This window comes from Pseudoalteromonas porphyrae (assembly GCF_001298125.1).
Taxonomy (GTDB): domain Bacteria; phylum Pseudomonadota; class Gammaproteobacteria; order Enterobacterales; family Alteromonadaceae; genus Pseudoalteromonas; species Pseudoalteromonas neustonica.
On record NZ_LHPH01000016.1, the window covers coordinates 1 to 114,740 of the forward strand.

The following is a 114,740-nucleotide window of genomic DNA, read 5'->3' on the forward strand; positions in this document are numbered from 1 at the left end:
GGCTATGTTGTAGTTGAGTGTGGGTATTAAAAATTCATATCATAATGCCTCTTTTATCCATGTTTGATCTGAATACTCAGTGTTATCTTCCATAAACCTAAACCAGCTTAAATAATTCTCAATGTAGTCTGTACCAATGCCATTAAAACGTCTTAACCATGCCTTCCAGCGCATCATATAATTATTAAGTGTTTGGATATGGTAAATACCTTCTACCACTCTTTGGTTATCCAAGCCAATCAAGCGTTTATGGTCAATATCGAGTTCTTTAGCAATACCTTTATACGATAAGTTTCCATCAGTACAAAGCACWGAGCCTGATGATAATAAAGGCTTCAATTGTGCTTGAATATTTTCTTTTGTATTTCGCTCTAAAACCTTGTGAGATATAGCACCACTACGATCAAGAGCAATGAAAATAGGAACTTTTTCGATTTTTCCACCACCACGTTTACGGGACTTACGGTTAATAACCCTCTTACCTTTAAAAGATTCTGGTAAAGATGTTTCATCAGCTTCAATAACACCCGTTAGTACTGAAGGATTAAAGCTGGCAGGGGCTTTAATAAACATATGTCTCCAACGAAATGACGTTCTAAGTGTTATATTCAAAGCTTTAGCTGATTTTCTAAGGGATACGCCTTCCCACATCAATTTGGTATATTCGATCCACTTCTCAGCCTTTTTCATTCGGTAAAGTGGTGAGTCTGCAAGTGCATTAAATGTTTTGTTGCATGATTTACACTTAAAGCGCTGAATTCCTTGCTTTGTCATTCCCCAACGATTTAGATTATGTGAATCACAATGGGGAGCGTAATTTAAGTTGGTAATGTGATGTAGTATATTTTGAAACTGCTTGGAAGCCATGTTGCACCTACCGTTATTAGGTTTCAGTATATTAAATATAGTTCACCAACACTGAAATACAACATAGCCCCATACATACAGTTATTTATTTTTGAGATTTACCCTATGAAGTCACCTTTTTTAACTATGATTTCGGAACAAATGTATTTAAAGCGCTATGCTAAAATTGGATAAATAAACTAGACAGCCACTTTAATTGAGCAAATAAAACTGCGCTACTAAGTTTACTATTTTGGGCTAAAAACTTATCTCTTTTTATATCATAACCCGCACATCGTTCATTAAGCGAGCGCCTATCACTGTTAAACCTAAATTACGCGCATAAAAATAACCGCATAATTGCAGTTCTAACTTTTTTACTGGGGACTTTTAACTTTATGCCAGCAGCTTTTCGCTGTTGCTGACGTTGCTACGCCGTTTTCTGTTCAAGTGTTCACAGTAACTCTTTTATGAGGTCGTCCTACCCACTGCGCCATGAAATACGCGAGTAAATTCCGTGCTCAGTTTTCTGGTGAAATATTGACTCTTTCTAGTAAAGGTAAATGTGTACTTTCAATATACCCGCGCTTGCCTTCTCGTATACAACGCCCTGTTAATTCATGACCTCGAAAAATAATCTGGTTAATAGGATCTCCACATACCCATCATACGCGTTTGGTTTATAGACATTGCAATAGTGGACATATACTAATTACGCCCTAGTCATTGTCTCGTTTTTTCATTTCAGTGACGATCATTTCTATCATTTGTCGCTTTATAGCCGCTTGCTCAGTTTGCATTTCGCCCAACTGCTTTACCAATAAGTCTATTTGCGCTTGCTGTTGGCTATTTTTATATTTTTTAGCGCCAATGTGCTCTACTTCAACAGTAAGGCTTTGCTCTAATGAGCTTACCTGTACGTCTGTAAATTGGGCTTGTGAGCTTTCAAGTTGTAAGTGGCGCTGAATGGGGTTTTGGTTTAATTTATTAATTTGTTCTTGGAGCACAGTAATTTTTTGGGCGAAATTTTCATAGATTTTTTCGAGATTTTTATATTGCTCACCAAAGCTAACATCGTCATCGCTATACTCTTGCGCTTTATCATCTAAAAACTCAGATAAAATATACGCTGGCTCTTCTTCGTCTTGCTGTTCTTTCTTTTCGAGGTGCATTTCGTAGCGGCTTTTGTAACCTTGCGCTTCAGGGGGGGTGATTACGGGTAATATTTTCATTATTTCATCCTTAAAATAACCAAAGTGTTAGTTGGTTCTATATCGACATAAAATAAAAAAACTTGAGGAAAAAGAGTCCGGCTTGGTAATGTCACCAAGCCTAGGGCGTATTTTATATAAAGGGATAATTATTCTAAGATTCTATTTTCAGTAACTCTACTTCAAATATTAGTAACGAAGCGGCTGCAATGCTGCCAACTCGCTTTTCGCCATACGCTAATTGGTGTGGAATAAAAAAGGTGTATTTATCCCCCTCACCCATCAGCTGCAGGCCTTCTGTCCAGCCTTTAATAACTTGGTGTAAACCAAAACTAATTGGGCTATTGCGATCAACCGAGCTATCAAAAACACTGCCATCAATTAAAGTGCCGTGATAATGCACATTTACCATACTAGTTGGGCTTGGTTTTGTTTCGCTACCACTGCTATGAATTACTTTATATTGCAAGCCAGAGGCCGTTTGTTGCACCCCTTCCACTTTGCTGTTAGCAACTAAGAAATCCGCTTCAATTTGCGCATTAACGATTGCTTGTTGCTTAGTTTTTTTACTGTTTCTAAAAATAAAAAAGCAGAGTGTGACGATCATCATCGCCAATATAATGTTGATCATGATTCTTCTTTCTCGTCTTCTTTTTCGTCACTGTCGCCATTAACAATATCAGCAATATCATTTAAACGTGCTAAAGCAATGCCGTTAACTGAGTTTTCAGGGTATTGACCATCTCGTAGGTCACCCGCTTCCATATTCATTAATACATTAAGCGCTTGATCAACGGTCTCTACAGCATAAATATGAAACTTACCCAACTCAACAGCAGCCAATATTTCATCATCTAACACCAAGTTAACTTGGTTTGATTTTGGAATAATAACGCCCTGTCCAGATGTTAAACCACGCATTTTGCATAGCTTAAAAAAGCCTTCGATTTTTTCGTTCACACCACCAATGGCTTGCACATCACCATGTTGGTTTATTGAGCCAGTAAGCGCAATTGATTGACTAAGAGGCAAACTAGTAATAGCCGATATAAGTGCGCATAGCTCAGCTAACGATGCGCTGTCGCCGTCAATGTAGCCGTAGCTTTGCTCAATAGCGATATTCGCACTGAGCGTTAGGCTAAATTGTTGCGCGTATTTATTACCTAAGTAACCGGTTAAAAGCATTACACCTTTAGAGTGAATAGCTTTGCCCAGTTCAGCTTCGCGTTCTACGTCAATTACACCATCGGCACCGGCGTAAACCGTTGCCGTAATACGTGCTGGTGTACCAAATGAAGTATCGCCAATATGTAATACCGTTAAACCATTTACTTTACCCACGGCTTGGCCGTCGGTTGCAATTAATGTGTGGCCTTCTTTAATATCGCTGAGCATATTTTCACTGATCTGCCCGGTGCGGTATTGCTTGCCTTCAATAGCTTCATCAATGTGGTGCGCGTCAATTAAGGTTAAATTATCTTGTTTGGTATAAAAGCTTGCTTCAGCCACCAGCTCCAGTACATCAGCAAAACGCGCAGATAGTTTATTATGATGCTCTGCTTGGCGATAACTAAATTTAAGTAATCGTGCCATTGCCTCATCTGTTAATGTGCATTTTAACGTACCTTGGCAATATTCAATCACCTTGGTAATAAATTGGTATTGCAACTTATCACTGCTTGGCAAGTAATAATCAAAGTCTGCAAGCACCCTAAATAACTCAGCAAATTCTTCATCGTATTCACCTATGGTGTAATACAAATCACGTGAGCCTAACAGAATAATTTTTACATCAAGCGGAATAAGCTGCGGGCGCAGTGTAAAACTACTGCCTACAGCGTTATCTTGGTATGGTAAATCATTTTTAATTTGGTGGGTTTTAAGTGATAGCTTTAAGCCATCCCACACCAATGGATTTGCCATCACTTTTTCAGCGTCCATAATTAAATAGCCGCCATTAGCGCGATGCAATGCCCCAGGCTGAATTGAACGATAACTGGTTATAAGTGAGCCTTGCGACGCTGCATATTCTATTTTGCCAAAAATGTTGCCAAAGGTTGGGTTGGGTTCGTACACCACTGGTGCAGCATCCCCTTCTTTAAACTCGACTAAAATATTGGGCGCAAAAAAGTCAGTAAGCATGCCTTTACGGTCAAAGTCTTCTTTGTTTTCGTCGCTTTCGTCTTCATCATCGAGCCACTCAAGCACCGCGTCGATAATTTCTACGCGAATATCTTTTAAGTAACGCAGTACACCTATGTGGGCTGCGTATTTATGCTCTAGGTCTTTTAATAATGGTTTTGTAGCAAGCTCTGCCGTAGACTTTTTCAAGTTACGTAATTTTTCAGACGATTCGCGCTTCCAACGTGGCAACTCTATAAGCGCTTCTATTAAAGCATCTTCAAGTTTTTCAATTTTTTCGTAAAACTGTTCTCGTAGTTCGTCATCCAGCGCGGCAAATTCAGCGTCACTGAGCTGCTTTCCATCTACAAGTGGTGCAAAACCAACAACACTTTTTTCTTCAATTAAGGCAACACTTTGCTCTAGCGCTGCGACTTCCACTTCGGTAATGGCGGCATCGTATGCATCGTTAAATTCACGATCGATTTTCTTCTTCTTACGTTGATACGCAGGATTATCAAATGCAGCCGGAAAGGTATCAAGTACTTCGTCGATAAATGAGTCAATGTCGTCAGCTAACTGCTTGCTTTGCCCAGCTTGTAAAAACATAGCAATGGGTTCACGGTGATCATCGTAATTATTAACATATAACCATTCATTTGGAGTCGGACGACCTTTACTGTGCGCTTGAAGCTTATCTTTTACAAGCGTGAAACGCCCGTGAGCGGCCTCCCCCATTACATATACGTTATAGCCGGGAAGCTCCATTCCTAATGAAAAATCCAACGCACTTTGAGCACGTTGCTGACCTATAAAAGTCAACGTTTCGGGATATGGATTGCTCATGCACGTTTGTACATGATTAAGTGAAATGGTCGGCGCAAGGGCAGACACAGGTAATGGCAACAGTTTCTTCGTCATTCTAACTTCTTTTTATACCAACATATTCGCTGATTTTTAGGTTCTACACAGGGCCAACATTCACCCTATATAAATGTATTTAGGGCTGTAGTGCCTTACGGCTAAAGTAGATACCATCACACTTTGTACACGCGCTAATTTGCGTTGCATGGTAAATATCATAACTATGGTTACAATTCTTACATACTAATGTGCCCATTGCTATCCATTCACCTTGGTGATACACCCCATTGTGCTTAAAATCTTGATTTAATGCTTGCCATTCAAGCTGAGTTTTATCTTCAATATGTGAAAGTTCATACCAAAAAGACTCTTTAAGCTCTTGCCATGCGAGAGAGTCGTAGTGTTTTTCGTGCTGTTGAATGTGATCAATATCGCGCTTTAGGTATTCACGATACAAAATGAGTTTTTCTTGACCTAATTGCTTAAGCGCTTGTTCGGATTCTACAAAGCGGTTAATTGCGGCTTTAACTTCATGCTCATTGACGTCTTTTAACCAGGCACTTAAATCAGTTAACCATGCTTTATAATCAGCCATAATTTACTCCTGCAAAATTGTGTTTAGCGAGCCTATACCCTATACGAGTATAGGTTAACCTGCCCTGAAAACTAATTTAGTGATGATTTTATAAAATCCGCCGATTTGACGCTGTAATTAGTGTTTTTTTTGGGGTATCCTAACGACAATTTTTTATTAGTTTGCAAGAAGTCTGGAATCGTAGATGCAAGAGCAATATAACCCGCAAGATATAGAGTCAAAAGTCCAAGCCTACTGGGAAGAAAACCAAGTATTTAAAGCCACTGAAGACGAGAGCAAAGAAAAGTATTACTGTCTTTCTATGTTCCCATACCCAAGCGGCCGACTCCACATGGGTCATGTGCGTAACTACACCATTGGTGATGTTGTTTCTCGCTTCCAACGCTTACAAGGCAAAAACGTAATGCAACCTATGGGTTGGGATGCGTTTGGTCTTCCTGCAGAAAATGCGGCAATTAAAAATAAAACAGCCCCTGCAAAATGGACTTACGAAAACATTGATTACATGCGTACTCAACTTAAGCAATTGGGTTTTGGTTATGACTGGGATCGCGAAATTGCAACTTGTCACCCAGATTATTACAAGTGGGAACAATGGTTTTTCACTAAGCTATACGAAAAAGGCTTAGTATATAAAAAAATGTCAACGGTTAACTGGGATCCAGTAGATCAAACAGTACTTGCTAACGAGCAGGTTATTGATGGTCGCGGTTGGCGCTCTGGTGCAGTTGTTGAGCAAAAAGAAATTCCACAGTGGTTTATTAAAATCACTGACTACGCACAAGAATTACTTGACGATTTAGATAAGCTAGAAGACTGGCCTGAGCAAGTTAAAACGATGCAACGTAACTGGATTGGCCGCTCTGAAGGGCTAGACATCGAGTTTACACGCACGGATAACAACGAAAAATTCAGCGTTTATACGACGCGTCCAGATACATTTATGGGTGTAACTTACCTTGCAGTTGCAGGCGCACACCCAATTGCACAAGAAGCGGCTAAAAACAGCGATGCTATCGCTATGTTTGTTGATGAATGTAAAAACACCAAAGTTGCTGAAGCAGATATGGCAACAATGGAGAAAAAAGGCATCGCAACAGGTTTTTTTGCCACTCATCCATTAACAGGCGAACAAGTGCCTATTTGGGTTGCTAACTTTGTATTAATGCATTACGGCTCAGGCGCAGTAATGGCAGTACCGGCGCACGACCAACGTGATTTTGAATTTGCGACTGCTTATGGCTTAGATATCAAGCAAGTTATCGCACCTGCAACAGGGTCAGATCTTGACGTTAATTTAAAAGATGCCGCTTTCACTGAAAAAGGCGTACTTGTTAACTCTGGTGAATTTGACGGCCTTGATTTTGAAGGCGCATTTAACGCTGTTGCCGATAAACTTGAAGCACTGGGTGTGGGTGAGCGTAAAGTAAACTTCCGTCTGCGTGATTGGGGCGTTAGCCGCCAACGTTATTGGGGCTCTCCAATCCCCATGCTAAGCGACGAAGAAGGTAACGAATTAGCTGCAACTGAAGAGATGCTACCGGTACGCTTACCAGAGGACGTAGTAATGAATGGTGTTACATCACCAATCAAAGCTGATCCTAACTGGGCAAAAACCACCGTTAATGGTAAACCTGCATTTCATGAAACAGATACCTTTGACACCTTTATGGAATCATCATGGTACTACGCTCGTTACTGTAGCCCACGCCACGACGAAGGCATGCTTGATCCCGCGGCTGCAAACTACTGGTTACCAGTAAACCAATATATTGGTGGTATTGAGCACGCAATTTTGCACTTATTGTATTCGCGCTTTTTCCACAAATTATTACGTGACTTTGGCTTGGTAAACTCAGATGAGCCATTTGATCGCTTACTATGTCAAGGCATGGTGCTTGCTGAAACTTTCTATCGTAAGGATGAAAAAGGCGGCGACATTTGGATATCTCCAAGTGATGTAAATACTGAAACCGATGAAAAAGGCCGCGTTACTAAAGCATGGCATAAAGAAGACGGCGAGCCAGTATTCTCATCAGGCATGAGCAAAATGTCTAAGTCAAAAAACAACGGTATTGACCCACAGCAAGTTATTGCTCAATACGGCGCAGATACGGTACGTTTGTTTATGATGTTTACCGCACCACCTGAGCAAACACTTGAATGGTCTGATACGGGTGTTGAGGGCGCACATCGTTTTATTAAACGTGTGTGGAAATACGCGGTTGATGTAAACACGGTAGGTGTCCAAACACTCGATAAAGCAGCCTTAAACAACGAGCAAAAAGTGCTACGTCGTGAACTACATAAAGCCATTGCAAAAGTGACTGATGATGTTTCACGTCGTCAAACTTTCAATACGGCCATTGCTGCAATCATGGAAATTTCCAACAAATTGTTAAAAGCGCCATTAGCTGACACCCAAGATGTTGCGATTGCTAATGAAGCACTTGAAGCATTGCTAATTATGCTTGCGCCAATCACTCCGCATTTGTCACATCAATTATGGCAAGAGCTTGGTAAAGAAGGCGATATTTTAGATGCATCTTGGCCTGTTGTGGATGAGTTAGCACTTGTTGAAGATGAAAAATTAATCATCGTACAAGTAAACGGCAAACTACGCGCTAAATTAACCGTCCCAGCAGATGCAACTAAAGAACAAGTAGAAGCACTTGCTTTTGCCGAATCAAACGTGACTAAGTTTACTGATGGCGTAACTATCCGCAAGGTTATTTATGTACCAGGTAAACTACTTAACGTGGTTGCTAACTAATTATGGCAGCATTTAATGCCATTAAAAACGGACTAGCCTTAGCGCTAGTCTGTTTTTTGTTATCAGGCTGTGGTTTCCACTTAAAAAAAGCATCTAGTTTACCTGATGACCTAACCACCTTAACATTAAGCGGTGATGACGAAAGATCTGCGTTATTTGCCATGCTTGATAAAGAACTCACCCTAAGTAAAGTTGAGTTACTGTCTGCCCCTAAAAAGAATGTTGCTCAGCTGTATTTATTTAAAGATAGCTTATCGCGTCAAACGTTATCGCTATTTAAAAATGGTCAAGTAGCTGAGTATGAATTAGCTTACAGTGTACGTTATTTAGTTAAACGTCCAGGTCAGCAAGCAATTGAAAAAAGCTTTGAACTTTATCGTAATTATCAGGACGACCCTGATAATGCGTTAGCTAAAGCAAAAGAATTCGATTTGCTGCTCAACGAAATTCGCAAACAAGCGAGCCGTAGAATTGTCAGAGAGCTTGCTCAACTGTAATGCGACTTTACGCTAATCAACTCTCTGGCCAATTAAACAAAAACCTACACCCATTTTATTTGGTGTTTGGTGAAGAGCCATTTCAAGTTGCACAATGTGCGCAACAAATTCGTACTGCTGCAAAACAGCAAGGTTTTGATGAAGTAATTAAACTCACCTTAATGCAGGGCTTTGATTGGCAAGAATTAGTAGCTCAATACCAAAGTATGTCGTTATTTAGTGCCCGCACGTTAATTGAACTTGATCTTAATTTTCAAAAACCTGGTACTGTTGGCAGCCAAACATTTAAACGTTTGGTTGAATTGAGTAACCCCGATACGGTATTAATAGTGACTGGCGCTAAAGCCAGCCAAGATATTCAACGCAGTGCGTGGTTTAAAGCATTAGATAAACAAGGCGCATTTGTACCCTGTTACCCGCTTACGGGAAACCACTTATCGCGCTGGCTTGATGACCAATGCTATCGCTTAAAAGTAAATATGCAGGCCGATGCTAAAAAAACACTACTTGATGCCACTGAAGGTAATTTATTAGCCTGTTTTCAAGAGCTCGAAAAGCTGTCGTTACTATATTCAAGTGAGCCAATAAGCCAACAACAGGTATTGCAAGGGCTACTTAATCAAGCCAAATTTGATATTTTTGATTTAAGTGATGCACTCTTACAAGGTAATGCTCAGCAAGCAATTAAAGTACTCAACAAACTCGCAAGCGATAATACTGAAGCTGTGAGCATTTTATGGACTGTGAGTAAAGAAGCGAATACTTTACTCAGCTTGCAATTAGGCTTACAACAGGGTGAACAACTGGCAGCCTTATTTAAACAAAAAGCTATTTGGAAAAATCAACAAGTTCCCGTTCAACAAGCACTTAATCGCTTATCAATTCAAACGCTTGAGCATATTATTTTGTTACTTGCGCAATTTGATGCCAGTTATAAACAAGGTCACTTAGTAAGGCCTTATCAAGCACTTGCTCATATTTGTTTGGTATTTTGCCAACCATTGGCAATGCCTCTGCCAGCACATCCACTCAATTAATCATTAGGATATAAAGATGATTGCGCTGTTTGGTGGTACTTTTGACCCTATTCATTTAGGCCATATTAATATGGCAAAACACTGTATTGAAGAATTTAATTTAGATACTTTGTATTTTATGCCATGCGCACTGCCTGCTCATAAAGCCGCACCAGGTATCAGCACTGAACATCGTATTGCAATGCTAAATGCGGCTATTGCGCCCTACCCTTTTTTTGAACTTGATTTACGCGAGTTAAATCGCACTGGGCCTTCTTACACTTTATTAAGTCTGCAAGAATTACGCGCAGAATACCCAAATAAACCATTGCTATTTTTAATTGGTATGGATTCATTTAATAGCTTAGATAAATGGTTTGAATGGCAAACCATTACCACACTTTGCCACATTGTGGTGTTCCAACGTCCAGATCTTACGTGTAGCGCAAGCGACGCGCTATTGGCTTACAAAAAATCAGCACTTTGCACCGATATTAAAGAGCTTACAACACAGCTTGGCGGAAAATTATACTTTTTACCCGGTGAGGAGCATGCAATTTCATCAAGTGACATTCGCAGCGCCATTAAAAATAATAAACATTTCAATGAACTTCTTCCCCATAGCGTGTGTCAGTATATTCAATCACATCAGCTTTATCTAAGTGATGAATAAATACCAGTTGCGTGATAAAATAACAGCTATTCACTTTTAAATGAGATAACACCTTGGATACGAAACAACTACTCGCCTTTGCAATAGATAAAATTGACGATATGAAAGCACGTGACATAGTTAATATTGATGTAAGCGAAAAATCAGATATCACAGACTACATGGTTGTGTGCTCTGGTACTTCTAAGCGCCATGTATTGTCAATTGCTGATCATTTAGCAAAAGAAGCTCGTCACGCAGGTCAAGAGCCTTTAGGTTATGAAGGCCAAAGCGATGGTGAATGGGCTCTGATTGATTTAGGCGATGTAATCGTACACGTTATGCAAGATCAAGCACGTAGCTATTACGACCTCGAAAAACTATGGGGCTAAGTGCCACTTAATTTTAACTGAGCTTGGATGTAACACGTGAAAATACAAATGATTGCAGTTGGCACTAAAATGCCAGCATGGGTAGAAACTGGCTTTGCACAATACCAACGTCGTTTTCCTAAAGATATGGCCTTAGAACTTATTGAGATCCCAGCTGGAAAACGTGGCAAAAATGCCGATATCAAGCGTATCTTGCATATTGAAGGTGAAAAAACCTTAGCTGCTATTCCCAAAGGCAATCGTATTGTCACCCTTGAAGTAACAGGTAAAGCACTTGATACTCACCAATTAGCAAAAAGCATGGAAAAGTGGCAACTGGATGGCCGCGATGTGAGTTTGCTAATTGGCGGCCCTGAAGGTTTGGCGCCAGAATGTATCGCAGCCTCAGAGCAAAAATGGTCACTATCAAATTTGACCCTACCGCATCCGCTGGTAAGAATTATTGTTGCAGAAAGCTTATATAGAGGCTGGAGCTTAAACAATAACCACCCATATCACCGCGAGTAACATTTACTCATGCTCAAAAAAAGGCCCACGATCCGAGACCACTCAGCAGAAGCTAATCTGTTTGCTCGTCGCGCATTTGTGGGTTTTGTTTTTGTAACTCTACTGGTCGCGGTTTTACTTTCTAATTTATACACTATTCAAGTTGATGATCATCAAGATTATCAAACGCGTTCAAACGATAACCGTATTAAAGTTATCCCTATCGCCCCAAATCGTGGCTTAATTTATGACCGTAACGGTGTATTACTCGCAGAAAATAAACCGGTCTATAATTTAGAGGTCATACCTGAAGACGTTGATGACCTTGATGCGTCACTGGCAGCTTTAACACAATTTATAGATATTTCAGAGCAACAAAAAAATGATTTTCTCGATGATATAAAAAATAATCGTCGCTTTAAAAGCCAAGTGCTCAAGGCGCGTTTAAATGAAGAGGAAGTCGCTAAGTTTTCAGTTAATCAACACAAATACCCCGGTTTTAGTATCGAAGCTCGCTTAGCGCGTTACTACCCCTTTGGCGATACTCTTACGCATGCACTCGGTTATGTTGCAAAGCTTAATAAAAAAGAACTTTCTAAACTTATATCTGAAGATCAAGGCACTAACTATCGCGCAACTCACGATATTGGCAAGCTTGGCATTGAAAAATATTATGAGCGTTTATTACACGGCCAAGTAGGTTCACAGCGCGTTGAAGTTAATAACCGTGGTCGTATTATTCGCACATTAAGTATGACTGCACCTGAACCGGGCCACGATCTTGTACTAACGCTTGATATAGGTTTACAACAAATAGCTCAACATACTTTAAAAGATATGCGTGGCGCTGTTGTTGTTATGGATGCAAAAGATGGTGGAATACTCGCACTGTATTCAAATCCTAGCTATGACCCTAATTTATTTGTACACGGTATCAGTAGTAAAAATTATAAAGCACTATTAAACCCTGATCGCCCTTTAATAAACCGCACGACTCAAGGACGTTACGCCCCAGCTTCAACTGTCAAACCTCATATGGCAATTTTAGCCTTAGAGGAAGGCTTAGTCACTGAGCACACAAAAATGTGGGACCCTGGTTTTTTCCAAATACCTAATGTTGAGCACAAATGGCGAGATTGGAAGCGCTGGGGTCATGGCCATGTTGATGTCTATAAAGCCATTGAAGAATCATGCGATACTTATTTTTATGATGCTGCTTATCGTTTAGGGATCACAAAAATTAGTGATTTTATGGCGCAGTTTGGTTTTGGTGATTTAACGGGCATAGATATCCATGAAGAAACCACCGCTATTTTACCATCTAAAGAGTGGAAAGAAGGCCGTTTTAAAGAGTCATGGTGGCGTGGTGATACAATTTCTGTTGGTATTGGTCAGGGCTATTGGACAGCAACCCCCATTCAAATTGCTAACGCAACAAATATACTTGTTAATAAAGGCGAACATCGCCCACCTCACTTGGTACAAGTGGCAAAACAAGAAGACCAAGTAACACCGATTATAAATGAAGAAAAACCACCTGTTATCCTCAAGGATGCAAAGCATTGGCAAATAGCATTAGATGCAATGCATAACACGGTTCATAAAACGACAGGCACAGCTCATAAAGCATTCAAAGGTGTAAATTACGATCCTGCTGGTAAAACAGGCACCGCGCAATTAGTGAGCATTGCTCAAGGTGAGCGTTACGATGCTGACGCGATAAAAGAACGCCACCGCGACAACGCTATTTATATCGGCTTTGCCCCGTATAATGATCCACAAATTGTCGTATCCATTGTGGTTGAAAACACCGGCGGTGGCAGTAGCGTTGGCGCACCGATCGCTCGGCAATTAATGGATTACTATTTTTCAGCTAACCCCGTTAACCTCCTTAGCAATACAGGCCAGCAATGAAATTAAATGACAAGCGCTCTATTTGGGACAAATTGCATTTAGACTTGCCGTTACTGCTTGCCTTAATAGCTATGATGGTCGCCAGTTTAACAATTGTTTACAGCGCCAGCGGTCAAGACATGGCAATGATGGTTCGCCATGCTACACGTATGGCGGGCGCTATTATTGGCATGTTTATTTTAGCCCAATTCTCCCCCGCTACACTTAAACGCCTCGTCATCCCCTTATATTGTTTAGGTCTATTGATGCTTGTAGGTGTACTACTTTTTGGCGTCAGTTCAAAAGGCGCACAGCGCTGGCTTGATTTAGGCATTACGCGCTTCCAACCATCTGAACTAATGAAAATAGCAGTGCCTATGATGGTTGCGTGGTACATAGGTCGAAATCACTTACCACCGAGAGCATTGCATTTAGTTGTCGGCTTTACCATCGTGATGCTTCCAACATTACTTATTAAAGAGCAACCGGATTTAGGTACCTCTATATTAATCGCCAGCTCTGGTGTGTTTGTGTTATTTTTATCTGGATTAAGTTGGCGGCTTATCGGTTTTTTAACCGCTTTAGTCGCACTTGCGGCATGGCCATTTTGGCATTACGGTATGCACGCTTATCAAAAACAACGCGTGTTAACGCTGTTTAATCCTGAGAGCGATCCGCTTGGTTCTGGTTATCATATTATTCAATCAAAAATAGCCATTGGTTCAGGCGGCATTGAAGGCAAAGGCTGGTTGCAAGGAACTCAATCACAATTAGAATTTTTACCAGAGCGCCACACTGACTTTATTTTTTCAGTACTCAGTGAGGAGTTTGGTTTATTTGGCGTGTGCTTGCTGTTATGTATGTACCTATTTATAATTGGTCGAGGCTTATACATTGCCGTTAATGCGCAAGATGCTTTTGGCAAGCTATTAGCCGGTGCACTAACATTAACATTCTTTGTTTATATATTTGTTAACATTGGTATGGTCTCGGGCTTATTACCTGTTGTTGGCGTACCTCTGCCATTAATAAGTTATGGCGGAACATCCATGGTCACACTCATGGCTGGATTTGGTATTATTATGTCAATCGCCACGGATAAAAGGATGCTATTAAAATAATGCTTACGACGATTAAATTCTTTAGCATATCGCTTATCATTATAACCTTAACGGCTTGTAGTAGTTCAGGCAGTAAAACGGACCACAGCAGCCGTTATAGTATGCGTCATGACTCAGCACCTTTGCGCCCGCCTACACAACTTGAAATGCAAAATGCAGTCGTCACAGCTGTGACTAAAAGTGCCAGTGCAGGACGGCCATACACTGTTCGTGGGAAAGGTTATACGCCGATGCTTGATGAAACAGGTTACAGCGAAGAAGGCATCGCGTCATGGTATGGCCGTAAATTTCACGGCTACCATACCTCAAACGGCGAAGTCTATGATATGTTTGCTATGACAGCTGCGCACAAAACATTACCCTTACCAAGCTTTGTCAAAGTCACCAATACCAGCAATGGTAAGTCGGTTATTGTTCGTGTAAACGATCGTGGCCCTTTTCATGATGACCGCCTAATTGATTTATCTTATTCAGCCGCCTATAAATTAGGGTATTATCGTCAGGGTACAGCGAGGGTTAAGATTGAAGCGATTACTATGGCGGATTCGACTCTTCGCTTAAGTTATATTCAAGTGGCTGCGGGAAGTACATTAAAAAATATTGAAGCGTTAGCATATACGCTGCGCCAGCAATACGCTTTACCAACGAGTATTGTAGAAAAAGATAATATTTATCGACTTCGCTTAGGTCCAATTAAGGATGCAGAGCAAGCTCAGCAAGTACTTGATAAATTAAAACAGAATCAATTTCAAAACGCGTTCTTGCTTTACAGTCAATAAGACCTTTAGAATGAGAAACGCGAATCTTTAACTTTAACCATTAATGAGTATGATGAAATCTATTAAATACAAAATTATAAGCGGAATGTGTGGCTTGGTTTGCTCAGCTGCCATTTTCTCAGCGACCGCTCAGGTCATGCCTGCACCTCCTCAAATTAATGCAAAAGGTTATTTCCTTGTTGATTTTACTACCGGTAAAGTAATCGCTGAGGGCGAACCTGATACACGTCTTGCGCCTGCTAGCTTAACAAAAATGATGACCAGTTATGTGATCGGCACTGAAATTAAAGCCGGTAACATCGCCCCAACGGACATGGTGACTGTTAGTGAAAAAGCATGGGCTAAAAACTTCCCTGAATCATCAAAAATGTTTATAGAAGTCGGTAAACAAATCAGCGTTGAAGATTTAAACCGTGGCATTATTATTCAATCGGGTAACGATGCCTGTGTTGCAATGGCTGAACACATTGCTGGCAGCGAAAGTGCCTTTGCTGATCTAATGAATGCGCATTCTGAAAAATTAGGTATGAGCAACACGCATTTTATCAATAGCCATGGTTTAGACACCAACGAGCATTTTACAACACCACGCGATATGGCCACATTAGGTGCTGCACTTATTCGTGATGTACCAGATGAATATGCTTTTTATGCTGAAAAATCATTTACCTTTAATGGTATAAAGCAATATAACCGTAACTCACTGTTATGGGACGAAAGTTTAGATGTAGACGGCATTAAAACGGGGCATACATCAGAAGCAGGTTATAGCTTAGTAACCTCAGCGACTAAAGATGAAATGCGCTTAATTGCTGTTGTTATGGGTACCTCAAGTGAACGTGCTCGCAAAGTAGAAAGTAAAAAATTACTTAACTACGGGTTTCGATTTTTTGAAACAATCACACCATATAAAGCCGGCGATAGTTTTGCTGAACAACGCATTTGGATGGGTAATAAAGAAAATGTATCGCTGGGTATTTTAGTTGATACACCGATAACAATCCCACGTGGCCAACGTAAAAATTTAAAAGCAGACTTTAAACTTGATAAAGTTCTAGAAGCACCACTGGCTAAAGGGTCTACAGTAGGCACTTTATCTTTAAAGCTTGAAGGCGAAGAAATTGCACAGTATCCTCTTGTAACACTTGAAGAAGTTGAAGAAGGTAGCTTCTTTAGCAAAATCTATGATTACTTACGTTTACAAATCATGTAAAACGTAACGAAAGAATATAAGCGCCTTGCACTGCAAGGCGTTTTTTTTTACTTTAAAAATGGTAGAATGCGCCCCATATCTAACCCGCAAGTAACCTGTAAGTAAATTGTATTGCGTAAATAGCCATTGATGGCGTCAAAAAATAATTTTTCACACCAAAATTTTTTAATGATAGCTTTGTTATAATTAAAATTATTGTGTAATACATGATTTTTTGCTACTTCGGATCAGTAATGTCTTAATACAATTATTATAAGGTCGATAATAGGTTATCTAATCTGATTATTGTTTAGTTATTTAAAGTACTAAACACACATTAAGTATGAGGAGTCAACGTCGTGGCTACACCTGTAAAAGATACTAAATTTGATGAATATTTAGAGTACCCTTGCCCATTTACGTTTAGAGTAATGGGTTTAGCGAACGTAAACTTAACTGATCAAATTCTAACTAAGTTACAACCAATTGCACCTGGCGATTACGCGCCAAAAGTAAAACCGAGCAGTAAAGGTAATTACGAGTCAGTTAGCTTAGTAGTAACGGTTACCAGTGGCGCTCATATTGAAGAAATCTATAACGTGATCAGTAATATTGATGACGTGCGTCATATGCTTTAAGCCATAATAGAGATTTATTGTGAACGAAAACACGTTAATAGTACGCCAACTTGGTCGAGCTCGCTACATGCCGATATGGCAGAAAATGCAAGCGTTTACCGATACGCGTGATGATGCAGTAGCTGATGAAATTTGGCTTGTTGAACATGATCCCGTATTCACGCAAGGCCAAGCAGGTAAAGACGAGCATGTACTTGCCCCTGGCGACATTGAAGTGATCAAAGTTGATCGTGGTGGTCAAGTGACTTACCACGGACCGGGTCAACAAATGATGTATGTACTATTTAACTTACGCCGCTTAAAAATAGGCGTGCGTGAACTGGTGACATGGCTTGAAGAGTGTATTATAGATACACTCAATGACTACGGCATTAGTGCTTATGCTAAAGCTGATGCGCCAGGTGTGTATGTAAACGATAGTAAAATTGCTTCACTAGGGCTTCGCGTTCGTCGCGGTTGCTCTTTTCATGGCCTTGCACTAAACGTAAGTATGGACATGAGCCCATTTTTACGTATAAACCCTTGTGGTTATGCGGGTATGAATATGGTGCAAACAACCGATTTAAACGGCCCACAAGACCTTGAACAAGCAGGTAATGGACTCGTTAAACACATGATAAAAAAGCTTAATGCAACTGAAGTTAAGTTTACTGAAGGGTTTGAAAACGAATGAATAAGCCAGTCAAGATGGAACCAGGGGTAAAACTGCGCGACGCTGAAAAAATGGCGTTGATCCCAGTAAAAGTATTACCGACTGAAAAAAATGAAATGCTACGTAAGCCCGAGTGGCTAAAAATTCGTTTGCCTAAATCAACTGAACGGATCGATGGCATTAAACAGGCAATGCGCAAACACGGTCTTCACTCAGTCTGTGAAGAAGCATCATGCCCAAACTTATCAGAGTGCTTTAACCACGGTACAGCAACCTTTATGATCTTAGGTGCTATCTGTACACGTCGTTGCCCATTTTGTGACGTTGCACACGGCCGTCCATTAACACCAGACGCCGCAGAACCTGAAAAATTAGCGCTGACAATCAGAGACATGAAGCTAAGCTATGTGGTGATCACCTCAGTTGACCGTGATGACTTACGTGATGGTGGCGCGCAACATTTTGCTGATTGTATCCGTGAAATTCGTAAATACAACCCGACTATCACTATCGAAATTTTAGTGCCTGATTTTCGTGGTCGTATGGACCGCGCGCTTGAAATTCTAATCGAAACACCACCAGATGTGTTTAACCACAACTTAGAAACTGCGCCGCGTTTGTATAAACTTGCGCGCCCTGGTGCTGATTACAAATGGTCATTAGAATTATTGCGTCGTTTTAAAGAAGCACACCCAGAAGTTAAAACTAAATCTGGTTTAATGGTAGGTCTTGGCGAAGAAATTAGCGAAATCGAGGAAGTGCTTCGCGATTTACGTGCTCACAACGTAGATATGCTAACTGTCGGCCAATATTTACAGCCTTCAAAGCACCATTTACCAGTAAAACGTTACGTACCACCAGCAGAGTTTGATGCACTTAAAGTGTACGCCGATGAAATTGGTTTTACTCATGCAGCCTCTGGCCCATTTGTTCGTTCAAGTTATCACGCTGATCAGCAAGCTGCAGGTAAAGAAGTGAAATAATCATTTCTACACAATTGAAAAAGCCGTTAGTAATGAGTTAAGCAACTAGCGGCTTTTTTGTGACTGTAATGCAATAAACTGCTGCACATTTTTTACTTCTCTAGGCATGACTGCACGCTCGTGGGCATGTAATTGCGCTAATTTAATCTCTGATAATGGCGTTTTAGCACTGACTAAAGTTAGCTCTAGATTAGGTTGCACATGACTAAATACATAGTGAACTCGTGCAATATGGAACTCTGAGCTGACCAAAGTGGCCGCAGTTATATTTTCCGCTGCGAGTAGTGGCTTAGTGAGTAATGCATCCTCAAAGGTAAAGCGGCTTAGCGCCACCGGTAAAAAAGCAAATTCAGGTATACCTAGTTCAATTAAATAACGTTTAGTATATTCACCATGAGCATGGTTAGTGGTATTAAAATGCGCTCCAAATCCACCTGTACACAAAATCTTAGCGGGCATTTTTAGATAAGTTTGATAAGCCTGCTCACAACGGCTTTTTGCTATCAATGATAAACTGCCGTCATTATTATTTGGCCCACCTAAAACAATTATTGCTGTTTTAATTACGCTATTCGTCACTGCTTTCATTTCGCCACTCTCAATTGTTCTTTTTTCTTTGGCTATCAGCTTAAAACTATTTTTGCTGTTTGTAATTAATCATTAGGTCAAACTGCTTTTCCTTGAGACAATCACGTTAGTTATTTTTAAACCATGGTTCATATAATGAAACTATTAGTTAGAAACTTATCTCGCACTATTACTGAGCATGAAATTCGCACTCTTTTTACTGAGCACGGTAAAGTAGCCGATTGTAATTTAGTACTTGATAAAGAAACAGGCCAATCAAAAGGCTTTGCCTTTGTTGAAATGCCTAATGATGCTGAAGCTTCTGTAGCAATTAAAGCATTAAATCAAAGCACTGTAGATAAAAGTAAAATCCGAGTAAAAAAAGCTGACGCTTAATACCAATCTGCATAAATATTTGAACAATTTAACGAATTAAATCACGCTATAGCGTCGTTAAAATTTTTATTTAGAACAACTAGATATAAAAATTTTTGCCTAGGGCGTGTTGACCTTTCGTGATTGATTTTGCAGCAGTATGTTTGGTATTTAGGCAAGGCAGAGCCTATGTCGTGTGGTTGTTCCCCATAAATAGGCGATAATGCAGTATAAATGCCAAACATGCGCTGCCCAAAGGGTTCTTCCTAGGGGCGATTGACTCTTTGTTACCTACACGGATGTAGGTAAGGGGCGTGAGCAGGATGCGGAAGCTTTGCTCGGTTTTTACTTATTCTCACATGGATGTGATCCAGTAGAATAACGCAGGAGCAGTTATCGAGCCCGCTAGGTTACAAACCTCGCGCCGCGATTAAATCGCCCCTAGATTGAACAAATTTCAATCCACAAAGGTCAACACGCCCTAGTTATAGCGCAATTTTTTGTCATTAAATAAACTCCATATCTATCCAGATTGGTATAACGCGTAAAGTGACATACCAGCTTTATAATGTACGGGAGTTTAGCTTGCTAAAATACAGTGTTTTATTTAATTGGTATGCCATTATTTTAATGGTAATAACGTAATAGACTTTACTTGAATGACCGCGTTACCACCTTCATCATCTTTTAAATCAGGCACTAAATAAACCGCACTTACATGCGCTTTAATAATACCTAAATCCTTTGAGTTCGTTGGCGTCCAGCTAGGTCGATTAAAATCAGCAACATTAATACATGCGCTTACCCACTTTTTGGCTTTAGGCAAAATATGTTGATAGTGCGCATAACTTTTATCGCCCTTCCCACCGTATTCTTTTTGAGATAATTTTACCACTAAATCACGACTGCTTTGATAGGTAAGCTGTATTGTCTCAGCGCCCTTTAAGTCACCTTTTGGTAGATCATAAATCAGCTCCACCCACGAGTTATTTTTGGCATCCACGCGAGGCACTCGCGAGAAATTAACCCAAATTGCCCCCTCTGACAGCAAACTCGCTTTTGTTAGTGCTTTACTTCCATGCGGATCGGTGGCGTAACGCCAGTCTTGCTCAGTTAAAGTGTTTTTCGTTAAGCTAGTTTCATCTTGCAAGCATGTGTTTGTTGCATGAACAGAAAATGGTAATAAGCTAAAAAATAAAATACGTAGTGATCGGTTAAACACGCAAAATCCTTATTAAGAGTTTTTTTGAGTATACCTTAAAGCTGGATTAATTAAAGGCACAAAAAATGGGCAGTTAAGCCCATTCTTTTAGCGAAAAGATGCAATTATGCTTCAGATTCGTCTTCTTCTTCCTCATCAACAGGCTCTTGACGCTGTGCAGCGCGTGCGATGATTTCAACGTAGAAGGACGTTAAGCCTTGCTTTTCAATTTCACTGATAGAATTATTTATCTCAGCAACATGCACTACTTGTGCATCGTCTGCTGTATTACCAAACTTACAATCAAATGCCCAGTAATCAGCATCAAATGGTAAGGTTTTGTTACGCTCTCTTTTCAAATATTTTTTTACTTCATGCTTTGCAGCATCAACCATACGTGGATATTTGATTTTCTCGTGATTCAGCGTGAATGTTTTCTTCATTACGTTCCTAATTACCTTTATTAAATGATAATGGTATTTATGAAACACCATTTGAGGTCATTATAGCAATTGCATTTAATTTTTGGATGCTTTTTTTACACTAAAGTAAATTAATTAGTCTAGTGTCAAAATATGACACATTAATGTCAAGCTTGAGATAAGTGCAACGGCTGATGAAGTGCTTCATTATTAAGGCTGTCGTAAAAAGCTGCCGCATCCATTTGTGGGTTATCGAGCTGAGTTTCTTTATGTTGGTGGCGTTTACGGGTGACTAATTCACAGTTATCAATAATATTTAGTGGGATATGAATTTTATCATCACGAATAGCTAACGGTTCTGGCGCTAGACATGCACGTAATCGAAGGTCACTCATCCCACCATCATTAAGGCGTTGCGCATTATGTTGGCCAATCAACATATCAAACTCTGTTGGTGCAAGTACTTGTTTTGGCCCTGCTCCTAATTTTTTACGCAATTGATCTTCATCTTCAACAACAACATTCGCATCTATGGGCGTTTTAGGAAGATGAAACTGACTAAAATCTAACGCATCATGAGAAAGCATTGCCAATAACAAAGCAAACTCGCCACGACGTGATTCACTCACACTTATAGCAAGACGATTGTTAAGTTGACTCTCTGTGATTAACAAATCATCGATTTGCATAGACTTTAGCCGATTAAAGTAGGTAATAGATATTTATCGGCTTTATTTCATTTTTCTTTAGCTTTTTTCTTTACTTAAATGCTGATTTTGCTATTATCAGCGCCGTTGCATTGGAGGGGTTCCCGAGCGGCCAAAGGGATCAGACTGTAAATCTGACGGCTCAGCCTTCGCTGGTTCGAATCCAGCTCCCTCCACCACTTTTCTTACCGCTAAGTTAAGTGGGGCCAAATGCGACAAAATTAGTGTGGAGGGGTTCCCGAGCGGCCAAAGGGATCAGACTGTAAATCTGACGGCTCAGCCTTCGCTGGTTCGAATCCAGCTCCCTCCACCACTTTTCTTTCTAGCCTTGCTAGTTCTAGACTTAATTTTTCTAATTTTATTCTTTATTAATCAAATACCCATTGTAAACTTGAACCGTGTTGTTTTAACCACTTTGTTGCTTGCTTATAGTTCGGGTAAAATTCACTAACGCGTAGCCAAAATGGCGCACTGTGATTTAAGTACTTCAAGTGTGCAAGCTCATGCACAATTACATAATCAATAATGTACTGTGGTGCACTGACTAACAATAAATTAAAGGTAAGTTCCCTGCGTCGATTACAACTACCCCAACGTCGTTTATAAGTTTGGATCCGAATGCTGCTAGGCAGCGCTTCTGCCATTTTCAAACAGTAATCATTAACCCGCATTTCAATGTAACTTTCTAACTGTTCGTGTAAAAAGGTTTCTAATAATGTTTGATACATTAATTGTTGATGCTTAACTCGACCAGAAATACTGAGTTGCAAAGTGGTCACAGGCTGATTTTTCACTAACAACCAATGGCTACGATTACTTACAGCAAAAGTTAATTGTACAACATCATCAAAAACAACCACCCGATTATTTTTTAATGGGTATTGCCTTGTGTCTAATTGCTGGCTTTGCTTGGTAATTTGCACATTGATCCAATCTGTTTTACTCAACAACCAACTCTCAAGCTCTTTTTTAGCAACACCTATAGGTGCATAAACTGTCACAGCCTGCTGATGAACTTTAATTGCCACGGTTTTACGACGGCGACTGCGCTTTAATGTGTATTCAAACAAATTTAACTCTTAGTGCTACGGTGAGCAATATGGAATAATTTTCGAGTTATTATATTACCTTGCAAAAAAACTGCTAACCTATAATTAAGAATAATTTGAAAAGCAGCATCCGATTATGCCTGATAAGCCTTGTTGTAAGTATACCTCCCCCGATGGGCATCAATGCCAGGAAATAGATATGGGCTCAGGTTTTTGTTTTTGGCATGATAATAAGTTTGATAAATCGGGCCTTGAGCTGAGTCACAAATTAGAACGTTATGCTAAAAAAGGAGGTTTATTGCAAGGTCTTCAGTTACAGCGTGCAAACTTAACAGGCTTAAGCCTAATAAAGCATGATGATGAAGAAGGATTTGATTTATCTTACAGTAATTTTTATCGAGCAAATTTAAGTGGTGCTCACCTATTTAATAATACAATCGCACACAGCTCATTAATGAAAGCAAATTTACGTGAGGCTAACCTGCACTACTGTAACTTGCAACATACTAATTTATTAGGAATTAAGCTGGACAACACGCGCATTGATAAAATTGATTTAGGTGTTGAATTATTACAAGAGAGCCAAGCTAAAACAGCCCTTAAACAATCAGATCGCAACACTGCGCTAGACCTATTTGAGCAATCTGAAGAAATATTTAGAAACCTACGTAAAGCATCGGAACAACAAGGTCTTTTCGAGCTCGCTGGTAACTTTACCTATAAAGAATTAAGAATGCGCCATGCGCAATACCCCAAAGGCTCTAAAAAACAATTAGCATCCAGTGCTATCAACTTATTGTGTGGATATGGCGAAAAACCTGAAAACGTCATTAGGTTTAGCTTAGGCTTAATCATTTTTTGTGCATTTTGCTACTTTATCTTTGGCGTTGTATATGCCGGAGAAACGCTCCAACTAAATTTATCCGCTTCTTTCAATGATAACTTATCAGCATTACTCAATAGTTTTTATTTTAGTGTTGTTACATTTACGACGTTAGGCTACGGCGATATTACGCCAACCGGATTTTCTCGTTTTATCGCCGCTGTAGAAGCATTTTGCGGTAGTTTCTCATTAGCTTTATTCGTAGTTGTCTTTGTAAAACGTATGACTCGCTAGGCTTCTTTCAAGTTGAAAGAATAATAAATTACAGGTTTGGGCAAAACTCGCTATAAAAACAACTGTTAATAATGCTAAAGTTATAACCTATATAATGTAGTGCACTGATTTTAAGTGCTTTGCTTTTGTTAATTTCTGTCGCATTCCATGAGTGAACTTATTGGATAAGCCATATTTTGAGCCATTATGCTTGCAACGTTTTTTATTACGAATCAAGACCCTAGTTTAATTATAAATGGTGTTTTTAACCCTTTTTTGGTGACGCTATCAATTTTAACGGCCATTTTTGCGGCCTATTTCTCTGCATATTTAATTGATCTGGCAAAAGAAACACGCTTTAAGAGCTATCAAAGGCTCGCAAATTCAACCGCTGCGCTCGTGCTCTCTGGTGGTATTTGGAGTATGCACTTTATTGGTATGTTAGCTTTTTCTTTGTGTACTAATATTAGCTATGACCCTGCAATCACTTTCCTCTCTTTTATTCCTGCTTTTTTGGCTTGTTTAACGGCTATTTCTTTATTAGTTAAAAGTAATAAAAAATTCATAGATTTACTCGTACCATCCGTTTTGTTAGGCGCAGGTATCGGGACCATGCATTATAGTGGGATGGCAGCAATGGAGTTGAGCCCGCTACTTAGGTATGACCCACTCATGTTTGGTTTATCAATTATTGTGGCTGTCGTACTTGCGTTTATATCCTTGTACACACGTTTTAATATCAGCCAGCATTTCCCTAAATTTACAGTTATTCAAGCAAGGCTGATCAGTGCGATTATTCTCGGGTTTGCCGTTGCGGGCATGCACTATATGGGAATGGCCGCCACACGATTTGTTGCAACATCCCCATTATTAAATGACAGTAGCAAAGATTCACAACTTACCTTTGTGGCCATCAGTGTCGTTTTTTCTACCATGCTTTTAACGGCAATTGTAGCTATTATAAACGGCATGGTTCGCTACCGGATGTTGTTAGAAGAAAAAACAGGTAACGAATCACGCTTAGAAGCCATTTTATCCACTGCGATTGATGGCATAGTTACAATTGATCACCTTGGCCATATTCTAAGCTTTAATAATGCTGCAGAAGGTATTTTTGGATGGAGTGAAGCCGAAGTTCGAGGAAAAAATGTTAAAATGCTGATGGCTGATGACATTGCTAATCATCATGATGATTATCTTTCTAAAGCAGACCATATTGATTTAGGGAAAGTTATTGGCATTAATCGTGATGTGTTCGCAAAACATAAAAATGGTCACTTATTCCCTATCCGACTTGGCATAGGTGAAGTCAACCAACCTGGTCATAATTCCTTGTTCGTTGGCTTTATCACAGACTTAAGCGAACAGCGCACCCTACAACAAAACCTAGTCAAAAAAGAGCAACAATATCGCTCTTTAATGGACAATATGCCTGGTGTTGTTTTTCGCTGCCATATAAATGAACAATGGAGCATGATTTTTATCAGCCCTAGTATTCATGAACTAACTGGTTACATACCCTCTGAGTTTATTAATAAAAATATCGAGTTTGGTAATTTACTTTATAAAGATGATATTCCACATATTAACGAAGCAATTGATCAGGCGATTACAGATAAATCGCAATATTCAATTGAATATCGAGTACGCCACCGTAACGGAAATCTAATTTGGGTACTTGAGAAAGGTAGTTTTGAATTTAATGAGCATGGCGTAGCTATTTGGATTGACGGTGTGCTTGTTGATATAAGCGAGCGACGAAAATACGAAGATAAGCTTAAGCTCGCCAAAATAGCCGCAGAAGATGCAGCGCAAGCTAAGCAGTCCTTTATGGCAAATATGAGCCATGAAATTCGTACACCAATGAATTCAATCATTGGCTTTAGTGACTTATTGATGGACACTCCGCTTGATCAGGAGCAGCAAAAACATTTGATCACCGTAAATAATGCAGCACGCTCACTACTGCGCTTACTTAACGAGATCCTCGATTCTGCAAAACTTGAAAAAGGGAAACTGACTATTGAGCCTGTGCATTTTAACCTCCAACCTATGCTCGACAGCATTATCTCAACGTTCTGGTTAGAAGCCAAAAAGAAAGATCTAGCGTTAAACCTTACCATCAAAGAGTCAGTGCATACTGCCTACTATGGGGATCCCGATAGAATCAGGCAAGTACTCACAAACTTAATTGGCAACGCAATTAAATTTACAGAAAAAGGGACTGTGGATGTAACCGTGAGTACGACTCAAAACAATTATTTATTTTTTGAAGTGCAAGATACTGGTATTGGTATTGCCAAAGATCGCCTTAAAGCTGTATTCCAGCCATTTGAACAGGCTGATGGCACCACGACCCGTCGCTTTGGTGGAACAGGCCTTGGCACGACTATTAGCAAACAACTCGTCGAATTAATGGGCGGCTCTATTAATCTAGTCAGCGAAGAACATAAAGGCAGCTGTTTTTTCTTTTCACTCCCACTTGGTGAAGGAGATGAAAGTTTAATTAACTACTTTGATGGCCTACATACACAATTACCTCCTTTGCGTATTTTAGTGGTTGACGATATTGAGCAAAATGTTGAGCTACTGCGTTTATTACTTTCTCGAGATAAGCATACCGTCAGCACCGCGTGTAATGGTTTAGAGGCGCTGGCCATTTTTGAGCAACAAGACTTTGATGTTATTTTGATGGATATTCATATGCCTGAATGTGATGGCATCACAGCAACGCAAAAAATACGTAAAATAGAGCAGCAACGACAGTTAAAAAACGTGCCTATTATTGCGCTAACAGCCAGTGTTTTACAGCAAGATAAGCTAACAGCGAAAAAAGCGGGAATGAACGGATTTGCGAATAAACCGGTTGATATAAACCAACTAAACCAAGAAATTTCGCAAGTTTTGGGTTTTGGACTGAAAAAAGAAACCTTGATTGCCCACACAGATCCAACAGCGCTGCACATAGATTTCAAAAAAGGGCAGCTGCTTTGGGGCAGTAAATGTAAGCAGTTGACACAAATTCAGCGTTTTTTAAAAGAACAACACCCACTTTACGACACTATGTTTAAAAATGGCTTAGCTGCATTAAAAAATGCTAATAGCACACTACACACCCTTAAAGGCTTATCGGGTAATTTAGGTTTACCAACCATGATGAAGCTTTTCTCCGAAATAGAAAAAAGCCAAACATTACAGCAACAAACTCAACTCATTAGACAATTACAAACAGAGTTAAATACGGTGAGTCAGCTTTTAATCGAGAAGACATCATCTTGCATGCCACACCATGAACCTGAAAAAAACACACGCGAGTTATCACTCAGTGAACTTAAATCAATGTGTGAACTACTTTTCAAAGACGCTGAAAACGCCGAGCTTAACGATGAGTTCTTAGCAAAAATAGCCGCTGGTGCACCACAGATTTATCAAAGTGAAGTTACTGCCTTAGTAGAATCTTTTGACCTATTTGATTTTGATAATGCCCAAAGTAACCTTAAATTATTAATTGAACGACTTAATCAGACTGATAATATGGAAACACAATGATGGACTTAATAACTGAGCGCCCAAGAATTCTTATTGTTGACGATGAACCCGCCAACTTAAAAGTAATGCGTGAAGTCTTAAGCAAACATTATCGTCTATCGTTTGCTAAATCGGGAGATGCCGCACTCGCATTAGTTGAAAAAGAACCACCTAAGCTTATACTACTTGATATCATGATGCCTGATATGAATGGCTTTGAAGTATGTCAACGCCTTAAGAGCAACCCTACAACTACACATATCCCGATTATTTTTGTTACTGCATTGAGTGATGAAAGCGATGAGTTTAAAGGCTTTGAATTAGGCGCGGTTGATTACATAACCAAGCCAATCAGCCCTGCAATCGTTCGTGCAAGAGTAAAAACACACTTATCACTCATTCAGGCTGAGCAATTAAAATTAGCCCATGTAGATTTAGTTCACCGTTTAGGGCGAGCCGCAGAATATAAAGACACCGATACAGGTGAGCACATTGTTCGGATGAGTAAATACAGTAAAATTCTTGCACTTGCCTATGGCATGCATGAAGAGCATGCTGAGCTGTTAAAGCAAGCGGCACCAATGCATGACATTGGGAAAATCGGGATCCCTGATGCGATATTGCTCAAGCCAGGAAAACTAACGGCAAGCGAGTTTGATTATATGAAAGAGCACGCTCAAATAGGTGCGCAAATTCTTGAAAACTCTTCGTCACCTTTGCTTCAATTGGCGCACTTACTTGCGATAGAACATCATGAGAAATGGGATGGTTCAGGTTACCCTAACGGTTTGCAAGGCAAAAACATATCAATTGAAGGCCGTATTGTTGCGATTGCCGATGTATTTGATGCATTGACCTCAAAACGCCCCTATAAAGAGCCATGGCCTATTGAAGATGCACTAAAATTTTTGCAAGAACAAGCCGGCGTTCATTTTGACCCTGAGCTTGTCCATTTATTTACAGCGCAAATTGATGCGATTATGGATATTTACTCAACCTATCAAAACTAATTGTTGAGGTGGCCTGCAATATACTGATAGTCATGTGATGTGATCTCATGGCTATTACCGCTATTATCTTTAAAATACACCGAAAAAGTTACTTTATGATCAGCCCGCACCGTTTTTATATTTAAGTCTTTCAGATGTTTCAACCACGCCAAAAACTGCTCTCCTGTCGCACCAAAAGCAATCCCTTTACTTGTGCCCTCACCTTCAAAAAGAGCAAGTCTGACAGTTGCCCCTCGATCCTCTAACGTTAATGGGCCTGTGCCTTCATTCCAAAAAGCCAGCTCTGGGATCACTGTAAAACCCAACACTGATTCGTACCAAATAAGCGACTCGGCAAGGTTTGCCACATTTAAATGGCAATGATCGACCCCAACTAACAATGGACACGTCATAGTTCTTTCCCCACTTCTGACTTTAACTGCTCTATAAACGCCAACATATAATCAGTGCGGCGCTTTGCTTCCGTTTTCGCTGAAGGCGTGTTCATACTTTTTGCGATGTGAAGTAACTTAATAAAAAAATGATCGAGTGTATATAGTGTGTCATCCGCTTTACGCTGTTGGCAAAATGGATCTTGCGGGTGATATAAATGTCGGCTGATTGACCCACCAACCTTCATACAACGGCTAACGCCTATTGCACCTAATGCATCCATACGGTCAGCATCTTGCACAATCTGTGCTTCTACCGATTGTATTTGTATATTAGCGCTAAAACTGTGGGCAACAATCGCATGATGAATGGCAGTAAAAAATTGCTGGTCATACCCTATTGAAGCTAAGAAAGAAATCGCTTTATCTGCTGCCATCGTTGACGCTTTCGCACGATCAGGGTGGTTTTTCGCAACGGCTACACAATCATGTAGCCATGCAGCAGGAAGTACCACTGCCATATTGGCTTGCTCTGCAATGCAAAGCTGCTTTGCTACGCGTACGACTCTTTCAATATGGGTAATATCGTGAGCAACATCGGCACACACAACTTCAGTAATAAACCCTTTACAAGCAATTTCGAGTTGTTGTAATGACACCGGTAATGGAATTTCTTGGTTCATAAATAACGTCGTTTCAAATTAAAACAATCAATTGCAGTTACTTTACCGTGCTTATAGGGGCTTGTGCAAAACATTCATTGTATGTTCGCCCTTGCTTCACTAAAATAGCCTGCTAATTTATCTGTAATGAGAAGCCCAATGTCATCTGCCGTATACCTACAAGCTGGTCGTGAAAAATCACTAAAAAGAAAACACCCATGGTTGTTTTCAAAAGCCATAAAAAAAATAAAAGGTAAACCTGGGTTAGGTGATACGGTAACTATCCATGATAACGATGGTAAATTTTTAGCAACTGCCGCCTACAGCCCACACTCACAAATTAGAGCCCGAGTATGGAGCTTTGACGAAAAAGAAATCATTGATCAGGCATTTTTTGAGCGTCGTTTACGTCGTGCATTCGACGCACGCGAACAAGTAATCATTGAAGGTGGTTTAACTGGGTTTCGCTTATGTGCTGCGGAGTCTGATTTTCTGCCAGGCGTTACTATTGATAAATTTGATAATGTACTCGTTTGTCAGTTATTAAGTGCTGGCGCTGAGCGTCATAAAGGTGAAATTGTAGGCGCATTAATCAGTATTTTCCCTGGTTGTGATGTGTATGAGCGCTCAGATGTTGAAGTACGCACCAAAGAAGGTTTAGAACCTACGATGGGTGTATTATGGGGTAATAAACCTGAGCAGCCTGTATTAATAGAAGAAAACGGTTTTAAAATCGAAGTTGATATTCTTGAAGGTCACAAAACAGGTTTTTACCTTGACCAACGCGACAGCCGTGCAGCCCTTGAACGTTTTTCTAAAGATAAAAAAGTACTTAACTGCTTTAGCTACACAGGTACATTTTCATTGTACGCATTACGTGGTGGCTGTGAGCATGTTACTAATGTTGATGTATCACAACCAGCCCTAGATACTGCTAAACGCAATATTGAGCATAATAATCTTGATCTCAGTAAAGTGGACTTTGTTAAGCAAGACGTATTTAAATTATTACGTCAATACCGTGAAGACGGCGTGCTATTTGATACAGTCGTTATGGATCCACCAAAATTTGCGGATAATAAAGCCCAGCTTACTGGTGCGTGTCGTGGTTATAAAGATATCAACATGATTGCAATGCAAATACTTAAACCTGGCGGCACATTGCTCACTTTTTCATGTTCGGGGTTAATGGAACAAAACTTGTTTCAAAAAGTGGTTGCTGATGCAGCTCTTGATGCTGGTAAAGACTTATTGATTATGGAACGTTTAAACCAAGCAGCCGATCACCCTATTGCTGGCAGCTACCCTGAAGGTTTTTACTTAAAAGGCTTGATCTGTAAAGTTTACTAATCGCTAGTTAAAATGCATGATTTCAAGTCCTGCTGTGACCGTGCCATCGTTTTCTTTGCTGGCGCGGATCACTTTAGCGGTCGCATCAAGTGGCGCTATATTTGCGCTTGTCGAATTAATATTCACTCTTACAATTGTGCCCACTTCAAGTAACTCATCTAAATGTACTGACAATCCTGTCGCACTTAAATCCACACACACCGCATCAAAATGCTGATCTGAAATTGGCTCTATTGTTACTAATTTTGCTTGTGCGTTGATCTGCATACGTTTGAAATTACGTTGTTCTTCATTAAGCATACTGTTCTCCTAAACGACCGTGTTTATTTTTTCTAATAATCCACCCACTGAAAAGGGTTTTACGACATAAGCGTCACAACCCGCTTCAAAGCCGGCTTTTTGCTCTTGTTCTGACTCTAATCCCGATACCATAACAACAGGTATATGACGCGTTTCTGGCGTATTTTTCAACATCCTACATGTATCATAACCATCTAATCCCGGCATACACACGTCAAGCAAAATTACATCTGGTGGATTGGCTATCGCTGATGATAAACAGTGAGTTCCAGAATCAGCATAACTTAGTTCAAAACTTGCTGATAGTGCGCCTTTAAGCATTTCAAAATTAAAGTACTCATCATCAACAACAAGCAAACGTAGATTTTTTTTATCTGCTGAGGGCATAGTAAATATTTGTTCCTTCATTATGTTCAAAAATAAATCCTTCCTTTAAGGTACTCAGCTTGCAATAAAATGCAAGCTTAAATATTGATCAATCATGCTCTTTTAATGCATTCAGAACCCTCTTTCCTGATATCGGGTAAGGTGTCCCTAACGTTTGTGCAAATAAGGATACTCTCAGTTCTTGCTGCATCCAAAAAATTGTCTGTAACGACTCTGGAATAGGCATCCCTTGTGGTATCTTTTTAAGGTACTTTTGATACTCCTGCGCTACTTTATCTAATTCAAGCACGCATAATCTGTCACGGTTTGGGTCAACAGGTAGTTTCTCTAAACGCTTTTCTATTGCTTTTAAATAACGGATTAAATCACTTAATTTATCTGCCCCGTGATTGGATACAAACCCCTTAAACACTAGAGATTCTAATTGGCTTTTAATATCGCCGTGCGCCGTGATCATGGTTAAATCTACACGCCCTTTCATCTTTTTATGCAACGCATGCGCAATACTTAATACTTGCTCCACTTGCGTTGCAATAGCAACGACAGTATCGCCTAACTCTCCACGGACCTGTTCCTTTACTTGTTCAAACGCATGCTCTGTTCGTACATCACCGAGTTTTACGAGCAAACTATCTACCCCTGCTGCAATACAATCATCAATTAAATCAGCGACTTTACCAAATGGATTGAAATATAGACCTAATTTAGCTTTGTTGGGTAAGTTTTGTTGTAAATATTTTATCGGCGAAGGAACATTAAGTAACACTAATCGACGTAAACCTTGCTGATGAGCAGCGTGTGCTTTGATCTCATTATCAAACAACTCAACTGCTGCAGATGATTTTTTATCCACCAGTGCCGGGTATGCTTTTATCTCATACTGGCCTTGTTTTTTCACATACGAGAGCGGTAATTTACCAAAATCCCATGTCAGTAAATCGCTCTTTTCAATGCCTTTGTCAGCCACTTTTGATAGGGTTTGCGTCACTTTACCTTGCAGCTGTGCTTTTAATTTAGCTAAATCCATACCATGTGCTAACACCCCCCCTTTTTCATCGCGTACTTCAAACTGCAAACGTAAATGAGTGGCAAGGGTTGTTAAATCCCATGCATCAGGCTCGACCTTAACGCCGGTCATACGCAACAATCGTGTGCTTAACGCTTCCAGTAAGTTCCCCTGCATAGGCTCTATAGCAGCCAATACCGCATCTGCATAGTTGGGTGCGGGTACAAAGTTACGACGCAACGATTTAGGAAGTGACTTAATTAAGCCACAAATTAATTCATGACGAAATGCAGGTATATGCCAGTCAAAACCGCTTTCTTGCACTTGGTTTAATAGTGCGACAGGAATTTGCACTGCTACACCATCAACTGCTTGGCCTGGATCAAAGTGGTAATTCAGCGGTAACATTAAATTACCTTGCTGCCATACATCGGGATAATCAAACTCAGTAATGCTGTCTGCACCGTGCTGCATCAAATCATCACGGGTCATTTGTAAATAATGTTTGTTTTGCTGCTTTTGCGTTTTATACCATTTGTTAAATGCCGTTCGATTATTAATATCGCTCGGAATTTTTTTATCGTAAAACGTATATAAAGTTTGTTCGTCGACTAAAATATCGCGGCGTCGGCTTTTATTCTCAAGTGTTTGAATATCTTCAATCAACTCGCGGTTGAATTGTAAAAAACCTTCGTTTTGGCCTAAGTCCTGTTCAACAAGCGCGCTACGAATAAATAACTCGCGACTCACTTTAGGATCTATATTGCTGTACACACAGCGGCGCTTTGAAACAATGATCAACCCATATAATACTTGCTGTTCAAATGCGATGACTGCGCCTGGTTTTTTCTCCCAGTGCGGTTCACTGTAACTGCGTTTTACTAAATGTTGTGCTAACGGCTCAACCCAATCAATATTTATTTTGGCATTGACGCGCGCATATAATTTACTGGTTTCAACAAGCTCAGCCGACATTAACCACTTAGGGCTCTTTTTAAACAATCCTGAACCTGGGAAAATATGAAATTGACTGTTTCGTGCGCCTTTATACAGTTGCTTTTCATCTTTAAAACCAATGTGACTAAGCATTCCACTGAGTAATGCTTGATGCACTTTATCGCCATCAGCCACGTTTGTTGTGGCTTTCATGCCCATTTCGTTGCATACCGTACTTAGCTGATAAACAATGTCTTGCCATTCGCGAATACGCATATACGCGAGCATATCTTTTTGACACAACTTCCTAAACTGGCTATTACTTAGTTCACTTTGCTGCTCTTCTAGGTAATTCCATAAATTTAAAAAGGCAATAAAATCTGAATCAGGGTCGTCAAATCGGCCATGTTTTTCGTTGGCCGCTGCACGTTTTTCTTGCGGCCGCTCTCGTGGGTCTTGTATCGATAGCGCCGCAACAATAACAATCACTTCACGTAATGCACCTAACTTATGCGCCGTTAATACCATTTTAGCCAACCGTGGATCAACGGGTAAACGGCTCAATTCTAAGCCTGACTTAGTTAGCTGAGTGTCGCGATTACTCTTGGTCGGTTTAACGGCTTCGAGCTCTTCTAATAATGTTAAGCCATCGTTGATATTACGGCTGTCCGGCGCTTGTACAAACGGAAATTGCGCCATGTCACCTAGGCCTAATCCCAACATTTTTAAAATAACAGACGCCAAGTTAGTACGTAGTATTTCTGGGTCAGTAAATTCTGGACGCGAATTAAAGTCATCTTCAGCGTATAAGCGAATACAAATACCGGCTTCAACACGCCCGCAACGCCCTTTACGCTGGTTTGCACTGGCTTGTGATATTGGCTCAATTGGTAAACGCTGCACTTTAGTGCGGTAGCTGTAACGACTAATACGCGCCGTGCCTGGGTCAATTACATAACGAATACCCGGTACAGTTAATGATGTTTCAGCCACGTTAGTTGATAAAATTATATGACGACGGCTATGCGGAGCGAAAATTCTGTTTTGCTCTGCATTTGATAATCGCGAATAAAGTGGGAGCACATCAGCCCCTTTTAAATTACGTTTACTCAATGCATCAGCAGTATCTCGAATCTCCCGTTCACCATTTAAAAAGATTAATATGTCACCAGGGCCTTCTTGGCACAACTCATCAACGGCATCAAAAATACCTTGTAGCTGATCGCCTTCGGCTTCCATATTCTCTTTGTCAATTTCAATCAATGGCCTATAACGTACATCAACTGGGAATGTCCGCCCTGAAACCTCAATAATTGGCGCATCATTAAAATGTTTTGAAAAGCGCTGTGGATCAATGGTTGCAGATGTAATAATAACTTTTAAGTCTGGGCGCTTTGGTAATAAGTTTTTTAAATAGCCTAAAATAAAATCGATATTTAAACTGCGTTCGTGAGCTTCATCTATGATGATAGTATCGTATTGATTTAAAAATCGATCTTGCTGAATTTCGGCAAGTAAAATACCGTCAGTCATCAATTTTATATAACTATTATTAGACACTTGATCACTAAAACGGATTTTAAAACCTACTTGCTGACCAAGCTCACATTGCATTTCATGGGCAATACGATCCGCAACTGTTCGCGCGGCTAAACGCCGTGGCTGGGTATGCCCGATGTAACCATCAACACCACGACCCAGCTCTAAACACATTTTAGGTATCTGTGTGGTTTTACCTGAACCGGTTTCACCTGCGATGATCACCACTTGGTTATTCGCTATCGCCTGTTTAATATCATCTTTTTTCTGACTAACAGGCAGCTGCTCTGGGTAAGTAACTTTTGGCAATTGAGCTAAACGCACCTCACGCAATTGTTGACTGCGCGCAATGTCAGCGGTGATCTTTTCAAGCACTGCAATTTGTTTTGTTTCATCAGTTATTTTTTTTATGCCATGAAGGCGTTTTTTAAAGATGAATTGATCTTTTCTTAAGCACGTTTTGAGTTCACCAAATAATTGACCTAGGTTTACCACCCCGACTACCTTATAAATTTGAATTAAAGACGCGCAATTATAGCAAACTTCACCGCTGTGGTTAACTTTGCCGCAATATTAAATTTTATAATATATGCCCAAATCAGCTTGAGCTGAAATCAATGATAGTGCCGATTCTAGCTTGCCCAACTTTGCATCAGTGATATGCTAATTAGCTAAATTCCCAAAACGTTATAATGATGCCGTTAAGAAGTTTATTACACTTATTTATTCTCGCCGCAATTTGGGGCGCCTCTTTTTTATTTATGCGTATGGCAGCAGCCAGTTTAGGACCAGCCATACTCATTGAGCTTAGAGTGGGGTTTGCTGCGCTAACACTTTTTTTAGTCGCATTATATTTAAAACGAGCGTCAGTTTTTAAAGAACTTGCTTTTAAAACTCACCATAAACATTTCTTTATTATTGGCGCACTTAATTCTGCTTTTCCCTTTTTGCTGTTCGCTTATGCCGCACAAACACTCAATGCATCAACCTTGTCTATTTTAAATTCGACAACACCTATATGGGGTGCCGTTGTTGGAATGTTTTGGGCCAAGACAAAGCCAACCAAAAGTGTACTGCTAGGTTTAATTTTAGGGTTAACAGGCGTTGTGCTGTTAGTCGGACAAAATCAGTTTAGTATTCATTCAGACTCATTAATCGCAATTATAGCGGCGCTGTGTGCGTCACTCAGTTATGCCATTGCATCACACTACACAAAATACGCACCTAAATTAACTCCATTTAATAATGCACATGGTTCAATGTGGGCGGCAAGCTTTATGGTTTTACCACTAATTTTATTTATGCCGATACGCGAAGTGCCCTCCACCAGCGTTATGCTAGGAGTACTTACACTTGGCGTTGTATGCACTGCATTAGCCTATATCTTATTTTTTAAATTGATTGATGATATTGGCCCAACATCAGCACTTACTGTGACTTTTTTAATTCCTTTATTTGGTATTTTCTGGGGGCACCTAATACTTGATGAAACCATTGGTTCTAATACCTTGCTCGGTGCATTTTTTGTGATCAGCGGTACAATGCTGGTGACAGGATTTTTTAATAAAAAACTAAAAGTAAAAAATACAAATATATAAAATTAGGTATAAGACATGAAAAAAGGCGCATTAAGCGCCTTTTATGTCCTTTGGGCAGAACTGTGTATTGACTTATAGTGCAGCGAATACTTCATCTGTTTTTGCAGCACAGATAAAATCATTCTTATGTAGCCCTTTAATAGAGTGGCTCCACCATGTAACTGTTACTTTGCCCCACTCAGTTAATAAACCAGGGTGATGGCCTTCTATCTCTGCCATATCACCTACTTTGTTTGTAAATGCGATGGCTTGTTTAAAGTTTTTAAATTTATAAAGTCGCTCTAATTGCATAATACCATCACGTACTTCAGGCACCCAGTCTGGGATCATTTTAATTAACTCTGCGAGCTCTTCATCCGATACTTTTGGAGCATCAACGTGACAGGCTTCGCATTTTTGTGCGCTTAATGATGACATCTTAAATCCTTAACTTGCTAATTTTTCTTTAGGAGGAAATTTTGGGTCGTGTAACCCTAATTCTTTTGCTTGCTCTACTAATGCCATAATATCCAATTGTGAAATATCAAACAAATCATGGATAGAATTAATGGTGTAGTACAAAGGCTGCATAATATCAATTCGGTACGGCGTACGTAATACGTCAAGTACATTCATTGCGTTGATTTCAGGCGTATCTGAATACACATACTGTGTTTCGCCAGGGCTTGATAAAATACCACCGCCATAAATGCGCAGTCCATCGTCGGTTTGCATAAGTCCAAACTCAACGGTAAACCAGTACATACGTGCTAAATAAACACGGTCTTTCTTTTGCGCTGCATAACCTAGCTGTCCATATTTATGCGTAAATTCAGCAAAATCTGGGTTTGTCAGCATAGCGCAATGACCAAATATTTCATGAAAAATATCAGGTTCTTGTAAATAATCAAACTCTTCGCGACTACGGATAAATGTCGCAACTGGAAATTGCTTGTTCGCTAATAAACGAAAGAACTCGTCGAAGTCAATTAACGCAGGTACTGGCGCTACTTGCCAACCTGTTGTGGCTAGCAGCACTTCGTTGAGTTCACTTAATTGTGGAATACGATCATGGGGCAAGTTTATTTTTTTTAGGCCTTCCATGTATTCATTACAGGCTTTGCCTTCAATGCATTTAAGCTGACGCGCGACCAGTTCTGACCATATTTTATTTTCTTCATCGCTCCAATGTATCACACCATTTTCATCTGGTGTTCTGGAGGTGTATTTACTTGCTTTAGCCATTATAACCTTCTTGGTGTTAAACCGAACCTGTTGCAGTGATACTAAGCAAATGTAAGCCAAAGTTTAATAGCAGAGCCAATATCTGCGCAGGCCATTAACATGCCTTTTGTATACCTTTATATACACCAAAAAACAGTTAAGTTTACACACCAAGTAGAACAGAGGCTAAAAGCGATAATTACCGTAAACATTTAATTACAAATCAAGTTATACAAGTAAAGGCGCGGTTAAGATCACTTATAATATCGTTAACATCCTCTAAGCCAACTGAAAGTCTAATTAATCCATCACTAATACCAGCCGCTGCACGCTCTTCTGGAGTATAAGGTGAGTGCGTCATCGATGCAGGATGTTGAATAAGTGTTTCCGCATCCCCTAAGCTTACTGCTAGCGTGCAAAGCTCAGTGCTATTAATAAACTGCTCGCCATCTTTAAGGCTGCCTTTAAGCTCAAATGCAATAACACCACCAGCCGCCTTCATTTGATTACCAATAAACTTAAACCCAGGGTGTGACTCTAGACCCGGGTAATAAACCGTATTCACTTGTGGGTGTTGCTCTAAGAACTCGGCAATTATTTGCGCACTTTCACAATGGCGCTGTATTCTGATCGCCAACGTTTTTAAGCCACGATTAATCAACCAAGCGTCATGGGGGCTGATGGTCGCCCCAATATCTTTGAGCACCGTCATCTTAATTAATGTAATGTGCTCTTGACTACCACACACAAGCCCTGCCACAACATCACCATGACCATTTAAGTATTTAGTCGCGCTGTGAACAATTAAATCTATGCCATAATCAATGGGCTTTTGCAGTAACGGTGTGAGAAAGGTGTTATCGATCACACTGATTAAACTATGTCGTTTTGCAACTTGCCCTATTAGCGCTAAATCAATTATTGCCATGGTTGGGTTTACAGGTGTTTCAGCAAAAATCATTTTTGAATTAGGTTTTATAGCATCACGCAATGCCTGCTCATCAGTCATATCTACAAATGTGACGTCAATTCCCCAGCGCGGCAACATGTGAGCAAAAAAGGCAAACGTACAGCCATATAATGCACTTGATGCCACTAAATGATCACCTTGCGATAAGAAGCTTAATACCGACGCCGAAACAGCCCCCATACCGGTCGCTGTTGCAGCTGCCGCTTCGCAGCTTTCTAACTGCGCCACTTTTTGTTCCAGTTCGGTTGTTGTTGGGTTGCCTAATCGAGTATAAATATACCCCGGCTCTTCACCTGCAAAGCGTGCAGCTCCTTGTGCGGCGCTGCTAAAATGAAACGTTGAAGTTTGATATAAAGGTGATGTGAGTGCACCATGAGGATCGTTGGCTTTTTCAGGACCATGGATGCACTGGCTGTCGATGTGGAGTGTATTCATTGTTATTGCTCATTTTAATTATTATCAATAGGTCATAATTAAACGTATCGCGCTCTAAAGCACAAGCATGCCGGATGCTCAGATGGCTAGAGTATGTACAGGATCTTAGGGAGACTGTACATATATGTTGTCAGTCCCCCTTTTTGTTACTCCTCTTTTGATACTGACGGCTTTCGGCCCATGATTTTACTGGCAATTAATTGCGCTGTTCCTTTAAGCAAACTGCGCTTATGCTCAAGTCGCGGTAACGGACGACTTAGCTCCATAGCTTTATAACCGATCCGTGCGGTAAATATCCCAGCACTTAAGCCCTGTGCTGCACGCCCTGATAATTTGCCTAAAAGCTCAGCACTCAGCGCCGTTGCAGCTAAATCAGATACTAACTCTGCACTACCAACAAACATCACTTGTTTGATCAACATACGATAAAGTTTAATACGACTGGCGTAACCAAAACCGATACCGTAGATTTTGCCTATTTGCTCAATCAATTTAGTGCCACGCCACAACACTGCCATCATATCCACCAACGCCAGAGGGCTCAATGCCACTAACAAACCCGACTCAGTAGCAAAGCGGTTAATGAGCTTTTTAGCTTGCGTATCTTGCTTCACTAGTAAACTATCGGCGTACAAAGTCATAATTTCTTTATCACTATGATGACTATCAATACTTGCTTTAAATTCATCAAATCCTGTTAACTGCTGATGCTTATTAAGCTTTTCAAGCCAAGGCAATGCCCCGCCTACTTGCTCACTATTGAGTAAACGGTCTGCTTCATGGCGATGTAATTGATTGCGTTTTAAGCTACGTAACATTCTATACTCACGCCACAGTAAACGCCCTAATAACAATACACCGCTGAGCACAGCTATTAAATATACGCAACCAAAGATGATTGATTGCTGGAAGGTAATAACCATTGAAAATATAAACTCAAGGAGCACCAAGCCAATAAAGCTCACAGCAAATACCCCTTTGAGGGTTTGCCATTTTGACTTTTTATACACTGGGGTTAAATCAATATCAGCTTCAGGTAGATCATCAACACTGTGCTCATACTCACCTTGATCAATCACTTTTGCAGTGGTTAATTCGGACTCTTTTTCTAATGGCTCTGGCGCAGTATCAATACGTCGGCCAGCTTGAAAACGTGAAGCTGTCTCGCTCATGTTAGTTTATCTCCTAAAAGGTACTGCATGACATGATCTAAACGTATATGTTTTAGCTGCTTGTCAGGGCTTGGCATCGGCGAGAATGATAAAAACTCAAAACCATGGCTTGGCCATTCATCTTTATTAAGCATTCGCATTGGTGGTTGTGGCGGTAAATAAGTTAACCATTGCGACTCTAATAACGGCAAGCCATAAATACAATTAAGTGTTTTGCCTTGTTCCGTCACTTGTTTTGGCATGGTGGCAGTGATTGATGACATTGCCATTGTTTCAATTTTTACACCATCAAACTTTAAGTGGTTACTTTGCTCATGAACTAATGAATCCAGCAGTAGAGCCAAATCTTTATGATGAACACCACTTATATGGTCTGATTTATTGGCCGCAAAAAGTAACTTATCTATATTCGGTTTAAATAAACGTTTTAAAAAGCCTGTTTCACCATAATTAAAATGTGCGAGTAATTGCTTTATTACATCGCCCTGCTCTTGCAGTGTTTCAGGTCCTTCATTCAGCGCGCTCAGCACATCTACTAATACAATCTGCCTATCAAAATGTCGAAAATGTTGGCTATAAAAAGGCTTTACCACCTCTTTTACATACGCATCAAAACGTTTTTGTAAATGCGCTAAATTAGAACCCGCAATCGCTTCCTCTGTATAGCCTGCAACTGGAAAAAACAGTAACAGTGGTGCGCCTTGAAGTTCTCCAGGCATTAACATCCGCCCAGGTTGCAACATGGCAAGTTTAGTGTCTTTTTTAAGGCCAACAAGCAAAGCTTGATATTGTGTGGCAATGCCACTTAACGCGCTCTCATCTACTGGCGCATGTAAATCAAGGGCTGCAAGTGCAGTTAAAAATGCCTGTGACTTTTCCACTCGTGGAGGCTGTTGTAATAACGTGTATTGTTGCTCACTCCATTGTCGATAACTTTGCTGTAGCATAGGTAAATCCAGCAACCACTCACCGGGGTAATCAATGATATCTAGATACAAAGTTGACTGCGGTGAAAAGTGTCCTCGTAAACCGCTGTCGCTACGATACTTGATTGCAAGGCGCAGGGTATTAATACGCTCAGTAGATGACGGCCACCTTGGTTGCCCTTCTGTAGGCAGTAATGCACTCAAAGCTTTAGGATAATCAAAAGTAGGAATTGTCAGGGCTTCTTGTGGAACTATTCTTGTAGCGATATGACGCTGCTGTTGCATAACATCAAAAAACGGTAAGTTTTTTTCATTCGCCTGGCTAGTCAAATGTTTCACCAAAGCTGTAATGAACGCAGTTTTACCACTGCCACTTAAGCCTGTAACTGCTAATTTTACATGCTGATCTAAACTGCGATGTACGGCTTTTTGCGCTCCGCCCTTTATTTTTTTTAATGTGCTTTTTGCAAATGAAGTGTTAATCATAATGATTGAGCACCTCAGCGGCATAAGTATTAGGCAGCTAAAGTGCTATTGAATCCTTTAAAGCTTATTAATTTCACGGCTAACCGTAAACTCGGTTGAAGTAACGTAGCGTTCCATATCTTGTAAACGTATATCAACACGATTTAAACGATCTTTCAAATCTTGTAAAGCGCGACGAGGCGGCTCACCTTTTTGCCATACTTTAAATTTTACTTCTAACGGATCGTCATGCTTACTTGACTGATCTTTAAACTGTGTCGACGAGTCTTTTTTGTCTAAAATAAACCAGGCTGCAATATACGCCACTACAAATAATGGACCGCCAGTCAATAAGACTGCACTGACAAATATAATGCGAACTAACCATAACTCCATATTGAAGTAATCACTTAGCCCTGCACATACACCCGCTATTTTTCCACGTTGTGGGTCTCTTAATAATTCGCGTTTGGTACTCATACTTTACGCCTCCACTGTGGTGCCTCTTGATCAAGCAATGCTTCTAATGTTTCAACTCTGTCGGCCATTTTTTCAGCTTTTTGTGCAAGTTCCAGCAGCTGGCGATGTTCGTGTTCGCTCAAGCCTTGGCTTACTTGTTTTTTACTACGATAATGTAAAATCAACCACAGTGGCGCGACAAAAATCGTAAACATAACAAATGGTACAATTATTACCTCTGAATCAAACATAACCCTCTCCTGACAATCCGTATTTGATAGTTTAAGCAGGGGCACACGGGCCCCATATATTTTTATTTATCAGCTAACTTCTTTTTGAGTGCTGCTAACTCGTCATCAATTTGCTCATTTTGTTGCAAGTCTGCAATCTCATCAGCCAATGACTTTTTACCTAAATCGTACGATTCTACTTGTGATTCTAGACCATCAATCTTCGTTTCGTAACGTTCAAAGCGATTAAGGGCATCTTCAACTTTAGAGCTATCCAATGCTTTTTTCACTTCAAGGCGTGACTCTGCAGAGCGTTGACGTAAGATAATCGCTTTTTGACGCGCTTTTGCATCTGCAAGCTTATCTTGTAACGTACTCACTTCTTGCTGTAATTTGTCAATGTGTGTTTCGACATGACTTAATTCACTTTCAACGGCTGCTACCGCTTCAGCAGATTTTTGCTTCTCAAGTAATGCTGCACGAGCTAAATCATCACGATCTTTACTCAATGCGAGTTCAGCTTTATCTTGCCACTGAGCTACTTGCGCTTTTAATGTATCTACACGACGCACTAATTCTTTTTTCTCTGCTAACGTTTTAGCTGAGGTTGAACGAACTTCAACTAACGTGTCTTCCATTTCTTGAATGATAAGACGTACCATTTTTTCAGGATCTTCTGCTTTATCTAAAATGGCATTGATATTAGAATTAACGATATCTGCAAAACGCGAAAAAATTCCCATAATATTTACCTCTGTGATGTTTAACTTAATTGGTCTACAGTTACTGTTACAATATGCTTGCCAACTTTATAAAATATAAAATACATTAATACTTTCAAAAAGTTAAACTAAAAATACAAATTCCTTTAGTTCTCTGCAATTATGAAATACACTAACAGTTAGTAAAAATGACTAAGAGTTAGGGAATATGAGCCAATTTCGCCAACAAGACAATTTACTCGGCCAATCAGACAGCTTTTTAGCTGTGCTTGATCAGGTTTCGCAGCTAGCAAGTTTAGATAAGCCGGTCCTTATTATTGGTGAGCGAGGCACAGGTAAAGAACTAATAGCAGCCCGCTTGCACTTCTTGTCAAAACGTTGGGAGCAAAGCTATATTAAACTTAACTGCGCTGCATTGAACGAAAACCTACTTGAAAGTGAGCTGTTTGGTCATGAAACAGGTGCATTTACAGGGGCGAGCAAACGCCATGAAGGACGATTTGAACGCGCAAACGCCGGTACACTTTTTTTAGACGAACTCGCAAACACTTCTGCGATGGTTCAGGAAAAGCTGCTGCGTGTCATTGAATATGGTGAGTTTGAGCGAGTCGGTGGTAAACAAACTATAAAAGTCGACACCCGATTAGTATGCGCTACCAATGAAGATTTACCTTACCTAGCTGAACAAGGCGAATTTAGAAGCGATTTACTCGATCGCCTAGCATTTGATGTTATTACACTGCCACCGCTGCGAGAACGCCAAGAAGATATTATGCTGTTAGCTGAGCAGTTTGCAATCAACATGGCGCGTGATCTTGAATGGCAATTATTCAGTGGTTTTACTCGTAGTGCTGTTGATATTTTACAGTCATATGAGTGGCCCGGTAATATTCGTGAGCTTAAAAATGTAGTGGAGCGAAGTCTGTATCGCCACGGCAATGAACATATCCCCGTTCACCAGATTATTTTAGACCCTTTTGAAAGCAAGTTCAGACCAAAACATCGTATTAAAGCACCTGTAAAAACACTCGAAGCCGCGCCTGTTTTAACTACGCCAAATGAGAGTGTGATCACACATAGCGCTGCCCCCATTCAATTTCCGTGTAGTTTAAAAGATCTTTCCAATGAATTCGAAATCGATTTGATCAATAAAGCGCTTGAGCACAGCCAGTTTAATCAAAAGAAAACTGCAGAAATACTCGGTTTAACGTATCATCAATTACGAGGTTATTTAAAAAAATATAACTTACTAGATCAACAGTCATAGTCAGGGGCTAAGCAAGTGTATAAATTGTTACTTGGTATTATTACGCTATGCCTTACAGGCTGCCTAGATACCAAAGAAAAAACACTCGAAGAAAAAAATCAAGGCTTAGTCTATTGCGCTGAGGCAAACCCCGTATCGTTTAATCCTCAGGTTACAACCACAGGCTCAACCATTGATATCATTGCAAATCAGTTATATGACCGTTTGATCAGTATTGACCCTATTACGGCAGAGTTTAAAAGTGAGCTGGCAACTGATTGGAAAATAAGTCCAGATGGAAAGTCGGTCACTTTTACCTTGCGTAAAGATGTAAAATTTCATACTACGTCTTACTTTACCCCCAGCAGAGATTTTAACGCTGACGATGTGATATTCACCTTTAGCCGTTTATTTGATGTCTATAATCCATACCATTTTGTTGGCGATGCCAATTACCCTTATTTTCAAAGCGTGGGGATAGATCAGCTAATTCGGCAAATTGTCCGTGTATCTGATCACCAAGTCCGGTTTGAATTATTTAATGCAGAGAGTAGCTTTTTAGCCAATATGGCAACAGACTTTGCTGTTTTGCTGTCTCGTGAATATGCCCTGCAGTTAAAAGAACGCGAGCAAACCAACTTATTTGATCAATATCCGGTTGGCACTGGCCCTTATATTTATAAAGAATACAGACGTGATCATTTGGTTCGTTACTATCGTAACCCTGACTATTGGAAGCACAAAGTTGTTCTAGAGCAATTGGTTTATGACATTACACCTAATGGCACAACCCGTATTGCAAAAATGCTCACTAAAGAATGTGATATCACCGCCCACCCAAGCAGTACACAACTGAGTATTCTTGCTCAACGTGATGACATTGTCGTACAAAAAGAGACTAACCTTAATATCGGGTACTGGGCGTTTAATACACAGCGTCCACCATTTGATGACTTAAGAGTACGTAAAGCCCTTGCTCATGCCATTGATATTGAAAAAATTATGCAAGCTGTGTATTACGGTAATGGCATTCGTGCAAAGTCTATTCTGCCGCCAACATCATGGGCATTTCAAGCACAAACTAAATTACCGGGATTTGACCCTGATTTGGCAAAAAAACTATTGGCCGATGCAGGATTACCCAACGGCTTTGATATGACTATTTGGGCAATGCCCGTGAGCCGTATTTATAATCCCAATGCACGAAAAATGGCTGAGCTTATGCAGAGTGATTTACGACAAATTGGTATAAACGTGAGCATTATAGAGTACGAATGGAACACATTTATTCAACGTATTGGTGAACACCGCCACGACAGCGTCTTACTTGGTTGGGCAGCTGACACCCCAGACCCCGATAACTTTTTTAGTCCATTGCTCAGTTGCACAGCAACCTTTAGTGGTAAAAATCCAGCAAATTGGTGCAACCCTGAGTTTGACTTATTACTCACTCAAGCCCTCGACACAACTGATTTGGCAATGCGCAAAACATATTATCAACAAGCTCAAACTATGATTGTCCAAGAGTTACCATTGCTCCCACTGGCACATGGTATGCGCTTCCAAGCACGCAGTGCTGACGTTGAAGGGGTTCAACTTGGTCCGTTTGGGGCTATTTCCTTAGCAAATGCGAGGAAAAAATAATGATACTTGATTATATAATGCGCCGCTTAGGTTTATTACTTTTTATGATGGTAACGCTCAGTGTGTTTACCTTCTCCTTGAGCTATTTATTTCCAGGTGACCCTTTAAGTAATTTAAGTGGCATTACTAATACAAGCTTTTCACAAACGAGCGAACTACAAGATAAGTATCAATTTAACGACAATTATTTAATGCAATATTTTGCTTTTTTAGGACGTATTTTGCAAGGTGACTGGGGGCTTTCATTTGCCTCTGGAGACAGTGTTTTTAGTCATATTATCGATTTATTTCCAGCCACATTAGAGTTAAGTATTTACGCCTTAGTTATTTCTGTCACCTTTGGCGTACCTGCAGGGATTATTGCTGCGGCATACCAAAAAAGCTGGCCTGATAAACTGATAAATTCAACGACTCTTATTGGTTATTCAATGCCTGTTTTTTGGCTAGCCTTACTCCTTATTATGGTGTTCTCACTGCAACTAGGGTGGTTTCCGATGTCTGGAAGAATGGGGCTGCTCTATGAAATCCCCTCGCAAACCGGCTTTATTTTACTTGATATAGCGCTGGCTGACTTTCCATATTCAGGCATGGCTATGCTAGATGCATTGCATCATTTAACACTGCCCACAATTGTATTAGCCATGTACCCAACTACCGTGTTAGTTCGTTTCACCCGAGACTCAATGCTCAATGTACTCGAACAGAGTTATATTAAAACCGCACGAGCCAAAGGCCTAAACCGTGCCCAACTCATAATGCACCATGCACTGCGTAATGCACTGCTGCCTGTAATAAAACAAATTGGTTTACAGTTTAGTACCTTGATCACCCTGGCGATGATCACTGAAGTTATATTCTCGTGGCCAGGCGTTGGTCGCTGGCTAATAGATAGCATTTACCAACGAGACTACCCTGCTATACAGGGTGGCTTATTGGCCGTATCAATGTTTGTGATCCTTGCAACCATTGTTGCCGAACTTACCTATACCTTATTCGACCCGCTGTCACGGAACCAAGCGCATGGCAAAGTTTAATTTATTTTCAGAAGAGTCGAATAAGTCGCCATTAGCGCGGTTTTGGCGCAAATTCAAATCCAATCACCCGGCAGTTGTTGGGTTATGGCTTTTTAGTGCTTTTGCAGTTCTCGCTGCTGCCGCTCCATTGATTGCCCCCTATGGCGTGAATCAGCAGCACAGTGAAGCACTGCTGATCCCTCCTTCATGGCATGAAATGGGCGATGTGCGTTTTATACTTGGTACAGATGACCTAGGCCGAGATGTGTTATCAAGGTTAATGAATGGCGCAACCTATACATTTGGACTATCAATTGTCGCAGCATTACTAACAACTGTCATTGGTGTGGTAGTTGGCACGTTTGCAGGGATAAGCCATGGCATTCGCTCTAGCTTTTTAAATCACCTTCTTGATATTACATTATCAATCCCATCTCTGTTATTAGCTATTATCATTATCGCTATTTTAGGCCCTGGGTTAATGAACACAGTGTGGGCAATTATTCTCGCGCTGCTACCACAGTTTATTCATTCTGTGCGCAATCTTATAGTGACTGAGCTAAATAAGGATTACATCACTGCATTTAAACTTGATGGCGCCTCTAATTGGCATATTCTCTCGCGTGGGATTTTTCCAAATATTTATGAACACATTGTGGTTATTTTTACTATGGCTTTATCAACCGCTATTTTAGATATTGCCGCATTAGGATTTTTAAAGCTAGGTGCTCAACCCCCCACCACTGAGTGGGGCGCTATCTTAGCAGAAAACTTAGGTTTAATTTACCTAGCGCCATGGACTGTGGGCTTACCAGGTGTATTACTCTTTTTAGCGGTCCTATCTACTAACTTAGTTGGTGATGGGCTGCGACAAGTACTAAAAGCACGAAAGGCAGACTAAATGCAATTACTCGACATTAGAAATCTAACCATAGAGCTGCGTACATCTGATACCGTAATACGTGCCGTCGACAGAGTGAGCCTGAGCCTCAAAGAAGGTGAAGTGCATGCATTAGTTGGTGAGTCTGGATCCGGAAAAAGCTTAATAGCAAAAGCTATTGTTGGAGTTTTAAATGAACGCTGGCATATCACCGCTGACCGAATGCACTGGCGCGGTGTTGATTTAATGCGCTTATCAAGCCAACAACGTAGAAAAATTGTTGGCCAAGACATTGCTATGATCTACCAAGATCCAAGTCGTTGCCTTGATCCAACGGCAAAAATATTTGACCAAATAGCTGAAACCTTACCGGCAGTGCACAGTTCAGGCTTTTTCTTAAAGCGAAATCGAGAACGTAAAGATAGAGTCAAAGCATTAATCCATAAGGTCGGTATAAAAGATCATGAAAAAGTACTTACCAGCTACCCGCATGAACTTTCTGAAGGTGTCTGTCAAAAAGTAATGATTGCGATGGCTATTGCACGAACGCCAAAATTACTCATTGCGGATGAACCAACAACGGCACTTGAGAGTACGACTCGGGCACAGGTTTTTCGATTATTAAAAAGTTTAAACCAACTTAAGAACATGTCGATTTTAATGATTTCCCATGAGCTAGAGGAAATTGTAGACTGGTCTCACGGAATACACGTTCTATATTGTGGACAGATGGTTGAAGCTGGCCCTACACAACGTATATTCTCCCATCCTCGCCACCCTTATACACAAGCATTGTTAAAAAGCTTACCTGATTATGAGCATGGCCTTGCTCATAAAGAACCGTTTTACGCACTCAAAGGCACAATACCTACTTTGCAGCATTTACCAATTGGTTGCCGCCTTGGTCCTCGCTGTCCACAAGCACAAAAAGCCTGTGTAGTGACTCCCCCATCAACAAAGCAGCATGGTCATAGCTATGCGTGTCATTTTCCATTAATTAAGGCTATGAAATAATGCAGCCACTATTAAAGGTGCAAGCCTTATCTAAAAGCTTTAATTTACGTGCAAGCTTATTTTCACGTAAACAATTTAGTGTCCTAAAAAATATTTCGTTTTGCTTAGAAAAGGGGGAAACTCTGGCAATCATTGGCGAAACAGGCTCTGGGAAAAGTACTTTAGCAAAACTTTTAGCAGGCGCAGGCACCGCCGATAGCGGGCAAATATATTTAGACGGTAATATTATCGAAGACAATGGCGTAAGAGATACACAATGTCGCCATATTCGTATGATATTTCAAGATTCAGAAGCTTCTCTTAATCCTGGTTTAACCATTGGTGACATGCTTGATGATTGCTTACAATACAACACATCATTAGATAAAGAGACGCGGGTTGAAAAAATTAAGGTCACTCTGGCTAAGGTTGGCTTATTAAACGATCACCAACATTATTACCCTCATATGTTCAGTGGCGGTCAATTACAGCGTGTTGCATTAGCAAGGGCGTTGATTCTTGATCCAAAGGTTGTGGTGCTTGATGAAGCGTTATCATCTTTAGACCCTTCTGTACGAGCTCAAACCGTAAATTTACTACTTAAATTACAACAAGAAACTGGCTTAAGCTATATTTTAATAACACATCATTTAAGTCTAGTGCGCCACATTAGCGATCAATTAGTCGTACTTGAGCATGGTGAGATTGTTGAATATGGAAGAACTGAAGATGTTTTCCAAGCACCTAAGTCGCGCGTAACACAAAAATTATTTAACTGCTGACCCTCAATATATGCGCGAGGCGACCCGCGCATAAAATATACCCATTAAGCAGGTTGAATTAATGATTCAACAATTTTTAACGCTTTAATTTCATTTTCATCAGTAATGCCGTCAGCTTCAATAACTTGTTTAAGTAATTCTAATACAAACACCCTCATTGATTGATCTACAATATGCGTCATTCGATGCTGAATAAATGACTCAATGTCATCACTTTGTACAGCCAAAACACATTTACTTGTCATATCAATAATGTAGTTATCAAGGTTAATCGCTGAATTCCACTCAATCTTATGCGCCCATGTTTCAACAACAGTTAACTCTTCCTCTGCAATCGAACCATCAACAGCGACAAATAGTAATGCAAGATCTAACAGTGATTCTTTTTGTAACTGTTCAACACAGATACCCATATCAAAATTATTTAATAGCTGCTCGAATTTCATAACGATCCTTTGATAAAATTTGCGTTTAAGCACTGAGCTTATACCAAAGTACATTAAAAAGTAACCTAAACAAGTTTGCTAAATTTAAGTAGTTGATACCAATTTGCATAAGTATTTGAACAATTTAACAAATAAAATCACTCTGTAACGTCGCAGCAAATACTCGGTTGGAAACTAGGGCGTGCTGACCATTATGGATTGAAATTTATTTAATCTAGGGGCGATTTAATCGCGGCGCGAGGTTTGGAATCGAGTGAGCTAAGTAAAAATTGAGCAAAGCTTCCGCGTCCTGCTCACGCCCCTAGGAAGAATCCTTTGGGCACGTTATCGCCTATTTATGGGGAACACCACACACCATAGGCGCTGCCTTGCCTAAATACCAAATAGACTGCTGCAAAATCAATCACGAAAGGTCAACACGCCCTAGCATACTGTCAGTGAAAAACAAAAAAGGCGCCATTGGCGCCTTTTTATTTATTAGAATAAAACTTATTCTGCGGCTTGTGGTGCTACCGGCAAGTTTAACTCAGCGTTTGCTTTTAAGGCTTCAATGAATACCATGTAGTTTTTGTTAACTTGGGCCATTGTAATATTTTGCTTAAGCTGCGCTTCGATTTCGCCCTCAATAGCTGCATCTGTCACTGTTTTAAGAGCAACAATTGCTGCATCGCCGTTATTTAACTCAACCTTTTCAACTACTGGAGCAGTACTTGGATGAGCCATTTTAAAGGCGTGTTGAACGATTGCTGGAGAAACCGTATATGCTTGACGTGTCAGTGTAGCCTCTTGGCGTAGTTCTAAGCTTTGCTCAGTTGCTACGTTTGTTAAGCTCTTACCTGCTTTAATTTCTGCGTATAAGGTAGTTGCTTTCTCTTTAGCAAGTTCTGATGCTTTTTGGCTCACTAAACGCGATTTTATCTGTTCAGACACGTCTACAAGTGGTTTTGTCGTTGCAGGCACATACTCGCTAACTCGAACCACAATAACGTGCTCATCACCGATTTCTAGTACTTCTGAATTCATTTTATCTTCAAGCACGTCTGGTGAGAATAATGCTCTCATCACTGCGGGTGTGTTAAGTGGTGCTGGTAATGCGTTGCGTTCAACTAGCGCCGTTGTTTGTACTTCAACACCGGCAACTTCAGCTGCATCAACTAAAGTATCTGAAATCTCAAATGCAATTCCAGCCATTTCTGTTTGCTTTTCATAAAACGCATTTACTTTTTCAGTACGCTCTAGTTCTGCACGTAAATCAGCTTTAACCGCATCATACGCTTTTACTTGTTGGCTTTGGATATCTGTTAACTGAATTATATGGTAACCGAACTCCGATTGTACAACCTCTGAAAAGTCACCTTTTGCAGCAAGTGCAAACGCAGCGTCTTCAAATGCAGGATCCATCATATCGCGTTCGATCCAATCTAAATCACCGCCCATTTCAGCACTAACAATATCATCAGATGATGATTCAGCTAATTTAGCAAACTCAGCGCCTTGTTGTAATTGTGCTAATAAATCTTCAGCTTTACTTTTAGCTGCATCATCGTTTTCACTGCTATCAATTAAGATATGTGATACACGGCGTTTTTCCGGTTCTATATATTGCGCACTGCTTTGCTCATAATACGCTTTAACGTCATCTTCAGTCACATTCGTTTCAAGGTTTAAGTTCGCAGCATTTAAGTCAATATAGCTTACTGATACCTGTTCTGGAGCTAAAAACTGTGATGTATTTAAATCGTAGTAATCTGCAATTTCTTGCTCATTAACAACGATACTGTCTTGTAGGCTTTCTTTGCTAACTACAATGTAATCAATGCTACGAGTTTGTTGTTGTAGTGCAATCGCGCTTGTTAATTCATTTTTCAAAGCAAAATCGCTGCCTGCAACAGCTGATACAAGCTGGCTACGAGTCATTTCTTCACGAAGGTATTCACGAAATGCTTCTGGTTGAAAATTCATTTGACGAATAACTTGTAAATAGCGATCGTTATTAAATTTTCCACCAATTTGAAAGTAAGGCAGTTCTAAAATTGATTTTTTAACACTATCATCACTTACACGAAGGCCTAACTCTGCAGCCAGTTGCGTTTGTAATTCTTGTTGTACTAAACGATCAACCACACCTTGGCGAATTTGCGCCATATAATTTGGATCTGCAGCAATTTGCGCGAAATATTCACCAAATTGTTGTTCCAAGCGTGAACGTTCATTTTGTAGTGCTCGGCTAAATTCGGTTTGGCTGATTTTAACTCCATTTACTTCAGCAACGGGTTGTTCTGTGGTTTGACCTAGGTAACCACCGATCCCTGCTAAGGCAAAAGATAAAATTACCGCGCCTAAAATAACTTTTGCTACTGGTCCTTGCGAACCCTCTCTTATTTTCTCAAGCATTTATTTATCTCTATTCTATTCGAGGCAGAAATCGCCTTGCTCATGTAAAAAAAGCGTATCTTACCAGATACGCTTTTTTTCTTGAAGCAGTTGGCGATAAAGATAGTTAATTGTGCTAAAAAGCGACTAACTTCTTACACTGCCAAAACTAACCTACTAAAACAGTGATTAGCTATTACATGCATCTTTTAGCGCTTTACCAGCTTTGAAAGCTGGAATAGTCGCTGCAGCGATTTGAATTGTTTCGCCAGTTTGTGGGTTGCGGCCTGAACGAGCGGCACGATCGCGTACTGAGAAAGTACCGAAACCAACTAGAGCAACTGAATCGCCATCTTTAAGAGCGCCTGAAACAGACTCGATGAATGAATCTAGTGCACGACCCGCAGCCGCTTTAGAAATGTCAGCGTCAGCTGCGATTTGATCGATTAATTGAGATTTATTCACAATATCATCCTCTTTCATTGTTATTATCAAGAGCGATTGTTTTTTAAACTAACATCACTATTTTGAAAATTTTAGAGCAAACTTTTTCATGCTCATACGATTGTATTTTTTCTTCAGCCTAGGCCACATAAGGCCTAGGCTTGAAAACCAGTGCTTAACTTATCATACCATCTAGATTTGAAAAGCCCTTTCAAGCACTTTTTTTCGCTTTTTTACTGGTTTTTTGGTGTTTCGACTGAAAAACTCTCAACTGGGTGTACTAAAGCAAGTTTTAAAACCTCATCAATCCAAGTAACAGGGTGAATATCAAGGCCTGCCAATACGTTGTCAGGGATCTCTTTTAAGTCACGTTCGTTAATTTTTGGAATAATAACGGTTTTAATACCACCTCGGTGGGCCGCTAGTAACTTCTCTTTTAAGCCACCTATTGGTAATACTTCACCACGCAACGTAATTTCACCCGTCATTGCAACATCAGCACGAACAGGATTACCCGTAAGACTTGAAACCAAACCAGTTACCATAGCAGCACCTGCACTTGGTCCATCTTTTGGTGTTGCTCCCTCAGGCACATGTACATGAATGTCACGTTTTTCATAAAAATCACTGTTAATTCGAAATTCATCTGCACGATTACGCACAACAGTCATAGCAGCTTGAATCGACTCTTGCATGACATCGCCAAGTGAACCGGTGTAACTTAGCTTCCCTTTACCTGGCATCGCAGCACATTCGATCGTCAGTAAATCACCACCTACTTCAGTCCAAGCAAGGCCTGTTACTTGACCAATACGATCGCCGTCTTCTGCTTTACCGTAATCAAAGCGTTGTACACCTAAGAAATCTTCAAGGTTCTGTGCATTGATAGTGACGGTTTTAGTGCCTTTTTCAAGCAAGATATTCTTAACGGCTTTGCGACATAACTTAGATATTTCGCGCTCTAAATTACGTACGCCAGCTTCGCGGGTATAATAGCGAATAATGCCAATTATAGCGCTGTCTTCTAAAACAAGTTCGTCGTCTTTTAAGCCATTGCGTTTAACTTGCTTAACAATTAAATGCTCTTTTGCAATATTTAGCTTTTCATCTTCGGTGTAACCCGACAAACGAATAACTTCCATCCGATCTAATAATGGACCAGGAATGTTAAAGCTGTTAGATGTTGCAACAAACATTACATCCGACAAATCGTAATCAACTTCTAAGTAATGATCAGCAAAATGACTATTTTGCTCAGGATCGAGTACTTCTAATAAAGCCGATGCTGGATCACCACGCATATCCGAAGACATTTTGTCAATTTCATCTAATAAGAATAATGGATTTTTAACACCCACTTTACTCATATTTTGGATTAGCTTACCTGGCATTGAGCCAATATAAGTACGGCGATGACCACGAATTTCAGCTTCGTCGCGTACGCCACCCAGCGCCATACGTATGTACTTACGACCCGTAGAGCGTGCAATCGATTGGCCTAATGACGTTTTACCAACACCTGGAGGCCCTACTAAACATAAAATTGGCCCTTTTAGTTTATTAGTACGTTGCTGAACCGCAAGATATTCAATAATACGCTCTTTTACTTTATCAAGACCGTGGTGATCGCTATCAAGGATTTTTTGCGCACCAGCTAAATCTTTTTTCACTTTTGAGCGTTTTTTCCACGGTACATTAATTAATGTATCTATGTATGAACGCACGACTGTCGCTTCTGCCGACATTGGTGACATCATTTTTAGCTTGGCAAGCTCTGAATTTGCTTTTTCTTGTGCATCAGTGCTCATACCCGACTCTTCAATACGTTTTTTCAACGCTTCGAATTCATCTGGTACATCATCAAGTTCACCCAATTCTTTTTGGATGGCTTTCATTTGCTCATTGAGGTAGTACTCACGCTGCGATTTTTCCATCTGCTTTTTAACGCGGGTACGAATTTTCTTCTCAATTTGCAATAAATCGATTTCACCTTCCATCAACGCCATTAAATATTCAAGACGTTCCGTTACACTGGCAATCTCAAGTACTTTTTGCTTTTCTGGCACCTTAAGCGGCATGTGTGCTGCCATCGTATCAGCAAGGCGTGGCGCTTCATCAATCCCACTGACTGATGTTAATACCTCTGGTGGGATTTTTTTATTGAGCTTTACATAGCCTTCAAACTGACTTATTGCGCTGCTGATGAAAATATCTTGCTCTTGCTCATCGATTTCCTCAGAGCTAATAAACTGCGCGTTAGCAACAAAGAAGTCTTCATTTTCAATGAAGCTTTCAAGCTTTGCTCGTTGCGTACCTTCTACCAATACCTTTACTGTACCATCTGGTAATTTTAGTAATTGAAGTACGGTGGCAATAGTACCAACACGATAAATATCATCTTGTTCTGGTTCATCGACTGTTGCGTCTTTTTGCGCAACAAGGAAAATTTGTTTGTCTTTATCCATTGCCGCTTCAAGGCATTTTATTGATTTTTCACGGCCTACAAAAAGCGGGATCACCATGTGCGGATATACCACGACATCGCGCAGTGCTAACACTGGGATTTCGACTCGATCTGTTCTCTCAAGCGTCATTATTTTTCTCTTCGCTCTTCATTTATTTTAAAGATTACTCAAGTATATGGGGATAACCTAAGTAAAGTTCAACAATTTTACGTAATTGGATTAAATAAATTATAAAAAAAGGAGCCTAAGGCTCCTTTTTTATCAAAGTGAGTATATATTACTCTGCGGCCACTTTATCTTGAGTCGCGCTTTGATAGATCAAAATAGGATCTGATTCACCTTTAATAACGGTTTCATCAATCACTACTTTGCTAACATCTTCCATTGATGGGAGTTCGTACATGGTATCAAGTAATACAGCCTCAACAATTGAGCGAAGACCACGTGCACCCGTTTTACGCTCCATTGCTTTGTGGGCAATAGCGCGAAGCGCATCATCACGAAACTCAAGTTCAACGTCTTCCATACCAAATAATGCGCCGTACTGTTTAGTTAAGGCGTTTTTAGGCTCATTTAGAATTTGTACTAAAGCCGACTCATCTAATTCAGTTAACGTTGCAACCACTGGTAAGCGGCCAATAAACTCTGGAATTAAACCATACTTTACTAAATCTTCAGGTTCAACATCTTTAAATGTTTCACTTAAAGAACGACTCGCCGCTGATTCTTTGACTTGTACGCCAAAACCGATACCAGTATTTTTCTGGCTTCGCTGCTCAATTACTTTATCAAGGCCAGAGAATGCACCACCACAGATAAATAAGATTTTAGAGGTATCGACCTGTAAAAATTCTTGCTGTGGGTGTTTGCGCCCGCCTTGTGGTGGAACCGATGCAACTGTACCTTCAATTAATTTAAGCAATGCTTGTTGCACGCCTTCACCCGATACATCGCGTGTAATCGAAGGATTATCCGATTTACGTGAAATCTTATCAATTTCATCAATGTAAACAATACCGCGCTGGGCTTTTTCTACATCGTAATCGCACTTTTGTAATAGCTTTTGGATGATGTTTTCAACATCTTCACCTACATAACCGGCTTCAGTTAGTGTTGTTGCATCTGCCATCGTAAATGGCACATCTAATAAGCGTGCAAGTGTTTCGGCTAATAATGTTTTACCACTACCCGTTGGGCCAATTAGTAGAATATTACTTTTGCCTAACTCAATATCAGATTTACCATTTTGATTACGCAAGCGTTTATAATGATTATAAACCGCTACAGAAAGTACTTTTTTAGCGTGATCTTGACCAATTACATAATCATCTAAGTGATTACGAATTTCTTTTGGTGCAGGTAGTTTATCAGACGTGTTGTGCTTAGGCGCAATGTCTTTGATTTCTTCCCTGATGATATCGTTACACAGCTCTACACATTCATCACAAATGTATACTGAAGGACCTGCAATTAGCTTACGAACTTCGTGTTGGCTTTTGCCACAAAAAGAGCAGTATAACAATTTATTACTTTTGTCGCCGTCTGTAGGAGTGTCAGACATTCAGCTACCTCATCTTATACGTTGGCTGCCAAACTACTTAGCAGCTATTTCAATACGCTCAACTATACCAAATTATATTGGTTTTCACATAGTAAAGGACAAAGCTAGTAACAATTAACTACTAGCTTGTGTAATTACTTGCTCTCGCGATTAGTAAATACGGCGTCAACTAAACCATAATCAACAGCTTGGGCTGCACTCATAAAGTTATCACGGTCGGTATCTTTTGAAATCACATCTAATGGTTGGCCAGTATGCTCTGCCATTAAACGGTTTAATTTGTCTTTAATAGACAGGATTTCTTTGGCGTGTATTTCAAAGTCAGATGCTTGACCTTGGAAACCGCCTAATGGTTGGTGGATCATTACCCGTGAATTAGGTAAACAATAGCGTTTGCCTTTTGCACCAGCTGTTAATAAGAATGCCCCCATGCTAGCCGCTTGGCCAACACAAATTGTACTTACATCTGGCTTAATAAAATTCATGGTGTCATAAATTGCCATGCCCGCAGTGACTGAACCGCCTGGTGAATTGATATATAAAAAGATATCTTTTTCTGGGTTTTCTGACTCTAAAAATAGCATTTGCGCTAAAATTAGGTTAGCCATGTTGTCTTCAACCGGGCCAGTTAAAAAAATGATTCGCTCTTTTAATAGTCTCGAATAAATATCATACGAGCGCTCGCCTTTCGCTGTTTGTTCAACAACCATAGGTACTAATGCATTGAGTGGATCTGTAATACCAGTGTTCATATTTATCTAATTCCTTATGCGCTTATACTTATCCTTATTATAAGGAAGCATAGTTATTTTTTGGCGAAATTGAAGGCCACAAACTAAAATGGCTCGGGCACGCTGCATAATACAGTGTAACACGAGCCATTTAATCGTTAGCGAGGGCTTAAGTCAATGACTTATTATGCACCTTGCTGTGGATTCATGATGTCATCAAATGCTTTTTCAACGTCAGTTACATTTGCTTTAGCTAAAATAGCTTCAACAGCTTGCTCTTCCATTGCTACATTACGCATTTGCTGCATAAGTTGATCATTTGCTTTGTAATATTCTACAACTTCAGTTGGATCTTCATATGCAGAAGCCACTGTTGCAATTAATGCTTCAACTTTAGCATCATCAACTTTGATCTCGTTCGCTTTAATTACTTCACCTAATAATAGGCCAGTTTTAACGCGAGTTACAGCTTGTTCGTGGAACAATTCAGCTGGAAGCTCAGGCATGTTTTTAGCGTCGCCACCAAAACGTTGTGCTGCTTGTTGACGTAGTGCATCAATTTCTTGATCTACTAGCGCTTTAGGCACATCGATTTCGTTGTTAGCTAAAAGACCTTTGATTGCTTGGTCTTTCACGTTAGCTTTAACCGCTTGGTCAAGTTCACGTGTCATGTTCTTTTTCACTTCTTCTTTAAGTGCGTCAACGCCGCCTTCAGTTACACCGAATTTAGTTGCGAATTCTTCGCTTAATTCAGGTAGCTCTTGCGCTTCAACTTTCTTCACTGTGATAGTGAATTGAGCTGCTTTGCCTTTAAGATTTTCAGCATGGTAATCATCAGGGAATGTTACATCAGCAACAACTTCTTCGCCTGCTTTTTTACCTATGATATTATCTTCAAAACCTGGGATCATACGACCTTGGCCAAGTTCTAATGGGAAGTCTTCAGCTTTTCCGCCTTCAAATACTTCACCGTCGATAGTACCTACGAAGTCAACTGTTACGCGATCGTTCTCGCCAGCAGCTGTATCTACGTCAGCCCAATCTGCGTGTTGCTTACGAAGAGTTTCTAGCATGTTAGCTAGATCTTCGTCAGTAACCGTTACAGCAGGTTTTTCAACAGCAATTTTGTCTAAACCTTGAACTTCTACTTCAGGGTAAACTTCAAATGTTGCTGAAAACTCTAAATCTTTACCCGCTTCAAGTGCTTTAGGAGCAAATGTTGGTGCGCCAGCTGGGTTAATTTTTTCAGCTACAATAGCTTCATAAAAATTACGTTGCATTACTTCGCCAGCTACTTCTTGACGAACTGCGCCACCGTAACGTTTGTTGATTACAGACGTTGGTACTTTACCAGGACGGAAACCATCAATACGCTGGGTTTTAGACAGTTGTTGTAAGCGTTTTTTTACTTCGGTCTCAACGTTCTCTGCAGGAACGGTGATGGTCAGACGGCGCTCAAGGCCTTGAGTCGTCTCAACAGAAACTTGCATGATATACCTCAATCTTCAATTTTGGCGACTGTTCGCCTTCCTTACAAACACGGTGATCACTATGCGTTTTGGCACGTTCAAAGTCATTTAATGACTTATCAACCCCATCTCCACTATAAGATACCAATGCTGCTCTGCCCTTCGGGCACTATGTTAAACAATAGACGCGGCATTATAACCTAATATTTATGATAGTCGAGTCTAGGGGGCAATTATTTGGTTAGATAGCGCATTATAGAAGGTGATAGGATAAAAAACAGGCGTTTTAGATAGCAATTTTTAAGCGCATTCGCTTTTTTGAATAAAAATGATGAAATGGTTTTATAAAATATATTATGAAGATTTTTTATTTTTTGTGTTTTGAAGAAATTATAAATTTAATATCACTTAACTTTAGAGGTAAAGAAAGTGGTCGGCGATGCAGGATTTGAACCTGCGACCCCTTGGACCCAAACCAAGTGCGCTACCAAACTGCGCTAATCGCCGACATATGAAGAATTAACTTCTATTTTTCTGTGAACACTTAAACTGAGAATTTAAGACCATTTCCTAAATGGAAGTGGTCGGCGATGCAGGATTTGAACCTGCGACCCCTTGGACCCAAACCAAGTGCGCTACCAAACTGCGCTAATCGCCGATATTCTTTGTGTAAATTGGGGTGACTGATGGGGCTCGAACCCACGACAACCGGAATCACAATCCGGGGCTCTACCAACTGAGCTACAATCACCACGGCATTTACTTGTTTTCAAATGGTGCACCCAGAAGGATTCGAACCTTCGACCGACGCCTTAGAAGGGCGTTGCTCTATCCAGCTGAGCTATGGGCGCATCGAAAACTTCATAGCGAACCAATAAGCTACTTTAATTAAGATGTGGTCGCGATACAGAATTTTAATCTGCGACTGAATTGAATACACTCAAATCAATCTTGCTACACTTTAACTTTAAAAAAGTGGTCGGCGATGCAGGATTTGAACCTGCGACCCCTTGGACCCAAACCAAGTGCGCTACCAAACTGCGCTAATCGCCGATGCCTATTATTGTTAGCGAGTGACCTCGTTGACAACGGGGTGCATAATAGTGATTTGACCGGGTTAGGTCAAACCTTTTTTTAAGAAAATAAATCAATCGCTCACTTTTAGTTCATAATGGCTAAATATTGTAAAACTAAGCTAAAATTTCAGCACTTTTATATAATTCGAAGGTGAATATAAGAAAAGCAACTTGGCGCTTTAATGCTTTTCTGCGAAAATAGCTTCTAGAATAAAGACAAGACTATAATGAGATTGGTTATTACCAACTGCGTTTACCCCATTAAAAACGTTTATAGTCTTGCTAAGTATCAGTTTCAAGTTAACTAACCCCAATTAAAGGTCACCCATGACGGCAAACATCATCGATGGTAAGGCAATAGCTAAACAAGTACGAAGTGCAGTAGCACAACGAGTAAGTGAACGTGTTGCAAATGGTTTACGCGCACCAGGCCTTGCTGTTGTACTTGTAGGACAAGACCCAGCGAGCCAAGTTTACGTAGGCTCAAAGCGTAAAGCCTGTGAAGAGGTTGGTTTTGTATCAAAATCATTTGATTTACCGGCAGACACAAATGAACAAGCATTATTAGATTTAATCGATGAACTTAACAACGATGCCCAAGTCGATGGGATTTTAGTCCAACTACCTTTACCTGAAGGGCTTAATGTTGAAAAAATTCTTGAGCATATTACGCCGCTCAAAGACGTTGATGGTTTTCATCCATACAATATCGGTCGTTTAGCACAACGAATGCCAGCTCTTCGCCCTTGTACACCAAAAGGGATTATTACACTGCTTGATTCAACGGGCGTAAAATACAAAGGAATGCATGCAGTTGTTGTAGGTGCCTCGAATATTGTTGGTCGCCCTATGGCATTAGAGTTATTGCTGGCGGGTTGTACGACTACTGTATGTCATAAATTTACGCAAGATTTAGAAACTCATGTACGCCGCGCTGATTTGTTGGTTGTCGCAGTAGGTAAACCTGAGTTTATTCCAGGAGACTGGGTTAAAGAAGGCGCTATCGTAATCGATGTAGGTATCAACCGTTTAGACACTGGTAAATTAGTGGGTGACGTTCAATATGATATCGCTGAGCAAAAAGCACATTTCATCACGCCAGTCCCTGGTGGTGTTGGTCCGATGACGGTTGCAAGCTTAATTGAAAATACATTGGAAGCGTGCGAAAAATATCACGGTTAATACTACAAATAAAATTATCCCATATAAAAAGGGTTGCCAATTGGCAACCCTTTTTATATACCCAAGTCACCTCAAGATGTGAGTTTCAGTTGGAATTAAAAGCGATTTAGGCAAGGCATTGATTGCAGGTAATGGTTATTCCCTTATCAAAATCTATAACACAGTATAAATCGCTTTAAACCAACCCGTTGGGCGTTTCACAGGCACTTACTCTGCGTTGTTACTCCTAAAAGGGACCGCCATTATTGCGAAGTAACGCCTTGATATTAAGCCCCTGTGAAACGCTGAATCCTGCACCTTGAGGTGACCTGGGTATATACGGTTAATTGCTTATTACGCTTTACGCCACGTCGTTTTACCCGCTGAATCTTCTAGTATTACACCAAGTGTATTCAACGCATCACGCGCTTCATCCGCTGCAGCCCAATCTTTACTGGCACGTGCATCATTGCGTTTGACGATTAACGCTTCAATTTGTGCAACTTCATCATCTGCTTGAGCCCCTTGTAAAAATGCTTCTGGTGTCTGCTGTGCAACACCCAACACTTCACCTAAACTGCGCAGCACAAATGCTAACTGCCCTGCTTGCGCAGTCTCACTATCTTTTACGCGGTTAAGCTCTTTAGCAAGCTCAAACAATACTGGCAATGCCTCTGGGGTATTGAAGTCATCATCCATTGCTTTTCTAAATTTAGCCACGTATTCATTTCCTGCTAAATCACAATTGATAGGCTCAACGCCACGTAAGGCTGTATAAATGCGCTCTAGCGAGGAACGCGCTTGATCTAAATTTTCTTGCGAGTAGTTTAACTGGCTGCGGTAGTGACCCGATATTAAAAAGTAACGCACTGATTCAGGGTCATACTGTTTTAATACTTCACGTACCGTAAAAAAGTTATCGAGTGATTTTGACATCTTCTCTTTATTAACTTGTACCATCCCTGTGTGGATCCAAGTATTTACGTATTTACCGTTATTTGCACAGCATGATTGTGCAATTTCATTTTCATGGTGCGGAAACTGTAAATCAGAACCACCACCATGAATATCAAAATGCTCACCTAAATGCTTAGAACTCATTGCAGAACATTCAATATGCCAACCAGGACGACCCTCACCCCAAGGTGATGTCCATGATGGCTCACCCGCTTTGGCTTTTTTCCATAATACAAAGTCAAGCGGATCGTCTTTATCTTGCGCAACTTCAACACGTGAACCCGCTTGTAGCATTGTTAGGTCTTGTTGTGACAATGCACCGTACTGCTCAAACGTTGATACATCAAACAATACATCGCCATCAGCTGCAACATAAGCATGGCCTTTGTGTACTAAGCGCTCAACCATTTCGATGATTTCATCCATATGGCCTGTTACTGTTGGTTCAACATCCGGGCGCAACATGTTTAAACTATCAAAATCTTCATGCATTGCTTTAGTCATACGTACGGTTAAATCATTAATCGCTTCGCCATTTTCATTGGCGCGCTTGATAATTTTATCATCAACATCGGTGATGTTACGTACATACTTTAAATCATAACCAATATGGCGAAGGTAACGTACGATCACGTCAAAACTTACAAATGTACGTGCATGACCAATATGGCAGTAATCATAAATGGTGATACCACACACATACATGTCGATTTTACCGTCGACCATTGGTTTAAATTGCTCTTTTTGACGTGTCAGTGTGTTGTATATATTTACCATTTATTTTGAGTCCTTGACTATTTACTTGAATTACTATGTTAACACTTGAAAAGCCCCTGCTCTAGCGCTTTATCAATTGAATAAGCACTTTGTTTATCTTAGCTAACTAAGATAAAATAGTGCCAAATAAATCAGCTAATAGGAAACCTCATGGTTGTTCTACACACAAATTTTGGTGATATCACCATTAACATGCACAAAGATGACGCGCCAAACACAGTTAAAAATTTTTTACAGTATGCAAATGCTGGTTTTTATGACGGTACTATTTTTCACCGTGTAATTGATGGTTTTATGGTACAAGGCGGCGGCTTTGAGCCTGGCATGACACAAAAAGAAGTGCATGACCCGATTCAAAATGAAGCAAATAACGGCCTTTCAAATAAGGTTGGTACACTTGCAATGGCACGTACTCCTGATCCACATTCAGCAACTGCGCAGTTTTTCATTAACGTCAATAACAACGATTTTTTAAATTTCAGCAGTGAAACATCACAAGGCTGGGGTTACTGTGTGTTTGCTGAAGTTGTTGAAGGCATGGACATAGTTGAAAAAATCAAAAACGTTGCGACTGGAAGTGCTGGTCACCACCAAGATGTTCCGCTTGATGACGTTATCATCAAAAGCGTAACTGTTAGCTAAGTTACCTTTCATTTAAAGCGGATGTTTCATCCGCTTTTTATTCTCCGTTAACGTTTACGAGTCACAATGCGCCAAACTTATTTTATTGCCGACCTTCATTTAAGTGAAAACCGCCCAGATATCAGCGCTGCTTTTTATCAATTTTTAGATTCTCACATTCTTAATAAAGACATTGACGCTCTGTATATACTCGGTGATTTTTTTGAAGTATGGGTTGGGGATGATTACGTTACAGCGCTCTCTACGGAAGTGGCTAAACGCTTAAAGGTTGTAAGTGACAACGGGACACCCGTGTATTTTGTACATGGCAACCGTGATTTTATTATGCGTGAAAAATACGCCCAGCAAGCTGGTATGACTTTATTGCCTGAACAAATTGTTATTGATTTATATGGTACACCCACAGTCATTTTGCATGGCGATGAAATGTGCACACAAGATATCGAATATCAAAAGTTTCGTAAGAAAGGTCGTGGTTGGTGGTGGCCACGTTTAATGCTAGCTATGCCACTGTGGTACCGCCGAAAGGTAGCACAAAATGCTCGAGAAAAATCAAAACAAAATCAAGCTGGTAAAGCATTAGAAATTCTAGATGTAACTGAAAAAGCTGTGCTAGAAACTTTTGATAAACACCAAGTACAGCATATGATTCACGGCCATACTCATCGTCCTAATGTGCACCACTATAAAGTGGATAATCAAACTCTCACACGAACAGTGTTAGGCGATTGGTACACACAAGGATCATATTTAGTGGTCACAGCCAAAAAACAAATGTTGAAAAGTGAGCCATTCGCACAAAATTAAATAGTTAGTTAGGGCTATTATTCTCTCTTTATAAATGTATAGTTAGCGTTGGCACACCGCTATGGAATTTAAAATCAATGTCTGGCGTGGCAATTAGTTCAGCTTCTTTATCACCAAAAAATGCTACACGCTCAGTAATATCAAAGTCTGCAATTTCTTGCGCCAACGTTAAATAATCTTGGTAATGACGCGCTTCTGAGCGTAATAAAGAGATATAAAAATCGCCTAAACGTTTATCAACATGCGGAGCAAGCTTTGCAAACCGTTCACATGATCGCGCTTCAATGTAAGCACCCACTATTAGCTTATCCACCAAAGCATCTGGTTCAAAAGTCTTAACATGACGTAACATGCCTTTTGCATAACGACATGGCGTAATACTTTGATATTCTATACCGTACTCATCCATAATTTCTAACACTTGATAAAAGTGATGCAACTCTTCTTTAATCAACATCACCATTTTATCAATCAAATCTTGCCCGTAAGGTGAATCAGATTTAGGGATCACTGATTTAGTCAGTTTATTTTTAACAGCTAAATCGCGCCAGTTACCCTCGCGCTTATAAATAAGCGTTTCAAATGGTTTTAGCCATTCTAATAACGCATCACTGCCCTCTTTATCAACTGCATATTTACGAATTAAAAACATTGCAGATTGTGCGGCTTTTAATTCACAAATTAAATGATCAATTAAAATAACGGTTAGATTTTCTTTTTTTGTCGCTTCTATAATCCACTCTTGCGGAGTTTCACATTGAAGAAAAGATAATATTGGGGCGAGCAACTCTTGATTTGACATGGTAAAAATTCATTATCGTAAACTTTAAATGAGCCAAAATTATACCATACACATAACAATAGTATCGATAAAATACGGGTAGTAAAAATAGAAATAAATCTGAGTTTATCAAGATAAAGCCTATTTTTTAAAATTAAAATAATTAGAGCCCGTTGACCTTTGTGGATTAAAATTCGTTCAATTTAGGGGCGATTTAATCGCGCGCGAGATTTGTAATCGAGTGGGCTAAGTAAAAATCGAGTAACAAAGAGTTAATCGCTCCTAGACAGAACCCTTCGGGCAGCGCATGTTTGGTTTTTATGCTTCGTTATCGCCTATTTATTGGGAATAACCACACATCATAGGCTCTGCCTTGCCTAAAAACCAAACACACTGCTGCAAATTCAACCTCGAAAGATAAACAGGCCCTAAAGCTGTTCAATAAATTTAAACTAACATAAACTTATCAAAAATCAGATCCTGCCTTGAAATCCTCCTATCACACGTTATTCTTAAAAATAGTGTTGCCGTCGTTATTAATAGGATCTCAATTGATTAGAAATGGTGTTAACCAGAATAACAAACCTAGCTTAAGTGCTAATAACACACTAAAATCGCCTCCTTTAAATATGTTATCACTGTTCTTTTTTACATGGATACTGGCTTTTCCTGCTTGTGCTCAAACCAAAAAACTTAAAATAGCCATTGGTGATGATCTAGCACCGTGGATCCATAACGACGGGCAATCAGGTATTTTAATTGATATGGTGAAAGACTGCTTGAAGCCAACCAATTATAAACTTGAGTTTATTTCCTTCCCCTATGCCAGACGCCTTACTGCATATAAAATGAATGAAGTTGATGTGGTAATAGATATCAATTCGATTGTTATTGCCAGTGAATCATTAAATGGTTTTTTTACAGGTAACATATATGCCTATGAAAATTTTGCTTTTTCCCTCTCTGAGAACAATTTTTTGGTAAAAAGCATCCCTGATTTAGAGCGCTACTCTTTACTGTCATGGCAAGGTGCAATTGATCGCCTGGGTAGTGAGTATGAAAAAATGGCTAAAGCAAACCCAAAATACCTTGAAACTAGTCGTCAAAATAATCAAGTAAGAATGCTCTTTAAAAAGCGAGTTGACTTTATCCAACTCGACTATCAGATTTACAATTACTACAAAGCAGAATTAATACAAGAAAATGAAATTGACGCTAAGCTCGATGTTTCTTCATTTGCGCTATTTGGTAAAAGTTCGAATGGGCTGCTGTTTAAAAATGAAACATTAAAAGATATCTGCAAAAGCCAGCTAGAAGAACCTATGATGAAACGTAAATATAAAGATGTATCACCGTGAGGCTCGCTTTGCTAATGCCTATTGATAAGGAGTACCACACCGTACTTTGCTTAAAACCCATTTAACCGTTTCTTGACAAGTATCAGTTACTGACCCATAACTTAATACAAGCTGTATAAAAATAAAACAGTGAACTAATTCAGTTTATGGGGCACACATTATGATATTAAACCATTTATGGGGCATTTATGCTCACCCACTCGAAGAGTGGCAAACTATTGATAACCGCCATGAAAGCTTAACTTATAGCTTATCGCATATACTACTAATTGCACTATTCCCATCCGCTATGGGGTATTACTCTTCCGTTTATTTAGGTTGGAGTATTGGTGCGGGTAACCCGGTATTTTTAACGCATGATAGTGCTATATTAATTGCAGGAGCTATGTATATCGCATTAATCATTGGTGTGTTTGCGCTTGCTTATTTAGCTCATTGGATGGCGGTCACTTTTGGGTCAAAACCAACATTTACCCAAACGCTAGAGCTTGCAGCATACACATCAACTCCCGTATTCATGTCTGCATTAGCCGCATTTTGGCCTGTCCTGTGGTTTGTTGTTTGTATAGGAATGATTGCATTAGCATATTCAGTTTACCTGTTGTATACGGGTGTACCTATTTTAATGCATATACCGCAAGAGCGTGGCTTTATTTACGCAAGCTCAGTCGTAACGTGTGGTTTGATTTTACTGGTAATTATTTTAGCCGTGACAGCTATATTATGGACAAATGGCATTGTTGCTCCTATGTTTACATAGAATAAGCGATGTAAAAAAGCATGCTATCTACATAAAACAGGTGTAATACTAAGTAGTAGATTTATTATTTAAATTCCCTTTCCTTCGCAAAAAAGGAGCTAATTTAGCTCCTTTTTTTATGCTTGCAGATTTAACGAGTTAATTAATCTGAACCATTTTCTTCTTGATTGTGTAACTCTAAGCCTGAAGACATCGCACTTTCACGCGTATTTTTTGCTGAATCATTACGCAGTTTTTCAATACGATCTAAATACGCTTGATCTATACCACCGGTAATATATTGACCATCAAATACCGAGGTTTCAAATTTAGTTATCTCTGGATTCTCTTGTGCAACTGCAGCAATCAAATCTGGTAACGATTGGAAAATCAAACCATCTGAACCAATACTTGCATTGATATCTTCAACTTCACGCCCGTGCGCAATAAGCTCTGCCGCTGATGGCATATCAATACCATATACATTAGGGAAACGAATTTCCGGCGCGGCTGAGGCAAAATACACGTTTTTAGCGCCAGACTCACGCGCCATTTCAACGATTTGCGCTGACGTAGTACCACGTACAATAGAGTCATCAACTAACAATACGTTTTTACCTTTAAACTCACGGTCAATGGCATTAAGCTTTTGACGTACTGACTTTTTACGCATTTCTTGACCAGGCATAATAAATGTACGCCCAATATAGCGGTTTTTAACAAAGCCTTGACGATAAGGTAAATTAAGTACACGGGCGATTTCTAACGCCACATCACATGATGTTTCTGGGATTGGGATAACCACATCAATGTCTTTATCAGCCCACTCTCGTGCTATTTTCTCACCCAATTTTGTGCCCATATTAACGCGCGTTGCGTAAACAGACATATTATCAATGTTTGAATCTGGACGAGCAAAATATACAAACTCAAAAATACACGGTGAGTACGATGCTTTATCGGCACATGCTTGCGAATAAAATTCGCCAGCTTCAGTTACATAAATAGCCTCACCGGGTGCTACATCACGTACAAACTCAAAACCATCTGTTTTTAGTGCAACACTTTCAGAAGCAAACATATACTCTGTGCCATTTGCAGCTTCACGCTTGCCAAATACCAATGGACGAATACCATTTGGATCGCGAAATGCAACAATACCATGGCCAATAACCATTGCGATGGTTGCATAACCACCTTGAACTTTATTATTAACTTCAGTGACACCATTAAAAATGTCTTCTGGGTCAAGTTTTAGCTTATTTGGTTTGCTGAATTCATGTGCCATAACATTAAGCAGAATTTCAGAATCCGATGTGGTATTTACGTGACGACGAGCCTCTGAGAACAATTGTTCTTTAAGCTGCTCAGCGTTCGTTAAGTTACCATTATGCGCTAAAGCAATACCGAACGGTGAGTTAACATAAAAAGGCTGTGCTTCAGATGAGCTAGACGAGCCAGCTGTAGGGTAGCGCACATGACCGATACCAATTGTGCCTTGTAAACGCTTCATATGACGGGTGTGAAATACATCTTTCACTAAGCCATTTGCTTTACGTAAACTAAAGGTGTTGTTTTCAATGGTAATGATGCCCGCAGCATCTTGGCCACGGTGTTGCAAAACAGTTAAGCCATCATAAATCGCCTGATTTACAGGAGATGTTCCGACTATTCCAACGATACCACACATGAAATTTTTCCTCGCCGATTAACGGTTGACCGAATTTAAAAAGCTTGAATTGTTTTCGAGGTATGAAAAAAACCACTCAACAACAAAGCCAAATTCTGGGATCAAAATAGAGTTACCCCACCAGTGCGTATTAGGTGCACCAGTAAAAGCATCAAGAAAGAAGAGTAACGCGCTCACGACCAACACGCCACGAAGTGCACCAAAGACAATGCCAAAGACACGGTCAGTACCAGACAGACCTGTACGTTGTACAAGTTCACCTAGCAGGTAGTTTAACAATCCGCCTAACAGTAGCGTCGCAAAGAATAATATGGCTATGGCCGCTGCATTTCTTAAAAGGGGTTCAGAAATACTGGTTAGGAAGGATGCTAAATATTGGTAAAACAAACTTGAGATGATAAATGCACCAGCCCATACAGCTAAAGACATTGCTTCTTTTATAAAGCCACGAATCAAACCGATAATAGTAGACAGTGCAATAATGCCAAAAATGGCGTAATCAACCCAGATCATATGAACCAACTAGTCGTTAATTTGGGGCGCATTCTATAAGAGGTTAGCCCTAAATGCCAGATCATTTTGTTACTTCAAACTGTGTCACTTTACCGTTTAGTTTAGTAAGCGCTTTCAATTGTGGTAATTTGCTCTCAAGCTGCGCTTTATCGAGCGACGGGCCCACAAAAACTTTAGTTAAAGTACCATTAGGGGTTTTAACTGGGCGGGTAAACGTTTTAAATCCGTTTGCAGTAAGTTTGGCTTGTAGTGATTTCACATTAGCTGCATGAGAAAAACTACCCAGCTGGATAACATAAGCCATTTTTGAAAGGTTTTCATCTTCAGCACGTTTAGGTTCAGGTTGTTTTACGACAACTTGAGGTTGCTGTTTTATTTCACTGATTGTAGTTTGCTCTGTACTTGCCTCGACCATTTTCCTGTCATTGCCACTATCAATATTCTCTTGCTCGACAGTTTCGACAGCACTCGTAATATCATCATCCGCGATAATGTTTTCAATTTGTGGTTCTTTAGGCTGTTCAGCACTTGCAACACGTTGGTCTAGAGTATCTTGTAGATCAATGGTTTTGAACTCAGGGCGTTCAGGAATAGCTTTAAAGCCTTCTTTGTAATGTACTTTTTCACCATCGAGAATATTTGGAATAAACACGATTGCTGCAATCACCACAATGCTTGTGCCGACTAAACGATTTATAAAACCTGAGTTCATCGGATTTCTCTCTATTTTTTCCAATAATTAATGGCTGCTGCAACAGTTATAAATGAACCAAAAACAATCAATAAAGTTTGCTCATCTAAGCGAGGCAAGACACTATCAAGTGCTATATCAACACTGTCAAATCGTTCAATAGGTGCGTTTGTATTCACAGCATCCATTGATTTTGCAATATTATCTACTGTATCACCCCTAAAACAATCAAGTCCAGCTAATGACCAAGCATCAACCAAAGGGCTAACTTCTTTTAAAACAGTAACTTTGTCTTTATCCGCAAGCATAGCTGCTAACGCATGAATTTTAAAGCCTTTATCTTTGTATTGGGCTAACTTACGCGCTAAGTAACGTGCCGACTCAGGGTTATGTGCCACATCAGTATAGACCAGTGGAGATTTACTTAGCTTTTGAAAACGCCCTTCTACAACTAAATCATTTAAACAGCGACGAATAACAGCCTCACTGGGTAATAAACCCAAGACTTTTAAGGTAGTTAAAGCTGTTGCGACGTTTTGACATGGTATTGCAGGCTTATCAAACTCATAGTTAAACTCTTTACACTGCCAACTAAAACGAGTTGCATGCTCAACAAACTTAAAGTCACGCCCTGATAAATGCATCTGTGCATTAATTTTTTTCCCGTAATCAGTTACTGTGTGAGGTATTGCTAAATCACCCACTATCGCTGGTGTATTGGTTCTGAAGATACCCGCTTTGTCATACCCAACTAACTCTCGGGTGTCACCAAGGTATTCTTTATGATCTAAGTCAACCGTGGTGATAACACTAGCAAACGGGGTAACAATATTGGTGGCATCAAAGCGCCCACCTAAACCAACCTCTAGCAGCACGTAATCAACCGCATGGCGTTTAAATATTGCTAAAGCCCCTAAAGTCGCGTATTCAAAATAAGTCAGTGGTGTATCGCTACGGCCCTTTTCGAGCAAATCAAAAGCATCAACATGAAATTGATCATCAAGCTCTGCGCCATTTATACGCACACGTTCGTTATAACGAATTAAGTGAGGGGATGCATAGGTACCAACAGTATGGCCCTGTGCCAAAAGAAGTGATTCTAAACAACGGGCTGTTGTGCCTTTACCATTAGTGCCGGCAATAAGAATAATTTTACTTGAAGTACCAAGTAAACCTACATCGTCGGCAACTTGGGCAACGCGTTCTAAACCCATTGCAATATTTGCAGGGTGAACACTTTCTAAATAACAAAGCCAATCATCAAGACTTGATGATTGGCTAGGAGTACTTTTTGTCATAGCGTGATCAGTAAAGCTGAAATTTACGCTACTCTATGCTCTTGTTCCGTAGAAGGCAAGTTCATAAATTTAGCTAACACGCGCGCAAGTGTGTCACGCATTTCACGACGGTCAACAATCATATCGATTGCACCGTGCTCTAGTAAGAATTCACTGCGTTGGAAGCCTTCAGGTAAAGTTTCGCGCACTGTCTGTTCTATAACACGCGGACCCGCAAAACCAATTAATGCTTTTGGCTCAGCAACGTTTATATCGCCTAGCATCGCTAATGAAGCTGATACACCACCCATTGTAGGGTCGGTCATTACGGAAATAAACGGTAGGCCTTTTTCACTCATTTTAGCAAGTGCAGCACTTGTTTTTGCCATTTGCATAAGCGACATAAGAGCTTCTTGCATACGTGCACCACCTGACGCTGAAAAACAAATAAGCGGCATGTTATGCTCTAAACATTGATCAACAGCATCAACAAAACGTGCCCCTACCACCGATGCCATTGAACCGCCCATAAATGAGAATTCGAATGCAACTGCTGCAACTGGAATACCTTTTAGACGCCCTTTAATTGCGACTAACGCATCTTTCTCACCGCTTGATTTTTGCGCTGCAGTGATACGATCAGAATATTTTTTTGAGTCTTTAAACTTTAAAATATCTTTTGGCTCGTGTTGTGTCCCTAATTCTTGACGTTCACCTTCATCTAAAAAGTGTTCAAGACGTTTACGGCCACTAATACGCATGTGATGATCACACTTAGGACATACATGGAGTGATTTCTCTAATTCAGCTTTATATAGAATTGAATCACAGTCTGTACATTTTGCCCAAACACCTTCAGGGATCTCTTTACGACCTGAAGATTTTGTTGTTTTAGGTAAGATTTTTTCTAGCCAACTCATTTGCAACTCTCTTAATACTATTCGGTGCTTTGCTGCGTTCCTGCCAAGTTATGATGACAGACAAATTTTATCAATTAAAACATGAATTCCACACAGGCGGTATAAAAAACTGGTCTTAGTAGTGAAACCCCTGCAATTAATCGTTTAAATTAACGACAACTAACCGTGTGCCTCAGGCAAAAATAAAGGGCCTAACGGCGTTGACGGTATTTCAAACTCGACTGGATAATCTACATCGACTAAATATAAACCAGCAGCTTTTGCTGTTGCACTTGCTTTAGCGCGTTCTTTTAAATCAAGAAGCTCTTTAAGCCATATCGGCTCTTGCTTGTGAATACCTATATCAGTTAAACAACCCGTAATATTACGAACCATGTGATGTAAGAATGCATTTGCTTTTATATCAATGATGACATAACTGCCTTGACGCTCAACAGATAAATGATGAATAGTGCGAATAGCCGTATTTGCTTGGCAATGTATCGCGCGAAATGAAGTGAAATCATGCTTACCTATTAAGTACTGACATGCCTCTTGCATTTTTGTCTCATCAAGTGCGTGATGGTAATGGGTAACACCTTCATTAAGGACCGCACCACGAAGTGGATTATTATAAATAATATAGCGATAACGACGTGCAGTAGCACTAAAACGAGCATGAAAATCATCATTGACAGGCTTTGCGAAACGAATAGCGATGTCTTTTGGCAGTAAAGTGTTCATACCTAGGGTAAATGCAACCATATCGCGATCTGCATCAGTGTTAAAATGTATTACTTGCCCTGTCCCGTGCACCCCTGCATCAGTGCGTCCGGCGCAGATGATTTCAACTGGATGATTACAAATGCGCGATAACGCAGTTTCTACTTCTTGTTGTACACTATTTACATGAGATTGACGTTGCCAACCACTGTAACGGGCGCCATTGTATTCAACTCCAAGTGCTACTCGCATAATAACTGCTTTACCTACTGTGCTAATGAACGGGGCATTTTATGCTATCTCACGCTGCAATAAAAGCGACTCAATGCAAATAAACCTATGGCTGTAAGATGCTGAGTTTTCAATTGCAATAAAAATGGAGGGGAAACTAAGTTTGCCCTCCATTTTTTGTTATGTGGATATTTTGTTATGTGGATACCATACCCAAGTCACCTCATGATGCAGAATTCGCGTTTCACAAGAGCTTAATATCAAGGCGTTACTTTGCAACAATGGCAATCCATTTTAAGAAGTAACAACGATGAGAGAAAGTACCTGTGAAACGCCCTCCAACGGTTTGTTTTTAAAGCGATTTATACTATGATACTTTTATAAGAGATTGATTTTAACAATAGAACCACTATTACTTGCAATCAATGCCTTCTCTAAACCGCTTTAAATTCCAACGACGCTCGCATCTCGAGGTGGCTTGGGTATATATTTATATTAATTTTGCTTTAAGACTTTGCGCCTCTTCTTGTACTTCTTCAGGGCCATTTTCAATAACATCATCGATCGCCTCAAGCGCTGCATCCATATCATCTATTTCAATATAAGCACGTGCTAAGTCTAGCTTTGCAGAGTAGCCACCACTTTCAGCATCTACGTCTGTTGGGTTATCGCCTGCAAGCAAAGCATCAAATTCACTTAAACCGACATCTATATTCACATCATTATAAGGTTCATGATCACTATTTAGATCATCACTTTGCTCAATCAATGAATCAATATCAACGAACTCTTCATCTAACGCACCATCATCAACATTTGTGCTTTTTTCTGGAAGCGATTCTTCTATTTCGGATAGCTCTTCAATTGCGTCTAAATCGTCACTTAATAACGCATTAAAATCAACATCAAATTCAGAGCTATCATCTATCTCTAAATCCTCAGGTTCTCCTAATTCACTTAAAAGTGAATCAAAGTCAGTTTGGGTGAGATCTGCCATGAAATCATCATCAAGCTCCTCATCTGAGAAAGAGCTAAGATCTGACTTCATTTGAGTGTCGTCAGAGTGATCAAATGTGTTATCAAGCTCTGCTGCAAAATCGCTATTTAAATCATCAGCACTTAATTCACTGCCAATAGATTCATCTGCCGGCTTATTTACAGATTCTTTTTCCTGTGTATCAGCTACAGGCTCTTGCTCTTGAACCTCACCACTGAGTAATTCATCTTCAATCAATAATTCATCATCAAAATCATGATCTAAGCTATTTAAATCTTCACCACCTGCCATAGCATTAGCAAGATCTTGTTCTGCTTGACTTAACAGCAGATCAGAAGAGTCATTCTCTTCAATTAAGCTATCATCTTCATCATCAAGCTCGAGATCCGGATACTCACTTAGCTCTTTGCTAGGTGTCACTATCTCATTATTTAAATCTTCATCATCTACAGCTAAATCAATTTCATCGGCAAGTGGATCATCACCTAAATCAATTTCAACTTCTTCTATATCATCATCTAGTTCATCAATGTCAGACCATTGTGGTGTTTCCACATAGTCGTCTTCCTCTTGCAACTCACTAAGGAGCTCATCAACACTTTTTAATGATGGATCGTTATATTCTTCTAATAAATCGTCTTCATCCAATAAATCATCTGCAGAATCCTCACTTACTTCATCCAGCAAGCTATCATCTAAAAGATCTATCTCTGGCTCAACCTCAAGCTCTGGTTCAATTTCAGGCTCTGGTTCAACTTCTGGCCCTGATTCAACTTCAGGCTCAGATTCTTCTTCGGGCTCTGATTCAATTTCAGGCTCTGGTTCAACTTCTGGCTCTGATTCAACTTCAGGCTCWGATTCTTCTTCGGGCTCTGATTCAATTTCAGGCTCTGGTTCAACTTCTGGCTCTGATTCAACTTCGGGCTCTGGTTCAACTTCAGGCTCTGATTCAACTTCRGGCTCTGGTTCAACTTCTGGCTCTGGTTCAACTTCAAGCTCTGGTTCAACTTCTGGCTCTGGTTCAACTTCTGGCTCTGGTTCAACTTCAGGCTCTGGTTCAACYTCAAGCTCTGATTCAACTTCAGGCTCTGATTCTWCTTCARGCTCTGATTCAACTTCAGGCTCTGGTTCAACTTCARGCTCTGGTTCAACTTCAGGCTCTGGTTCAACTTCAGGCTCTGKTTCARCTTCAGGCTCTGRTTCAACTTCTGGCTCTGGTTCAACTTCTGGCTCTGGTTCAACTTCTGGCTCTGGTTCARCTTCAGGCTCTGGTTCAACTTCAGGCTCTGGTTCAACTTCAAGCTCTGGTTCAACTTCAAGCTCTGGTTCAACTTCAGGCTCTGGTTCTTCTTCTGGCTCTGGTTCAGCTTCTAGCTCTGGTTCAACTTCAGGCTCTGGTTCAACTTCAGGCTCTGGTTCAACTTCTGGCTCTGGTTCARCTTCAGGCTCTGGTTCAACTTCARGCTCTGGTTCAACTTCARGCTCTGGTTCAACTTCARGCTCTGGTTCAACTTCARGCTCTGGTTCAACTTCAGGCTCTGGTTCAACTTCAGGCTCTGGTTCTWCTTCTGGCTCTGGTTCTTCTTCTGGCTCTGGTTCAACTTCGGGCTCTGGTTCAACTTCTGGCTCTGGTTCARCTTCTGGCTCTGGTTCAACTTCGGGCTCTGGTTCAACYTCARGCTCTGGTTCAACTTCGGGCTCTGGTTCAACTTCAGGCTCTGGTTCAACTTCAGGCTCTGGTTCAACTTCAGGCTCTGGTTCAACTTCAGGCTCATCGGCTAAGCTCGATACTAGTGATTCTACTTCATCTAGATTAAGCTCATCTTCAACACCTGATAATTCATTCATTGAATCAGAAAGGGCTTCATCTAAATCAGTATTGTGATCAACATCATCGATTAAACTATCAATATCGTCTAAGTCAAAATCAGTGTCGTCTTCATCGACCAGCTCTGTTGGTTTTTCAGGCTCTGCGTCATCAATAAGGCTATCAATGTCATCTAAATCAAAATCAGTGTCGTCTTCATCGACTAACTCTGTTGGTTTTTCAGGCTCTGCGGCTGCRTCATCAATWARGCTRTCAATGTCGTCYAARTCAAAATCAGTGTCGTCTTCATCGACTAATTCTGTTGGTTTTTCAGGCTCTGCGGCTGCGTCATCAATTAAGCTGTCAATGTCGTCTAAATCAAAATCAGTGTCGTCTTCATCGACTAACTCTGTTGGTTTTTCAGGCTCTGCGGCAGCATCATCAATAAGGCTATCAATGTCGTCCAAGTCAAAATCAGTGTCGTCTTCATCGACTAACTCTGTTGGTTTTTCAGGCTCTGCGGCAGCATCATCAATAAGGCTATCAATGTCGTCCAAGTCAAAATCAGTGTCGTCTTCATCAACTAACTCGGCTGGTTTTTCAGGCTCCGCGGCAGCATCATCGATTAAGCTGTCAATGTCGTCTAAGTCAAAATCCTCATCGTTATTATTAAGTACATCAAGTTCTGGCTCTTCGTTAACAGAACTTTGTGCATCGATGAGTTCATCTATATCAAAGTCATCATCTTCACTAGCAAGTTCTTCACTGAGCGCAGCAAGGGCATCATCTGATTCTAACTCATCGAGGGAATCATCAATTTCCCCGTTTGCAGGCGCAGAAGAGCTGTCAACGGCATCTTCTGCAAATAAGTCATCTAGGTCTTCTGCACTTAAAATATCCCCGTCACCTTTTTCGGCATCAAGATCCAAGTCGATATCATCGCCTAAACTATCATCGTCTTGTTGGTCAAAATCTTGCTGCATGAAGATATCTAACTCATCATCTTCTTTGACTTCATCATCAAATACAATGTCATCACTTAATAGACCATCGAGTTCGTCTTGATTTAATAGACTGTCGCCATCTTCAAAATCGTCATCAATACTTTCATCATCAATACTGTCATCAAAAATAATGTCATCATCAGGCAGCATATCGCTGTCTAAGTTATCATCGAGTTGGACACTTAAATCATCTTGTACTGGATCAGGAATGATAGGATCTATTGAGGGGCCTAAATCAATATCTTCGTCTGGAACATAACTAGGGCTTTGTGGTAAAAACTCATCGTCGTCAATTACTTCATCTTCTTTATTACGTTTACGTAAAAACATCACCACTGCAAAAACAATTAATAAAGCCGGTATCGTCATTAGTAAAATAAGAACAAACGGATTTGCCAATAACGCGGCAAAATCAAACTCACTCTCCTCTTGTTGCTTTTTTACCTTTTGCTGCTCTATAAACTCATTTTGCTTTGCAATTAACTCTTTTAGTTGCTGCTGAATTTCACTATCTTGTCCTAGCTGATTTCGCACTTTTTCGAGCTCTTTAGAAATACCGGTTAGCTGCTTTTTTAAATTATTATTTTCAACTAAGATCTCTTCAACATTTTCAACTGATGATTTAAATTGCTTTTGCAACTCAACAAGTTGCGTACCTTGCTCGGTTTTTATCGTGTTGATTTCTTGTTTTAATTCTTTTTTTGCTTCATCAACATCAACTTTTCGCGCTTGTGTTACTTTTGTTTTGGAGCTTTCGATATCACTTTGGGTTAATGTTCCGTTTTTCTTTTTATCCCATAAGTCATCATCTTGCTCAGATCGTTGTTTTGCTAATTGAGGACTAATGTTACGAATTTCGCGTAGTGTAGGTATTTTGAGGTACGCGCCATCACGCATATGATTTAGATTTTGATCTAAAAATGAATTGGGGTTTTTCTCATACAATGCCTGCATCACCTGATAAATACTTACTGAGTTATCTGGTCGCACTTTCGCTGCAATACGCCATAACGTATCGGTTGGCTTTATTGGTCCAATTGAACGCCCTTGAACGCCGTAATCAACGCCTTTAGGCCCTTTTAGTTGGGTGCCGTCTTGGGAGTATATTGGTGTTGCCACCAATGCAGACGCTAATAAGAGGAGTGTAGCTAAACCGCGCATGCTGATCCTTTAATGTTTAAATGTTAACGCAGCACCTAAAAAACAGGCGCTTAAACATTGATTATTTCTTGCAGAAATAACTGACATAAATAAAATAGTTAATTCAATTTTCTTGCAAGCTCTATTCCAGTTGCAAACTATAAACCAGTTGCGTCTTTATATCTATCGCAACACTTTGATACTTAATAGCTTAAATTTTATCAGCCGGAAGAGTTTTTATAGTTATTGTTAAGTTTATACGCTTTTAGCCATCATGCGGCAATTATTTGGCAGTTTAAAAATAAAAAAGCGGCAATTTGCCGCTATTTCTACTTATTCTTAAAGATAATTTGCAATAAGCTCTTCAGCTATTTGTACACTATTAGTAGCTGCGCCTTTTCGGGTATTATCGCTAACAACCCACATATTTAAACCATGCGGGTGCGAAATATCTTGACGTAAACGCCCTACATAAACAGTATCATTACCGCTTGCATCTGATACTGGCGTTGGATAATCACCTTCATCTTCAATAAGTTCAAGGCCCGGGGCATCTTTGAGTAACTGCTTAACATGTTCAAAATCATATGGCATACGTGTTTCAATGTTTATCGCTTCAGAATGACCAAAAAACACAGGTACTCGCACACATGTTGGGTTTACTGCAATAGTAGTGTCACCCAATATTTTATGGGTTTCATTAACCATTTTCATTTCTTCGCGCGTATAGCCGTTATCTTCAAACACATCAATTTGTGGGATTACATTGAATGCCATCTGCTTTGGAAATACTTGGCTATCAACTGGGCGCGCATTCATTAGATTTGCAGTTTGTTTTGCAAGCTCATCAACGGCTTCTTTGCCAGCACCCGATACTGCTTGATAGGTCGATACATTAATACGGTCAATACCGTACGCATCGTATATCGGCTTTAATGCCACCATCATTTGAATCGTTGAGCAGTTAGGATTGGCAATAATATTGCGGTTTCTGAAATCAGCCAAACTTGCAGCATTAACTTCAGGCACAATCAATGGTACTTCAAAGTCATTTCTAAAATGTGATGTGTTATCAATAACTATACAGCCCGCATCAGCTGCAATCGGTGCATATTTTTCTGACACACTGCCACCAGCTGAAAACAAGCCAATATGCGCTTGACTAAAGTCAAAACCTTCAACATCTTGCACTTCGATAGTTTCACCACGAAACTTAATATCTTCACCGGCACTGCGGCTGCTTGCCAATAAAAATAATTGATCAACAGGAAACTTACGATCTTCTAACGTTTCAATAATTTGGCGGCCAACAAGACCTGTAGCACCAAGTACGGCAACATTATATTTTTGTGACATGTGTATTCCTCTATTAACAACCGCCCTTATGGCCATTGTCTAAATTATATTAAGTTAAACCCGAGCGCCGCTAGTGCATCTGCATGCTGATTTGCGCCTGTGATATTTAGCGTGCTGAATTCACGCCTAATTGGATAGTTTTTTCTAAGGCTATCAAAACCTTGATTTACCAAATCTCGTCGTAAAATACCGTCATCTCGGCGCACATCATAGATAAGATGAATAAGTTGACCAAGATCAGGTATATCAAATGTTTCCTGCAGGTTAATATCCGTAATACTTGGTACAGGTAAAAAATCAGCTAAGGATTTCTTCGCTTCGACCTTTTCAAGTTCACATAGCTTTTGATACAGCATTTGTGTACCACGTGCTTTACCTTCAAGTGTGTGCCCTGCAATATGCACACTTGCCAATCGTGTATATTCAAGAAGCTCAGTTAATATTGTGGGTTCGTTTTCCCATACGTCAATAACTAAATCAAGTTGTGCACCATCTTGCATTACCTCAAGCAAGGCTTGACTATCAATAACGTCGCCTCTGCTAGCATTGATGATAATAGTACCGGCTTTGAGCGCTAACAAACGTGCTTTATTCAGCAAATGCAACGTGCTGTGTTTGCCTGTTTTTATCAAAGGAACATGAAATGTTACGATGTCAGATTGAGTTAGTAGCAACTCTAGATCTTGATGTTCATCAAGCTGCCCGGCTTCATATTTAGGTGGATCGCACACTAATACGGTGACATTTAGCGCTTTTAACTTTTCACGCAAACAACTACCTATGCTTCCAACCCCAACAATACCAATTGTCTTGCCTTCAATACTACTTGCATTTTCTTGGCACAAAGCAAAAATACTACTAATTACATATTCAGCAACTGCTATTGCATTACACCCAGGCGCACTTGTAAATGCGATATTACGATCTTTTAAAAGTGCGGTGTCTATATGATCGATACCAATGGTTGCAGTACCTACAAACTTCAATTTATTTGCACTGTGAAGCAATGCGCTATTAACCTGCGTAACTGAACGCGTAAGTAATACATCAACATCGATTAACTGTTCACTTTGTAAAGTACGCCCATCGAAACGCGTTACTTCACCAAAATCAGCAAAGTATTGCTCAACAAGTGGCATATTTTGATCAGCAAGTATTTTCATTAACAAATCCTGTTGGCACGAAGAGCCGCCATTGTAACGAACATAGCCGGCTTTGAAAACGAAAAAGCCGAGCAAGTTGCTCGGCTTCTAAACTAACTAACTTTTGACTAATTAGCCTTTATATTTACTCATCACTAGCGTGGCGTTAGTGCCACCAAAACCAAAGCTGTTAGACATAACAGTATTTAGCTCAACGTCTTTACGCTCAGTGATAATGTTTAAGCCAGCAGCTTGTTCATCAAGTTCATCAATATTGATTGAAGGTGCAACAAAACTGTGCTCTAACATCAGTAGAGAGAAAATAGCTTCATGCACACCAGCAGCGCCCAGTGCATGCCCGGTCATTGCTTTAGTTGCACTGATCATTGGTGAATTACCACCGAATACTTCTTGAATTGCACCTAATTCTTTCACATCACCTACAGGTGTCGATGTACCATGAGTGTTTAGGTAATCAATGCTATCTACATCTTGCATTGCTTGACGCATACAACGTGCCGCACCTTCACCTGATGGAGCAACCATGTCATAGCCATCAGATGTTGCGCCGTAACCAACAATCTCAGCATAAATATGTGCGCCACGAGCAAGTGCATGTTCTAACTCTTCAACAACAACAATACCGCCACCGCCAGATATAACAAAACCATCGCGGTTTGCATCATATGTGCGTGACGCTTTTTCAGGCGTTTCGTTATATTTAGTAGAAAGTGCGCCCATTGCGTCAAATTCCATTGCTAGCGTCCAATGTAACTCTTCACCGCCACCTGCAAAAACAACATCTTGCTTGCCTAATTGGATTTGCTCTACGGCATTACCAATACAGTGTGCAGAGGTTGCACATGCTGAGCTGATTGAGTAGTTAACACCTTTGATTTTAAACGGTGTTGCTAAACATGCTGACGTGGTACTTGCCATAGTACGTGGTACCATGTAAGGGCCTACACGTTTTACGCCTTTTTCACGTAAAATATCGGCCGCTTCTACTTGCCATTTAGATGAACCACCACCAGAACCTACAATAATACCAGTGCGTTCATTTGATACTTGATCATCAGATAAACCTGAATCATCTATTGCTTGTGCCATCGAAATATACGAATAAGCAGCAGCATCACCCATAAAGCGCATTGCTTTACGGTCAACAAACTCTTTAACGTCAATATCAATTTTGCCTGATACATTACTACGTAATTTATATTCAGCAAATTCAGGGTTAAAAGCGATGCCGCTTTTACCTGTTTTTAACGATTCTAATACTTCTTCTTTGTTGTTACCGATGCTTGATACAACACCGATGCCCGTAATAACGGCTCTTCTCATGGGTAATTACCTTAGCTTAATACTAAATTGTGTTCTATTTTACGCTGAAATGTACAACGAAGTGGTCAGCTTTCTAGCGTACACCTGTACTCTGAACCTCTAGCTTATAAATAACGCCAGACTATTTCAAAGAAAACACGTAAAATAATGAAAAAAAGTACTCATTAATTGCATACCATGATCAAAAACGCTGAAATTCACTTTAATCACTTAGGTACACCTATTGCAGACAACTTTAATGATGTCTATTTTTCAAACGATGATGGCCAAGCAGAGTCTGATTATGTTTTCTATCAGCAAAATAATATGCCTCATCGATTACAAAATCATGACCGACCTCATTTTGTTATTGGTGAAACAGGTTTTGGCACTGGGCTTAACTTTTTAAATACATGGCTGCAATTTAAAAATTATCTAACCAGTAGGCAACATCATAATCTAGAAGTTCACAACTCAGTACAACAAAATGTTCAGCGCTTACATTTTATTTCTTTTGAAAAGTACCCTATTAAAGCTGACGATCTAAAAAAAGCGCTGCAAGTATGGCCGACTTTAGCGTTACAGAGTAAACAGTTACTCGCAAAATACCCTATAAATTTAGCCGGCTGTCACCGTCTTGAATTTGAAAATGGTCAAGTTGTACTCGATTTATACTTTGGCGATGTTCTAAATTCACTTGCTGGCATAAGTTACCCGCAAACAGGTATTATAGATGCCTGGTACCTAGATGGTTTTGCACCAAGTAAAAACCCCGAGATGTGGCAACCAGCCTTATTTAATGCAATGGCAGATATTTCTCGCACTAATGCCACATTAGCAACATTTACAGTTGCCGGCGTTGTACGCAGAGGCCTTTCAGACGCTGGGTTTTCAGTACAAAAGGCGAAAGGGCATGGCAGTAAAAATGAAATGCTGATTGGCCATTTACCTCATGCTAATAAAGCACACTCTGCTCCAGCTTACTTTACTCACCAGCAAAGCTCGCTTAAAAATGTAGCTGTTATTGGCGGAGGTATTGCCAGCAGTGCTGTTTTATATAGCTTGGCTAAACGCGGCTGTAACAGCCAACTATTTTGCCAAGATCCGCAACTTGCAATGGGCGCCTCTCATAACGTACAAGGTGCGATTTACCCGCATTTACAAGCAAAGAACTCCCCACACAGTGAGCTTTTTGCACACAGTTTTTTATACGCTAAACGACTCTACCAACAGCTCATAGACAATGGCTTTAATTATGACCATCAATGGTGTGGCGTATTACAACATGCGATAAAACAGCCATTAGCTGAGCGTCATCAAAATATTGAAAATAAGCAGCTATGGCCAAATGAATTAATGCACAGTGTAACCCCAGCTCAAGGCGATGAAATTGCAGGTGTCAGCACTGGCTACTCTGGTGTGTACTTTGAATTAGGAGGCTGGGTTAATCCCCCCCAGTTAGTCAATGCCCTTTACCAACAAGCTCATGCACTAACTCCGATCCAAAGCCATTTTAATTGTGATATCGACAAGCTTGAAAAAACACCACAAGGTTGGCTATTACAGAGCCAAGGGCAACAATTTGGCCCATTTAGTGACGTTATTATTTGTGCCGGTGAGCACAGTGACCGATTTGAACAAACTAAGTCACTGCCTATTGTTGGTGTGCGAGGTCAAGTCTCGCACGTACAAGCAAGTGCAGCCTCAACAAAACTCAAAACTGTACTCTGTCATAAGGGTTATTTTACCCCTGCGTATTTAGACCACCATTGTATGGGCGCAACCTTTGAAAAAAACACCAAAAGCCGTGCCGTTACAGAGCAAGACAACATCACCAATCGCGAGCAGTTACTTAACTTTTATGGGCAAACAGAGTTTGCTAGTAGCTTAGGTGCTATCACGGCCGCCAAAGCAGCTGTACGCTGTAGTTTTATTGATCACCTTCCAATGGCTGGGGAATGGGCACAGCAAAGTGATTATATACATGCGTTTGCCAACTTACGCTCAGGAAAGCGCTATCAATACCAGCCATTACAAAAGCCGCTACAAGGCTTACATATACTTACAGGCTTTGGTGCTAGAGGTTTATGCAGCGCGCCACTGTGTGCGGAGCAATTAGTGGCTGTACTTAACGATGAACCACATCCTTTAAGTGAACGAGTAAGTCAGGCAATTCACCCTGCCCGTTTTATTGTAAGAGACTTAATTCGTAATAAAATTTAAGTTAGGTGACAACAAGCTAAAATTTAGACACAATCAGATAAAAGACTGGGATAAATTTTTTAAGGGATCTAATGACTAAAATTATAACGCCATTATTATTAGCTATAAGTTTGAGTTCGTTTACGTGTGCAGCAAACCTAGAAAGCGTACCGTTACCTGCTGACTTTAAACTCTCATTAACAGTTGCTGATGACTACCCGTTAGTACAAACAGGCTATGTGGCACAATCAGTGAGTGAAGTAAGTGCATTTTATCAAAAAACACTTGGTAACCCTGATCTTATAAAAGGCGATAGCTTGCGCCGTACTTTATTTTATACATTAGAGAGTAAAAAAATACGAATTAGCTTATATACCCAAACCACTCAAAATTACGTCACAGAGGTTGCCATTATGGTAAGCAAACCATAGCGCCTTACAAAGGTCAACACGCCCTGAGTAACGCTGTAAAATCTTCAGCACTGAGAGGCTTTGAAAAAAAGTACCCCTGATACAATTGACACCCCTCTTGTTTCAGTAATGCTAATTGCTCTGGTGTTTCAACGCCTTCTGCGATAGTGCCCATCCCTAAGTTTTGCGCAAGTTGAATAATAGTTCGCACCACCATGTGGTCTCGTCGATTGGTCGTACAATCATCGATAAAGCGCTTATCTATTTTTAAAATATCCAGAGGTAACAAGCTCAGCTGACATAGTGAAGAATAAGCAGTACCAAAATCATCAAGCGACAGGGTTAAACCAGCATTTTTCAACGCAGTCAGTACACGAATGTTGTCATTCGCATTTGCCATCAAAGCAGTTTCTGTTTGCTCTATTTCTAAACAGCTTGTAGTGCAATTATTACGTGCTAATGCGCTTGTTAGCTTATCTAAAAACAGTGGGTCTTGTAGTTGTATCGCTGACACGTTAATTGCAACACTTTCAATGTTAAACTGTTTTTTCCAATGAGCTATTTGCTGGCAGGCTGTTTCGGTGATCCACTCACCAATCGGGTTTATTAAACCAGTTTGTTCTGCTATTGGAATAAATTCAACAGGGCTAATAAACCCCAATTGAGGGTGGAACCAACGAATTAAGGCTTCAGCCGATTTGATTTCACCGGTCGTGATACACACTTTAGGCTGATAATGAAGAGCGAGTTCACCACGCTCCGTCGCAAACTTTAAATCGTTCTCTAATCGGTAGCGTCGTAGCGTTTGCTTTGTAAGCTGGCTTTGATAAAACGAAAAATCATTCTTGCCCACAGCTTTTGCATGGTACATGGCCATGTCAGCATTGCTACATAAAATTTCTATTTCAGTCGCATCTTCAGGAAAGATTGCGATACCGATACTTGCCGTTAACTGGTAGTTTTTTGCTTTTAATAAGTAGCTCGGTTTACTCAATGTGTGAATCGCATTGGCTAATGCACGAGCAACCTGTTTGGAGTTATTACTTGGTGTTGTGATAAAAGCGAACTCATCGCCACCTATACGAAATAATAGCGAATCTTCATCTATCAATTGACTAAAACGATCTGTCACCATTTTTAATGCACTATCACCAGTCAGGTGACCTAGCTGATCATTTACTTTTTTAAAGCCGTCTAAATCGATTATTAGTAATGAAAAGTTTAGCGTTGCATCTTCTCGGCATTGCTCTTTAAAAAACAGCAATACCTCAAAAAACTTTTTTCGATTACCCAACCCCGTTAAGTAGTCCGTATAGCTCTCAGTACGAAACAACTCCATTTGCGAGTGAGTTTTACGCTGAAAATAGGTCATGATTGTCGCAAATGAGGTGATAACTATCATCTCGACCCCATCTTCAATAATGTCTAAAAATTCAGCCGCATTAATAGAGGAGACATACGCACTTAATAGTAAAACAGCAATAGGGATAGGAAGCATGGAACCCGGGAAAACCATTAAATATAATAATGGGATCAATAAGTACACTTCTTCTATTACTTCTATATCAAGATGGAATAATAAGCCCACCATAAAAATAAATAAAAAGGATATTGCAGCTAAACCTTGTTTATAGCGCACATTAGAAAGAGCAAAAGCTAAGCCAAGAGTTACTAAAAACACCACGTAAGAAAGCTGTGCAATTAAGGGCTGATCAAACCGTAAAATAACAAAAGCGACTGTTGCTAAAGTAAGCGAAAAGCCAACGGCTAATAATTTTTTTGATTTAAGAAAGCCCATTTTAAACATTTAATATTCCACGATTAATTACTTTGTAATTATATGTGAAAAATAGAACTTTTTATTATTTTTTATTCTCCTGTCTGTGTTCCCTAAAATAGTTCGCTATATCCTTAATAGTACAAACTTTTTTAGTGGTTTTTTGAGCTGTCATTTTAAAAAGGCATAAAAAAACGCACTAATACTAAAGTGCGTTTTTATAAATAAAAATTAAAGATTAAGACTTTTTATCGGTACCTTCACACGCTGAGTTTACGACATTAGTATCAGTTTCACTATTTTCAGCGTCCTCTCTTTCAGCGTTAGTAACAGTCGCTTCTGAGCTCTCAATGTCAGTAGTTTCATCTTTGCTAATTGCGTCATCAACTACGGTTGTTTCAACAATATTTTGCTGTGTTTGAGCTGGTACTACTTGATAAAAACGCCCACCAGCATCAGCCATTGCAACCAAGGGTGCACACGGCGCAAATACCGGATTAAAATTAGCAAACGTCGCCATTTCTGAGCTTACTTTATCCGCACCAAGCTTATCCATATAACTAAATGGACCACCTAAAAATGGTGGGAAGCCAATGCCAAATATAGCACCAATATCACCATCGCGAGGACTGGCGATAATGCCTTCATCTAAACAGCGCGCTGCTTCGTTAAGCATTTGTGCAACGCAACGCTGAGCTATCTCACTCTTGTTTAAACGTGGTGAAGGGCTCACGCCAAGTAATTCGTAAACTGATTCGTCCACTTTTTTGCTCTTTTTATCGTATAGATAAAAACCACGACCCGTTTTACGGCCTAAGCGTTTCGCATCAATTAAACGCGAAAATGCATCTGGCGCTTTAAAACGATCGCCCAGTTCTTTTTCAAGAATTGGAGCAATTTTAGAGCCTATATCAATCCCTACTTCATCAAGTAAAGCGAGCGGCCCAACAGGGAAACCAAACTCAACAAGCGCAGCATCAATTTTTTCAATTGGCTCGCCTGCAAGTAATAAATTTGCAGCTTCATTCACATAAGGGGCAAGAATACGGTTTACATAAAAACCCGCTTTATCTTTTACCACAATCGGCGTTTTACCTTGCTTACGAGCAAAGTTAACAATCCGCGCGATGGTCTCTTGCGACGTACCTTCATGTGGAATGATTTCAACCAATGGCATTTTCTCAACCGGTGAGAAGTAATGTAAGCCAATCACATTCTCTGGACGGGCCGCTTCTGCCGCTATTTGTGAAATAGGCAATGATGACGTGTTACTAGCAAAAATAGTGTTTGCTTGGCATTCACGTTCAACATCAGCAACCATGCCCTGTTTAAGGCTTAAATCTTCAAATACCGCTTCAATCACTAAATCAATGTGCTTAAAACCACTGTAATTAGTTGTGCCAGTAATGCGATTCATTGTTTGTTGCAGTTCAGCTGTAGATAAAATGCGACGCTTTTGCTTTTTATCTAAAATTTTATAGCTGTAATTCATGGCATTACTAATGCCCTGCTCTGCTACATCTTTAATGCGCACTAATACACCCGCTTTTACAGCACTAACATGGGCAATACCTGCGCCCATTAAACCGCCACCTAACACTGCTGTTTTGGTGATCGCCAGTGCGTCATCGTTACGCCATTCTTTTTTCATTTCGGTGGTAGCAAAAAAGATCCCACGTAATGCTTTAGATTCGCTACTCATCACTAACGTAGCAAACCCTTCTGCCTCTGTTTTATAAGCTTTTAGCTCATCAAGCTCTACACTGGCGCGTATTGCTTTAATGATAGCCAGTGGCGCAGGGTAATGACCACCGGTTTTCTTCAGTACGTTTTCTTGTGCTTTTTTAAAAATGATATTGCGACCAAATGGATTTGACTCAAGCAATTGGCTAACACGATCAAGCTTGGGCTTACTCGCTTTTGCCTTGCCTTTTAACGCAAACTCTTTGGCCACTTTTAGCAATACAGTTTGAGGGACACAATCATTCACTAAGCCTGACTTTTTAGCTTGTTTAGCGCGTATTTGTTTACCTGTTAGTGTCCACTCTAGGGCTTTTTGCAAACCAACTAATTTCGGTAAGCGCTGAGTACCACCACCACCAGGTAATAGACCAAGCTGCACTTCAGGTAAGCCTAGCTTGGTAATATCGCTGTCAGTACACACGCGGTAATCACACGCTAAAGCAAACTCCAAACCACCACCAAGCGCTGCACCATGAATAGCACTGACGGTTGGAAACGGCAGTTTTTTCATATCAAAAAAGGCACGGTGACATAGCTCGCTGATCGCTAATGCATCTTCGCGACGCTCTACGCTATCCAGCATTTTCACATCGGCGCCGGCGATAAAGTTATCGCTTTTACCACTGATAAATACCATGCCTTTAACTGACTGCTGTTTCGCGTCATCAAGCAACGTTTTTAAATCATCGGCAAAGGTATCGCGCAGGGTGTTCATTTTTTCACCCGGCACATCAATAGTAACTACGGCAATACCGTTATCATCAACATCTAAACTAAATACAGACTGTGTCATTACGCACTCTCCAATACAAAAGCTGCACCTAACCCACCTGCGGCGCATGCAGTTGTTAGTGCTAAGCCACCGCCTCGGCGGTTAAGTTCGTGTAAACTTTGGGTGATAAGTCGTGCGCCAGTTGCTGCAAATGGATGCCCATATGCAAGCGAGCCGCCCATAACATTAAACTTATCCATGTTAATCTCACCAATCGCTTTACTGCGACCGAGTTTTTCTTGTGCAAATTTATCAGAGGCGAACATTTTCATATTTGCTAGCGTTTGCGCTGCAAATGCTTCATGCATTTCAATTAAATCAAGATCTGCAAGCGTAATACCTGCTCTTGCTAATGCGATAGGCGTAGAATGTGCAGGCCCCATTAACATGTCTTCATTTACGCCAATAGCAGAGAACGCAAAACTACGCACATACCCTAAAATGTTATAGCCTAATGCTTTAGCTTTGCTTTCGCTCATCATCAGTACCGCAGCCGCACCATCTGTTAGTGGTGTTGAGTTTGCAGCGGTTACAGAGCCATGTTGACGGTCAAATGCAGGCTTTAATTTAGCATACCCTTCAACCGTTGAGTTATGACGAATATTATTATCTTGCTCGATAAAACTTTTATACGGCGGTAAATGCGCAGTCATAACTTCATCGGCAAGCTTGCCATCTGCCCACGATTGGCTAGCAAGTGTGTGTGAGCGATGCGCAAGCGCATCTTGATCTTCACGGCTAATATTATGAGTTTTTGCCATTTGCTCAGCAGTCTGACCCATAGATAAACCCGTCGAGTATTCTGCAACAGCAGGTGGGACAGGAAGTAAATCTTTTAAACGCAATTTTGAGAATATTTTTAAGCGTTGTCCAAGTGTGCGCGCTTTATTTAAATCAACAAGGCTGCCAGCTAGTTTTTTGCTTACGCCAATTGGCAATACCGATGACGAATCAGCGCCCCCCGCAATACCCACTTGTACAGAGCCTGCCATAATCGACTCAGCTACATTAGCAATTGCCTGAAAACTAGTTGCACAGGCGCGTGATACTGAGTAAGCATCAACGGATACTGGCATACCAGTACCTAATACGATTTCGCGGGCAATATTTGGCGCTTCTGGCATTTGCACTACTTGGCCAAATACTAATTGATCAATTTCAGATTTATCAAAGTTAAGGCGTTCAAGCATTTCGTTAACCACTAACTTGCCCATATCAAGGGCTGGTACATGGTGAAATGCAGTTGCTTGTTTAGCAAATGGTGTACGTAGACCACTGACGATGGCAATACGATCGCCCTTTGCTGTTTTTAGTATGTTTTGCTCAGACATTAATGCTCTCCCGCTGACAGGTCTGACCTGTTTATTTTCCTCGATTCTAAACAACCCGTGTACTAAAGCCAATAGAGAAATTGAAAATAGTATAATTAGTTACCAACAATAGGCTTTTTTTAGCGTATTTACAAAAAATACCTGTATTTCTATGCTAGGGTAAAAACCGTTAAAAAATAACGAACTATTTTGTAAAATAGGGTCTAACACTTGTGTTATAGAACAATAATCCCAATAACCAATAAAGCTTTTTATAAACCTTGCTAACCAGGACAGTCTTTTATTATGGCCGCTAACGTATTTTCACAATTAAAAACTTATTTAGACAGCCAAATTATTGGCCAGCCAGAATTAACTCAAGCGCTACTTATCGCTATTTTAGCCGATGGTCACTTATTAGTAGAAGGCCCTCCAGGGCTTGCTAAAACCCGAGCAGTAAATGCACTTGCCAAAGGCGTTGAAGGTTCATTCCAACGCGTGCAGTTCACTCCTGATTTATTACCTGCGGATGTCACTGGCACAGATATTTACCGCCAACAGACCAGTGAGTTCGTGTTTGAGAAAGGCCCATTATTTCATAACCTAATTTTAGCCGATGAAATTAACCGTGCCCCAGCTAAAGTCCAATCAGCCTTATTAGAAGCGATGGCAGAACGCCAAGTTACGGTAGGCAAAAATACTTACCCGCTATCTGATTTATTTATGGTGATGGCGACGCAGAATCCGCTTGAGCAAGAAGGCACCTACCCGCTACCTGAAGCACAACTTGATCGCTTTTTATTGCACCTAAGTATTGGTTACCCTGGCGCAGAGCATGAGCTTGACATTTTACGTCTGACTCGCGGCGAAGCACTGAGCGAACATCAAGCCCCTGCACAACAAATTAGTCAAAACGACTTATTTGCTTCACGCAAAGCGATTTTAGGCTTGCATCTAGCTGAGCCACTTGAACAGTATTTAGTACAGCTAATTATTGCCACGCGTGAAGGCGCTAAATTAGATGCTCAACTAGGCAGCTGGATTGAGTATGGCGCAAGCCCACGTGCCACGATTGCCCTTGATAAATGTGCCCGCGCACATGCTTGGTTACAAGGCCGTGACTTTGTTGCACCTGATGACATTCAAGCGGTACTGCATAATGTGCTGCGCCACCGCATTATCTTAAGTTACGAAGCACAAGCTGATGGTGTGACTAAAGATCAGGTTATTAGCCGTATCCTAGAACTTGTTGCCGTGCCATAAACTATGCAAAGCCAATTAGATAATCAACAATGGCGTAGCTTAAGTCATAGTCATGGGGTCGACTTAGGGCTTAAAGAGCTGATGTATTACAAAGCTAAAGCCCGCTTGCTTGAGTTTGCCCCAAAAGCTAAAATTAAAAACAGCCTAACTGGCCAATATCTTGCGCCTCATAAAGGCCGTGGTATGGAGTTTGCCGAAGTACGCCATTATCAACAAGGCGATGATATTCGCTCAATTGATTGGCGTGTTACCGCACGTACTGGTGAAACCCACACTAAACTTTTTCAAGAAGAAAAAGAACGCCCAGTGTTTGTGTTTACCGACTTTTCTAATTCGATGCTGTTTGGCTCCAAGCTGTTACTTAAGTCTGTGCAAGCAGCGCATATTAGCGCATTAGTTGCATGGTCTGCATGTCAACGTGGTGATCGTATCGGCGGTATTGTATTTAATCAACATGGCCATTTAGAACTAAAACCCACCGCCCGTGAGAAAGCAGTATTAAAACTGTGTCACAATTTATGCGATAACCACCAGCAAGCACTGACACGCATTGACGAGCCCACCGAAAATAAACTCAGCGATAACCTCAAGCGCTTAAACCATTTAGCCAAGCCAGGTAGTTTAGTGTATTTGGTGTCTGATTTTAGCACCCTTGATGATGCCAGCTTTAAGCAATTAGAAATACTGAGTCGTCACTGTGAGCTAATTGGCTGCCATATTAGCGACCCATTTGAGCACCAGCTCCCTGCGTTTAAACAAACGGTAACAGTCAGTGCCAATGGCAGTGATTTTGCCCTGCCGCTTATGGACAAAGGCTTTCGTGATAAGTTTGCTAAAACTGCTGAGCAAGCATTTGCTTCACGTTTAGAGCGTTTAACTAAATCGGGTCTTAATTTAATATCATTCAATGCAGCTACACCCCTTGAGCTACAATTAGTGAGAAAGTAACATGCAAACCTCTCCATTAGATGGCCTACATGATGTAATTGTACCAACCCACGTTTCTTGGTGGCCATTAGCACCTATTTGGTGGGTTATAATGGCTATACTGCTACTGACTATTAGTTTTATCAGTTACAAGTTGTATCAGACTTACCAATTTAAAAAAGCCAAACGTCAGGCTATTTTACTAAGTAACCAATGCGATAATGATGCCCAGCAATTACATATTTTAATTAAACGTCTGGCATTACATTACTATCAACAACGCGTGGCATCGCAAGGCACGCAGCAATGGTGTAACACACTAAATAAGCTGACCGGTCAACAATTCACTGAACTTGAACTCATGAGCCTATATCAACCGCAAACCAATCAAGCGGCGCTAGCGAATAAATTAAAACTCGCCATTGTGCAATTTAAAGTAAAGGAGCCGTTAAATGTTTGAATTTAGCTGGCCTTGGTTATTTTTATTATTGCCACTGCCTTGGTTGTTACGCTTGTTTAAACCGGTACACAGCGAAGGTAACACCCGATTACGTATTCCCAGTTTTGCCAAACACAATTTGGCCACGCAAGTTGCCCAGCAGCAAACTCGCGGTATTAGCTTATTTGAATGGTTAATTTGGGCTTTATTAGTCACCGCACTGGCAAACCCCACTTGGCTCGATGACCCAATTACATTACCTAATGAAGGTCGCGATATTATGCTTGCCGTGGATTTATCTGGATCGATGACCGAGCAAGATATGGCATATCAAGGCCAATATGTTGATCGTCTAACCATGGTAAAAGCAGTATTGAGTGACTTTATAGAGCAACGCCAAGGTGACCGATTAGGGCTGATTTTATTTGGCGACACGGCTTTTTTACAAACCCCACTCACCCGGGACGTAAAAACCGTGAGTCAAATGCTCTCAGAGGCACAAATTGGCTTAGTTGGCCGCGCAACTGCGATTGGCGATGCATTGGGTTTATCAGTAAAGCGCTTTGCTAACAAAGATGAAAGTAACCGCATAGTAGTACTCTTAACCGATGGCCAAAATACCGCCGGTAATTTAGATCCAGAAGAAGCCTTATTACTTGCACGCGAAGAAGGCATTAAAGTGTATACCATAGGTGTGGGCTCTGATAATCCGCGCGGTTTTAGCTTATTCAATATGGGTGGCATGAGCGGTGGAAGTTTAGATGAAACCTTACTTAAACGTATTGCTGAACAAACTGGCGGACTCTACTTTCGCGCAAAAGACGTGGCCGGCTTGCAACAAATTTATCAAGAGCTTGATAAACTCGAGCCTATCAGCACCGATGAGCAAACTTTTCGCCCGCAAAGTGCATTATTTTATTACCCGTTATTAATTGCATTGGCCTTGATTGGCCTGCGCGTTATGTTCATTACGGCAAAAACACTAAGACAGGAGGCCTAATGGACTTTGAATTTATCCGCCCAGCCGTTTTGTGGCTATTAATCCCTGTGTGCTTAGTGTTTATGATTGCAATGATCAAAAACAAAAAAACGAGCCAAAGTGAACTAATCGCACCGCACCTTGCAAAGTTTGTGATCAACACCAATAGCAAAGAACAGTCGCAACCTATGTGGCTAATTGCCCTTTTTACTATTTTAGCCGTTGTTTTTAGCGCTGGCCCTAGCTTTGAAGAAAAACAAGTACCGGTATTTCAAAGTAAAAACGCCCGTGTAATTGTAATGGATATGTCGCTGTCAATGTACAGCACCGACATTGCCCCAAGTCGCATAGTGCAAGCCCGTTTTAAAGCGCTTGATATGATTGAACTGTTTAAAGAAGGCGACACCGCACTTGTTGCTTACGCTGGCACTGCTTATACTATTTCTCCTTTAACCAATGATGCTGCAACACTTGAGAATCTGATCCCAAGTTTAAGCCCTGATATTATGCCCGACAAAGGCTCAAACGTACTTGCCGGACTCGATGTAGCCAAAGAGCTATTAACACAAGCAGGCTACCTTGAAGGCGACATTATTTTAATTACAGATGGCGTGGAGCAAAGTGAGCAACAAGACATTAGTCAATTTACTGCAGCAAATAACTATCGGTTGAATATTTATGGTGTGGGTACAGAGCAAGGCGCGCCCATTAAGCTACCTGAAGGTGGTTTTTTAAAAGACAGCTACGGCCAAATTGTGATCCCAACCATCAACACAAGCATGCTTAATAGCTTAGCCAAAAACAGTGGTGGCAAGTTTGCAACTTACCAACCTAGTGCTGGTGACATTCAAATTTTTGCACCCAGTGCCAACAGCGAAATGTTAAAAAATGAAAAACAAAGCCAAGCATTATGGCGTATTGATGCCGGTATTTATGGCCTGTTTATTTTACTGCCAATGATGATGTGGATTTTTCGCCGTGGTGCATTTGCCGCTGCATTTTTAGTCATATGCTTTTTACCACAACAAAATGCATATGCTGTAGAGGTGCCGCGTGTATTTAAAAATCAAGATCAACGCGCATTAGATGCTTACCAAAAAGGTGAATATGATCAAGCAGCTACAGCAAAATCAAGTCAATTAAAAGGCGCGGCGCTTTACCAGCAAGGCAATTTTGATGCTGCTTTGACACAGTTCAGTCAAGATAAAACCGCAACGGGTTTATATAACTACGGCAACGCCCTTGCCAAAGCTGGAAAGTTAGAAGAAGCAACACAAGCTTATAAAAAAGCCCTTGAAATAGACCCCGACTTTACCCAAGCAAAAGATAACAAAGCACTTGTTGAGCAATTAAAGGATCAGCAGCAACAGCAAGAAGATCAGGACTCAGATCAAGAGCAACAAAGCCAAGATGGCGAGCAAGGCCAAGATCAGCCAAACAAAGAAAATAAAGATAAAGATAAATCACAACAAGGGGACAAACCATCTGAAGATCAACAACCTCAACAAGGTGATGAATCCAAGCAAAGTGATGAACAGCAAGCTGATGACAAGCAAAAAGATGGTAAACCTTCTGAGCAAAATGATCCAAAAATGGAAGCTCAACCAAATGACACCGATAAAAGTAGCGAAGAGCAGCAGCAAAGTGCGCAGAACGAATCAAAGGATGACGCCGCTAAAGAAGATGACAAGCAAGCACAACCGCAAATGACCTCTGAGCAACAGCAACAAGCAGAAGAAGCTGCAAAGCAACAAGCTATGCAAGCGCAAACTGCAGAGCTCACTAATGAAGAAAAAGAAAAAGCACAGCAATTAAATCAACTGTTGCGCAAAGTCCCCGATGACCCTGCTATTTTATTACGCAATAAAATGCAATTAGAAGCCCAAAAACGAAACCGTCAACGCCGTCCACAAGGAGTCGAAAAATCATGGTAATGCGATTAATCTGTTGTTTGTTGCTTATCAGCGCTATGCCCCTGTGGGCTGTTACTCAATTACAAGCCAGTGTTGATAAAAACCCGGTACTCGCGGGTGAATTTTTTACTCTCAGTATCAGTGCTGACGACACCATAAAAAACGAACAACCAGACACCTCTGCGTTGTTAAAGGATTTTGTCGTTGGGCCAACCAGTGTTAGTACTCGTACTAATATCGTCAATGGCAGTATTTCAAAGCAAACGACGTGGTCAGTTAAGCTAATGACCCGAAGTGCAGGTGAATATACAATACCTGCATTTAGTATTGCTGGCGTAAACTCTATTCCCATCACTTTAAAAGTGGCGCAGCGCAGCAAGGATACTGAGCAAAGTAGTGATGCATTTATTAAAGCGTCGCTTTCTAGTGAAAGTTTATTCGTGCAAGAAGCTGGCCTATACACGATTAAGCTCTACCTTGCTAAAGAACTGCTAGATGGCAATTTAACGGCACCAAGCATGCCTGATGCACAATTGAGTCAAATCGGTAAGCAAACGGAAAACTATGAACTTATAGATGGTAAACGTTACTTAGTTATCACCCGAGAGTATTTAGTCCAGCCACAAAAAAGTGGCAGTTATACTATTGAAGCGCCTGCGTTTCAAGGCCGCGTTCGCCAGAATTACCGTCAACTAGAAATCTCCGCACTAGGTGAAAGCGTCAATGTAGAGATAAAGCCAATACCGAGTGATTACCAAGGTTCATGGTTACCAAGTGAGTTAGTCAATTTAGATGAGCAGTGGCAACCAACTGACGATACTGTTGAAGTTGGTACACCGATTACACGGACTTTAACTTTAACAGCCCTTGGTATTACTAAAGAGCAATTACCTGATATTAAATTACCTGAAATACAAGGCATTCGCAGCTACCCTGATGAAAAAGAGAATAACCACCTAGTTCGTGATGGTCGAGTAATATCACAACAAACAGCCTCATACGCACTATTACCACAAACACCAGGCACATACACATTACCTGAGGTAAGCGTGCCTTGGTATAACACCAAAATAAATCGAATTAGCTATGCTACGCTACCTGCCCGTACAATCACTGTGATACCTAGCAGCACCACAACGCTAAACCCACCCTTGCCTGCACAATCAGATCAAGGCGTATCGGCAGATTCACGTACACCAATATCTACCTCATCAGTGTATATAAACTCATATCCGTTATGGCTCGTGATTATCAGTGTAATTGGTTACTTATTATGGCTTATAACACTTATTTTATGGTGGCGTAGTAAATCTCATCGTGAGCTGATAAATGCCCCCGCTAAAAAAGTAACAAATAAATCGTCACTATTTTTGGATGAATTAAAACGCCACAGTAAAAATAACGATGTAAGCGCTTTTTATCAGGCTCTAAATCGTTACGCGGTACAAACAACAAAACAATCTCATAGTGCGATAGACAAGCTAGAACTGCACGCTGATAATGCTTTGCTTAGCCAGCACATTGCTAAATTGCGGGCTGCGCTCTATAGTCCTAACAATACAGATGTTGATATGGTCGCTATTGTAAACCTATTACAAGAGCAACATAAAATACAAAAAACGTCACAAGAATCGGTGTTAAAAGGACTTTATAAATAGAGTTTGAGTAATGAGGTGTTATTCTCGACTTAAACAAAGAATTACTTAAAATAAAAAAGTGCTTATGCTTGGAAATAAAAATTCTAATGATCAGGTCTTAGTAAATATGGCAGAGAAACAAAAACGCTATGAGAAACTTGTTCATGTTTATCATAGTGAACTATATCGCTTTGCTTATTGGTTATGTCGTGACCCTAATATTGCCGAAGATCTTGTTCAAGAAACGTTTTTACGTGCTTGGCGCGCTCTTGACTCACTATTAGATCAAAAAGCAGCTAAACCATGGCTATTGACGATTTTACGCCGGGAAAATGCCCGCCGTTTTGAACGCAAACAATTTGATTATAGTGATGTTGAAAATGACACCTTAGTTGACGAAAAAAGCGTCACTTTGGATGACGAAATGGAACAAACAGTGATCCAACGTCAAATTGCTAAATTATCCGATGAATACCGCGAACCATTACTGCTGCAAGTTGTAATGGGTTGCTCAGGCGAAGAGATAGCAGAAATATTAGATTTAAATAAGAACACGGTTATGACACGTTTATACCGTGCGAGAAACCAGTTAAAAGAGGCATTAAGCCGTGATGATGAACAACTTAAAGGGGCATCAAAATAATGGATGATCTCGAGTTTCGTCGCCGAGTTTTTGCACAACCAAGTAGCACCGATGAGGAGCTATTGGAATTTGCAGAGCAACACCCTGAGCGACAAGAGCTAATCAATGAAATGCAAGCTTTTGATTTAGAGCTTTCAGGCGCACTTGATATACCTGTACCAAAAGGGCTCTCAGAGCGTATTCTAGCAAATACCGCTGCGCATACTCAAGATGAGTCTACTGCTACACAGCACACAAAATCTGAGCAAGCTAACGCAGTAACGCAAACACAGCAACCTACTAATAATGTTGTTGATGCCAGTTTGCGCTTTAAACGTAATCGTTTACCGTTAGCAATGGCCGCCTCATTATTAGTAGCGGTCAGTGCATTTTTCTTTAGTAGTGAACAAAGTGTAGCCTATGGTGCTGGCGAACATGCACTTGCTCACGTTTACTATGAAATTAATGCATTAGAAAAAACTGCCGAAATCAGCTTACAAACGGTCAACGAAAAATTTGCCGTATTAGGTGGTCATTTAGATGAGTTACCCGGCAAAGTCACCTACTTGATGTTTTGCGACTTCAAAGGTCAAAAAGGGTTACATTTAATATTTGAGTCTGATCACGGACCTATGACTGTATTTATTGTGCCATCGAAGCAACAATCATTTGGTCTTGGTCAAGATGACTTCCAAGATGACCGTTTTGAAGGCCATATTAATCGTGGCCCGGATGCTGATACTATTTTAGTCGCCAGCCTCGGTGCACCACTACAAAACTACAATGATCGTATTAACCATGCAATTCGCTGGTTAAACTAATAACTAAGTGCATAGGCGTTTTATCTACGCCAATGCACTTACCTCACGGTCATAATCCTATTATTCCAATGAATGGGAGAAGCTTAACGCTCTATGAAAAAATTCATACTGAGAACGAACTGAATACCAATAAAGCACATCAAGCGTTTTTAGATTTACAGCAGTTATTTTAACTCGCTGCTACTGCTTTACTTGCCAATAGCCTGTTTTCTTTGCGCCTATGCGTGTTATTAATCTCGCACCTTTTAAAAATTTTATGCGCCTTTCAATGGTACTTTGCGACTTACCACATTTCTCAGCAAGCTGTGCATTGGTCATATAGCGGCCTTGTTCGATAAACGCCAAAATGACTTTATCAACGTCAGATAGTTTTAAACCCTCACTTAAGCCCGCATTTAAGCCCTCAGCTTCTGACGTTTTAGCCTCAGTTATTGCATCAAAAATCATTTGTAACATGAACTCAATAAATGGAGCGCTATCGGTTTGCTGGGTGCTTTGGCGAATAGCGAGGTAGTAGTCGTCTTGATGTTGATGCACCATACTTTCAACAGGAATATTAATAAACACGTCATGCCATTTAGACAGTATCAACGTTTGCCATAAACGTCCTATGAGGCCGTTGCCATCTGAAAACGGGTGAATAAACTCAAATTCATAATGAAATACACAACTGGCAACAAGTGGATGAACATCACTACTTTCTAGCCATTCTAATAGTTCAGCCATTAATTTTGGTACACGTTCAGCTTGCGGTGCCATGTGTACAACTTGCTCACCCGACATTACACCTTCTTGACGGTACCTGCCTGCATCGTTAACTAAGCCTGTCATCATCAATAAATGCGCACTTAAAAGATTTGAAGGGTTTGTTGGCTGCCACTGAGTTAGCGCGTTATAACTATTAATCGCGTTATGCGCTTCTTGCACCTCTTTAGGTGGGGCTATAATACGTTTGCCATCCCAAATAGCGGTTATCTGCTGCTGCGTTAAGGTGCTTCCCTCTATCGCAAGTGAACCTTGCACGGTTCGCATGCGGTTAACCTTACGTAAGCGCAGTAACTTGGCTTGCTCTTGTTGCACTGTGAGTCGACCAATAGACTCACTAATTTTGGCAACTAACGTGAGTGTTTTATTTGATAGTGTAAAAGGCGGTGCTTATTTGGCCATTTTGTCAGTTCATTAATTAGGTTATTAAATTGAGCAGTCGTTGATAAAGTAACACTTTCAAACTTTATTTGTACAGTCAGCCCATTGTTTATATAAATGAATTGCATAAAAAAACCCGCAAACTTGATTGCTCAAATTTGCGGGTTTTTTAGGGTTTTTAAATCAACGAATTTAAAAACCTATATTGGTGGAGCTGGGGGGATTTGAACCCCCGTCCGAAAAGCCTCGACCGTCGGTACTACATGTTTAGTATTGTCATTTAATTAACCTTTAAATCCCGGACAAACACGGTAGATAAAGGCGAGGCCGCTTAGTTTTAGCGCTTCAACCCCGGCCAGGGTTTCCGTCGCGATCAGGTGTTAGGGTGACACTCCAAAATCCAGTCCACAAGAATACATGGAAGGAGCGCTAGCCAGCCTAAGCTGCTAGAGAGTAGTTATCGTCGTTTGCGATTACTTTAGATTGCGGCTTTTTAACGAGGCAAACCGCACCTCGACATGCACCTTGGGCTTCTTGAATTCCGTCGAATCCTAATCAGCCCCTGAATTAGTAAACTCATTCAGAGCGTGCAGCCAGTATAACTGAGTAACGCACTGATACTCAAGGCCCTTCTGCGCTTTATTTTAAGCATTTTATTCAACTGCTCATTTAACACACATAAACATGTTAACAAAATGCCGAGAAACGAAATAAAATAGAACAATTGCTTAACATACATTCAAAGTTATGCTCAAATGCTTGGCTAAACCACCAAACTCATTTTAGTTATTTGGTTTGGGGATAAAAAATAATAAAAACAGGCATATTAAATAGGAAGTATTCTAAATGTCGTTGTTTACCCATGATATGCAAACAGGCTTTGTTTCATTGCTTGAGCACCCAAAAAACAGTGGTTTTCCAGCCACTAGCTCTCAACTTATGGAGTTAATAGAAGAATCTGCATATGCTGATTTTGAAATAGTCAGTGCAAATATCGGTAAGTTGTTCTCTCCTAGCAAAAACTATCAAGCTGATCCTCTCATTATTGCCCGTGCACTTGATGCATCATTACTCATTCAAGTTGATGAAAAAAATATGGTAGCAGAGGCAACATTGACCACCGCTAAGGGCGGCACGTTGATGTCTATGGAACTGGCGCGCGAGGTGTTAGCTGACGCTGGTGTATTACAAGGTGTTAGCACTCGCGCACTGGATAATTTTTTAGGCCAACAGTTTGAAAAGCCTGCTGGTGTTTCTTATAAGGCGATTGTTGCTCACGGGCGCAGGCCTAAAGAAGGCAGTGATGCTAAATTTGTGCGTTTGTGTTCTACAGCCCAAGACCGCGTTTTAAGCCCGCAAGCAAAAGAAGGCGGTAAGGTCGACATGCGTGATTTAGGCGCCATTATTACGGTAAAACCGGGCACCCCTCTAATGCAGCGTGTTGCTGCAACGCCAGGTGAAGATGGTTACACTGTTTTTGGTGATATTCTTCCCGCCAACCCAGGAAAAGATTTAGCATTACAACCTTTTGAAGGGACTAAAATAGACCCGGAAAACCCCAATATTCTCATAGCAGACTGTAAAGGCGTACCCGTTGCTCTGCCGCGAGGTATGCGGGTTGATGATGTTCTCTGTTTTGATAATGTTGATATTGGCACTGGCCATGTTGATTTTGATGGCAGTGTAATCATTAGCGGTGATATTAAAGATGGTATGCGTGTTCGTGCAAGTGGTGATATCACTGTACTCGGGTTTGTTGAATCCGGAAAAATCGAAAGTGCGAGTGCCGTTACTATCATGTTGGGCGCGATAGGCAGAAAGCGTGAAGGTAGCGAAGCCTTTACCTGTAAAATTAAAGCAGCTCGTACTATTTCAATTGGCTATGCGCAATATTGTCATATTCATACTGAGCAAGATTTATTTATAGAACGTCAGGCATTGCATTGTGATTTAAGTGCGCGGCGGTTAATTCGTGTAGGAAAAGCCAATAATCCGAGAGGTAAAATAATTGGTGGCAATATACTAGACGCAATGCGGATTGAAACCGGCGAATTAGGTGCGCCATCAGGTACTAAAACCCGCGTTTATCTTGCGCAATATTGGCATGACTTACGTCAAAAACAACAACAAATTGCCGATTTTGAAAAACTGCTCGCCACTAAATCTGTCGCACTTAAGCAAGCGCGTAAAAAAGCAGTTAAAATTCCACTACCCGTTAAGCGACAACTATTTTTAGATAAAATATCAGCCAGCGAGCAACAAATTGATATTCGTATCGCGAATACCAAACGTAAAAAACATTTGATAAAACAAAAAATAACGCGTTTATTAGCAACCAGTCGGTTAAAAATTAATGAGCTAATGCACCCTGGTGTGGAGCTTAAAATTGCGAAAGATTCAAAGCACTTTTCGCGAATTTACCCACCCCACTTAGTCAAAATGACTGAAGGAAAAATTACTCAGTCGTTTTAACGACTGAGTTTTGCTCATCACTTTAAATACTTCCCTCTGAATCATCTAGCACTTCTTCTGCTAGCGGCCAGCCACCGAGTTCTTGCCAACGATTAACAATGAAGCAATAAAGTTCAGCAGTACGCTCTGTATCATAAAGTGCTGAATGAGCTTGTTGGTTATCAAACTCAATACCTGCCGCTCTGCATGCTTTTGCTAATACTGTTTGACCAAGTGCTAAGCCTGCCAGTGAAGTAGTATCAAAACTTACAAAAGGATGAAAAGGCGTACGTTTAATATTGTTACGCTCAATTGATGCATTTAAAAAACCATGATCAAATGCAGCATTATGAGCCACAATCACTGATCGCTGACAGCCTGCGGCTTTTTGAGCTTTGCGCACAACTTTACAAATTTCTTTAATTGCTTCTTCTTCAGGTACTGCACCGCGTAATGGCGAAAATGGGTCTATACCGTTGAAGTCAATTGCGGCTTGTTCAATATTAGCCCCTTCAAATGGTTCTACATGAAAATGAACCGTGTGATCAATGCTTAGCAGCCCATCATCGTCCATTTTTAATACTGACACCGCAATTTCTAGCAGTGCATCGGTTACTTTATTAAAGCCCGCAGTTTCAACATCAATAACCACCGGGAAAAAGCCACGAAAGCGTTTTGCGAAAAGAGTTTGTTCAGTATTTGCCATAGTATTCTTGGTTTGCCAGAGTAAGCTGGCTATTATGTCAAAAATCATAGCTCCTGTGCTAGGGCTTTACCGATTAATTTAACGCTTACATTTAGGCATATAACTTGCTTTATTTAACTGGCTAATGACATTATGATGGCTTAGAGCCTTTGTAGATGCAGTCTTTGCCAAGATATTGGCGTAAATAAATTGTTGGAGATCCCGCGATGAAGCTTTCAATGCTGTTTATCAGTCTAAGCATTGCAACTGTATGCCTGTCAAATACGGCGAGCGCTGCGATGCGCCAATACACTGCGACGGCAGATAACTCACAATGGGAAGTCGTTAAAACCACTCGTTTACAATGTCAGTTAAATCATGAGGTTCCTTACTATGGTGAGGCAATTTTCAGTGCTGATGCCAGTAAAAACAAAAATGTTACTTTCAATCTTGATATGGTTGTGCGCCCAGATAATTACGCTATTGCGGGATTAAAAGCAGTGCCGCCAACTTGGCGAGCAGGATTACCCGCTCGCGACTTAGCTAATATGAAACTACTTAGAAAGTTCGATGGTGAACTTGGAAATAAAACAGCGTGGGAAATGCTCACAGAACTTGAGAAAGGCTATTATCCAACTTTTTATTACCAAGACTGGCAAAACAGTGCCGATAAAATTGCCGTTGGTTTATCAAGCATCAATTTCAAACAAGCCTATTGGGCTTTTTTGCAATGTCGCGACGAGTTATTGCCTTATAGCTTTGAGGATATTTCATTTACCGTAATGAATTACCAACCAAACACAAGTAAGCTGACAAAATCATCTCAACAGCGCTTAGACAAAATTGCTGAGTATTTAAAGTACGATACGGGGATTGCGTCTATTTCTATTGCATCCTATACCGACAGCTACGGTGGACGCTGGAACAACTTAGAGCTTTCAAAAAAACGCGCTAAAGCTATAAAAGATTATATGGTCAGTTTAGGTATTGATGAAGCCAAGGTCGAAACCCAAGGTTTTGGCGAAAAGCGCCACGTAGCCACTAACGATAATATTTTAGGTCGAGACAAAAACCGACGCTTAGTTATTCAAATAGCAAAAATGTAGTTAAAAATTAGGACGTGCTAACCTTCAATAATTAAAGCTTGTTCAATCTAGAGGTGATTAAATCGCGCTGAAGACACGCCCTAACTATACTTTCAATAATATTTAAGAGTTAAGTTTTCTTAACTTAACTCTTTTTTTCATCCAATTTTCACCAAATTGGAACACAGCCAAGCTCATTAATATAATCACTGCACCTATAATGAGCTGTTGATCAACTGATTCATCATTTAACCATGCACCTAAACCAATCGCGAAGCTTGGTGTGATCAATGTTGTTAAGGCCACCGTGCTTGCTGGCAACTTTTGCAGCACATGAAAATATGCCAAAGCGCCAATAAGAGAGCCAAACACACCTAAATAGACTATTGACCAGAGCGATTTTGCGCTCCATAAATGGCTTTGTAATTGCCCATCAACAATCCACCATGTAATAAAAAATAAAGGGGTTACAAATACTAATGCGCCAAAGGTTGTTGCCATCGGATGAATTGCTATTTTTACGCGCTTAATCATCACGCCACTGAGGCTAAAAAAGCATACTGCCATAAACACATACAGTAAACCTTGTAGCTGCATTAAAGAACCTTGAATATGCTTTGCACTCACTAAAAACAACCCAAGTAGAGCAAAACCAAGAGCGATAATTTTTATAAGACTAAATTTTGGCTCGTTTAAAAGGCGCTGTGCCAATAAGCCCGACAATATGGGGGCTAAACCAAACATCAAAGAAATAATGCCTGATGGTACTGTTTTGGCAGCCATATAACTGAGTAACATGCCACCGTAGATGCCAATACTCGAATAACCATATAAAAAGCATGCGCGGCGATGCCATGGCACACGAATATTTGCTATAGCAACAACAAAAGCGGCTAAAACTAAGCCTATTAGCATGCGCATGAGCACAGCTAAAGTTGGCGCAACAGTTTCACTACTAAAAACAATGCCTAAAGGCGTTGTTGACCAAATCAACACCATCAACAAATACGACGCTTTTACGTTCACACGATAATTCCTTTAAAGAGCGATGTAAAAGAGGAAAGGAGGATAATTCTAACCGCTTTGAAATCGCGGCTAAAATATAAAAACTATACCAGACCGCTACCCATACGCACATACATGACTGATGAAGCCAGCCATGAACATGATAGAGTTAGTAGTCGGTTAGTTTGATGCATGTTTATAGTTATCTTAAACAAATATTATTTTGAACTAATAGAAATACCAGAACTGGTTAATAAGTCAACACTCTTTACTGCTTTTTATTATGCCACGCAGTCGCTAAAAACGCGTACTAGATACTATGCTTGTAAATCATAAGTTACAGTTAATTTCTTTGATTTATAACAAAACTATTTAAGTTTGCTTCAACTAGTTATATCTTGCCTGCCTCTCACGTAGTTTTAGGGGCAAAAAGTGCTTAAAAATAAAACAATAGGCAGCATGTTAATTGTTGCAGGTACCACTATAGGCGCAGGGATGCTCGCGCTTCCTATCGCATCCGCAGGATTAGGGTTTACAACTGCATTAAGTTTAATCATTGCTACATGGGTACTAATGACCTATACGGCGCTACTCATGCTGGAATTACATCAACATGCCGATCGTGATGCTACGCTCAATACGTTAGCTAAATCTTGGCTTGGCAAGCGTGGGCAATACGTGGCTAACTTTTCTGTCATGTTTTTGTTTTACGCGCTCTGTGCAGCTTATATCGCCGGTGGCGGCGCGCAACTACAAGAAAAAATAAACAATGCTTTCAATTTTGATATTGCCCCACAAATAGGTTCTATCATTCTCGCAATTGTTATCGGCACAGTTGTTACAATGGGCACAAGCAAGGTTGATAAGCTAAACCGTGTGCTGTTTAGCATTAAAATAGTTGTACTTGCTAGCCTATTTTACATGCTAACCCCTTATGTTCATGGCCAGCATTTACTTGAAATGCCAATTGAACAAGGGCTTATTCTATCCGCTATTCCTGTTATATTTACCTCTTTTGGTTTTCATGGCTCTATTCCGTCTATCGTAAAATATGTAGGCCTTGATATTAAAACACTTCGTCGTGTAATGATAACAGGCGCTGCGCTGCCTTTAGTGATTTATATATTTTGGCAGCTAATTAGCCAAGGTATGATGAGCCAAGCTGAGTTACTAAAAAGTACAGGGTTACCCGGTTTTGTTGCTAGCATGGCAAATATTGCAAATAATTCAGCCGTGGCAACTGCTGTTAATTTATTTGCCGATTTAGCGTTGGCAACTTCATTTTTGGGTGTGAGCTTAGGGTTGTTTGACTTTTTTGCTGATGCATTTAAAAAAGGTGATGGCAGCAGAGACAGAATAAAAACCGCTTTAATCACGTTTATTCCACCTCTTGGCTTTGCACTTTTCTATCCTCAAGGGTTTATAATGGCATTGGGCTATGCTGCTATTGCACTTGTTGTATTGGCTGTTTTTTTGCCTGTTACGATGGTTTATAAGCAACGTAATAGCAACAACAACCGTAAAGGCTACACAGTTCGAGGCGGTAACATAGGGCTAATGGTAGCGGGCCTATGTGGAGTGCTCATAATTAGTGCTCAGGGGTTGCAAATGGCGGGACTTATTCCAGCAATTGGGTAAACCTGCTTTATACCCTAACCACCTCAATATACAAGTTTCAGTTGGAATTAAAAGCGATTTAGGCAAGGCATTGATTGCAAATAAATCGCTTTTAAACCAATCCTTTGGGCATTTCACCGGCGCTTACTCTCATCGTTGTTACTTCTTAAAAGGGACTGCCATTGTTGCAAAGTAACGCCTTGATATTATAAACACCAGTGAAACGCTGAAGTCTACATCCTAAGGTGGTTTGGGTATATCTATGAAAAAGGCACCTTGCATGGTGCCTTTTAAAGTGCTTATCTTATTGTGTCATTGAGCTTTTCAAATAACTTAGGAAGCTCACTTTCAGGAATTGGCGGGCTGTAATAATACCCTTGAACTATGAAGCAATTGTTGTTCTGTAAAAACGCCACTTGCTCTATTGTCTCTACGCCTTCAGCTACAACATTTAGTTTTAACTTTTGCGCCATTGCGATGATTGCTGCGGTAATTTCCATATCGTTTGTATCTTCGGGTATATCTTTTACAAACGAACGGTCTACTTTTAGAATATCAACCGGGAAACGCTTTAAATAACTCAGTGACGAATAACCTGTCCCAAAATCATCAATAGAAATTGACACCCCTAACGCTTTTAATTGATGTAATTGCGTAATTGCCGCTTCAACATTCCCCATCAACATGCTTTCAGTCAGCTCTAAGTGCAATCGCCTAGCTGGTACATTTGTTTGTCTTATCATTGATGCTAGCAAGGGCACTAAATTAGCGTCTTTAAACTGACGAGCTGACAGGTTTATTGAAATATTATTCTCTCGCCCTTGTGCAGCTAATCTTGCAGCAAACTCGCATGACTCCTGCAATACCCAGGCACCTAACTCTACAATTAAGCCCGTCGCTTCTGCTATTGGTATAAATTTTGTTGGTGGGATCATGCCCTGTGTTGGATGGAACCAACGTATAAGTGCCTCATAACCGACTACATGTTGTGTTTTGCTGTCAACTTGAGGTTGATAGTAAAGCACAAACTGCTTCTCTTTAAGGGCTAAACGTAGTTCATTTTCAATGAATAGCCTTTCATTAGCTGCTGCATTGAGTTCTTGGCTATAAAAGTGGTAAGTATTTCGCCCTTTTGCTTTTGCCTCATACATTGCCAGATCAGCATGCTTTAATAATTGATCTTCTTCTTGGCTATCATATGGCGCCATTGTAATACCAATACTGGCACTAATAATTACTTCATTATTTCCAAGCATTATTGGCACATTAAGGGTTTTTTGAATCGTGTTGGCTACATCCATTGCATGCTCTTGGCGCTCAATACCACTTAGTAGCACGGCAAATTCATCGCCACCTAAACGCGCAATGGTATCTTCAGCTCGAAGTCGTTTCTTTAAGCGATTTGCAACTTCAACAAGTAGCTGATCTCCCGCATCATGCCCTAGCGTGTCATTAATGCGTTTAAACTCATCTAAATCAAAATAAAATAAAGCAAAAGCATAATGCCCTCGTTCTGCTAATGCCATTGATTTACGAAGCTGCATTCTGAAAAAAGTACGATTAGCTAACCCTGTTAACGTATCAAAGTATGCCAACTGCTCCATTTTTCGCTGGCTTTCTTTTACAAATGAAATATCTTGAGCAGATGCAACATAGCTTGAGATTAACCCACCCTCTTCTCTAATTGGGGAAATGCTCAAGGATACCCAAATTGGCTTTTTCCCTTGCCCTTGGATCAAGGTGTCGCCACGCCAATAATTTCGGCTGCGTAAATCAACATCTATATCATCAACCAAAATAGCCATTTCAGTGGCAATAATACTTAGTAAAGGTGATTGCATAAAGTGACTTTCATCAAAGCCACTCATTTCTAGCATTTTTGGATTTACATATTCAATGACAAAATTTTGATCTGTTATCACTACCCCCGTACCAGAGAATGCTACCGCTTTGGATAACTTGTTAGCGGCTTTTTCTGCAATTTCCTTCTCTATGATACGTTGGTTTAAACCGTCTATTAATTTACGGATCTCAACCGCCATATCACGAAACGAGCCATTAAGCGTGCCAATTTCATCTTTATTCGCTTTTGGAAACTCTATTTGTAAATGACCTTTACCAAAACTTGTTACAGCATTTACCAGTGAATGAATACGACGCAGCACAAGCTGGTAAAGTGCTTGATGTAATAATAAAGCGACAAGTATTGCATAGAGAATAAACAATCCAAAAAACTTCACTTTCAATTCTTCTAATGCTGACAGTGCAGATGAACGTTTTTTATAAATACCTATATACCAATCTAAATGCTCAACTTTTCTAATATTGATAATATGTGTTTCATTGTCTTGAATAAACGAATCAGCATACTCTGGTAGGCGCATTTTGATCGTTTGATTAATTAGCTCCTGTAATGACCCATTAACAAAATCATTCGTTAATAACGATCTCCCAGCCTGACCATATTGTTCATAAATACTTTCATTTAACTTTGGGTGTGCCAATAATTGCCCTTGCCCATCAAACACAAATAAGTGCTGCTCATTGTCACCTATTGGTAACTGAGAGATCAGCGTATTTAATGCCAAATCGCTGCCGGTAACACCTAAAAAATTATTTTCCAAATAAATTGGCACAAGCACGCTGATAACCCATTTATGCCAAATTTCATCGTAGTAAACCTTTGACCAGACAGCCTCACGTGTTGGATTGAGTGCTTCTTGTGCATAATTAAAGCTAGTGCGGCTTGTAAATTGATGACTCCCTGTGACATTCAATGCCCAATTTGGTGGGGCTATGCGAATAAAGTTATCTTTGGTAACAAGATAAAAGTTAAAAAAATCTTGAGTTAATGTTGGTGATACGATCTTCCAAAGTGATTCAGAGTCGTTAATTAGCTTTTTATAAAAAGGAGTAAATTTAGACTGCGGCATAAAAGCCGCCGATAAACCATCTTCAGCGGCGCTTCGAATAGTGCCGTCGGTATCAAAGCTTAGTTTAGCATTTTGATTGCTGACCAACTGAGATGAATCATAAAATAATTGATTGGTGACAACGTTATTTGCCTGCTCCGCTATATTAACTTTTGTTTTGACTAAGTTATTAAATTGACGAATCAAACGTTCACTAGAGTGTTTGAGCATTTCATGCTCTTCAAACACTAATTGCTTTTCTTCTGATTTAAGCATCAAAGCGGCAGCACAAATACCAGCAATCAAACAAATTGCTGAGATAAGTAGTGATAACTTCATACTTAATGAATTCACACCAAAACGTGATGGTGGGCGTCGATATACCACAGGCCAACCTTATTTTTATTAATAATTGTTATTATTTGAATCAACAAGAAGAAATATACCAGATCCCTATTTAGATTTATAAATTTTTTGTGAATATAGCTAAAAAAAACCAAGTAAAAAAATAAACATTCATAGTTATTGATAAAAGTCCGATAGAGTGTTGACTTTATAGCCTACTCTCCATACATTAAAGCCATGAACAGAAAATTCTCGCACACTACCTTTTCATTTTTTAGCTTCTTTTTCTTTATTGAATAGAAGAGGCTTACCTGTTTGCGAGATTTAATCAACCGAATAGCAAAGCCTCCCAACTGGGAGGCTTTTTTATTTGTATTACCTGCAAAGGTAACTTTTGGAATGAGGAACCCAAAATGACAAATGAAGTACTTAATTCACTCAGACATGATATCAATGAAATTGACTCTGATCTGCTCGTTTTATTGGCAAAGCGCCGTCGTATTAGTCATGGTGTTGTTGAATATAAAATTGCCAATAATAAACCTATCCGTGACGAAGCCCGTGAACACGCCTTACTTGAGAAGCTTATAGGTTATGGTAAGTCTCTCGGTTTAGATGCGTATTATGTAAATAACGTTTTTCAAACAATTCTTGAAGATTCAGTTTTAAATCAACAAGCTATGTTACAAAAAAACCTTAACCCTGGGGTGATGAATGAAACTCATCGCGTGGCTTATTTAGGTGGGCAAGGTTCTTATAGCCAATTAGCGTGTCATAAATACTTTAGTCGTCGCCCAGGTAAACTAGTCGAAATGGGTTGTTCTAGCTTTGAGCAGATAACTGGAAAAGTTGAGAGTGGCCAAGCTGATTACGGTCTACTGCCCATTGAAAATACCAGTTCAGGTAGTATCAATGAAGTGTTTGACTTATTACAGCACGCCCAAGTGTCGATTGTTGGTGAAGTCACACATAGCGTAGAACACTGTTTATTAGTGACCCCTGAGACTGAACTTAGTCAACTCACTAAAATTTTTGCTCACCCACAGCCATTTGCGCAGTGTAGCCGTTTTTTACAAGGGCTAGGTGATATTCAACACGAAACCTGTGATTCAACTTCCAGTGCTCTACAGTTAGCTTTAGATACACCAAATAGCGCAGCGATTGGTTCAGCTCAGGCAGGCAAAAACGTAGGTTTAGAAGTCATAAAGTCTGGCCTTGCTAATCAGCGTGAAAACCATAGCCGCTTCATCGTTGTTGCACGTAAACCGTTACAAGTATCAAAACAGATCCCAACAAAAACAAGCTTGATTATGGCAACAAAGCAGCAAGCAGGCTCACTTGCTGATGCCTTAATGATTTTTAAACACCACAATATTAATTTGGTGAAATTAGAATCCCGCCCTGTTCCTGGTAATCCATGGGAAGAGGTATTTTATGTAGATCTAGAAGCAAATTTAGTCGACAACCAAGTAAAACAAGCCTTTGAAGAACTCAAAAAGCACACCCAGTATGTGCGTATATTAGGTTGTTATCAAAGTGAATCACTACAAGCTGTCAGTGTTGAGAGCTAAATAACCTAAGTTCAGGTTAAATAAAATAAACCGCTCTTTCAGTCTATAGACGTAAAAAATCCAATACCCTCAGGTATTGGATTCTAAAGGCATTTATACTGCGTTATCGCCTATTTATGGGGAACAACCACACACTATAGGCGCTGCCTTGCCTAAATACTAAATAGACTGCTGCAAAATCAATCATGAAAGGTCAACACGCCCTAACCTATTAAAGTTTTAATACTTAAGTAGATTACTCAACTTTAAATTTAGCAGTAGCATCTAATAAGTTATCAGATAGATAATGTAGATTTTTAGCCACATCTCTTACTGCAGCAAGTGACTGCATTGTATCTTCAAATGACATATGCATGTTCGAAACGTTCTCAACAACCATTGCAGCCACAGATGTTTGCTCTTCTGTTGCAGCGGCAATTTGCGAGTTCATTCCATTGATTTCAAGCATTTGCTCGGCAATTTTTTCAATCGATATACCTGTACTCTCTGCCGCAATTGCATTGTTTGTTGCCATATCTCGCGCTGATGTCATTGCACTTACTGATTCATTAGCAGCACTTGTTAAAGTGTTTAGTAGCTCACGAATTTCATTTGTTGATTTTGCTGTACGTGAAGCAAGCTCACGAACTTCATCAGCTACTACAGCAAAACCACGCCCTTGTTCACCGGCACGAGCCGCCTCTATCGCAGCGTTAAGCGCAAGAAGATTAGTCTGCTCTGCTATCGCTGTAATCACATTTAAAATTTGCGTTACATTCTTCGTATCGTCAGCCAATTTATTAATCGTTGTGGCTGCATGGTTTATCTCATTACTTAATGTTTTAGACTCTGAAACAGCCGTTTCTATTTGAGAGCGGCTTTGCTCCACTTCTTTTTCAGCCGTTTGCGCAGCCCTCGATGCATTCGCAGCAGATTGAGAGATATCTCCAACACTTTGCTTCATTTCTTCCATAGATTGCTTTACAACTTCAGCCTCTGTAGTTTGTTTAGCGGTTGCTTTTTCAGCTTGTTCCATACCTTGCACTAAGCGTGTTGAGTTTTCCATAAGGGGTTCACACACTGACATTACATCGAGAACTGATTTTTTCAATAGCGCTATAAAAATATTGAAATTAATTGCAACTTGGCCTATCTCATCTTCTGAACGTACTGCGAGCTGAGTGCTTAATGACCCTTTACCTTCTCCAAGGAGACGTAAATTATCTGCAGCATCACTTGCAGCTGAACCTATTCCTCTTGCAATTAAAATTGCCATAAAAAGTAATAGTAATAGAGAAACAAACGAAACAACTAACATTAACGTTAACGCATTATCTGAGCGCAACTTAGTGCTTTGTACTAATTCAAAGAAGCGATCATCTGCACGTTGTTGCGCAGATTTAAAACTTTGTAGTACCGAGTTATACATCGTTGTTTTTGATTTTGCCTGTTGCTGAATTTTCTCAAAGTCAGCAGTCCCGTTGATCATATCATTTGCAATTTGAGATGATATTTTTGAGTAATTAGACAACTGATTACGAGCCTGATTATCAATATAGTTTGAACTGAGAGAACTAATTGAATCCAGATTCTCTGTTAAATTTGAATATGTTTTGGTGGCTTTATCAACGAGATCTTGTTCGCCAAAAGTAACCGCCTGTGTGTAAAGCTCATCAAGTTTTTCAAGAAGCCCTACATTAGCAGATGTTAGTTTAACGACCTGATAAGATGTTTTTTCTAATTCATCTAATGAAACACGATTGTCATCCATGGCAATATAGTTATTCAACACTATCACCACAAATGCAATCACGGCAATACTAGTGATCGCATGAATTTTTTTAGTGATACTGATATTTTGAAAAGATAAGCTTGAAGCCATACTATTTACCCTATTATTTTAGCTATACGTATTATCGGCCTATTAACTATAAGTGTTAACTATATTTGTAATTTTTCTAGCTTTTTAATGTGATTTTGCTGAATTTAAGGAAAATAAATACTATTTTGGCGTTATCATCTTAATTATGTGACTTATTATAGCTACTTTATTAAAATCGTGATTTTTCTAGCGAGTAATCCGCTCAATAATTAACTGCGTTAAAATCACTTATATACTCAAAGTAGGGAAATCCAAAAGCAATCGCGAGAACAACGTTACGCCATAATTTATTTGTATTGCTTAATTAGTTATTTTTTATCGCTATAGCAAAATACTTATTTAATGCAATTAGGATTATACCAATCTGGGTAGATATGGGGTCTATTTAATGACAAGAAAACTAGGCAAAAAATTTTTATATCTAGGGCGTGTTGACCTTTCGTGATTAATTTTACAGCAGTATGTTTGGTATTTAGGCAAGGCAGCGCCTATGCAGTGTGGTTGTTCCCCATAAATAGGCGATAACGCAGTATAAATGCCAAACATGCGCTGCCCAAAGGGTTCTTCCTAGGGGCGATTGACTCTTTGTTACCTACACGGATGTAGGTAAGGGGCGTGAGCAGGACGCGGAAGCTTTGCTCGGTTTTTACTTAGCCCGCTAGGTTACAAACCTCGCGCCGCGATTAAATCGCCCCTAGATTGAACAAATTTC

95 protein-coding genes, 7 tRNA genes, 1 other RNA gene and 1 pseudogene are annotated in these 114,740 nt (G+C 40.2%); 47 read left to right on the top strand and 57 right to left on the bottom strand.

Annotation, left to right across the window (positions count from 1 at the left end):
- Window positions 1-39 precede the first annotated feature (39 nt).
- From ADS77_RS21710 to ADS77_RS13705, 6 genes and pseudogenes are all read right to left on the bottom strand, one after another.
- The gene (locus ADS77_RS21710; protein WP_082355693.1) at window positions 40-867 is read right to left on the bottom strand and encodes an IS1595 family transposase; all 828 of its coding nucleotides are present in this window, start codon (window positions 865-867) and stop codon (window positions 40-42) included.
- 375 nt (window positions 868-1,242) lie between these two features.
- A pseudogene (locus ADS77_RS22925) lies at window positions 1,243-1,466 on the bottom strand (hypothetical protein); the annotation flags it as partial.
- A gap of 99 nt (window positions 1,467-1,565) precedes the next feature.
- Window positions 1,566-2,078, bottom strand: a complete 513-nt coding sequence (locus ADS77_RS13690; RefSeq protein ID WP_054454935.1) for a hypothetical protein — start codon at window positions 2,076-2,078, stop codon at window positions 1,566-1,568.
- Between the two features lie 133 nt (window positions 2,079-2,211).
- Window positions 2,212-2,688 (bottom strand): FKBP-type peptidyl-prolyl cis-trans isomerase, encoded by a 477-nt coding sequence (locus tag ADS77_RS13695; RefSeq protein WP_054454936.1) that lies wholly within the window; start codon window positions 2,686-2,688, stop codon window positions 2,212-2,214.
- Window positions 2,685-5,099, bottom strand: coding sequence for a Lon protease family protein (locus ADS77_RS13700; protein ID WP_054206345.1), 2,415 nt, complete (start codon window positions 5,097-5,099; stop codon window positions 2,685-2,687). Before ADS77_RS13700 ends, ADS77_RS13695 begins: the two co-directional genes overlap by 4 nt.
- 79 nt (window positions 5,100-5,178) lie before the next feature.
- Window positions 5,179-5,637: a zinc ribbon-containing protein gene (locus ADS77_RS13705; RefSeq protein ID WP_054206344.1), complete on the bottom strand. Its 459-nt coding sequence runs from the start codon at window positions 5,635-5,637 to the stop codon at window positions 5,179-5,181.
- A gap of 184 nt (window positions 5,638-5,821) precedes the next feature.
- Here ADS77_RS13705 and leuS point away from each other — a divergent pair, with 184 nt between their 5' ends.
- The 13 genes from leuS to lipA all read left to right on the top strand — a co-directional run bounded on the left by leuS (window position 5,822) and on the right by lipA (window position 18,711).
- Window positions 5,822-8,410 (top strand): leucine--tRNA ligase, encoded by a 2,589-nt coding sequence (gene leuS, locus ADS77_RS13710; RefSeq protein ID WP_054454938.1) that lies wholly within the window; start codon window positions 5,822-5,824, stop codon window positions 8,408-8,410.
- A 2-nt stretch (window positions 8,411-8,412) separates the two neighbouring features.
- Window positions 8,413-8,907: an LPS assembly lipoprotein LptE gene (lptE, locus tag ADS77_RS13715; RefSeq protein ID WP_054206342.1), complete on the top strand. Its 495-nt coding sequence runs from the start codon at window positions 8,413-8,415 to the stop codon at window positions 8,905-8,907.
- Entirely contained in the window at window positions 8,907-9,944 is a 1,038-nt protein-coding gene (gene holA, locus ADS77_RS13720) for a DNA polymerase III subunit delta (protein WP_054454940.1), read from the top strand. Before lptE ends, holA begins: the two co-directional genes overlap by 1 nt.
- A gap of 16 nt (window positions 9,945-9,960) precedes the next feature.
- A complete protein-coding gene (gene nadD / locus ADS77_RS13725; RefSeq protein ID WP_054206340.1) occupies window positions 9,961-10,596 on the top strand; it encodes a nicotinate-nucleotide adenylyltransferase in 636 nt (211 codons plus the stop codon).
- Between the two features lie 53 nt (window positions 10,597-10,649).
- On the top strand, window positions 10,650-10,967 hold the full coding sequence (gene rsfS / locus ADS77_RS13730) for a ribosome silencing factor (protein WP_054206339.1): 318 nt from the start codon (window positions 10,650-10,652) through the stop codon (window positions 10,965-10,967).
- Between the two features lie 36 nt (window positions 10,968-11,003).
- The gene (gene rlmH, locus ADS77_RS13735; RefSeq protein WP_054206338.1) at window positions 11,004-11,474 is read left to right on the top strand and encodes a 23S rRNA (pseudouridine(1915)-N(3))-methyltransferase RlmH; all 471 of its coding nucleotides are present in this window, start codon (window positions 11,004-11,006) and stop codon (window positions 11,472-11,474) included.
- A 9-nt stretch (window positions 11,475-11,483) separates the two neighbouring features.
- Complete coding sequence (gene mrdA / locus ADS77_RS13740; RefSeq protein ID WP_054206337.1) at window positions 11,484-13,367, top strand: penicillin-binding protein 2; 1,884 nt, start codon at window positions 11,484-11,486, stop codon at window positions 13,365-13,367.
- A complete protein-coding gene (rodA, locus tag ADS77_RS13745; protein ID WP_054206336.1) occupies window positions 13,364-14,467 on the top strand; it encodes a rod shape-determining protein RodA in 1,104 nt (367 codons plus the stop codon). The genes mrdA and rodA overlap by 4 nt, the downstream gene beginning before the upstream one ends.
- On the top strand, window positions 14,467-15,246 hold the full coding sequence (locus ADS77_RS13750; protein ID WP_054206335.1) for a septal ring lytic transglycosylase RlpA family protein: 780 nt from the start codon (window positions 14,467-14,469) through the stop codon (window positions 15,244-15,246). Before rodA ends, ADS77_RS13750 begins: the two co-directional genes overlap by 1 nt.
- Before the next feature lie 52 nt (window positions 15,247-15,298).
- Complete coding sequence (locus ADS77_RS13755) at window positions 15,299-16,459, top strand: serine hydrolase (protein WP_054206334.1); 1,161 nt, start codon at window positions 15,299-15,301, stop codon at window positions 16,457-16,459.
- A 338-nt stretch (window positions 16,460-16,797) separates the two neighbouring features.
- Complete coding sequence (gene ybeD / locus ADS77_RS13760; RefSeq protein ID WP_054206333.1) at window positions 16,798-17,076, top strand: DUF493 family protein YbeD; 279 nt, start codon at window positions 16,798-16,800, stop codon at window positions 17,074-17,076.
- Between the two features lie 19 nt (window positions 17,077-17,095).
- Window positions 17,096-17,749, top strand: coding sequence for a lipoyl(octanoyl) transferase LipB (gene lipB, locus ADS77_RS13765; RefSeq protein ID WP_082355694.1), 654 nt, complete (start codon window positions 17,096-17,098; stop codon window positions 17,747-17,749).
- Window positions 17,746-18,711: a lipoyl synthase gene (gene lipA, locus ADS77_RS13770; protein WP_054206332.1), complete on the top strand. Its 966-nt coding sequence runs from the start codon at window positions 17,746-17,748 to the stop codon at window positions 18,709-18,711. The genes lipB and lipA overlap by 4 nt, the downstream gene beginning before the upstream one ends.
- A gap of 45 nt (window positions 18,712-18,756) precedes the next feature.
- Here lipA and ADS77_RS13775 read toward each other — a convergent pair whose 3' ends face one another.
- Window positions 18,757-19,299: a YdcF family protein gene (locus ADS77_RS13775; protein ID WP_235575784.1), complete on the bottom strand. Its 543-nt coding sequence runs from the start codon at window positions 19,297-19,299 to the stop codon at window positions 18,757-18,759.
- Between the two features lie 135 nt (window positions 19,300-19,434).
- Between ADS77_RS13775 and ADS77_RS13780 the strand changes: the two genes are divergently transcribed.
- Window positions 19,435-19,674: an RNA recognition motif domain-containing protein gene (locus ADS77_RS13780; protein WP_054206331.1), complete on the top strand. Its 240-nt coding sequence runs from the start codon at window positions 19,435-19,437 to the stop codon at window positions 19,672-19,674.
- A 601-nt stretch (window positions 19,675-20,275) separates the two neighbouring features.
- Here ADS77_RS13780 and ADS77_RS13785 read toward each other — a convergent pair.
- The 3 genes from ADS77_RS13785 to ADS77_RS13795 all read right to left on the bottom strand — a co-directional run bounded on the left by ADS77_RS13785 (window position 20,276) and on the right by ADS77_RS13795 (window position 21,965).
- Window positions 20,276-20,875: a hypothetical protein gene (locus ADS77_RS13785; RefSeq protein ID WP_231659088.1), complete on the bottom strand. Its 600-nt coding sequence runs from the start codon at window positions 20,873-20,875 to the stop codon at window positions 20,276-20,278.
- 104 nt (window positions 20,876-20,979) lie between these two features.
- Window positions 20,980-21,297: a DUF6172 family protein gene (locus ADS77_RS13790; RefSeq protein ID WP_054206330.1), complete on the bottom strand. Its 318-nt coding sequence runs from the start codon at window positions 21,295-21,297 to the stop codon at window positions 20,980-20,982.
- Between the two features lie 146 nt (window positions 21,298-21,443).
- Window positions 21,444-21,965 carry a VC2046/SO_2500 family protein gene (locus ADS77_RS13795; protein ID WP_054206329.1) on the bottom strand — a complete coding sequence of 174 codons (522 nt, stop codon included), beginning with the start codon at window positions 21,963-21,965 and terminating at the stop codon, window positions 21,444-21,446.
- Between the two features lie 112 nt (window positions 21,966-22,077).
- Between ADS77_RS13795 and ADS77_RS13800 the strand changes: the two genes are divergently transcribed.
- Window positions 22,078-22,162 (top strand) — tRNA-Tyr (locus ADS77_RS13800).
- A gap of 49 nt (window positions 22,163-22,211) precedes the next feature.
- A tRNA-Tyr gene (locus ADS77_RS13805) sits at window positions 22,212-22,296 on the top strand.
- Between the two features lie 55 nt (window positions 22,297-22,351).
- On the opposite strand, the gene ADS77_RS13810 is transcribed toward ADS77_RS13805, so the two are convergent.
- On the bottom strand, window positions 22,352-23,053 hold the full coding sequence (locus ADS77_RS13810; RefSeq protein ID WP_054454942.1) for a M48 family metallopeptidase: 702 nt from the start codon (window positions 23,051-23,053) through the stop codon (window positions 22,352-22,354).
- A 115-nt stretch (window positions 23,054-23,168) separates the two neighbouring features.
- Between ADS77_RS13810 and ADS77_RS13815 the strand changes: the two genes are divergently transcribed.
- From ADS77_RS13815 to ADS77_RS13825, 3 genes are all read left to right on the top strand, one after another.
- On the top strand, window positions 23,169-24,149 hold the full coding sequence (locus tag ADS77_RS13815; RefSeq protein ID WP_054454944.1) for an ion channel: 981 nt from the start codon (window positions 23,169-23,171) through the stop codon (window positions 24,147-24,149).
- Between the two features lie 186 nt (window positions 24,150-24,335).
- Complete coding sequence (locus ADS77_RS13820) at window positions 24,336-27,677, top strand: MHYT domain-containing protein (protein WP_054454946.1); 3,342 nt, start codon at window positions 24,336-24,338, stop codon at window positions 27,675-27,677.
- A complete protein-coding gene (locus ADS77_RS13825) occupies window positions 27,677-28,666 on the top strand; it encodes a two-component system response regulator (RefSeq protein WP_054206325.1) in 990 nt (329 codons plus the stop codon). The genes ADS77_RS13820 and ADS77_RS13825 overlap by 1 nt, the downstream gene beginning before the upstream one ends.
- Here ADS77_RS13825 and ADS77_RS13830 read toward each other — a convergent pair.
- On the bottom strand, window positions 28,663-29,058 hold the full coding sequence (locus ADS77_RS13830) for a VOC family protein (RefSeq protein ID WP_054454948.1): 396 nt from the start codon (window positions 29,056-29,058) through the stop codon (window positions 28,663-28,665). The genes ADS77_RS13825 and ADS77_RS13830 overlap by 4 nt on opposite strands.
- On the bottom strand, window positions 29,055-29,720 hold the full coding sequence (locus ADS77_RS13835) for an HD domain-containing protein (protein WP_054206323.1): 666 nt from the start codon (window positions 29,718-29,720) through the stop codon (window positions 29,055-29,057). The genes ADS77_RS13830 and ADS77_RS13835 overlap by 4 nt, the downstream gene beginning before the upstream one ends.
- A 138-nt stretch (window positions 29,721-29,858) precedes the next feature.
- On the opposite strand from ADS77_RS13835, the gene ADS77_RS13840 reads away from it, so the two are divergent.
- Window positions 29,859-31,049 (top strand): class I SAM-dependent methyltransferase, encoded by a 1,191-nt coding sequence (locus tag ADS77_RS13840; protein ID WP_054206322.1) that lies wholly within the window; start codon window positions 29,859-29,861, stop codon window positions 31,047-31,049.
- A 3-nt stretch (window positions 31,050-31,052) separates the two neighbouring features.
- Here ADS77_RS13840 and ADS77_RS13845 read toward each other — a convergent pair whose 3' ends face one another.
- The 3 genes from ADS77_RS13845 to hrpA form a co-directional block, all read right to left on the bottom strand.
- Window positions 31,053-31,349: a PilZ domain-containing protein gene (locus ADS77_RS13845; RefSeq protein ID WP_054206321.1), complete on the bottom strand. Its 297-nt coding sequence runs from the start codon at window positions 31,347-31,349 to the stop codon at window positions 31,053-31,055.
- Window positions 31,350-31,358: 9 nt separating this feature from the next.
- Window positions 31,359-31,757, bottom strand: coding sequence for a PleD family two-component system response regulator (locus ADS77_RS13850; protein ID WP_235575787.1), 399 nt, complete (start codon window positions 31,755-31,757; stop codon window positions 31,359-31,361).
- Between the two features lie 67 nt (window positions 31,758-31,824).
- Entirely contained in the window at window positions 31,825-35,712 is a 3,888-nt protein-coding gene (gene hrpA / locus ADS77_RS13855) for an ATP-dependent RNA helicase HrpA (protein ID WP_054454950.1), read from the bottom strand.
- Between the two features lie 200 nt (window positions 35,713-35,912).
- Between hrpA and ADS77_RS13860 the strand changes: the two genes are divergently transcribed.
- Window positions 35,913-36,815 (top strand): DMT family transporter, encoded by a 903-nt coding sequence (locus ADS77_RS13860; protein ID WP_054454951.1) that lies wholly within the window; start codon window positions 35,913-35,915, stop codon window positions 36,813-36,815.
- 72 nt (window positions 36,816-36,887) lie between these two features.
- Here ADS77_RS13860 and ADS77_RS13865 read toward each other — a convergent pair whose 3' ends face one another.
- The 8 genes from ADS77_RS13865 to pspA form a co-directional block, all read right to left on the bottom strand.
- Window positions 36,888-37,232 carry a 4a-hydroxytetrahydrobiopterin dehydratase gene (locus ADS77_RS13865; RefSeq protein ID WP_054206318.1) on the bottom strand — a complete coding sequence of 115 codons (345 nt, stop codon included), beginning with the start codon at window positions 37,230-37,232 and terminating at the stop codon, window positions 36,888-36,890.
- Between the two features lie 9 nt (window positions 37,233-37,241).
- Window positions 37,242-38,039, bottom strand: a complete 798-nt coding sequence (phhA, locus tag ADS77_RS13870; RefSeq protein ID WP_054206317.1) for a phenylalanine 4-monooxygenase — start codon at window positions 38,037-38,039, stop codon at window positions 37,242-37,244.
- 202 nt (window positions 38,040-38,241) lie between these two features.
- On the bottom strand, window positions 38,242-39,423 hold the full coding sequence (gene megL / locus ADS77_RS13875; RefSeq protein WP_054206316.1) for a methionine gamma-lyase: 1,182 nt from the start codon (window positions 39,421-39,423) through the stop codon (window positions 38,242-38,244).
- Between the two features lie 146 nt (window positions 39,424-39,569).
- A complete protein-coding gene (locus ADS77_RS13880; protein WP_054454953.1) occupies window positions 39,570-40,595 on the bottom strand; it encodes a TIGR01620 family protein in 1,026 nt (341 codons plus the stop codon).
- Window positions 40,592-42,007: a YcjX family protein gene (locus ADS77_RS13885; protein ID WP_200909650.1), complete on the bottom strand. Its 1,416-nt coding sequence runs from the start codon at window positions 42,005-42,007 to the stop codon at window positions 40,592-40,594. Before ADS77_RS13885 ends, ADS77_RS13880 begins: the two co-directional genes overlap by 4 nt.
- A 57-nt stretch (window positions 42,008-42,064) precedes the next feature.
- Window positions 42,065-42,466, bottom strand: a complete 402-nt coding sequence (gene pspC, locus ADS77_RS13890) for an envelope stress response membrane protein PspC (protein ID WP_054206314.1) — start codon at window positions 42,464-42,466, stop codon at window positions 42,065-42,067.
- Complete coding sequence (gene pspB / locus ADS77_RS13895; protein ID WP_054206313.1) at window positions 42,463-42,696, bottom strand: envelope stress response membrane protein PspB; 234 nt, start codon at window positions 42,694-42,696, stop codon at window positions 42,463-42,465. Before pspB ends, pspC begins: the two co-directional genes overlap by 4 nt.
- Window positions 42,697-42,758: 62 nt before the next feature.
- Complete coding sequence (gene pspA / locus ADS77_RS13900; RefSeq protein WP_054206312.1) at window positions 42,759-43,418, bottom strand: phage shock protein PspA; 660 nt, start codon at window positions 43,416-43,418, stop codon at window positions 42,759-42,761.
- A 187-nt stretch (window positions 43,419-43,605) separates the two neighbouring features.
- Here pspA and pspF point away from each other — a divergent pair, with 187 nt between their 5' ends.
- The 6 genes from pspF to ADS77_RS13930 are packed head-to-tail and all read left to right on the top strand — an operon-like array spanning window position 43,606 to window position 49,955.
- Window positions 43,606-44,664 (top strand): phage shock protein operon transcriptional activator, encoded by a 1,059-nt coding sequence (gene pspF, locus ADS77_RS13905; RefSeq protein ID WP_054454955.1) that lies wholly within the window; start codon window positions 43,606-43,608, stop codon window positions 44,662-44,664.
- A 15-nt stretch (window positions 44,665-44,679) separates the two neighbouring features.
- Window positions 44,680-46,287, top strand: coding sequence for an ABC transporter substrate-binding protein (locus ADS77_RS13910; RefSeq protein WP_054206310.1), 1,608 nt, complete (start codon window positions 44,680-44,682; stop codon window positions 46,285-46,287).
- A complete protein-coding gene (locus ADS77_RS13915; protein WP_054206309.1) occupies window positions 46,287-47,321 on the top strand; it encodes an ABC transporter permease in 1,035 nt (344 codons plus the stop codon). The genes ADS77_RS13910 and ADS77_RS13915 overlap by 1 nt, the downstream gene beginning before the upstream one ends.
- Entirely contained in the window at window positions 47,308-48,201 is an 894-nt protein-coding gene (locus ADS77_RS13920) for an ABC transporter permease subunit (protein WP_054454957.1), read from the top strand. Before ADS77_RS13915 ends, ADS77_RS13920 begins: the two co-directional genes overlap by 14 nt.
- Window positions 48,202-49,194, top strand: a complete 993-nt coding sequence (locus ADS77_RS13925) for an oligopeptide/dipeptide ABC transporter ATP-binding protein (RefSeq protein WP_054206307.1) — start codon at window positions 48,202-48,204, stop codon at window positions 49,192-49,194.
- Window positions 49,194-49,955 (top strand): ATP-binding cassette domain-containing protein, encoded by a 762-nt coding sequence (locus ADS77_RS13930; RefSeq protein ID WP_054206306.1) that lies wholly within the window; start codon window positions 49,194-49,196, stop codon window positions 49,953-49,955. The genes ADS77_RS13925 and ADS77_RS13930 overlap by 1 nt, the downstream gene beginning before the upstream one ends.
- Before the next feature lie 44 nt (window positions 49,956-49,999).
- On the opposite strand, the gene ADS77_RS13935 is transcribed toward ADS77_RS13930, so the two are convergent.
- The 12 genes from ADS77_RS13935 to ADS77_RS13990 all read right to left on the bottom strand — a co-directional run bounded on the left by ADS77_RS13935 (window position 50,000) and on the right by ADS77_RS13990 (window position 60,497).
- Window positions 50,000-50,401, bottom strand: a complete 402-nt coding sequence (locus ADS77_RS13935) for a hypothetical protein (protein ID WP_054206351.1) — start codon at window positions 50,399-50,401, stop codon at window positions 50,000-50,002.
- Window positions 50,402-50,890: 489 nt separating this feature from the next.
- A complete protein-coding gene (locus ADS77_RS13940; RefSeq protein WP_054454959.1) occupies window positions 50,891-52,795 on the bottom strand; it encodes a SurA N-terminal domain-containing protein in 1,905 nt (634 codons plus the stop codon).
- A gap of 168 nt (window positions 52,796-52,963) precedes the next feature.
- Window positions 52,964-53,266 (bottom strand): HU family DNA-binding protein, encoded by a 303-nt coding sequence (locus ADS77_RS13945; RefSeq protein WP_305777735.1) that lies wholly within the window; start codon window positions 53,264-53,266, stop codon window positions 52,964-52,966.
- A 185-nt stretch (window positions 53,267-53,451) separates the two neighbouring features.
- Window positions 53,452-55,812, bottom strand: a complete 2,361-nt coding sequence (gene lon, locus ADS77_RS13950; protein ID WP_054206304.1) for an endopeptidase La — start codon at window positions 55,810-55,812, stop codon at window positions 53,452-53,454.
- 148 nt (window positions 55,813-55,960) lie between these two features.
- Window positions 55,961-57,244 (bottom strand): ATP-dependent protease ATP-binding subunit ClpX, encoded by a 1,284-nt coding sequence (clpX, locus tag ADS77_RS13955; protein WP_054206303.1) that lies wholly within the window; start codon window positions 57,242-57,244, stop codon window positions 55,961-55,963.
- Between the two features lie 134 nt (window positions 57,245-57,378).
- Entirely contained in the window at window positions 57,379-57,996 is a 618-nt protein-coding gene (gene clpP / locus ADS77_RS13960) for an ATP-dependent Clp endopeptidase proteolytic subunit ClpP (protein ID WP_054206302.1), read from the bottom strand.
- 164 nt (window positions 57,997-58,160) lie between these two features.
- A complete protein-coding gene (gene tig / locus ADS77_RS13965; RefSeq protein ID WP_054206301.1) occupies window positions 58,161-59,465 on the bottom strand; it encodes a trigger factor in 1,305 nt (434 codons plus the stop codon).
- 409 nt (window positions 59,466-59,874) lie between these two features.
- Window positions 59,875-59,951, bottom strand: a tRNA-Pro gene (locus ADS77_RS13970).
- Window positions 59,952-60,025: 74 nt separating this feature from the next.
- A tRNA-Pro gene (locus ADS77_RS13975) sits at window positions 60,026-60,102 on the bottom strand.
- 17 nt (window positions 60,103-60,119) lie between these two features.
- Window positions 60,120-60,195: transfer RNA gene (locus ADS77_RS13980), tRNA-His, on the bottom strand.
- 23 nt (window positions 60,196-60,218) lie between these two features.
- Window positions 60,219-60,295, bottom strand: a tRNA-Arg gene (locus ADS77_RS13985).
- A 125-nt stretch (window positions 60,296-60,420) separates the two neighbouring features.
- Window positions 60,421-60,497: transfer RNA gene (locus ADS77_RS13990), tRNA-Pro, on the bottom strand.
- A 350-nt stretch (window positions 60,498-60,847) separates the two neighbouring features.
- On the opposite strand from ADS77_RS13990, the gene folD reads away from it, so the two are divergent.
- Window positions 60,848-61,702: a bifunctional methylenetetrahydrofolate dehydrogenase/methenyltetrahydrofolate cyclohydrolase FolD gene (gene folD / locus ADS77_RS13995; RefSeq protein WP_054206300.1), complete on the top strand. Its 855-nt coding sequence runs from the start codon at window positions 60,848-60,850 to the stop codon at window positions 61,700-61,702.
- A gap of 333 nt (window positions 61,703-62,035) precedes the next feature.
- Here folD and cysS read toward each other — a convergent pair whose 3' ends face one another.
- Window positions 62,036-63,415, bottom strand: coding sequence for a cysteine--tRNA ligase (cysS, locus tag ADS77_RS14000; protein ID WP_054454961.1), 1,380 nt, complete (start codon window positions 63,413-63,415; stop codon window positions 62,036-62,038).
- A 150-nt stretch (window positions 63,416-63,565) separates the two neighbouring features.
- On the opposite strand from cysS, the gene ADS77_RS14005 reads away from it, so the two are divergent.
- Together ADS77_RS14005 and ADS77_RS14010 are read left to right on the top strand one after the other, a co-directional pair.
- Window positions 63,566-64,057, top strand: coding sequence for a peptidylprolyl isomerase (locus tag ADS77_RS14005; protein WP_054206298.1), 492 nt, complete (start codon window positions 63,566-63,568; stop codon window positions 64,055-64,057).
- Between the two features lie 66 nt (window positions 64,058-64,123).
- The gene (locus ADS77_RS14010) at window positions 64,124-64,864 is read left to right on the top strand and encodes a UDP-2,3-diacylglucosamine diphosphatase (protein WP_054206297.1); all 741 of its coding nucleotides are present in this window, start codon (window positions 64,124-64,126) and stop codon (window positions 64,862-64,864) included.
- A 28-nt stretch (window positions 64,865-64,892) separates the two neighbouring features.
- On the opposite strand, the gene miaE is transcribed toward ADS77_RS14010, so the two are convergent.
- Window positions 64,893-65,666 carry a tRNA isopentenyl-2-thiomethyl-A-37 hydroxylase MiaE gene (gene miaE, locus ADS77_RS14015; protein WP_054454962.1) on the bottom strand — a complete coding sequence of 258 codons (774 nt, stop codon included), beginning with the start codon at window positions 65,664-65,666 and terminating at the stop codon, window positions 64,893-64,895.
- Between the two features lie 530 nt (window positions 65,667-66,196).
- On the opposite strand from miaE, the gene ADS77_RS14020 reads away from it, so the two are divergent.
- Both ADS77_RS14020 and ADS77_RS14025 read left to right on the top strand, forming a co-directional pair.
- Window positions 66,197-67,003 carry a transporter substrate-binding domain-containing protein gene (locus ADS77_RS14020; protein WP_054454963.1) on the top strand — a complete coding sequence of 269 codons (807 nt, stop codon included), beginning with the start codon at window positions 66,197-66,199 and terminating at the stop codon, window positions 67,001-67,003.
- A gap of 160 nt (window positions 67,004-67,163) precedes the next feature.
- On the top strand, window positions 67,164-67,763 hold the full coding sequence (locus ADS77_RS14025) for a Yip1 family protein (protein WP_054206294.1): 600 nt from the start codon (window positions 67,164-67,166) through the stop codon (window positions 67,761-67,763).
- Window positions 67,764-67,905: 142 nt separating this feature from the next.
- Here the strand turns inward: ADS77_RS14025 and purF are convergent, their stop codons facing one another.
- From purF to fabB, 10 genes are all read right to left on the bottom strand, one after another.
- Window positions 67,906-69,432, bottom strand: a complete 1,527-nt coding sequence (purF, locus tag ADS77_RS14030) for an amidophosphoribosyltransferase (protein ID WP_054206293.1) — start codon at window positions 69,430-69,432, stop codon at window positions 67,906-67,908.
- 18 nt (window positions 69,433-69,450) lie between these two features.
- Window positions 69,451-69,945: a CvpA family protein gene (locus ADS77_RS14035; protein ID WP_054206292.1), complete on the bottom strand. Its 495-nt coding sequence runs from the start codon at window positions 69,943-69,945 to the stop codon at window positions 69,451-69,453.
- A 61-nt stretch (window positions 69,946-70,006) separates the two neighbouring features.
- Window positions 70,007-70,657, bottom strand: a complete 651-nt coding sequence (locus tag ADS77_RS14040; protein ID WP_054206291.1) for an SPOR domain-containing protein — start codon at window positions 70,655-70,657, stop codon at window positions 70,007-70,009.
- An 11-nt stretch (window positions 70,658-70,668) separates the two neighbouring features.
- Entirely contained in the window at window positions 70,669-71,934 is a 1,266-nt protein-coding gene (folC, locus tag ADS77_RS14045; protein ID WP_054454966.1) for a bifunctional tetrahydrofolate synthase/dihydrofolate synthase, read from the bottom strand.
- Window positions 71,935-71,957: 23 nt separating this feature from the next.
- Complete coding sequence (gene accD, locus ADS77_RS14050) at window positions 71,958-72,833, bottom strand: acetyl-CoA carboxylase, carboxyltransferase subunit beta (RefSeq protein WP_054206289.1); 876 nt, start codon at window positions 72,831-72,833, stop codon at window positions 71,958-71,960.
- Window positions 72,834-72,992: 159 nt separating this feature from the next.
- Window positions 72,993-73,787 carry a tRNA pseudouridine(38-40) synthase TruA gene (truA, locus tag ADS77_RS14055; protein WP_054454967.1) on the bottom strand — a complete coding sequence of 265 codons (795 nt, stop codon included), beginning with the start codon at window positions 73,785-73,787 and terminating at the stop codon, window positions 72,993-72,995.
- Between the two features lie 469 nt (window positions 73,788-74,256).
- Window positions 74,257-78,735, bottom strand: a complete 4,479-nt coding sequence (locus tag ADS77_RS14060; RefSeq protein ID WP_054454969.1) for a FimV/HubP family polar landmark protein — start codon at window positions 78,733-78,735, stop codon at window positions 74,257-74,259.
- A 318-nt stretch (window positions 78,736-79,053) separates the two neighbouring features.
- On the bottom strand, window positions 79,054-80,070 hold the full coding sequence (locus tag ADS77_RS14065) for an aspartate-semialdehyde dehydrogenase (protein ID WP_054203196.1): 1,017 nt from the start codon (window positions 80,068-80,070) through the stop codon (window positions 79,054-79,056).
- A gap of 44 nt (window positions 80,071-80,114) precedes the next feature.
- The gene (locus ADS77_RS14070) at window positions 80,115-81,233 is read right to left on the bottom strand and encodes a 4-phosphoerythronate dehydrogenase (RefSeq protein ID WP_054454970.1); all 1,119 of its coding nucleotides are present in this window, start codon (window positions 81,231-81,233) and stop codon (window positions 80,115-80,117) included.
- Between the two features lie 111 nt (window positions 81,234-81,344).
- Window positions 81,345-82,556: a beta-ketoacyl-ACP synthase I gene (gene fabB / locus ADS77_RS14075; RefSeq protein WP_054203198.1), complete on the bottom strand. Its 1,212-nt coding sequence runs from the start codon at window positions 82,554-82,556 to the stop codon at window positions 81,345-81,347.
- Window positions 82,557-82,733: 177 nt separating this feature from the next.
- Between fabB and mnmC the strand changes: the two genes are divergently transcribed.
- Together mnmC and ADS77_RS14085 are read left to right on the top strand one after the other, a co-directional pair.
- Complete coding sequence (mnmC, locus tag ADS77_RS14080; RefSeq protein WP_054454972.1) at window positions 82,734-84,758, top strand: bifunctional tRNA (5-methylaminomethyl-2-thiouridine)(34)-methyltransferase MnmD/FAD-dependent 5-carboxymethylaminomethyl-2-thiouridine(34) oxidoreductase MnmC; 2,025 nt, start codon at window positions 82,734-82,736, stop codon at window positions 84,756-84,758.
- A 71-nt stretch (window positions 84,759-84,829) separates the two neighbouring features.
- Entirely contained in the window at window positions 84,830-85,168 is a 339-nt protein-coding gene (locus tag ADS77_RS14085; protein WP_054203200.1) for a hypothetical protein, read from the top strand.
- Window positions 85,169-85,181: 13 nt separating this feature from the next.
- Here the strand turns inward: ADS77_RS14085 and ADS77_RS14090 are convergent, their stop codons facing one another.
- From ADS77_RS14090 to fadI, 3 genes are all read right to left on the bottom strand, one after another.
- A complete protein-coding gene (locus ADS77_RS14090; RefSeq protein ID WP_054203201.1) occupies window positions 85,182-86,954 on the bottom strand; it encodes a putative bifunctional diguanylate cyclase/phosphodiesterase in 1,773 nt (590 codons plus the stop codon).
- A 208-nt stretch (window positions 86,955-87,162) separates the two neighbouring features.
- A complete protein-coding gene (gene fadJ / locus ADS77_RS14095) occupies window positions 87,163-89,460 on the bottom strand; it encodes a fatty acid oxidation complex subunit alpha FadJ (protein ID WP_054454974.1) in 2,298 nt (765 codons plus the stop codon).
- Complete coding sequence (gene fadI, locus ADS77_RS14100) at window positions 89,460-90,770, bottom strand: acetyl-CoA C-acyltransferase FadI (protein ID WP_054203203.1); 1,311 nt, start codon at window positions 90,768-90,770, stop codon at window positions 89,460-89,462. The genes fadJ and fadI overlap by 1 nt, the downstream gene beginning before the upstream one ends.
- 285 nt (window positions 90,771-91,055) lie before the next feature.
- On the opposite strand from fadI, the gene ADS77_RS14105 reads away from it, so the two are divergent.
- The 9 genes from ADS77_RS14105 to ADS77_RS22380 all read left to right on the top strand — a co-directional run bounded on the left by ADS77_RS14105 (window position 91,056) and on the right by ADS77_RS22380 (window position 99,523).
- Window positions 91,056-92,012, top strand: a complete 957-nt coding sequence (locus ADS77_RS14105) for an AAA family ATPase (RefSeq protein ID WP_054203204.1) — start codon at window positions 91,056-91,058, stop codon at window positions 92,010-92,012.
- A 3-nt stretch (window positions 92,013-92,015) separates the two neighbouring features.
- Window positions 92,016-92,960, top strand: coding sequence for a DUF58 domain-containing protein (locus tag ADS77_RS14110; RefSeq protein WP_054454976.1), 945 nt, complete (start codon window positions 92,016-92,018; stop codon window positions 92,958-92,960).
- A gap of 1 nt (window position 92,961) precedes the next feature.
- Window positions 92,962-93,399, top strand: coding sequence for a DUF4381 domain-containing protein (locus ADS77_RS14115; protein WP_054203206.1), 438 nt, complete (start codon window positions 92,962-92,964; stop codon window positions 93,397-93,399).
- Entirely contained in the window at window positions 93,392-94,378 is a 987-nt protein-coding gene (locus ADS77_RS14120) for a vWA domain-containing protein (RefSeq protein WP_054454978.1), read from the top strand. The genes ADS77_RS14115 and ADS77_RS14120 overlap by 8 nt, the downstream gene beginning before the upstream one ends.
- Window positions 94,378-96,291, top strand: a complete 1,914-nt coding sequence (locus tag ADS77_RS14125; RefSeq protein WP_054454979.1) for a vWA domain-containing protein — start codon at window positions 94,378-94,380, stop codon at window positions 96,289-96,291. Before ADS77_RS14120 ends, ADS77_RS14125 begins: the two co-directional genes overlap by 1 nt.
- Window positions 96,285-97,928: a BatD family protein gene (locus tag ADS77_RS14130; RefSeq protein ID WP_054454981.1), complete on the top strand. Its 1,644-nt coding sequence runs from the start codon at window positions 96,285-96,287 to the stop codon at window positions 97,926-97,928. The genes ADS77_RS14125 and ADS77_RS14130 overlap by 7 nt, the downstream gene beginning before the upstream one ends.
- A gap of 64 nt (window positions 97,929-97,992) precedes the next feature.
- Window positions 97,993-98,550, top strand: a complete 558-nt coding sequence (locus tag ADS77_RS14135) for a sigma-70 family RNA polymerase sigma factor (RefSeq protein ID WP_054454983.1) — start codon at window positions 97,993-97,995, stop codon at window positions 98,548-98,550.
- The gene (locus tag ADS77_RS14140) at window positions 98,550-99,350 is read left to right on the top strand and encodes a DUF3379 family protein (RefSeq protein ID WP_054454985.1); all 801 of its coding nucleotides are present in this window, start codon (window positions 98,550-98,552) and stop codon (window positions 99,348-99,350) included. Before ADS77_RS14135 ends, ADS77_RS14140 begins: the two co-directional genes overlap by 1 nt.
- A gap of 32 nt (window positions 99,351-99,382) precedes the next feature.
- Window positions 99,383-99,523, top strand: coding sequence for a hypothetical protein (locus tag ADS77_RS22380; protein WP_161803886.1), 141 nt, complete (start codon window positions 99,383-99,385; stop codon window positions 99,521-99,523).
- 7 nt (window positions 99,524-99,530) lie between these two features.
- On the opposite strand, the gene ADS77_RS14145 is transcribed toward ADS77_RS22380, so the two are convergent.
- Together ADS77_RS14145 and ssrA are read right to left on the bottom strand one after the other, a co-directional pair.
- On the bottom strand, window positions 99,531-100,430 hold the full coding sequence (locus ADS77_RS14145; protein ID WP_235575786.1) for a Fic family protein: 900 nt from the start codon (window positions 100,428-100,430) through the stop codon (window positions 99,531-99,533).
- Between the two features lie 272 nt (window positions 100,431-100,702).
- Window positions 100,703-101,059, bottom strand: a transfer-messenger RNA (tmRNA) gene (gene ssrA / locus ADS77_RS21445).
- A gap of 283 nt (window positions 101,060-101,342) precedes the next feature.
- Here ssrA and ADS77_RS14150 point away from each other — a divergent pair.
- Window positions 101,343-102,968 carry a DUF342 domain-containing protein gene (locus ADS77_RS14150; RefSeq protein ID WP_054454989.1) on the top strand — a complete coding sequence of 542 codons (1,626 nt, stop codon included), beginning with the start codon at window positions 101,343-101,345 and terminating at the stop codon, window positions 102,966-102,968.
- Window positions 102,969-102,990: 22 nt separating this feature from the next.
- Here the strand turns inward: ADS77_RS14150 and rnt are convergent, their stop codons facing one another.
- Window positions 102,991-103,653: a ribonuclease T gene (rnt, locus tag ADS77_RS14155; protein WP_054203468.1), complete on the bottom strand. Its 663-nt coding sequence runs from the start codon at window positions 103,651-103,653 to the stop codon at window positions 102,991-102,993.
- A gap of 206 nt (window positions 103,654-103,859) precedes the next feature.
- Between rnt and ADS77_RS14160 the strand changes: the two genes are divergently transcribed.
- Window positions 103,860-104,738, top strand: a complete 879-nt coding sequence (locus tag ADS77_RS14160) for a flagellar protein MotY (protein WP_054203236.1) — start codon at window positions 103,860-103,862, stop codon at window positions 104,736-104,738.
- 102 nt (window positions 104,739-104,840) lie between these two features.
- On the opposite strand, the gene ADS77_RS14165 is transcribed toward ADS77_RS14160, so the two are convergent.
- Window positions 104,841-105,743 carry a DMT family transporter gene (locus ADS77_RS14165; protein WP_054454991.1) on the bottom strand — a complete coding sequence of 301 codons (903 nt, stop codon included), beginning with the start codon at window positions 105,741-105,743 and terminating at the stop codon, window positions 104,841-104,843.
- Between the two features lie 411 nt (window positions 105,744-106,154).
- Here ADS77_RS14165 and ADS77_RS14170 point away from each other — a divergent pair, with 411 nt between their 5' ends.
- Window positions 106,155-107,360 (top strand): aromatic amino acid transport family protein, encoded by a 1,206-nt coding sequence (locus tag ADS77_RS14170; protein ID WP_082355695.1) that lies wholly within the window; start codon window positions 106,155-106,157, stop codon window positions 107,358-107,360.
- A 278-nt stretch (window positions 107,361-107,638) separates the two neighbouring features.
- On the opposite strand, the gene ADS77_RS14180 is transcribed toward ADS77_RS14170, so the two are convergent.
- Window positions 107,639-110,638: an EAL domain-containing protein gene (locus ADS77_RS14180; RefSeq protein WP_152960625.1), complete on the bottom strand. Its 3,000-nt coding sequence runs from the start codon at window positions 110,636-110,638 to the stop codon at window positions 107,639-107,641.
- A gap of 371 nt (window positions 110,639-111,009) precedes the next feature.
- On the opposite strand from ADS77_RS14180, the gene ADS77_RS14185 reads away from it, so the two are divergent.
- A complete protein-coding gene (locus tag ADS77_RS14185) occupies window positions 111,010-112,167 on the top strand; it encodes a chorismate mutase (RefSeq protein ID WP_054454994.1) in 1,158 nt (385 codons plus the stop codon).
- A gap of 235 nt (window positions 112,168-112,402) precedes the next feature.
- Here the strand turns inward: ADS77_RS14185 and ADS77_RS14190 are convergent, their stop codons facing one another.
- Entirely contained in the window at window positions 112,403-114,028 is a 1,626-nt protein-coding gene (locus tag ADS77_RS14190; protein ID WP_054203240.1) for a methyl-accepting chemotaxis protein, read from the bottom strand.
- Between the last annotated feature and the right edge of the window lie 712 nt (window positions 114,029-114,740).

Bases quoted from the DNA above. Each gene is read 5' to 3' on its own strand.
- ADS77_RS13695 (WP_054454936.1), bottom strand. From the start codon at position 2,688: ATGATCAACATTATATTGGCGATGATGATCGTCACACTCTGCTTTTTT.
- ADS77_RS13940 (WP_054454959.1), bottom strand. From the start codon at position 52,795: ATGCTTGAGAAAATAAGAGAGGGTTCGCAAGGACCAGTAGCAAAAGTT.
- ADS77_RS13775 (WP_235575784.1), bottom strand. From the start codon at position 19,299: ATGAAAGCAGTGACGAATAGCGTAATTAAAACAGCAATAATTGTTTTA.
- ADS77_RS14090 (WP_054203201.1), bottom strand. From the start codon at position 86,954: ATGTTTAAAATGGGCTTTCTTAAATCAAAAAAATTATTAGCCGTTGGC.
- ADS77_RS14135 (WP_054454983.1), top strand. From the start codon at position 97,993: ATGCTTGGAAATAAAAATTCTAATGATCAGGTCTTAGTAAATATGGCA.
- rodA (WP_054206336.1), top strand. From the start codon at position 13,364: ATGAAATTAAATGACAAGCGCTCTATTTGGGACAAATTGCATTTAGAC.
- purF (WP_054206293.1), bottom strand. From the start codon at position 69,432: ATGTGTGGTATCGTTGGAATAGTCGGAACATCTCCTGTAAATCAGGCG.
- fadJ (WP_054454974.1), bottom strand. From the start codon at position 89,460: ATGACACAGTCTGTATTTAGTTTAGATGTTGATGATAACGGTATTGCC.
- pspB (WP_054206313.1), bottom strand. From the start codon at position 42,696: ATGTTTGATTCAGAGGTAATAATTGTACCATTTGTTATGTTTACGATT.
- pspC (WP_054206314.1), bottom strand. From the start codon at position 42,466: ATGAGTACCAAACGCGAATTATTAAGAGACCCACAACGTGGAAAAATA.
- ADS77_RS14115 (WP_054203206.1), top strand. From the start codon at position 92,962: ATGCAAACCTCTCCATTAGATGGCCTACATGATGTAATTGTACCAACC.
- ADS77_RS13700 (WP_054206345.1), bottom strand. From the start codon at position 5,099: ATGACGAAGAAACTGTTGCCATTACCTGTGTCTGCCCTTGCGCCGACC.
- ADS77_RS14040 (WP_054206291.1), bottom strand. From the start codon at position 70,657: ATGAACTCAGGTTTTATAAATCGTTTAGTCGGCACAAGCATTGTGGTG.
- ADS77_RS13865 (WP_054206318.1), bottom strand. From the start codon at position 37,232: ATGTCATCATTAAGCGCACAAAAATGCGAAGCCTGTCACGTTGATGCT.
- ADS77_RS14110 (WP_054454976.1), top strand. From the start codon at position 92,016: ATGCAAAGCCAATTAGATAATCAACAATGGCGTAGCTTAAGTCATAGT.
- ADS77_RS13850 (WP_235575787.1), bottom strand. From the start codon at position 31,757: ATGAAGGAACAAATATTTACTATGCCCTCAGCAGATAAAAAAAATCTA.
- miaE (WP_054454962.1), bottom strand. From the start codon at position 65,666: ATGTCAAATCAAGAGTTGCTCGCCCCAATATTATCTTTTCTTCAATGT.
- ADS77_RS13915 (WP_054206309.1), top strand. From the start codon at position 46,287: ATGATACTTGATTATATAATGCGCCGCTTAGGTTTATTACTTTTTATG.
- ADS77_RS14085 (WP_054203200.1), top strand. From the start codon at position 84,830: ATGACTAAAATTATAACGCCATTATTATTAGCTATAAGTTTGAGTTCG.
- folD (WP_054206300.1), top strand. From the start codon at position 60,848: ATGACGGCAAACATCATCGATGGTAAGGCAATAGCTAAACAAGTACGA.
- fabB (WP_054203198.1), bottom strand. From the start codon at position 82,556: ATGAGAAGAGCCGTTATTACGGGCATCGGTGTTGTATCAAGCATCGGT.
- pspA (WP_054206312.1), bottom strand. From the start codon at position 43,418: ATGGGAATTTTTTCGCGTTTTGCAGATATCGTTAATTCTAATATCAAT.
- ADS77_RS13860 (WP_054454951.1), top strand. From the start codon at position 35,913: ATGCCGTTAAGAAGTTTATTACACTTATTTATTCTCGCCGCAATTTGG.
- ADS77_RS13820 (WP_054454946.1), top strand. From the start codon at position 24,336: ATGCTTGCAACGTTTTTTATTACGAATCAAGACCCTAGTTTAATTATA.
- ADS77_RS13885 (WP_200909650.1), bottom strand. From the start codon at position 42,007: ATGATTAACACTTCATTTGCAAAAAGCACATTAAAAAAAATAAAGGGC.
- ADS77_RS13925 (WP_054206307.1), top strand. From the start codon at position 48,202: ATGCAATTACTCGACATTAGAAATCTAACCATAGAGCTGCGTACATCT.
- ADS77_RS14140 (WP_054454985.1), top strand. From the start codon at position 98,550: ATGGATGATCTCGAGTTTCGTCGCCGAGTTTTTGCACAACCAAGTAGC.
- ADS77_RS13825 (WP_054206325.1), top strand. From the start codon at position 27,677: ATGGACTTAATAACTGAGCGCCCAAGAATTCTTATTGTTGACGATGAA.
- ADS77_RS13690 (WP_054454935.1), bottom strand. From the start codon at position 2,078: ATGAAAATATTACCCGTAATCACCCCCCCTGAAGCGCAAGGTTACAAA.
- clpP (WP_054206302.1), bottom strand. From the start codon at position 57,996: ATGAACACTGGTATTACAGATCCACTCAATGCATTAGTACCTATGGTT.
- phhA (WP_054206317.1), bottom strand. From the start codon at position 38,039: ATGGCTAAAGCAAGTAAATACACCTCCAGAACACCAGATGAAAATGGT.
- ADS77_RS13790 (WP_054206330.1), bottom strand. From the start codon at position 21,297: ATGAAGAAAACATTCACGCTGAATCACGAGAAAATCAAATATCCACGT.
- lptE (WP_054206342.1), top strand. From the start codon at position 8,413: ATGGCAGCATTTAATGCCATTAAAAACGGACTAGCCTTAGCGCTAGTC.
- holA (WP_054454940.1), top strand. From the start codon at position 8,907: ATGCGACTTTACGCTAATCAACTCTCTGGCCAATTAAACAAAAACCTA.
- ADS77_RS14070 (WP_054454970.1), bottom strand. From the start codon at position 81,233: ATGAAAATACTTGCTGATCAAAATATGCCACTTGTTGAGCAATACTTT.
- ADS77_RS14150 (WP_054454989.1), top strand. From the start codon at position 101,343: ATGTCGTTGTTTACCCATGATATGCAAACAGGCTTTGTTTCATTGCTT.
- ADS77_RS13750 (WP_054206335.1), top strand. From the start codon at position 14,467: ATGCTTACGACGATTAAATTCTTTAGCATATCGCTTATCATTATAACC.
- ADS77_RS13880 (WP_054454953.1), bottom strand. From the start codon at position 40,595: ATGAGCGAGACAGCTTCACGTTTTCAAGCTGGCCGACGTATTGATACT.
- rnt (WP_054203468.1), bottom strand. From the start codon at position 103,653: ATGGCAAATACTGAACAAACTCTTTTCGCAAAACGCTTTCGTGGCTTT.
- truA (WP_054454967.1), bottom strand. From the start codon at position 73,787: ATGCGAGTAGCACTTGGAGTTGAATACAATGGCGCCCGTTACAGTGGT.
- pspF (WP_054454955.1), top strand. From the start codon at position 43,606: ATGAGCCAATTTCGCCAACAAGACAATTTACTCGGCCAATCAGACAGC.
- mnmC (WP_054454972.1), top strand. From the start codon at position 82,734: ATGATCAAAAACGCTGAAATTCACTTTAATCACTTAGGTACACCTATT.
- ADS77_RS13930 (WP_054206306.1), top strand. From the start codon at position 49,194: ATGCAGCCACTATTAAAGGTGCAAGCCTTATCTAAAAGCTTTAATTTA.
- mrdA (WP_054206337.1), top strand. From the start codon at position 11,484: ATGCTCAAAAAAAGGCCCACGATCCGAGACCACTCAGCAGAAGCTAAT.
- clpX (WP_054206303.1), bottom strand. From the start codon at position 57,244: ATGTCTGACACTCCTACAGACGGCGACAAAAGTAATAAATTGTTATAC.
- ADS77_RS13935 (WP_054206351.1), bottom strand. From the start codon at position 50,401: ATGAAATTCGAGCAGCTATTAAATAATTTTGATATGGGTATCTGTGTT.
- ADS77_RS13780 (WP_054206331.1), top strand. From the start codon at position 19,435: ATGAAACTATTAGTTAGAAACTTATCTCGCACTATTACTGAGCATGAA.
- ADS77_RS13835 (WP_054206323.1), bottom strand. From the start codon at position 29,720: ATGAACCAAGAAATTCCATTACCGGTGTCATTACAACAACTCGAAATT.
- cysS (WP_054454961.1), bottom strand. From the start codon at position 63,415: ATGGTAAATATATACAACACACTGACACGTCAAAAAGAGCAATTTAAA.
- fadI (WP_054203203.1), bottom strand. From the start codon at position 90,770: ATGTCTGAGCAAAACATACTAAAAACAGCAAAGGGCGATCGTATTGCC.
- ADS77_RS14160 (WP_054203236.1), top strand. From the start codon at position 103,860: ATGAAGCTTTCAATGCTGTTTATCAGTCTAAGCATTGCAACTGTATGC.
- ADS77_RS14185 (WP_054454994.1), top strand. From the start codon at position 111,010: ATGACAAATGAAGTACTTAATTCACTCAGACATGATATCAATGAAATT.
- ADS77_RS14005 (WP_054206298.1), top strand. From the start codon at position 63,566: ATGGTTGTTCTACACACAAATTTTGGTGATATCACCATTAACATGCAC.
- ADS77_RS13815 (WP_054454944.1), top strand. From the start codon at position 23,169: ATGCCTGATAAGCCTTGTTGTAAGTATACCTCCCCCGATGGGCATCAA.
- ADS77_RS13830 (WP_054454948.1), bottom strand. From the start codon at position 29,058: ATGACGTGTCCATTGTTAGTTGGGGTCGATCATTGCCATTTAAATGTG.
- ADS77_RS13705 (WP_054206344.1), bottom strand. From the start codon at position 5,637: ATGGCTGATTATAAAGCATGGTTAACTGATTTAAGTGCCTGGTTAAAA.
- megL (WP_054206316.1), bottom strand. From the start codon at position 39,423: ATGAATACACTCCACATCGACAGCCAGTGCATCCATGGTCCTGAAAAA.
- ADS77_RS14065 (WP_054203196.1), bottom strand. From the start codon at position 80,070: ATGTCACAAAAATATAATGTTGCCGTACTTGGTGCTACAGGTCTTGTT.
- folC (WP_054454966.1), bottom strand. From the start codon at position 71,934: ATGACAAAAAGTACTCCTAGCCAATCATCAAGTCTTGATGATTGGCTT.
- ADS77_RS13845 (WP_054206321.1), bottom strand. From the start codon at position 31,349: ATGCTTAATGAAGAACAACGTAATTTCAAACGTATGCAGATCAACGCA.
- accD (WP_054206289.1), bottom strand. From the start codon at position 72,833: ATGAGTTGGCTAGAAAAAATCTTACCTAAAACAACAAAATCTTCAGGT.
- ADS77_RS14105 (WP_054203204.1), top strand. From the start codon at position 91,056: ATGGCCGCTAACGTATTTTCACAATTAAAAACTTATTTAGACAGCCAA.
- lon (WP_054206304.1), bottom strand. From the start codon at position 55,812: ATGACGCTTGAGAGAACAGATCGAGTCGAAATCCCAGTGTTAGCACTG.
- ADS77_RS14010 (WP_054206297.1), top strand. From the start codon at position 64,124: ATGCGCCAAACTTATTTTATTGCCGACCTTCATTTAAGTGAAAACCGC.
- lipA (WP_054206332.1), top strand. From the start codon at position 17,746: ATGAATAAGCCAGTCAAGATGGAACCAGGGGTAAAACTGCGCGACGCT.
- ADS77_RS14035 (WP_054206292.1), bottom strand. From the start codon at position 69,945: ATGATCTGGGTTGATTACGCCATTTTTGGCATTATTGCACTGTCTACT.
- ADS77_RS14025 (WP_054206294.1), top strand. From the start codon at position 67,164: ATGATATTAAACCATTTATGGGGCATTTATGCTCACCCACTCGAAGAG.
- ADS77_RS13920 (WP_054454957.1), top strand. From the start codon at position 47,308: ATGGCAAAGTTTAATTTATTTTCAGAAGAGTCGAATAAGTCGCCATTA.
- ADS77_RS14190 (WP_054203240.1), bottom strand. From the start codon at position 114,028: ATGGCTTCAAGCTTATCTTTTCAAAATATCAGTATCACTAAAAAAATT.
- ADS77_RS22380 (WP_161803886.1), top strand. From the start codon at position 99,383: ATGCACTTACCTCACGGTCATAATCCTATTATTCCAATGAATGGGAGA.
- leuS (WP_054454938.1), top strand. From the start codon at position 5,822: ATGCAAGAGCAATATAACCCGCAAGATATAGAGTCAAAAGTCCAAGCC.
- ADS77_RS13755 (WP_054206334.1), top strand. From the start codon at position 15,299: ATGAAATCTATTAAATACAAAATTATAAGCGGAATGTGTGGCTTGGTT.
- tig (WP_054206301.1), bottom strand. From the start codon at position 59,465: ATGCAAGTTTCTGTTGAGACGACTCAAGGCCTTGAGCGCCGTCTGACC.
- ADS77_RS13795 (WP_054206329.1), bottom strand. From the start codon at position 21,965: ATGCAAATCGATGATTTGTTAATCACAGAGAGTCAACTTAACAATCGT.
- nadD (WP_054206340.1), top strand. From the start codon at position 9,961: ATGATTGCGCTGTTTGGTGGTACTTTTGACCCTATTCATTTAGGCCAT.
- ADS77_RS14125 (WP_054454979.1), top strand. From the start codon at position 94,378: ATGGACTTTGAATTTATCCGCCCAGCCGTTTTGTGGCTATTAATCCCT.
- ADS77_RS14130 (WP_054454981.1), top strand. From the start codon at position 96,285: ATGGTAATGCGATTAATCTGTTGTTTGTTGCTTATCAGCGCTATGCCC.
- ADS77_RS14120 (WP_054454978.1), top strand. From the start codon at position 93,392: ATGTTTGAATTTAGCTGGCCTTGGTTATTTTTATTATTGCCACTGCCT.
- ADS77_RS13840 (WP_054206322.1), top strand. From the start codon at position 29,859: ATGTCATCTGCCGTATACCTACAAGCTGGTCGTGAAAAATCACTAAAA.